Raw genomic sequence first — 82,929 nt, 5'->3', positions numbered from 1 at the left:
CGCCTCGACCTTAGGATGTCAGCCCGAAAGGGCCAGGCGCAACATGTTCCGTTTGTTCAAACATTATGTCCCGCACGCGGTCGTCTGGCTCGCATTGCTCGAATTTGCAGCGCTGTTTGCGTCTGCCAATGCGGCGTGGGCGCTTTATGCGCATATCGCCGGCTTCGATGCCGGTGACTTCGGCGATCGCTGGTTGCCGCTCACCACCTTTGCCGTCGCCAATTCGCTCGCGATGATGGCGACCGGCATGTATGGCGCCGAAGCGCTGCGATCGATGAAATTCGCGACGGCGCGCCTGCTCGCCGCGGTCTCGCTGGGCGTCATTTTCCTTTCGGTGGTCGGCTTTCTCTTGCCGACCGCGACGCTGTGGCGCGTCAACAGCTTTTACGCGATGGGATTGGCGATCGCGGCACTGTTTCTCATCCGGCTGGCGCTGACGCAAAGTGCGGGCGCCGATGCGTTCAAGCGGCGCATCCTCGTGCTGGGCGCCGGCGCGCGTGCAGCGCGGCTGCGCGCGCTGGCCGAGGCGCCGGGAAGCGGCATCGACGTCGTCGGCTTCGTTGCGATGACCGGGAACGAGCGCACGATTGCCGAGGCGGTCCCACGCGAAGCGATCGCGAACCTCTCCGACCATGTCGTTGCGCTGCGCGCGGGCGAGGTCGTGCTTGCGATGGAGGAGCGGCGCAATGCGCTGCCGCTCGCCGACCTGCTGCGCGTCAAGACCACCGGCGTGCATGTCAACGACATCGCCAGCTTCATCGAACGCGAGACGGGCCGCGTCGATCTGGCGACGACAAACCCCAGCGTGCTGATCTTTTCCGACGGCTTTTCGGCGGGGCAACGCATCTCCAAGGTCGGCAAACGGCTGTTCGATATCGTTGCCAGCCTGATCGTGCTGGTGATCGGCCTGCCGCTCGCGCTGATCGCGGCGCTTGCCGTGAAGCTCGATAGCAAGGGGCCGGTCCTCTATCGCCAGCCGCGCGTCGGTTTGTTCGGCGAACCCTATAATATCTTGAAGATCCGTTCGATGCGCACCGATGCCGAAGCGGCGGGCAAGGCGGTGTGGGCGGCGGAAAACGACCCCCGCATCACGCGCGTCGGCCACATCATCCGCAAGCTGCGCATCGACGAGCTGCCGCAGCTCTGGTGCGTGCTGAAGGGCGAGATGAGCTTCGTCGGCCCGCGCCCCGAACGGCCGAGCTTCGTCGACGAACTCGAACGTCAGCTTCCCTATTATGCCGAGCGTCACATGGTGAAGCCCGGCCTGACCGGCTGGGCTCAGATCAACTATCCCTATGGCGCGTCGGTCGAAGATGCGCGGGTGAAGCTGGAATATGATCTCTATTATGCGAAAAATTATTCTCCCTTTCTCGATCTTCTGATCCTGCTCCAGACGGTGCGCGTCGTGCTGTGGCCGGAGGGCGCGCGCTGACGATGACGCTGCTCGCCGGCCTTACGCATTTGCTCGCCGGGCTTGGGACCTTGGGCTTTTCGGGTGCCGCGATCTGGCTGCTCGTGCGGCCGCGCGCGCGCATGGCGGCCTTGCTCACCGCGCCGCGCGCCACGACTGCGGCGGCGGCGGCGATGGCCGTGTGGTGCGGCGCCTTGTGGCTCGCGGGGCCGGACAGTGCGGCCGCGCTCGTCGTGCAACCGCTGCGCGATGCGGCGATCCTGCTATGGCTCGGCGCCAGTTTCTGGAGTGCGGCGGCGCCGATGGGGCGGCCGCTGCGGCTGGTTCAGCGACTGCTGCTGACCATCTGTTTCCTGATGTTCGGTATCGGCGCGCTGTCGATCTGGCAGGGCGGCGATGCGGCCGAATCCTGGGCGGCGCCGACGCTTGCGATTTCGGCGATGATCGTCGCGACCGGCGGCTTGATCGTCGTCGATGGCGGCGTGCGCCGCGCGAGCGCCGCGATCCGCACCCCGGTGCTGGCAATCGCCGGCGGCTTCGCGATGCTGTGGACCTATGAGCTCAATATCCAGTTCATCGGGGCGCTGACCGGTACCCGCGCGACGACGCTGATCGCGCTGCTTCCCGCGGTCGCGCTGTTGATCCTGCCGCTGTTCGTGCTCGCCGCGATGGACGTCGGGCGCGAGCGTATCCGCCTGTCGCGCAGCGTCGCGGCACGGGGGATGTTGCTGCTCGCGGCGGCCGCATATCTGGTGCTGATCGGCGTCGTCGGGGCGGTCACGCGGCTGATTGGCGGCGATTATGGAGAGGCGGCGCAGGGGATCTTCCTGATCGCGGCGCTGGGAATCGGCGGCCTGCTGCTGCTATCGGCGCCGACGCGCGCCTGGCTGTCGGTGATGATCTCCAAGCATTTCTTCGAGCATCGCTATGATTACCGTGCCGAATGGCTGCGCTTCACCGCGACGCTGGGCCAGTTCGGTGAACGGGCGGGCGATGGCGTGGAGGGGGGCGAGGATGGGGGCGATCTCCACCGCCGTGTCGCCAAGGCGCTTGCCGAACTGACCGGCAGTCCCGGCGCGCTGCTGCTGGTACCCGACGGGCAGGGTGGCTTTCGGGCTGCTGACCGGTGGCGCTGGGCCGAGGCGGGCGAAGGTGAGGGGCAGGGCGATGCGTCGCTGTCGCCGCGATCGGCCTATATGCTTCAGGAAACGCGGCACATCGTCGATCTCGACGCTGAACGCGCGGGCAAGCGGCAGGGGGCGGAGGATCTGGCGATTCCCGACTGGCTGCTCTCCGACCCGCGGGCGTGGGTGGTGGTGCCCGTGCTGCATTTTCAGCGGATGATAGCGGTCGTGGTGCTCCACCGCCCGCCGGTGTCGCGCGCGCTCGACTGGGAGGATCTCGACGTGCTGCGCATCGCGGGCCAGCAGGCGGCGAGCTATCTGGCCGAAGCGCAGGGACAGCAGGCGCTGTCGGAAGCCAAGCGCTTCGACGAATTCAACCGCCGCTTCGCCTTCATCATGCACGACATCAAGAATCTGGCGAGCCAATTGTCGCTGCTCGCGCGCAATGCCGAGCGCCATGCCGACAAGCCGGAGTTTCGTGCCGACATGATCGAGACGCTGCGCATTTCGGCCGGGCGCCTGTCCGACCTGCTCGAACGGCTGTCGCCGCGCGGGCGTGGACCCGCGGGCGAGCGCGGACGCGTCCTGATCGAGCCGGTGCTCAACGACGTCGCAGCCGAAGTGCGCGCGCGCCGCGCGCTGTTCGTCGGGTGTCAGGCGGGGCTGACGGCGTGGGGCGATGCGGCGTCGATCCGCCAGATCGTCCAGCATCTCGTCACCAATGCCATCGACGCCTCGCCGTCCGATACGCCGGTGCAACTGATCGCGGTCGCCGAACAGGGCCGGGTGCGGATCGATGTCATCGACCAGGGCAGCGGCATGACGCGCGCCTTCATTCGCGACGAACTGTTCAAACCCTTTGTTTCGACCAAGGATGGCGGCTTCGGGCTGGGGGCGTTCGAGGCGATGGGATTGGCGCAGGCGATGGGCGGGCGGATCGAGGTGACGAGCGAGCCGGGCAAGGGCAGCGATTTTTCGCTGTGGCTGCCGCTCGCCGACGGGCGCGACGCGGTCAATGACGATCAGGACGACAGGAAAGCGGTAAATCAATGAGCGACACCGGCGCGCCTCGCCCGAAACTGCTGGTCGTCGAGGACGATCCGGGGCTGCAGACGCAGCTCAAATGGGCCTATGAGGATTATGAGGTGCTGGTCGCGGGCGACCATGACAGCGCGATCGACCTGCTGCGCGCGGAAGAACCTTCGGTGGTCACACTCGACCTCGGCCTGCCGCCCGATCCCGACGGGACGCGCGAGGGCTTCCGCATCCTGCAGGCGATCCTCGAGCTGAAGCCCGATACCAAGGTGATCGTCGTGTCCGGGCATGGCGAGCGCGCCAGCGCCCTTGCCGCGATCGCGAACGGGGCGTGGGACTTCTATCAGAAGCCGATCGACATCGACGAACTGGGGCTGATCGTCCGCCGCGCCTTTCACGTCCGCGCGCTCGAGGTCGAAAATGCGCGGCTTGCCGAGGCGGGGACAGGCGACAACCGCGTCCTCGGCGGCATGATCACCGGCGCCCCCGAAATGCAGAAGGTCGCGCGCACGATCGAGCGCGTCGCCAACCTCGACGTGTCGGTGATGCTGCTCGGCGCCAGCGGCACCGGCAAGGAATTGCTCGCGCGCGGGCTGCACGAGGCGAGCGGGCGGCGCGACGGCGCTTTCGTCGCGATCAACTGCGCCGCCATCCCCGAAAATCTGCTCGAAAGCGAATTGTTCGGGCATGAAAAAGGCGCGTTTACCGGCGCGGTCAAAACCACCGAGGGCAAGATCGAGCTGGCGCACGGCGGCACCCTGTTCCTCGACGAAGTCGGCGACATCCCACTCCCGCTGCAGGTGAAGCTGCTGCGCTTCCTGCAGGAACGCACGATCGAGCGCATCGGCGGCCGCAAGCCGATTGCAGTCGACACGCGGATCGTCTGTGCAACGCACCGCGACCTCGACGCGATGATCGCCCAAGGGGCCTTCCGCGATGACCTTTATTACCGGCTCGCCGAAATGGTGGTGAAGATCCCCGCGCTCGCCGAACGGCCGGGCGACGCGGTGCTGCTGGCGCGGAATTTCCTGCATAAATATGCGCCCGAAATGAACCCGGCGGTGCGTGGCTTTACCCCCGACGCGTTGCAGGCGATCGATGCGGCGCGCTGGCCGGGCAATGTGCGCGAGCTGGAAAACCGGATCAAGCGCGCGGTCATCATGGCCGACGGCAAGCTGGTGACGAAGGACGATCTCGACATGGCGGGGCGCGGCGACGAGCCCGGGGAAAGCCACCTCAATCTGCGCAGCGCGCGCGAAGCCGCCGACCGCGTGGCGATCCGCCGCGCGATGACGCAAAGCGAGGGGAATATCTCGCTTGCCTCGAAATTGCTCGGGATCAGTCGCCCGACGCTTTACGACCTGCTCAAGCAATATCGGATTCAGGCCTGAATGGCATGGCGCGGGCCTTGGCTGGCCGTGCTGGTCGCGGCGTCGGCGCTCGCCGGCTGCGCCGCGCCGCAGCCGCCGGGTTCGCGCGCCGACCTGCAGGAACGCCGCGCCGAACTGCAACGGGCGGTCGCCGACGATCCGCAATCGTTCGAACCGCGCATCCGGCTGATCCGCATATTGTTCCGGCTTGACGACGGAGTGGCGGCTGAGGCCGCGGTCAAGGCGACGATCGAGGCGGGCGGCAATCGCGCCGTGCTGCGCCCGCTGCTCGCGCGCGCCTATGCGATGCAGGGCGACGGCCGCCGCGCCTTCGACGAACTCGACGGCGGTCCGATCGCGCCCGAAATGATGGGGGAGGCGGCGTGGGTCGCGGGCAATGTCCATCTGGCCAATGGCGACCTTGCGTCGGCGCGCGACGCCTATGACCGCGCGGTGCGCGAATTACCGCGCGATTCGATGTTGTGGGTCGATGTCGCGCGCTTCCGCAATGCCAATGCCGATATCAAGGGCGCCCGCGATGCGGCCGACTATGCGATCGAACTTGATGGAACGAACAGCGCCGCGCTGGCGCTGAAGGCCAATCTCGTCCGCACCGAGGAGGGGCTGCGCGCATCGCTGCGCTGGTACGACGCGGCGCTCGCCGCCGATCCCGACAATGCCGGGGCGCTGATCGATCAGGCCGCGACGCTCGGCGATATCGGCCGCTATCGCGACATGCTGGTCGCGTTGCGCCACGCTGCGACGCTGATCCCCGGCGATCCGCGGATCTATTATCTGCAGGCGGTGCTCGCGGCGCGCGCCGACAATTATCAGCTCGCGCGCAGCCTGCTCCAGCGCACGCGCGGGCAGATGGACGACGAACCGGCCTTCATGCTGCTGAGCGCCATCGTCGAGTTGCAACTGGGCGGCGAGGCGGTCGGCGCGAGCTGGGCCGAGCGGCTGCTTGCCGAACAGCCCGACAATTTCACCGCGCGGCGCGTGCTGGCTGCGGCGAACTGGGCCGATGGCGACGACGACGGCGCGATGGCGGCGCTGCAACCGATCGTCGATCGCGGCGACGCCGATAGCTGGTCGCTGCTGCTTGCTGCACGCGTCGCTGCCGAAGAAGGCCGAGGCGGCGTATCTGCGGATTATCAGGCGCGCGCCGCCAGTCTGGCGCGCGGCGAGGGGGGGCCCTTTGCAGTCGATAACGACTATGGCCTGGTCGCGATGGCGGCCGATGCCGCCCCGCTCGATCCGGCAAAGGCGATCCCGGCGATCGCGGCCGACATGGCAAGCGGCCAATATGCCCGGGCCATCGCGCGCGCGACGCGGCTGCGCGACGCCAATCGCGGCGTCGCCGACGCGCATATCCTGCTCGGCGACGCGGCGCTGGCGGGCGAGCGCTATGATCTTGCCATCGCCGCCTATCGTGCCGCGCGCGATCTCGACGCGGGCGAGCGCACGACGCTGCGGCTCGCCAACGCGCTCTATCGCTCGGGCGATCCGGCGGGATCGGGCGCGGCGATCCTCGCGCTGCGCAATCGCCAGCCATCGAGCCTCGCCGCCGAACGGCTGGCGGGGCATCTGGCGATGGACTTGCGGCATTGGGATCAGGCGATCGCCCATTTCGAATGGGTGCGGCAACGGATCGGCAACCGCGACGTGGTCATCCTGCGCGAACTGGCGCGGGCCTGGGCCGCAAAGGGCGACGACGCCCGCGCGCTGCCGATGATCGCGCTCGCCTATCGCCTGCAACCGCTGAACGCCGACATCATGCGACTCTATGCCGATCTTCTCGAACGGCGCGGCAGGGATCAGGCGGCCGCCGACCTGCGCGACAAGGCCGATCAGATTGGACGGTGAGGGCTTAGCGTGCCCGCCCCCGGGCACAGATGCATTGTGACAGGCGAGCGCTTTGCGCTAAGGACGCCGAGGATTTCGGCCCAGGTGGGTGGGACGGCCGCAAGGAACAATGGAATGCAAAAGGAAGCGATGCCGCGCGTGAAGCGGCGCAAGCGGCTGGGCCCCGAAGTTCGCGAGGAGGGGCTGGCGGCGGCGCGGCGCTTGTTGCTTGAGGGCGGGCCCGGGGCGGTGACGCTGGCGAATATCGGTGACGACATCGGTATGTCGCATGCCAATGTCCTGCATCATTTCGGGTCGGCCGCCCGCCTTCAGTCTGCCCTGATGGGATCGATGATCAACGACCTGACGGTCGCACTTGGCCATGTGGTCGAATTGCTCAAGACCGACGCAGCGGCGCCGCGCGCGGTGACGGATCGGGTTTTCGACGCCTTCGACAAGGGCGGTGCCGGGCCGCTCGCGGCCTGGATCATCCTGTCGGGAGATGTGGCGCACCTTGAGCCCGTGCGCGAAGCGGTTTGCTCGCTCGTCGAAGCGATCGTTGGCCAATCGACGGACGAGGGCGCACAGAACCGGGTACGGGCAGCGGTGCTGATGATAGCGGTGAGTGCATTCGGCGACGCGGTGATTGGCCCTTATTTGCGCGACATGCTGGACCAAAAAGACGATGCGATGCGCGACCTGATGGCCCGTATCCTGCCCCTGTTCCTGCTTCCGTCGGGAATTCCGCCAGCCGCGTCCTGACCCTAGAATTGTTTTCGGATGTTAAGGCGGATGGTTCGGCCCAATGGGTCGATTTCGTCGCGCGTCAAACCGCGTCGCGTGGTCGCGCCCAAAACCGTCACCCTTTGATATCCGTTCAGAATATTCTGGACATCGAGGGATATTCTGAGATTGGACGCCCAATTTCGCGCGCGCGATATTCCGCCCTACCGTTCGGGCTCGACAAACAACCCCAGATTGAACTGCGCCCAGGATGGATAACGAAATTCCGTCGCGCCGACGGCGGCGTCCAAGCGGACGCGCGCCGGGCCATTCCAGTTCGCGTTCAGCGACGCCCCCATTCCGCGGCGCCCAACGGCCAGATTAAGCGCAACATTATGCCGGGGCAGCCCGCTGTCGCGTAACCGGTCGAGTACCAGAAGGCCGGGCCGTATGACCATTTTACTCGCCTGACCCGCCGGAAGCTGGAAGATAGACCTCAGAATCGCTTCGCGATACTGACGCCGAATATTCTTGGGTCCAGCGTAAATACGTTCGTGCTTAATCCCGTGTCGTCGCTGTTGGTGAATAAGTCGGTGATGGGCGATTTGTTGAAGACATTTTTAACGTAGAACTGAAATGTCAATTCATCATCGGGTCGCATCAGTGTTACCGCCAGGTTGACATTGTCCCATCCCTTCAAGCGGTCATAGGCGCTATTATATACGCGTGCGAAGCTTTTGGACTGACGGTAATAATCGCCTCTCAGGGTCAGTTCCCAATCACCATTGTCGATGGGAATAGTATATTGGGCACCGATATTGAATGTCAGGCGCGGTGCGTTGGGCAGCTCATTGCCTTCCAGATCGGCAAAAAATCCGCGTCCGCCGTTGGGTGCATCGGTGATCGGATTATATTCGAACCCGTAAAACTGATAGAGCGGCAAGCCGTCGGTGATGGACGGGTCGAAGGTTCCCATTTCCTTGGACCCACCGCACAACGCCTGCAGGGCATTCAGGCCCACGCCGAACTGGGTCACGGGATTGCTGAGGATATTCTCGACGATCTCTCGCGGCGCGATGCAGTTCGATGGCAGCTGGATCCACGGGCGCAGCAACACCCAGTCCGGATTGCCCTGTGTGCGGTTCATCACGTCGATTGATCGGGCACCCTTCTTGAGGCGGGTTCGCAGATATCCCAGATTGGCGTCGACCCGGAAAGCGCGCGACGGCTGCCATGCGGTTTCGAGTTCGAGGCCCCAGCTCGTCGCGTCGAAATTTTCATTGAGCGAAATGCGATCGACGATCTGCGAGATCTGGTAGTCTTCGTAATCATAATAGAATGCCGTCGCGTTCAGCGTGACCCGCCCCCCGTCGAAGCTGTTCTTCGTCCCGATTTCAAAGGCGGTCACATATTCGGGCTTGAAGGTCGCCGGCAGTGGCTGGAACTGGACGATACGCGGGTTCAGATTTGGGCGCGGCGGGTTGGTGCCGCCGCCTTTGTAACCGCGCGAGGCAGACGCATAGATCAGAGTCTGGTCGGCAAAGCCCAGATCGGGCTTCCAGTCGATCACGATGCGGCCCGTCGGTTCCGACCATTTCTGGACGACATCGGGATCGGTCGGATATCCGAAGCTTACATTGCCGCCGCTCGTCCCGATGGTCCCGCCGCCGCCGCCAAGCAGCAACTGGCTTTGCACCGGCGTGGTGGTTTTCTTGTCCTTGGTCCAGCGCAGGCCTGCGGTGATCTTCAGATTTTCGGTGACGTTCCAATAAGCCTCACCAAAAATCGCCCAGGATTTCGTCCGCACCAGATTGCGGCTGAGAAAATAATTATGGCCCTGTTCATCGAGGGAATCGATTGGATTGGGGTCGACGTAAACGCAATCGCTTCCCGTCGTTCCGATCGGGCAGGGGTCGTAATTGGTCGTGCCATAGGGGGGCGAACGATTGTACAGATTATATGCGATGTAGGTGAAGGCGTTGTTGAAAACGAAATAGTCGTCCTGCGTTTTGAAATCGAGATAATTGACGCCAAGGTTGAAATTGAACGGTCCGTCGAAGGAGGATTGCAGACGAAACTCCTGCGACCATTGGCGATTGCGCGACCGGCTGAGATCGACCGCCAGCAGCCGGTTGGAACAGCCCAGCTGCGGGTCGCAGAAAATGCCACCCGGCGCGGCATGAGCCTGGCTTATCGGAACCCCTGTTTGCGGGTCGAGCAGCCCGGTCGTATCGCTGAACAACGGTCCGGATACGAAGCGATTATAGTCCTGCGACGAATAGTAGCGATCGCGGGCATAGGCGGTCTGCGACACGAAGGTCAGGGCATCGGTGACGTCGAATTCCACATTGCCCTGGAAGATATCGTTCTTGGCGCGAAAAACCGGATCATAGCCGGTCGCGATTTCCCTGAGGTTGCGCGACTGGGTTGCATCGACAAAAGGATCGGTCGGAAGGAAGGCATAGACCTGCTGAAAGGAATTGCCCGGCGGAAGGCCCATCGGAATGACCACCTGACCGGCGACGACAAAGGCAAGGCCCGATCCGTTCGGCGTGCCATAGGCGGCATCGTCATAAAGCGACGCGGATTGGCAACCCTGGCTGAAGCGCCCCCGAAGATTCTCTTCAAGTGGCGTGACGACGCCCGGCTGCGTCCCATCGGGAATCCGGATGCCATTGATCTCTGCCGGGCCGGGATCGCGCGTGCACAATTGTTTGCCGGTGCGCGACCGATCGTCATCTTCATCGAAATGCTGCCAGATCGCATTTATTTTCAGGCGATCGCTGGGTTTCCACTGCATCGACAGGCGGGTCGACCAGAGCTGGCGGCCGTTGACGCGTCGCTGGGTAAATGTGTTGTAGTCGAACCCGTCGCGGCTTGTCAGTGCGCCGGCAGCGCGGATCGCCAGCGTGTCGGTGATGGGGACGTTGATCATCCCGCTGGCCCGCATGGTCTTGTAGTTGCCGACCTCGACCTTGGTATCGAGCCCGAACATGTCATCGGGCAACGCGGGAATCAGGTTCACCACCCCCGCCGTGGCGTTGCGGCCATAAAGCGTTCCCTGCGGGCCGCGTAGCACCTCGACCCGCTGCATGTCGAAGAGTTCGGATTCGAACAAGCGGTTGCGGATCAGCGGCGTGTTGTTGAAACTCACCGCGACCGCGGGATCGCTGGACGCCGAAATCGCCTTGGTCCCGATCCCGCGGATCGAGAAGTTGTACATGCTGAAATTGCTCTTGGAGAAATTCACGTTCGGGACCGCGCGCAGCAACTCCGAGCCGCTTTCGATCTTGTAATTGTCGAGCGCCTCGGCGGAGAAGGCAGATATCGCGATCGGCACATCCTGAATGGCTTCTTCGCGCTTCTGCGCCGTCACGATGATCAGATTGCCGTCCGTTGCTTCCTCGGCCTGTGGCCCCTGCTGAGCGGCCGCGGGAGTCGCGATGGCGATTCCCAACGCGAGAAGGCTGACCGTGCGCGAAATGCGAGCGGGCCGGATGTGTAGCATATTCTCTCCCCTGATTTTGTGCCGGTAGCCGGCTGGAGCTTTCTCCTGCCAGGAAGCTGAGCCATGTTGATATTGATGTCAATATACATTAAAACCAATGTATATATGAATAAAGGCTTGGCGTCTTTTTAGTGACTTAGCGCGCCTCCATGCCATGCTCCGCCCGCTCTCGGTCGCGCCCGCGCGCCCGAACGGAAGGCCGCCCCCCCTTATCCGGTATCGTCCTGCGTGCGTGATACGCCCTGCGATCTTTGCCATCGCATCATGGGCGGGGCGCAAGAAGATCGCTATCGTCGTTGCAGCCGATATGAACGGTATCGGCTACGCCCTTTCGCGTCTCCCGGTCCACGCTCGCGGCGGCCGTCGCGCAGATCACAGGGCTGGGTTCCGCCGACGATGCGGCAGGATCGAGTCCCGTTCCATCCATTGCGTGCGGGTATCGGCGATCGCGTGGCGTCCCAGCGGCGAGCCAATGGATTGACGCCCCTCACTCGCCGCGTTGCGGCCCCGCGGCGGGATCGGTGTCGAGCAGGTCTTCCAGAAACAGCGACATCAGCATGGCCTGGCTGCCGACGCCTGCCTTGGCATAGACTTGGCTGAGCTGCGCGCGCACGGTGCCTGACGCAGCGCCGCGGAGTCGAGCGATTTCGGCGACGTCGCAGCCCTTGAGCGCGAACAGCGCGACGTCGCTCTCTCCGCGCGTCAGTGACCAGGCATCGAAGCGATGGGCAATATGGTCGGCGAGTGCGCCGCGCGTGCGGGCGAGCGAATCGTCGGCGCGTGCGAGATCGCCTGCGATCCGGCGCAGGTGGCGCGCGCCGAGTACGACGCCGGCGAGCAGTGCGAGGGCGACGAGGCATTCCATCATCACCTCGACGCTGAAGCCGCGTCCGGCCTGTTCGATCAGATCGTCGATCCCGTCGACGACGAAATAGCTCGCGGCGACAGCCTGAAGCGCCACCACTGCTATCGGACCGATCAGACGGGGCAAAAGGCGGCTTTTACCGGGCGCGGACTGGGTAGATGGCATGGCACTTCCGCTTATCGGGACGGGAATAAGCGCCTGCTTATAGGGCGAAACGCTCCGCCGCGCTAATCGTGCGCCGCACAAGGAGATGCAAATGACCGATAGGGAAAAGCAGGTGCTGACCAAAGTGCCGGCGGTGACGCTGGGTTTCTGGCTCATCAAGATATTGGCGACCACCTTCGGCGAGACCGCGGGCGACACGGTGAGCATGTCGATGAATCTGGGCTATCTGGTCAGCACCGCGATTTTTGCCGCGGTGCTGGCGATGCTGATCGTCTGGCAGATTCGCGCGCGCGCCTTTCATCCCTTCCTCTATTGGGCGACGATCATCGCCTCGACGACGGCGGGCACGACGATGGCCGATTTTGCGACGCGCTCGCTCGGTATCGGCTATCCCGGCGGTTCGCTGCTCTTGCTCGGCGCGGTGCTGGCATCGCTCGCGGTCTGGCACCGGGTGCTCGGCAGCATCTCGATCCAGTCGGTGCACGAGCCGCGGGCCGAGCTCTATTACTGGCTGACGATTACCTTTTCGCAGACGCTGGGCACCGCGCTCGGCGACTGGATTGCCGACGGTCCGCTCGGCTACCTCGGGTCCGCAATCATCTTCGGTGCATTGCTCGCGCTGCTCGCCATCGCCTATTATCGCACCGCGATCAGCCATGTTGCGCTGTTCTGGGCGGCCTTCATCCTGACTCGCCCGCTCGGCGCGGTGGTCGGCGACTTTCTGGACAAGCCGCTCGACCATGGCGGGCTGGCGCTGAGCCGCGCCGGTGCATCGGCGGTGCTTGCCATCGCGATCGTCACGCTGATCCTCGCGCTGCCGCAGCGCGCCGCCGCGGCGCATGACGATCGCGGCGGCTGAGCGACCGGCTATTTCCGCTCGACCAGTTCGCGCAGCAGGAAGGCGTGGAGCATGGCCGCGCGCACGGCGTCCTCGGCATGGTCGGCGCCGACCGAGTGGCCGCCTTCCAGATATTCGTGATAATAGACGCGGTTGCCATAATCCTGCAGCTTTGCGGCCAATTTGCGGGCGTGGCCGGGATGGACGCGGTCGTCCTTCGTCGAAAGGTACAGGAAGATCGGCGGATATTTCACGCCCTTGCGGACATTCTGATAGGGCGAATATTTCGACAGGAAGGCCCAGTCGGCGGGATCGTCGGGATTGCCATATTCAGCGACCCACGAGGCGCCCGCGAGCAGCTTGTTATAGCGCTTCATATCCTCGAGCGGCGAGCCCGCAATGACCGCGCCATAGAGATCCGGGCGCTGCGTCATCGCGGCGCCGACCAGCACGCCGCCATTCGAGCGACCCGAAATGGCAATCCTGCCCTTGCTGCTGATGCCGGTCTTGACCAGATCCTCCGCGACGGCGTGGAGGTCGTCGAAACTGTTCTGGCGTTTTTCGCGCAGCGCCGCCTGGTGCCAGGCGGGGCCATATTCGCCGCCGCCGCGAATATTGGCGAGGACATAAGCGTTGCCGTCCTCGACCCAGAACAGGCCGAGCGGACCGGCGCGATAGGGCTGACCGGTCAGATAGCCCGGCGTCTGCGCGGCGCGGAAGCCGCCATAGGCGTGGATCAGCGCGGGCACGGGGCCTTTAGCGCCGGCTTTGCGGACGAGGAAATAGGGGGTCTTGGTGCCGTCCTTCGACGTCGCGAAGCGCTTTTCCACCGTCATGCCCTTGGCGTCGAAGGCTGCGGGCAGGCTTTGCACGACGCGCGGTGCGGCGTTGTCGGTGACGGCATAAAGCGTCGGCGGGTCGAGCATCGTTTCGGCAGTCGCGAAGATCGTGTCGCGCTTGGCGATCGCGCCGGCCAGATGCACCGTAGCGTTGGCCGCCAGCGGCACCTCGCGCTGGGTCCAGGTGCCGCTCGCGGGATCGCGGCGCAGCGCGAACAGCTTGCCTTCGACATCGTCGAGCGCCTTGACCCAGAGAATATTGTCGGTCGCGCTGACCTCCTCAATCGCCTGCGCCTTGGTCGGCGCCATCACCGCCGCCATTTTCGCGGGGCGTCCGGCCGCCGCGTCGGCGAGCGACAGCGCGACGAGCGAGCCTTCGCCGAAGCCGTCGGCGGGCTTGTTGAGGAAGATGATTGCCTGACCGCCGATGACATCGCGCAGGTCGGCGGTGTCGGGAATCGGCGCCGGGACGAAGCCCGCGCCGTGGGCGGCTCGGATGCTGTAGTCGCTGGTATAGAAACTCTTGTTGCGGGCGATGAGGATCCAGCGCGTCTTGCCGTCGTCGATCGCGATCGGGTTGATCCCGACATCGCTGGCTTCGCCTTCGGCGACCACCGCGGCGCTGGCGAGCGGGGTGCCGCGTTTCCAGCGCTTGACGATGCGCGGATAGCCCGACGCGGTCATGCTGCCTTTGCCATAGTCGGTGGCGACGAGTAGCGTGTCGGCGTCTTCCCATACGACCGCGCTCTTCGCCTGCGGCAGCGCAAAGCCGTCAGTCACGAAGCGGCCGGTGGTGCGGTCCCATTCGCGCACGACGTCCGAATCGGTGCCGCCGGGGCTGAGCGAGACGAGGCAGCGGGTGTAGGTGGGGGCAAGGCAGTCGGCGCCGTGCCAGACCCAGCTTTGCCCCTCCGCCTTGCCGAGCGCATCAACGTCGATCAGCGTCGTCCATTCGGGCGTTCCCGCAAGATAGGCACTCAGCGGACTTTGCCGCCAGATGCCGCGCGGATGGTCCGCATCGCGCCAGAAGTTGGTGATGGTATCGCCCATCACCTGACCGGGGTCGGCAATCTGGCGGTCGTCGTCGAGGATCGCTTTCGCGCGCGCCCGATCCTGTTCGAAACCGGGGCGGTTCAGGATCAGCTTGTCGGTCGCGGCATTTTCCGCCTTCACCCACGCGAGCGCCTTCGCCCCCTCGATATCCTCCAGCCACAACCAAGGGTCGGTCTCGGTCGCGGCAAAGGCCGCCGCGGACAGCGAACAGGCAAGGGCGAGCGCGGCAAGGCGGGCGCGGATCATCTCGGTCTCCATGAGCAGGGTCTGAAGCTGCTGTGCTAGCACTATCAGACACCCGATGGGAACCGCCTACTGGTCGATGACGATCGTTCCGGGGTGATGCTTGTCGAGATGTTTCCGGATGATGCGCAGGTTGCGCGTGTTCGAACGGAACAGAAAGTCGAAAGCGTCGCCGACAAGCGGGATGGCGCCAAGCGCGGTATCGACGCCGAGATTGCCCATCATCCGCCACAGCTTCCATTTGGGCATGCCCAGATTGCGCGCTTCCCAGATGATATAGGCCCCCATGACGGCGGTCACGACATCACCGACGACGGGCACCAGCCCGACGATCGCGTCGAGCCCGACCGGCCGATTGATGCCGGGAATGGTGAAGCTGCGTTCGAGGAGAAGCTCCAGCGTTTCGATGCGCTTGCGCAGCGCCGCGGGATTGTTGCGATCGGCAACCAAGGCTTCGAAAATCGCGTCCGTATTGGGCGTCGAGGGGGGCATCGGCGTCCTTTCCAACCGCGCACGACGATGTGCGCCTATTATTAGTTGGGTTTGGCGAGCAGGCGATTCAATGGGTGGGCCGCTCGCGCATTGGGTTTGAACCCCGCAAGCCGCTGCGATGCGACCGACCAGCGCAGCGGCGTGGCGATCGGAATGAACGGGGTGTAGCGCCCCAGCATCGTTTCGATCTCGCCGATCTGGCGCGCGCGCTGGCCACTGTCGATATTGAGCACGGCCTGATCGATCTTCGCCTGTGCCTCGCGGTTGCACAGCGTGTCGCGCTGGCACGACAGCCGGCGGAGCGCCCAGAGGGCGTCGTCATTCGGCGCCACCTCGTCGATCAGGCGCAGGTCCGATGCCGCATCCATAGCGACGCGGCGGCTTTCGATACCGATGCGGGCAAAGTCGGCGGCGACATAGGCAAAGAGAATGCGGCCGCCCGGCGTCTGGGGGACCGCGATGCGGAGCGGCGCAATCTCTCGCCCGGCGGCGCGCCAGCTATCGACCACCCGCTTCGACTGGGCGAAGCGCGAATCATTGTCGAAGTCGGCCCAGGCGGGTTGCAAGGGTTCAGGGCCGCCATCGCGGCGGTAGACCGCGGGCCGAAGCGCGCGCTGCGGCTGCCATTCGGCGAGGCCGAAGGCGTCGATCAGGCGCTGCCGCCGCACGACGCGCGACAGGGCGTCGCGGTTGATGTCGGAGGCGAGGAACCCTTCGGCGCTGGTGAAAGAAAGGCCGAAAAGCCCCGGCACCGGATCGACGATCAGGCGCGAGCGGCCGATGCTGGAGACGAGGAAATAGGGGAGGGTCGAAAAGCGGCCGCCGATCACCCCGTCGGCATAGCCATTATTGTAGCGTGCCAGCGCCCCGGCGGGCGTCGTGCCGACGAGTTCGACCGACGCGGCGGGATCGTTTGCGGCGGTTTCGGCGGCCTCGGGATCGTCGGCGAGCGGGTCGGGCGCGGGCGTCAGCAGCAGCGCGCGTCCGGCCTTGCGCGATCGCATCGGCCCCCAGCCCATGCCCTTGTAGACGATCGTCAACGAAGGCTGCGCGAGCAGTTCGAGCATATTGGGCTGCGGCACTGCGAGCCGGATTTCGATGACCTGATCGGTCATCGCACGGATCGTCTCGATCTCCGGGAAATCGTCCTTCAGCAGGTTGCGGCTGTTCGTGCCAAGATAGCCGCGCAGCACCGAAACCACGTCGTCGGCCGTGACTTCGCGACCGTTCGACCATTTTGCCTCGCGCAGCCGGAAAATATAGCTGCGCCCGTCGCCCGTCACCGTCCAGCGTTCGGCAAGGCCGGTGTCGATCTGGCCGTCGGCGTCATAGCCGACAAGCCCCTGCGCCGTCATTTCGAGCAGCGCCGCATTGGGCGCGGACAGTTCGCCGTTGAGCGGGCTCGCTGCGGCGTTGAGCGGCCCCATCGCGGCGATCCGCACCGGACCCCCGCCACCGCCGAACAGGCCGCATCCGGCGAGCGCGGCGACCAGCAGCGCGGAGCCCGCGAACCGCGCGCCGCGGCGCGAACGGAGGCTGCGGCGCGTCATATTCCTGTGCTTCCCCTGTGCCAGCGGTTGGTGCGGACGGCGGGACTCGAACCCGCACACCCGTTCGGATAGCAGATTTTAAGTCTGCTGCGTCTACCGATTCCGCCACGTCCGCGCACCGCGGCCTGTCATGCCGATGGGTGAGGGGAGGTCAAGTCATCTTTGCCGCTTTGTCCCGGCGCGCTCCTCGGCTAGACCGGCGCGCATGACAGCGGTTCTGGAAATTTCCGGTCTGGGAAAGACTTACAAGAGCGGGCATCGCGCCTTGGCGGGTGTCGACCTCAGCATCGAGAAGGGCGAGATATTTGCGTTGCTCGGCCCCAATGGGGCAGGCAAGACGACGCTGATCAGCATCGTCTGCGGTATCGTCACGCCGAGCGAAGGCACGGTGACGGTCGGCGGTCACGATCATGCCCGCGACTATCGCGCGGCGCGATCGATGATCGGGCTGGTGCCGCAGGAACTGCATACGGATTCGTTCGAAACGGTGATGGCCACCGTCACTTTTTCGCGCGGGCTGTTCGGCAAACCGCGCGATCCGGCGTTCATCGAGCAATTGCTGAAGGATCTGTCGCTGTGGGACAAGCGCGGCAGCAAGATCATGGAATTGTCGGGCGGAATGAAACGCCGCGTGATGATCGCCAAGGCGCTGAGCCACGAACCCGAAATCCTCTTCCTCGACGAACCGACCGCGGGGGTCGACGTCGAACTGCGCCGCGACATGTGGAATATGGTGCGGGGCCTGCGCGAGCGCGGGGTGACGATCATTCTGACCACCCATTATATCGAAGAGGCCGAAGAAATGGCCGACCGCGTCGGCGTCATCACGCGCGGCAAGCTGATCCTCGTCGAAGAGAAGAACGCGCTGATCAAGAAGCTTGGACGCAAGACGTTGACGCTCAATCTTGCCGAGCCGCTCGACGCCGTTCCGGCCGAGCTCGCCGACTGGACGCTCGAACTGGCGGGGGAGGGGCATGAGCTTGTCTATGAATTCGACAGCCAGGCCGAGGCGACCGGCGTACCTTCGCTGCTGCGGCGGATGACCGATATCGGCATCGCTTTCAAGGATCTGCACACGCGGCAAAGCTCGCTCGAGGATATTTTCGTCGGGCTGGTACACGAACCCAGGGACGGCGAAGGAGCGGCGGCATGATCGGCAACGTCCGCGGTATCCGCGCGATCTATATGTTCGAGATGGCGCGCTTCGGGCGCACGGTGTGGACCAGCCTGATGCTGCCCGTCATCACCACCACGCTCTATTTCGTCGTCTTCGGATCGGCGATCGGCAGCCGGATGAGCGACGTCAGCTCGGTGCCCTATGGCGCGTTCATCGTGCCGGGGCTAATGATGCTGACGATGTTCACCGAAAGCATCAGCAACGCGAGCTTCGGCATCTACATGCCCAAATGGACGGGGACGATCTACGAGATGCTCTCGTCGCCCATGTCGCCGCTCGAATTGCTGATCGCCTATGTCGGCGCGGCGGCAACCAAATCGGTAATCATCGGCGCGATCATTTTCGCGACCGCGCATCTGTTCGTCGACATTCAGGTGGCGCATCCGCTGCTGATGGTCGGCTTCATGGTGCTGATGGCGGTGACCTTCTGCCTCTTCGGCTTCATCATCGGTATCTGGGCGCAGAGCTTTGAACAGCTGCAGGTGATCCCGCTGCTCGTCGTCTATCCGCTGACCTTCCTGGGCGGCGCCTTCTATTCGCTCGACATGCTGCCGGCCGCGTGGCGCGCGGTGACGCTGTTCAATCCCGTCGTCTATCTGATCAGCGGCTTTCGCTGGACCTTTTTCGGACAGGGCGACGTGGCGATCGAGGTCAGCATGGGCGCGGTGGCGCTGTTTCTGGCGCTGTGCCTCGGCCTGATCTTCTGGATGTTCCGCACGGGCTACCGGCTCAAGAACTGAGGCTGAAATTTGTCATTGCGAGCGTAGCGAAGCAATCCAGAGCGGTTTACGCCGGCTCTGGATTGCTTCGCTACGCTCGCAATGACGAGGTGTGAACTTTCAGCCGTTCAGCCGCTCGCGCATTTCCTTGCCCGGCTTGAAATAGGGCACGCTCTTGGCGCTTACCGCGACCGGCGCGCCGGTGCGCGGATTGCGCCCGGTGCGCGACTCGCGTTCGCGGGTCGAGAAGGCGCCGAAGCCGCGCAGCTCGACGCGGCCCCCCGCCGCAAGCTGCTCGACGATGGCGTCGAAGAATTCATCGATGATGCGTTCCACCTCTTCGAGGCGCAAATCGCTGTTTTCACTCGCGATCATTTGAACCAGTTCCGACCGGATCATCAGCTTCCCCTAGTTATCACGCGCGCCCCACGGGCGCAGGCCATCCGGTCTTTGCCGGTTCCACAGCGTGAGGACCCCTCCCAACGCGGCATGGAACCTATCATGATTCAGGGTTCTTTCAAAACATATCGCTGAAAGAAAAAGGCCCGCAGAGGGACACTCTGCGGGCCTTTTGTTTCACCGCAAAAGCGGGGAAGGATTAATCCTTCTTGCCGGCCTTCAGCGCTTCGCCGAGGATGTCGCCGAGCGACGCACCCGAATCCGACGAACCATATTGTGCGACGGCTTCCTTTTCTTCGGCGATCTGCATCGCCTTGACCGAGAAGCTGGGCTTCTTCGAACGATCGAAGCCGGTGACCATCGCGTCGAACTTCTGACCGACCTGATAGCGCTCGGGGCGCTGTTCGTCGCGGTCGCGGCCAAGGTCGGCGCGCTTGATGAAGCCGGTGGCGCCATCTTCGCCGGCCTGAACTTCGAGGCCGTTGTCGCGGACTTCGAGGACCGAGACGGTGACGACATCGTTCTTCTTCAGCGAGCCCGAAGCGGCGACGCCGCCGCCGACGGCCGGAGCACCCTTTTCAAGCTGCTTGATGCCGAGGCTGATGCGTTCCTTCTCGACGTCGACGTCGAGAACGACGACCTGCACATTCTCGCCCTTGCGGTGGAGGTGGAGCGCTTCTTCGCCCGAGATGCCCCACGCGATGTCCGACATGTGAACCATGCCGTCGACGTCGCCCGGAAGGCCGACGAACAGACCGAATTCGGTCGCGTTCTTGACTTCGCCTTCGACAACCGAGCCAACCGGATGCGCTTCGGCGAAGGCACCCCAAGGGTTCGACTGGGCCTGCTTGAGGCCAAGCGAGATGCGGCGCTTGTCGCTGTCGACTTCGAGGACGATGACGTCGACTTCCTGGCTCGTCGAAACGATCTTGCCGGGGTGGACGTTCTTCTTGACCCACGACATTTCGCTGACGTGGACCAAGCCTTCGATGCCGGGTTCGAGTTCGACGAACGCACCATAGTCGGTGATGTTCGTGACCGTGCCGGTGAGCTTCGCCCCGACCGGATACTTGGCCGCGACGCCTTCCCAAGGATCGCTTTCGAGCTGCTTCATGCCGAGGCTGATGCGCTGCGTGTCGCGGTTGATGCGGATGATCTGCACCTTAACCGTGTCACCGATGTTGATGACTTCGCTCGGGTGGTTGACGCGCTTGTAGCTCATGTCGGTGACATGGAGCAGGCCGTCGATGCCGCCGAGGTCAACGAACGCACCATAATCGGTGATGTTCTTGACCGCGCCTTCGATGATCTGACCTTCTTCCAGGTTCTGGATCAGGCCCGAACGCTGTTCGGCGCGCGTTTCTTCAAGGATGGCGCGGCGCGACACGACGATATTGCCGCGGCGGCGATCCATCTTGAGGATCTGGAACGGCTGCGGCAGATCCATGAGCGGGCCGACGTCGCGCACGGGGCGGATGTCGACCTGGCTACCGGGAAGGAACGCCACGGCGCCGCCAAGGTCGACGGTGAAGCCGCCCTTGACGCGGCCGAAGATAACGCCTTCGACGCGGGCTTCCTTGTTGAATTCTTCTTCCAGGCGGTCCCAGGCGGCTTCGCGGCGAGCGCGGTCGCGCGACAGCATGGTTTCGCCATTGGCGTTTTCGACGCGGTCGACATAGACTTCGACTTCGTCGCCGACGTTGAGGTCGGCCTTCTGGCCGGGCATCGCGAATTCGCGAAGCGGCACGCGGCCTTCGCTCTTCAGACCGATATCGATCACTGCCAGGTCATTTTCGATCGCGGTCACGGTGCCCTTGACGACGCGGCCTTCAAAGCCGCCATCAGCACCACCCAGCGATTCGTCGAGCATCGCGGCGAAATCGTCGCGCGACGGAAAAGCCGTAGAGGCCATATGGGTTCTTCCTTACTTCATTTGTTCCGGCCAAGCGGTTGGTTCCGCTGGTCTTGTGGCCGATCCGTCCTGCCCGCCGGATGCAAAGCAGAACATCCTCGGGACCGGTTGGCGGCAGAAGCACGGGCAAAGCAAAAAGGGCGCGACGGGAATAACCCATCACGCCCGACGCTCGATATAGAGCGGCGGTTCGTCCGTGCCTCGACCGGCCACAAGGCCCGTCGGACGGCGCGCGTATAGTCGCGAACGCGGCTTTCGGCAAGGCGAAAAGCCCTATCGGCCGCGGGCTCCTGTCAGCCGCGCGCCTTTGTCCGTTCCGTGACGAAGGCGATGGCGGCGGCGATCGCTGCATCGCGGTCCATCGCCGAGGTGTCGAGCAGCATCGCATCGTCGGCGCGGAGCAGGGGGGCGTCGGCACGGCCCGTATCGCGGGCATCGCGAGCGCGAACATCGGCGAGCACGGCGCCATAGCCGATTTCGACCCCGCGCCCCAGCATCTCGGCATGCCGGCGGCGGGCGCGTTCTTCGGCGCTTGCCGTCACGAACAGTTTGGCGTCGGCGTGCGGCGCGATCACGGTGCCGATATCGCGCCCGTCGAGCACGGCGCCGCCAGGCTGGTTGGCGAAATCGACCTGCCGCTGGAACAGCGCCTTGCGCACCGCAGGATGCACCGACGCGCGGCTGGCGAGGCTGCCCGTGCTTTCGTAGCGAAGCGCGGGATCGTCGAGCAAGGCGTCCGGAAAATCGCAGGCGACGAGGGCGTCGGCCGCCTTGTCCGGATCGCCATGATTGAGCTGCGCCTGATAGCCCACAGCGCGATAGAGCAGCCCGGTATCGAGCACGGGGAGGCCGAAATGCTCGGCAAGCGCCTTGGCGATGGTGCCCTTGCCCGACGCAGTAGGGCCGTCGACCGCGATAATCATGCCGAATCACCGCGGGTACGGCGCGCGCGGAGGGCGCGCAGCAAGCCCCAGGAAGCGATCAGCGCCCAAGCCCCTTCGAGCAGAAACGCCGCCAAGTTGAAATGAACCGACAGCGAGATCAGCAGCAAAATCGCGCCGACAAGGTTCACCGCATTGAACAGCAGCTGGTCCAGCCTCTTGGCGATGTTCGCATAGGCGAATGCAGCGATGAACAGGATGCTGCCGATGATGCCGATCGCGTTCGCGGCAAAGGAGGAGATATAGGCGCTCATATGAACTGATAACCGTCAAATCGCACGCGGAGCAGCCGGCCATCGTGGTCGAAGCCGATTTCGACCCAGCCGGGGTTGAGCGTCGCGCCGCATTCGACGGGGCCGACGTTTCCCGACACGAGCGACGGGTCGCAGTCGAACGCCACATCGGGCAGAAAGCGGCGAACCCGGGCCATCACCTCGGACTGGTCGCGCGCCGTCCCGATATCGAGCGCGCCGATCGGTCGCCCTTCGAACTCGCTTGCCTCCACCGTCTTGATCATGACACGGAGGTCGTCGGCGCCGTCTCCGTACAGAAAATGACGCACACCGGCGGCGTCGCGCCGTTCGCAGCCCTCGTCGGGGATGCAGGGCTCGTCGTCGATCGGCCGAAGTCCGCTGCCGGCGTCTGCCGCACGGCTATCGATCGGATAATCGGAAAAGCTCCGGTCGACCCGAAGCTGCGCACCGCTCGGACAATATTCGACGTCGCCGTCGCACGTCGCGCTGGTGACCGATGCCGTCGGGTCCGGCGCGCGCGCTGTATCGGCAAAGGCGCCCGCCGTGTCGGCGGTTGTCGGAAGGGTGGCGCCCTGTTGCACGCCGGCCGCGCCGGCACTTAGGCCGAGGAGCGCGATCGGGGCCGCGATGGACAGGATGGAACGACGGTTCATCGCTGCAGGCCCTCCAGCAACGCCTCGAAATTGGGAAAGCTCGTTGCGACCGGTGCCATATCGTCGATCGTCACGGGGGCCTTGCTGACGAGGCCCGCGATGGCGAAGCTCATGCAGATGCGGTGGTCGAGATGGCCGGCGACGGTCGCGCCGCCGGGTAGCGGGTCGCCGCCGGTGCCGTGGATGACGAGGCCGTCCTCGCTGTCCTCGACCCGCACGCCGATCGCCGCGAGGCCCGCGGCCATGACCGACAGCCGGTCGCTTTCCTTGACGCGCAGCTCGTCGAGGCCGGTCGTCACGGTCGTCCCCTCGGCAAGCGCGGCGGCGACGAAGAGAATCGGATATTCGTCGATCATGCTCGGCGCGATGGCCGGATCGACCGCGATGCCGCGGAGCAGGCTGTGGCGGACGCGCAGGTCGGCGACGGGCTCGCCGCCGACTTCGCGCGCATCGAGCAGTTCGATATCCCCGCCCATCGCCTTCAATACCTCGACCAGGCCGGCGCGGGTCGGGTTGAGGCCGACATTGGCAATGGTGACGTCCGATCCGGGGACGAGCAGCGCTGCAACGATGAAGAAAGCGGCCGACGAGGGGTCGCCCGGAACGACGATCGTTTGCGGCCGCAATTCGGCTTCGCCCATCACCGAAATCCAGCGGGTGCCGTCGGGTTCTACTTCGACGTCCAGCGTGGCGCCGAAGCCCTTGAGCATCCGTTCGCTATGGTCGCGCGTCGGCACGGGTTCGATCACGGTGGTGATTCCCGGCGTATTGAGGCCGGCGAGCAGGATCGCCGACTTGACCTGCGCCGAGGCGACCGGAAGCCGATATTCGATCGGCACCGCGGGCGCGAGGCCGCGCACCATCAAGGGAAGGCGGCCACCCGGCGAGGCCGAGATGTCAGCGCCCATCTGCGACAACGGATCGATGACGCGCCCCATCGGGCGCCCCGACAGGCTGGCATCGCCGACGAAAGTGGTCGTGATCGGATGGCTGGAAACAAGGCCCATCAGCAGGCGCGTCGAGGTGCCGCTGTTGCCCATGTCGAGCGCTTCGCGCGGCTGGAGCAGGCCGCCGACACCGACGCCTTCAATGACCCATTCGCCGTCGCCGGTGCGGTCGATATTCGCGCCCATCGCGCGCATGGCCGCGGCGGTGGCGAGGACATCATGCCCCTCAAGCAGCCCGCTCACGCGGCTGGTGCCGACCGCGAGCGCCGACAACATCAGGGCGCGATGCGAAATGCTCTTGTCGCCGGGAATCGCGATCCTACCTTTAAGCGGAGCGGACGCGGCGAAGCTGCGGGGGCGGGCAGTCTGGTCAGTCATGGCGTGCGGCTTTTGACAGCGGCCCGACAATCTGGCAAGGCGCACGCCGATTTGACGGATCGCCGGCCCGGCGCCCATCTTTTTCCGAAATATCAACCGATTTCCAAAAGGTTACGAGGCTTATATGGTAAAGGCTGAATGGGGCACGAAGCGTAGCTGCCCGAAATGTGCCACCCGATTCTATGATTTGACCAAGGATGATCCGGTCAGCTGCATCAATTGCGGCTATTCCTGGATTCCGGAATCGGTGCTGAAATCGAAGCAGCCGATGCCCTTCGAGGAAGTCGAGAAGCCGACCAAGGTCAAGGAAGAGGCGATCGACGAGGATCTGGATCTGGACGTCGATGTCGATGAAGACAGCGATTCGCCGGATAACGATGTCGATCTGGGCGGCGATGACGATCTGGGCGTCGCCACCGGCGACGACGAAGACGACGAAAGCTGATTTTTCGGCGAGGGGCCAAAAAAGCATCGCGGAGATGCATTTGGCCCCTTGCATCGAACGCAGGCGCTGCTAAAGGCGGCGTCCCGGTCGCACCACCCAGGGCGGCCAGACGAAATGGCACGGGGCCTTAGCTCAGCTGGGAGAGCGCTACAATGGCATTGTAGAGGTCAGCGGTTCGATCCCGCTAGGCTCCACCATTTCCTCGAAAACAAGAGGTCCGACGCACCAGCGTTCGGGCCTTTTTCTTTGCCGTGCCGGTTGGCGTGGCGCGTCAGAGCGCCATCTCTTCCTTTTCGAACAAGGGTTCGAAGCCGATCGGGTCGGCCAGGCTGATCCGGTCGAGGATCGCGGCGGTATCGTCGCGCACCTTCAGCATCAGCGTGCGCATCCGGCATTCGGCTTCGGGCAGGCAATTCTTGCAGGTTTCGTGGGCATTGCGGCTGGCGCACGGCACCAGCGCGAGCGACCCGCGCGTCAGGCGCACAAGATCGCCATAGCTGATGTCGACCGGCGGCAGCGCGAGCTGATAGCCGCCGTCGCGTCCGCGCTGCGAGATGAGCAGCCCTTCGCGCGCCATTTCGGACAGGATGACGGTCAGGAACTTGGGCGGAATATTTTGCGCCTCGGCAATGTCCGCGAGTTGGACCTGACCCTTGCCCCAATGATCGGCAAGATGCTGAAAGGCACGTATCGTGTAGCGGGTCTTCTGCGAGAGCATGGCGCGCTGTCTGATCCACTTTGCCGATAATTTCAACCTCCCGACATGACAATTATCGCCTCGGCGCCAGCCCCATTGATTGAAATCACAGCGCGGCGTAGTTTCGCGGCGATAAGCGGGGTCGCGATCACAGGTTTTGGCACGGGTTTTTTGGAGCCGCATATGAAGCGAATCATGTTGGTCCCCGCCTGGGCCGCCGTCACCCTGCTGGCGGCGGCGCCCGCGCAGGCACAGTTCGGCGGGCTGCTGCGCAAGGTCACGACGCCGACCCCCGCGCCGACGGCGAGCGAAAGCGACAACGGCGGTTGTCCCAAGGGCAAGAAGGGCAGTAGCGTCGGCCGCGGCATATTGGGCGGTGTGATCCGGGATGCGGTGGGCGACGCGGCCAGCAAGGCGGGGGTCTATTCCTATGTGCCGATCGCCGAGGTCAGCGGGACGCTGACCGACGCCATCGCTTGCCGCCTCGACCCCGCCGAACAGGTGCAGGCCGCCAAGGCCACCGAAGAGGTGACACGCGGCGAAGCGGTCGGCGCGACGTCGAACTGGACCAGCGAAACGCGCGACAATGTCAGCGGGTCGTCGACCGTGGCTTCGATCAACACAGAGGACGGCGGCAGGAAGTGCATGACCGTCAACGACTTCGTGATCGTCGATGGCGAGGAAACCCGTGTGTCGAAACGCATGTGCAAGGGGCCAGGTGATACGCGCTATGTTCTTGCGGCCTGAATTGCCGAAGCTCGCCCTCACGGCGCTTGCGGTCGTCAGCCTGACCGCGGCGACCGAGATGGACCCGATCAATCCGACCTGTCCGCTCAACCCCAATTGGTCGGCCAATCCGACGATGAAGCTGACGGTCGAAAAGCGCGGCACGATGAAGGTGATGCTCGCCGAAGGCCGCGTTGACTCGGGACTGCCCGACCGGCTGAGCGCCGCGCTGAAGGCCAATCCGGACGTATCCGAGATATGGCTGCGTTCGCCCGGCGGCGATGCGCGCGCCGGCAACGCCGCGGGGCGCATCATCCGGTCGAACCCCGGCCTTGCGACGCGCATACCGAGCGGCTGGGCCTGTTTCAGCGCCTGCAATTTCGTCTTCATGGGCGGCGCGCCGCGGCTGATCGAGCCGGGCGGCGAGTTCATCGTCCATATGTTCACCAGCACCGGCGACCGCTCGCTGATCGACGAAAGCGTGGCTATGGGCACCGATGCGACGACCGAGCTGATCGGCGACGTCGAACAGGACAGCGCGCTGCTGGCGAGCGAGGACAATGATTTCCTGATCAAGATGGGCGTGTCGCGCAAATTGCTGACCGACATCATGTATCGGCAGAAGGCGGTGAAGGGCAGCGGCCCGGACAAATCGACGCGCCGCTGCCTGACGCTCGACGAAGCGCTGAAATATGGCGTGACCTACGCCGTAGAATAGCGAGGGGCGAACAGCGTTGCATATCGCAACGAAACGCATAGACTGGCCGCCGATATATGGGAGAGCCAGCCATGACCGACATGACGCACGATCACGCATCCTTCCGTTCGATGATCGACGGGACGCAGGAAGATTGGGATATCATCGCGCGCGAGCAGAAGGAATTTGCGCCGCAGAACGGCAAGCGCATCCTCGATCATCTGAAACTGCTGGGCGGCGATTATGGCGGCTTTCCCGTCGACCGGCTCGAGCATTGCCTGCAGACCGCTACGCGCGCGCATCGCGATGGGCGCGACGAGGAATATGTCGTGATGGCGCTGCTCCACGACATTGGTGACACGCTGGGCGCGTTCAACCATCCCGATGTCGCGGCGGCGATCCTCAAGCCCTTCCTGTCAGAAGAAAATCTGTGGATCGTCCAGCACCACGGCATCTTCCAGGGCCATTATTTCTTCCACTATCTCGGGCTCGATCGCGACATGCGCGACCAGTTCAAGGACCATCCCTATTACGCGGCGTGCGCCGAATTCTGCGAGAAATACGACGCGCCGGCGTTCGACCCCGACTATGAAAGCGAACCGCTGGAATTCTTCGAGCCGATGGTGATGCGTCTCTGCTCCTATCCGCGCACGAGCATCTACAAGAAGGTGATGGTCGAAGAAGCGGCGGAGTAGGCCGCAGCGTTCATGGGTAATACCCGGCGAAAGCCGGGGTCAGAAGGCGCGCAAAAGGACCCCGGCTTTCGCCGGGGAGCACTAGTAGTTCACTTGCCCTTGAACTCGGTCTTGCGCTTCTGAAGGAAGGCCGCGATGCCCTCGGCGGCATCGGCGCTGTTGCCGGCCAGATACTGGCCCATCGCCTCGGCGTCGAGCGTGTCGGCATAGCTTTGCGTCAACCCGCCGCGCAGCACCTTGCGCATCGTGCCGAGCGCAACCGTCGGTCCGCTGGCCAGCCGCTTTGCGAGCGCTTCGGCTTCAGCCATCAGCGCGTCATCCTCGACCGCCTTGTAAATCAGTCCCCAATCGGCGGCCTGTTCGGCCGAGATTTTCTCGCCGAGCATCATCATCTGCGTCGCGCGCGGCAGGCCGACGAGCCGTGGCAGCAGCCACGACGATCCGCCGTCGGGGACGAGGCCGATATTGACGAAAGCCTGGAGGAAATAGGCGCTTTTGCCAGCAATCGCGAAATCGCCCGACAGCGCAAAGCTGCATCCGACCCCTGCGGCGGGGCCGTTGACCGCGGTCACGACCGGAATGTCGAGATTGGCGAGCGCGAGCAGCATCGGGTTATAATGGTTGCGCAGCGCCGTGCGACTGTTCGCGCCGCCGCCGACAGCGGTTGCGCTGCGATCGCCCGCCAGATCCGCGCCCGAACAGAAACCGCGACCCTCACCGGTAATCAGCAGCGCACGCGCTCCAAGGACGCCCATCCAGTCGAGCGCGGCGCGGATATCGTCGGCCATCGCGGGCGGCATCGAATTGAGCCGTTCGGGACGGTTGAGCGTGATCTTCGCGACATTGTCGCTGCACGCGAGCTTGATTGTGTCAAAGGTCGGGATGTCGGTCATGGGGAAGAATCCTCTCGCGGTCTTTACCTTTACGTTCACGTAAAGTTGTGACCGATTCGGAGGATGAGTGCAAGGGGCATGGCGCGCCAGGGAGCACGTCCTGCGTAACGCGAGCCGACCTCGCGCTAGGAGTTGCCGGCCTAGTTTGACATCCTCCCGTCCTTCGCACACCGGACATACGGTAGCTGGCATCATTCGAACCGGGGAGGGGAAGCGGCCGTGAATCTGGAGCCATATCGCAGACATCGCCGAATTTTGACCGCAAGTCTGGTCGGCACCGCGGTCGAATTTTATGATTTTTATATCTACGGCACCGCCGCTGCGCTGGTCTTCGGGCCGCTTTTCTTTCCTTCGGAATCGCCGTCGGCGCAGCTGATGCTCAGCTTCATGAGCTTCGGGCTCGCCTTTTTCGCGCGGCCGGTCGGCGCCGTCGTGTTCGGCCATTTCGGCGACCGGATCGGGCGGAAGTCGACGCTCGTCGCCTCGCTGATGCTGATGGGGGCCTCGACGCTGCTCATAGCCTTTCTGCCGATCTATGCGATGGTCGGCTGGGTCGCGCCGTTGCTGCTGTGCATCCTGCGCTTCGGCCAGGGCTTCGGGTTGGGCGGGGAATGGGGCGGTGCGGCGCTGCTCGCGGTCGAAAATGCGCCGCCCGGATGGCAGTCGCGCTTCGGCATGTTCCCGCAGCTCGGTGCGCCGGTCGGGTTCATCGCCGCCAACGGACTGTTCCTGTTGCTGGGCCTTTGGCTGAGCGATGTCGATTTTGCGGCGTGGGGCTGGCGTATCCCCTTTCTTGTTTCCGCCGTGCTCGTCGGCCTTGGCCTGTGGGTGCGGCTAAAGATCGGTGAGACGCCGGCCTTTTCGGAGGCGCTGGAGCGCGACGCGCCCGTCGGCGTTCCGATCGGCGAGTTGTTGCGCGGCCACTTCGTCGCGACGCTTGCCGGCACCTTCGCGGTCGTCGCCTGTTTTGCGATCTTCTATCTCGCGACCAGCTTCGCCCTCGCGCACGGCACCACCACGCTCGGCTATCCGAAGGAGGAATTTCTGCTCATCCAGCTCGGCGCGATCCTGTTCATGGCGGGCGGCATTATCTTTGCGGGTTATGCCAGCGATGCCTCTAGCGCACAGCGCGTGCTGCGCTGGGGCTGCGGCGCGACGATGCTCGTCGGTTTGCTGTTCGGTCCGGCGCTGGCCTCGGGCAGCTGGCTGACGATCTTCGCAGGTCTCGCCACATCGCTGTTCGTGATGGGCCTCGTCTACGGCCCGCTCGGGAGCTGGCTGACCGGCCTGTTCCCCGTGCGCGTCCGCTACACCGGCGCGTCGGTCGCCTTCAATGTCGGCGGCATATTGGGCGGCGCCGCCGCGCCGATCGCGGCGCAGGCGCTCGGTGACTGGCGCGGAACCGAGGTCGTCGGCCTCTATCTGGCGCTCGCCGGACTGGTCAGCTTTTGTGGCCTGTTGCTGGTGCGCGATCCGGCGCGTGCCTAGGCTATACGCAGCAGCGTCAGCTTAGCTTTTCCGACCTTTCGCTCCGCTTCGATCGCGAAGCCCGCGACGTCGACGCTTTCTTTCTCGCCTGTTTCGATCGAGATCCAGCTATCGGCATCGACCCAGCCGAGCCGCGCCAGCTTGTCGAGTGCGACACTGCCCGCGCCGGTTGCATAGGGCGCATCGAGCAGCAGCAGATCGAAACTGCGCGGCGCTGGCCCAAGTGCGAGGACCGAACCGGCCCGCACGTCAGCGCGTCCGGCCGCACCGAGCGCCGCCAGATTCTTGCGCAGGGCGTCGATCGCCTCGCGATCCTGCTCGCCGAACAGGCACTGCGCGGCGCCGCGCGACAAGGCCTCGATCCCCAGCGCGCCCGACCCCGCGAACAGGTCGGCGACATACAAGCCCTCGAAACTACCGAGCCGGCTTGCAAGCATGGAGAAGAGTGTCTCGCGCGTGCGGTCGGCGGTCGGGCGAGTGGCATCATTCTTGGGCGCGATCAACTTGCGACCGCGCCATTCGCCGGAAATGACGCGCATCAGCCCATCCGCCGCCGGAACTGGAACAAGGCATCGCGTGGTACGACCTCGACCGCGCCGACATCGAGGCCGTCGAGCTCGAAAGCGCCATATCGCGTCCGGATCAGGCGGCTCACCTGCAGCCCCAGATGTTCGAGCACGCGGCGAACCTCGCGATTCTTGCCCTCGGTCAGCGTCAGCTCGATCCACTGGTTGCGCCCCGTCCGCCGTTCGAGATTGGCGTCGATCTTGCCATAGCGGACCCCGTCGATCTCGACCCCCTCGACCAGTTCCTCAAGCTGCGCCTGGCTGATGTCGCCAAACGCGCGGGCGCGATAGGTGCGCTCGACCCCGCTGGCGGGCAGTTCGAGCTGGCGCTTGAATTCGCCGTCATTGGTCAGCAACAGCAAGCCCTCGGTATTATAGTCGAGCCGCCCGACGGGCATCAGCCGCGGCAGCCCCTTGGGCAGCACGTCATAAATCGTCTTGCGTCCCTTGGGGTCGCGCGCCGCGGTCAGGCAGCCGACCGGCTTGTAGAAGCGATAGAGGCGCGTCGATACGGGCTTTGCGACCGGATTGCCGTCGACGGTCAAGCCCTCGAGCGATGAGAGCAGCGGCGCCGGTTGCAGGATCACCGCGCCGTTCAGTGCAATGCGGCCTTCCTCGATCATTCGTTCGACATCGCGCCGTGACCCGACGCCAGCGCGCGCCAGGAGCTTGTTGATGCGCTGCGGCCCGTCCTCGCGCTCCTCTTCCTTGGGCGGAGCCTTACGCGGCGGTTGTGCCGCGCGCGCGCTGCGGCGGCCACGCGGAGCGTCGCCCTGCGGGGAAGCGGGCGGGCGGGACGGCGAACGGGGTGGGCGGCGTGTCGTCATCGGAACGGATGCGGCTTTCATATCGTTATTCGGGAAAAGGGATGTTGTAATATGGCCACGCTCATAGCCGGAAAAGTGTCGCTTCGTCGATGGCAAGCAAAAGCAATCTTGCGAGGACGCGCACGCAGAGTCATGCGGCGGACGGAAGGTAGGTAAAATGCTCTTCGCGTCCCGCCCATCCTGCTTCAAACGGCTGCTGATCGTCGAGGATGATCCGCTGGTCGCTTTCGACAATGAGCGGACCCTGAAGCATGGTGGCTATGACGTCGTTGCGACGGTCGATTCGGGCGAAGCGGCTGTCGCGATGCTGGCAGACAAGACGATCGATGCGCTGATCCTCGACCTCAAGCTCGCGGGGCACATGACGGGACGCGAGGTTGCGCGGCTCGCGCGCGACCGCGGCGTTGCCGTACTGCTGGTAACGGGGCAATGTCCCGAAGATGCGGGCGACATCGCGCTCGCCTGCCTGACCAAGCCGCACGGGGCGGCGGCGCTTCTCCACGCGGTTCGCGCCGTCGAGACGATGGTGTGCAAGCACAAGATGCCGCGCAAGGTGAGCGGGATGCAAACCTATTGGCGTCCCGAGGCCGCGTAACCGGCCCGCTGCCTCCACCGAACCGGCGGTTGAGTGCCGATGCGCGAGGAGGATCCCGTTGAAGATATTGCTTCCGCTGTTCAGCTTGGCTTTGGGGGCGGCCGCCGCGCTCCTGTTCGGGCCATCCGATCGACCGTCCGCCGCCATCGCGGCTTCGACGCCGCCCGCGGCGCCCGTGCTGGTCGAGTTGTTCACCAGCCAGGGTTGTTCCTCCTGTCCGCCCGCCGACCAGTTGCTCGAAAGACTGGATGCCGAAGGCTCCGTGGTCGCGGTCAGCCGCCCCGTTACCTATTGGGACCGGCTGGGATGGAAGGATACGCTCGCTCGCGCCGCGAATGATGCGCTTCAGGACCGCTATGCGCGGCGCGGGCTGCCGGGGGCGGGTGTTTATACCCCCGAAGCCGTCGTGCAGGGGAGCGCGGCCGCCGTCGGATCGGACGAGCGGGCGCTGCGCCGGATGATCGGCGCCGCGCCAAGCGACGCGGCGCTTCGCCTCGACGGCGGCCGTGTGGTCGCTTCGCGGTCCGCAGCGGGTGCCGAATTGCGCTTCCTGGCGATCGCGCACCACGCCTCGGTCGACGTCGCCCGCGGCGAGAATGGCAACCGGAGGCTGGGTTATACCAATGTCGTGCTGGCCGAGGCGGCGGCTCCTTGCCCCGCAAGCGGCGCCTGCGCGGCTGCAATGCCCGCAGCGATCGCGGGCCAGCGCGGCGCCGACCGCTGGGCGGTGCTGTTGCAGGACCGCGCCGGCGGGCGCGTGCACGCCGTCCGCTGGATCGGGCGCCCCGCCAAATAGCTGCTTCCAATTTGGTCCTGTTGCTTTAGGCCGAACGGTTCGATGCGTCGCCGGTCGGCCGGGCGCGACAGGGAGGATCTATGCAGGCAGATATGGCGCCGCCGCCACCGCAAAGCTGGTGGGACAGCATCCGGCCCTATCTGGAACGCGCGCCGCTGGCGGCGCTGCTGCTCGGCATTTCGTCGGGATTTCCCTATGCGATGATCGGTGCGACGTTGACGACGCGACTGTCGCAGGACGGTTTCGAAAAATCGTCGATCACCGCCTTTTCGCTCGCCTTTCTCGTCTATAATTTCAAACCGCTATGGGCCTGGATCGTCGATACGATCCGCCTTCCGGGGGCAGGGGTGGTCGGCCAACGGATCAGTTGGCTGATCCTGACGGCCATGCTCGTCATGCTGGCGGTCGGCAATCTCGCGCTGGTCGATCCGCAGCAAGTCGGCCAGTCTCCCGTGGGGCACCTCATGCAGCGGTTCGGGCTTGGCCATGAAGGCGAATTCGCCGCGCTGTTCGAAATGGCGGTCGGTGCGGTTCTCGTGGGTGCAGCGGGCGCGACGTTCGACATTGTGATCGACGCCTACCGGATCGAGATATTGAAGCCCGAACAACTCGGAGTCGGATCGGGCATGTCGCAATATGGCTGGCGGATCGGATCGGCGGGGGCCGGTGCGCTCGCGCTCTATCTTGCCGCGCGGCAAGGATGGGAGGCGGCCTATCTGGCATGTGCGCTTTTTGCATTGCCGGCGGTCATTGCGGGCTTTTGGGTCGGCGAGCCCGAGCGGCACCGCGCGGCACTCTCGCGCGAAGGCAAGCCAGGACTTGTCGCGGGTATCATCGGTCCCTTCCGCGAGTTTTTCAGTCGCCATGGCGCCTGGCTGGTGCTGCTATTCATCCTGCTTCACAAGATCGGCGATACGCTCGCGAATCTGACGCTGCGCCTGCTGCTCAACGATCTTGGCTTCAGCAATGACGAGATTGCGATCTACGACGTCGGTATCGGCTTCTGGGCCTATCTGATCGGCATTTTCATCGGCGGGATTCTCTACGCGCGGATGGGCATGAAGAAGTCGGTGCTGCTCAGCCTGATCCTGATGGCGGTGAGCAATTTCAGCTTCGCGCTGCTCGCGGCAGCGGGCCACAGCAATTGGGGCCTCGCCGGCGCGATCGGGTTCGAAAATATTGCGAGCGGCATCGGCGGCGTCGTCGTCGTCGCCTATTTCTCGGCGCTCTGCGACTTGCGCTTCACTGCGGCGCATTATGCGCTGATCTCCTCCGCAGCGAGCATTGTCGGTCGTTTCCTGACCGGCACCACGGCGGGCGCGATGATGGACAATATGGGCAATGTGAACTTCTATCTGTTCACCGTCGCCGCGGCCCTGCCGGGTATTGTCCTATTCTGGCTGATGATGCGCAGCGGGCTCGTTGACCAATCGGTCGGCACGGCGGGTACCCGGCATGCGCGCGAGGCGTCGGCCTAATCGGGCAATTCGCCGTTCGCGCGCAGCACCTCGCCCGCAAGGTAAAGCGAGCCGGCGATCAGGACGATCTCGGTCACAGGGGCTACGGCCAATCCGGCCAGCGCAGCCTCGACGGTATCGGCCGCGAGCGCTTCCGGCCCGAAGGCTGAGGCGCCATGATGCTCGTGCCCGGGCACCGGCACGACGGTGATCGAGGCGAGCTTGCCGGCGAGGGGATCGATCAACGCCGAGGGATGCTTGTTGGCGAGCATCCCGGTGACCAGATGGATGCGGCGCGCATCGCCCGCAAAATGCTGCGCGAGTTGATGCCCTGCATCGGCGTTGTGGGCGCCGTCGAGCCACACCGTCGTGGCGGGCGGGAGCAGCTTTGCGAGCGGTCCGCTCTCCAGTCGTTGCAACCGCGCCGGCCAGTAAGCCGCGGCGATGCCGCGCTCGATCGCGCCCGCATCGGGTTTCGGACCCGGCGCGAGATGGAGCATCGCAATCGCAAGCCCCGCATTGCGCATCTGATGCCCGCCCGCCATGCGCGGGCGCAGCAAGGCGGGGAGTTCCCCGTCCATCGACCGCCAGCGAAAGGCGTCGCCGACGGCTTCGACCGACCAGGTTTCGCTCTCGACGAACGGGACCACGCCCGCCGCCTCGGCCCGGTCCGCGATTACCCGCGCCAGCGGCGGCGGATAGGCGAGCGTCGCCAGCGCGGCGCCGTGTTTGATGATGCCGGCCTTTTCCCACGCGATCCGTTCGGCAGGACGCGTCGGGGTGCCGTCTTCGGGAGCGAGCAGAAAGGCCTCATGGTCGATGCCGAGCGACGCGATGCCGCACACCGCCGGGGCCGGGATGATATTGGTCGCATCGAGTCGTCCGCCCAGCCCGACCTCTATGATGCAATCGTCGGCGGGGATGCGCGAAAAGGCAAGGAAAGCCGCCGCCGTCGTCACCTCGAAAAAGCTTGCGTGCAGCCCTTCCGCGACGTCGAGGACTTCGCCAAGCAAGGCGGCGAGCGCCGCGTCGTCGATCAGGGTGCCCGCCAGTCGGATGCGCTCGTTGAACCGGACGAGGTGCGGGCTGGTATAGGCGTGGACCCGGCGCCCCTGCGCCTCCAGTATTGCGCGCAGATAGGCGCAGGTCGATCCCTTGCCGTTGGTCCCTGCGACATGGAAGGTCCGCGGCAGCCGGTCCTGCGGATCGCCGAGGCGCGCGCACAGTTCGGCGATGCGGTCCAGCCCCAATATGTCGCGACCCGGCGACAGCGCCGCGAGGCGGTCGAGCTGCGCCTGAACGGCGGGATCGGAACTGTGCGCGTGGTCGGGCATGGATTCTCCCTCCGTCCGTCAGGAGGAGGGATCAAGCCGCCTTTTCGGGCGCGAGATAGCCGATCAGGCGGCCGAGCGTCGCGGGCAGCTCCTTGCGATGCACGACCATGTCGATCATCCCGTGATCGAGCAGATATTCGGCGCGCTGGAATCCTTCGGGCAGCTTTTCGCGGATCGTATTTTCGATCACGCGCTGGCCCGCAAAGCCGATCAGCGCATTGGGTTCGCTGATCTGCACATCGCCCAGCATCGCATAGCTGGCCGTCACGCCGCCCGTTGTCGGGTCGGTGAGCAGCACCACATAAGGCAGGCCCGCGCGGCGCAGCCGCTGGAGCGCAACCGTCGCGCGCGGCATCTGCATGAGCGACAGCGTGCCTTCCTGCATCCGCGCGCCGCCCGCGGCGGTGATCGCGATGTAGGGGACGCCGCGCTTGATCGCGGCCTCGACCCCGGCGACGAAGGCTTCGCCGACCGCCACGCCCATCGATCCGCCCATGAAAGCGAAATCCTGCACGCCGATCACGGCGCCCTGGCCCGAAATGCGGCCGAAGGCGTTCTGGTAGGCGTCGCGGTCGCCGGTCTGCGCGCGTGCGGCCTTGATGCGGTCGACATATTTCTTGGTGTCGCGAAACTTCAGCGGATCTTCGGGTGCAGCAGGGGCGGCGATCAACTCGTGCAGGCCGCCGTCGAAAAGCTGCGCGAAGCGCTCTTTGGCGCCGATGCGGTCGTGATGGTCGCAGCGCGGGCAGACGTTCAGATTGTCTTCCCACTCCTTGACGAACACCATCTGCTGACACTGGCGGCATTTGTGCCAGAGGTTGTCGGCGGTGTCGCGCTTGGCGGTGAAGGGCAGGGCGTTGCGAACGCGGTCGAGCCAGCTCATGCGGCGATCTCCTTTGCGCCGTGGATAGCATCGGCGAGCGAACGGGTGAAGGCTTCGACATGCGGCGCCGCGGCGTCGCCATGCTCGGCAATGATGTCGATGAAGGCCGATCCGACGACGACGCCGTCGGCAACCTTGGCGATGTCGGCCGCCTGCGCGGGGGTGCGAACGCCGAAGCCGACCGCGACCGGCAGGTCGGTCGCGGCTTTCAGGCGCGCAACCGCATCCTCGATGCTCGCCTGAGCGGCCTGCTGCATCCCGGTGATCCCGGCAACCGAAACATAATAGAGAAAGCCGCCCGCGCCGTTCAGCACGTCGGGCAGGCGCGCCGCGTCGGTCGTCGGCGTTGCGAGGCGGATCAGGTCGATCCCGGCAGCGCGGAGCGCGGGGCCGAGTTCGGGATCTTCCTCCGAGGGAATATCGACGCAGATCACGCCGTCGACCCCTGCTTTCGCGCACTCTGCGGCGAACCAGTCGGCGCCACGGATCGTCATCGGATTGGCATAGCCCATCAGCACGAGCGGCGTGTCGGGATGGCGCTGGCGGAAGGCGGCGGCGATACCGAACAGGTCGGCGGTGGTCGTCCCCTTGGCGAGGCTTCGCAGGTTTGCGGCCTGGATCGCGGGGCCGTCGGCCATCGGATCGGTGAAGGGCATGCCCAGTTCGATCACATCGGCACCCCCCGCGACGAGCGCGTCAAGGTTCGCGGCGGTGTCGCCATCGCCGCCGGTGATGAAGGCGACGAGCGCAGGGCGCGGCTTGGCGAAGGCGGCGGCGAAGCGGGTCACAGCTTTACCCCCAATGCTTCCGCCACGGTGAAGATGTCCTTGTCGCCGCGGCCCGAGCAATTGACGATGATGATCTTGTCCTTGCCCAGCGTCGGCGCGATGCGTTCGGCAGCGGCGATCGCGTGCGCGCTTTCGAGCGCGGGGATGATGCCTTCGAGCTTGGTCAGTTTCTGGAAACTTGCGAGCGCCTCTCCGTCGGTGACCGGTTCGTAACGCGCGCGGCCGATGTCGTGCAGCCAACTATGCTCGGGGCCGATGCCCGGATAGTCGAGCCCCGCCGAGATGCTGTGCGCCTCGGTGATCTGGCCGTCCTCATCCTGCAGCAGATAGGTCTTGTTGCCGTGGAGGATGCCGGGTTTGCCGCCCGCGAGGCTGGCGGCGTGCTTGCCGCCCAATCCTTCGCCCGCGGCTTCGACGCCGACGATCTCGACGTCTGTGTCATCGAGGAAGGGATGGAACAGCCCGATGGCGTTCGACCCGCCGCCGACGGGGGCGATCAGCATGTCGGGCAGGCGCCCTTCGGCTTCGAGAATTTGCGCTTTCGCTTCCTCGCCGATCACCGACTGGAAATCACGCACCAGTTCGGGATAGGGATGCGGCCCCGCGACGGTGCCGATGATGTAGAAGGTGTCCTCGACGTTCGCGACCCAGTGGCGGAGCGCCTCGTTCATCGCATCTTTCAGCGTCTTCGCGCCGCTTTCGACCGCGACGACTTCGGCACCGAGCAGCTTCATGCGGAAGACGTTCGGCTGCTGCCGCGCGACGTCGACCGCGCCCATGAAAATGGTGCAGGGCAGGCCGAAGAGCGCTGCCACGGTCGCGGTCGCGACGCCGTGCTGGCCGGCGCCGGTTTCGGCGATGATCTTGGTCTTGCCCATCCGCTTGGCGAGCAGGATCTGACCGATGCAATTGTTGATCTTGTGCGCGCCGGTGTGGTTCAGATCCTCGCGCTTCAAATAGATCTTCGCGCCACCCAGATCGTTCGTCAACCGCTCGGCGAACCACAGCGGGCTCGGGCGGCCGACATAATTTTTGAGCAGATAGTCGAACTCGGCCTTGAACGCAGGGTCGGCCTGCGCAGCGCGATAATGGCGTTCGAGATCGAGGATCAGCGGCATCAGCGTTTCGGCGACATAGCGGCCGCCGAAGGCGCCGAAATGGCCGCGCGCGTCGGGCTGGGTGCGGAGGCTGTTGGGCAGGGTCGGTGCTTCGGTCATGGTCATATCCATCGGTTACGGGTGGGCGCGCACTTGAAGATCGGGTCTCAAGCGGTCAGCGCCATCGTTTTCCGATGCGCGTCATGAGGGACTGCGGTGTCAGCATCTGCCGACCGCTTTAAGGAAAGCGGCGATCTTGTCCATATCCTTGACGCCGGGTGCGCTTTCGACCCCCGATGACACGTCGACGAGCGGCGCGCCGGTTTCGGCGATCGCCTGTGCGACATTGGCCGGGGTCAGTCCGCCTGCGACGCCCCAATCGATCGTGTGGCGATGCCCCTTGAGCAGCGACCAGTCGAAGCGGGTGCCGGTGCCGCCGGGTAACGCCGCTGCCGGCGCATCGAACAAGATGCGGTCGGCCGCGCCCTCAAACTGCCGGATGCGTTCCAGGGTTCCGGCATCCTTCAGGCCGACCGCCTTCCAGACTTCGGCGGGAACGAGCCGTTTGACCGCGGCGAGCCATTGGGGTGTTTCATTGCCATGAAACTGGACGATGTCGGGGCGCACCGCGCTGAGCGCCTCGCCGGTCACCTGTTGCGAGGCATTCACGAGAAGCAGCGCAACCTTCACTCTCCCCCCGGCGCGCTGGCGAAGCGCGGCAGCGGTCTTCAGATCGACGTGGCGCGGACTCGGTTCATAGTGAACGAGGCCGATGTGCGTCGCGCCGAGCCGGATAGCGGCGTCAACCGTTTCGGGCGTAGAGAGGCCGCAGATTTTGACAAGTGGGGGCATATATCAGGGTTCGATCATTTAGGTCATTGCGAGCGAAGCGAAGCAATCTCCAGCCATCGGCGCAACACAATCCCGATAGCTGGAGATTGCTTCGTCGCCTTCGGCTCCTCGCAATGACGATGGTTGAATGAAAGTGTGTTTACAGCGTCGCTTCGATCGCGCGCGCCGCGAGGTCGGGGTCCTGCGACTGGCTGATCGGTCGGCCGACGACGAGGATCGAGGCGCCGTCAGCCATCGCCTGCGCCGGGGTAACGATACGCTTCTGATCGCCGGCACGGCCGTCAGCAGGGCGCACCCCCGGTACGACAAAGAAGCCGCCCGGCCATGCCTTGCGCGCGGCCTTCACTTCCTGGCCCGAGCAGACGATGCCGTCGAGACCCGATTCGCGGGCCAGCGCGGCGAGGCGGACGACCTGGTCGTGCGGGGTGCCGCCGACGCCGATATCATCGAGATCGGGCGCGTCGAGGCTGGTGAGCACGGTAACGCCGACCACCTTGGTCGCGCTTCCCGCGACTGCCTTGGCCTCTTCCATCATCGCGCGGCCGCCCGCGGCGTGGACGGTCAGGATCGCGGGTTCGAGCGGACGCAGCGCCTGGATCGCCTTGGCAACGGTGTTCGGGATGTCGTGCAGCTTGAGGTCGAGGAAGATCGGCAGGCCGAGCTTCGCCATTTCGTGCACCCCGTGATGACCGTTGGCGCAGAAGAATTCGAGGCCGAGCTTCAGCCCGCCGACATGGTGGCGCACCCGCTGCGCCAGCGTCAGCGCGGCATCGAGGTGGGGGGTGTCGATGGCAAGATAGACAGGCGAGCTCATTGCGGATCCAGCGGCGAGGGTGGGATGTCGTTGACGGGCTTCGACTGCGGCGCCGGTTCGGGGGTGAGCGGCGTCTCGGCCGGGCGGTTGGCCATGGCGCGCAAATCGGCAAGTTGCCGTTCGCTCGTTTCGATACGGCGCTTCAGCGACCAGCGCGAGGTACGCAGCGCGATCCACAGCGGCAGGCTGCCGATCAGGAAGGCGGCAAAGATCAGCACCGGCAATTTGGTGTCGAGCACCTGTCCCGGCCATATGGTCACGGTGACAGGATTCCAGTTGGCCATCGAAAAGACGACGAGGATGATGGTCAGCAACACCCAGATGACGGTTCGCACGATTCCCACGTTATTGCGCTCCTTTACCGGCCTCTGCATCGAACCCTAAGCGACTTTGGCGCACGATGCGAGTCTCTGGGCGAGGCCCGGCGCGTTCAGCCGCCGAACACCCGCGCAAAGATCGTATCGACATGCTTCATATGATAGTCGAGGTCGAACAGCGCGGTCAGTTGCTCGGCCGACAGACGCGCGGTCACGTCAGCGTCGGCCTTCAGCAGTTCGAGCAACGAAAGCTGGCCGTCGCTTTCCCAAACCTTCATCGCATTGCGCTGGACGAGCGCATAGCTGTCCTCACGGCTCGCCCCTGCCTGAGTCAGCGCGAGCAGGACGCGCTGCGAATGGACGAGGCCGCCCATGCGATCGAGATTCTTCTGCATGCGCTCGGGATAGACGAGCAGCTTGTCGACCACGCCGGTCAGTCGCGCGAGCGCGAAGTCGAGCGTGATCGTCGCGTCGGGACCGATGAAGCGTTCGACCGACGAATGGCTGATATCGCGCTCGTGCCACAGTGCGACATTTTCCATCGCCGGGATGGCGGCGCTGCGCACCATGCGCGCGAGCCCGGTCAGATTTTCGGTGAGCACCGGGTTGCGCTTGTGTGGCATGGCCGACGAGCCCTTCTGCCCCGGCGAAAAATATTCCTCCGCTTCGAGCACCTCTGTGCGCTGAAGGTGGCGGACCTCGACCGACAGGCGTTCGATCGACGAGGCGATCACGCCGAGCGTTGCGAAGAACATGGCATGGCGGTCGCGCGGAATGACCTGCGTCGACACGGGTTCGATCGCGAGGCCCAGCTTCGCCGCGACATGCGCTTCGACGCGCGGGTCGATATTGGCAAAGGTGCCAACCGCGCCCGAAATCGCGCAGGTCGCAATTTCCGCGCGCGCTGCGACCAGCCGCGCCTTGCAGCGGGCGAACTCGGCATAGGCTTCGGCCATTTTGAGTCCGAAGGTGACGGGCTCGGCATGGATGCCGTGGCTGCGCCCGATCGTCGGGGTCAGCTTATGTTCGTATGCGCGGCGTTTGATCGCCTCGAGCAGCGCGTCGAGGTCTGCGAGCAGGATGTCGGCGGCCTGCGCGAGTTGCACCGCGAGGCAGGTGTCGAGCACGTCGCTCGACGTCATGCCCTGATGCATGAAGCGCGCTTCTTCGCCGACATTTTCGGCGACCCAGGTCAGGAAGGCGATGACGTCATGCTTGGTGACCGCCTCGATGGCGTCGATCGCGTCGACGTCGATGACGGGTTTCGTCGCCCACCAGTCCCACAGCGCCTTCGCGGCGGACTGGGGAACCGTTCCCAGTTCCGCGAGCGCCTCGGTCGCATGCGCCTCGATCTCGAACCAGATGCGAAAGCGATTTTCCGGCGACCAGATGGCGGTCATGTCCGGGCGGGCGTAGCGCGGAACCATTGATGTACCTTCCTTTTGTGCGCCGCTGTTCGGCGCCTTGTCGCAAAACCGCGACGGAATCACGATGGGGCGCCCCCTAGCAGGGGTCGACCGCTTCGCCAATCACCCGCGCTCCGCAACTTCCGGCGAACGCGGACGGTTGCCCCCATGCCCCTTCAGAAAAGGCGGCGGATCGCAAACAGATGCAGGTCCGCCGCCGATACAGGAGATAGATAATGTTGAAGCAAGTTCTTTTGATCGGCGCCGCCGCGATCAGTTTCCCCGCGCTGGCCCAGGAAGCACCGCCGTCGCCGGGCACCACGCCGCCGACCGAGCAGCCCGAGGCTGCGCCGATGCCCGATAGCGCGCCGGCACCGACCGACACGACGGCTCCGCCGGCCCCCACCGAGCCGGCCACCGATACGATGGCGCCGGCCAGCGAGGCGCCTGCGCAGACCGCGCCCGCCCCGTCGAGCAGCGCAGCCGCGACCCCCGCGCAAATCGCCCAGATCGTCGAAACCGAATTTCCGACCTATGACGGCGACAAGTCGGGCGACCTTAGCTCCGCTGAATTCGGCGCATGGATGAAGAAGCTGCGCACCGCGCAGGATCCCGCCGTTGATCCCGAATCGGCCGATGTGAAGAGCTGGATCGATCAGGCTTATGGCGCGGCCGACGCCGACAAGTCGGGCAGCGTTACCAAGGAAGAACTGGTCGCGTTCCTTTCGCGCGGCGGCTGATTTCGCAGTCCTCCCCGCTTGGGGCGATGCAGCCGTCGGAGCGATCCGGCGGCTGCATTGCCATGACCGTCATGCCGCGCGCGGCGGCTGCATGACTGCCCGGATCGTCAACGCCCGTTCGTGGCCGTCGCGATCGGGCCACAGGATCGCGCTGCCGGCGCGCATCCCTATCAACCCGGCACCAATGGGCGTCAGGATCGAAATCCGCCCCGACGCGATGTCGGCATCGGACGGATAGACCAGCCGGACGCTGCGCACGGCGCCGCTCGCTTCGTCGACGAAATCGACCTCGCTGTTCATCGTCACGACGTCGCGCGGGACATGGCGTTCCTTGTGGACGGTCGCACGGCCGATCTCGCGCATCAGCAGTTCGCTGACCTGCGGCATGCGTTTTTCGATGCCGAGGGCGAGATCGGTCAGCGCATCGGCCTCCGAGTCGATCATGTGAATGGGCGGGCGTTTGCTTGCCTTGGTCGAGGTGGTCTTGGCTACTGTCATTCTTTTGGCTTTCCGCATGGAAAGGGCAGGGCGCGGCCGCGCTCCTGTCGGGATGGTTCGGAAATCTTGCCCCGGTCCGGGGCATGGCACGCCACAGCCCGGGGCTAGAAGCCCGCGAGAAGCTGACCCGCGTGAAGGCGGAAGCGAAGATGGCGCTGCCGAATCTGCATGACGCGATGATGTCGCCTGAGGCGGGGCAAGTAAAGCCCGGCCTTTTGGGCCTCCTGATTCAGAGCAGCCCGAGCGCGCGGAGGCTGCGGTGGCCGCTGCCGCCGATGATGATATGATCGTGCAGCGCGATGCCCAGCCGCCCGGCCGCATCAGCGAGGTCGCGCGTGATCGCGATATCCTGGCGGCTCGGTTCAGGATTTCCGCTGGGGTGATTGTGGACGATGATGATCGCCGCGGCGCCGAGTTCGAGTGCGCGCTTGACGACTTCGCGCACATAGATCGCCGATTGGTCGATCGACCCCTCGCTCGCGACCTCGTCGCGGATCAGCATGTTGCGCGAGTTGAGGTACAGCACCCGCACCCGCTCGACCTCGATCGGTCCCATGTCGGCGCGCAGCCAGTCGAGCAGCGCATCCCAACTCGACAATAGGGGCTTTTCGCGGAATTCCCGTTTCAGCATCCGGAGGCTGGCCTGCTGGACGATCTTGAGCGCGGCGATCGCGCCGTCGCCCATGCCGTCGATTCGGCGCAGCGATTCGGGATCGGCGCTGACGAGCTGTGCGAACGAACCGAATTCGCGCAGCAATGTCTTGGCGAGCGGCTTGGTATCGCGCCGCGGGATCGCAAGCGCGAGGAGATATTCGACCAGTTCGTAATCGGCCATACCGTCGGCATCGCCGCCGAGCAGGCGCGCGCGAAGCCGCGACCGGTGGCCCGCATGATCGGGAAGGGGGGCGGGCGCGTCGGCCATCGTCAAGGCAATAACCGCCTTGTGGGCACCACTCAACGCTCATAGACACAAGCGCCTATGTCGCGGCGCTTTTTCCTGCATCGAATGGCCTTGCCCTGCGTTGCCGATGGGCATGGAACAGCAATGGTATGCGCAGTGAGCTTTGGCCGGACCTATGATGACGGCGTGACGTCACAGGCGGCCGACGGGTTCGGTCGCGGGTGAGCGAGGCGGAGGCAGCCCGCGTGCGGCGGCGGCGCAAGGCGCCGTGGATCGTCGGCGGCGCGCTCGGCGCGCTGGCGCTCGGACTTTGGGTTGCCCGCGCCCCGATCGCCGACCGTTTCATTCAGGACCAGCTTGCGAAGAAGGGCGTGCCGGCACGCTACACGATCGAGCGCATTGGCCTGTCGACCCAGCGGCTTAGCAATGTCGTTATCGGCAATCCGGCGCGTCCCGACCTGACCGCGCGGGTGCTGGAGGTGTCAGTCGGGCTTGGTCTGTCGGGGCCCTATGTCGCATCGGTGCGCGCCGACGGCCTGCGGCTCTACGGCCGCTTCGTCGATGGGCAATTGTCGCTCGGCGCGCTCGATAAATTTCGCGACCCGACCGACAAGAGTCCGTTCGCATTGCCCGACATGGCGGTCCGGCTGAGCGACGCGCGGGCGCGGCTCGAAACGCCGTGGGGCAATGTTGGCGCGGCGCTGAACGGCGGCGGCAATTTGCGCCGCGATTTTGCGGGAACGCTCGCGCTCGTGGCCCCGCATATCGCCGCTGCCGATTGCCGCGGCACGGGAATCACTTTCTACGGCAAACTCGCGGTGCGCGATGTGCGCCCGCGGCTGACGGGGCCGTTGCGCGGCGCGGCCGTGACTTGCGGCGGCGCTCAGCCGGTCGCGGTCGCCGCGCCGCAGATCGCGCTGGACGTCTCGCTTGCCGAAAATCTGCAGCAATGGGACGGCACCGCCGACGCGCTGGTCCAGCGCCTGACGATGCCCGCGCTCGCCGCCGAGCGGGTCGGCGTGAAGGGCCGCTTTGCCGGCACCGCCGATCGCACCGCGCTGACGCTGGCAGCGGATGTTGCCAAGCTGGCCGGGCCCGATTTTGTGGCGAGCGGCGTGCATCTGGAGGGCAAGGGCGCGGTCGGCAGCGTCACCCCCAATTTCGACGGCCGGCTGCGCTTCGCCGATGCAAGCGCGAGCGCCCGTCTGCGCCGGTCGGTCGCGGACAGCGCGGCGGCGCTGGACGGCACCCCGCTCGGCCCGATCGGCGATCGCGCGGCGCGCGCCTCTGCAGCGGCGCTGGCGGGTGCAAGCGGCGAAGCGGCAGTCGCGCTGACCGGGCAGGGCGAGGCCCTCCGTTTCGAGCTTGTCGCGCCCAGCCTGTCGAGCCGCAGCGGCGCACGCTTCGCGGGCAGCGCCGACAGCCGCATAGGCTATCTCTTCGCCGCGCCGCGGCCCGAAGTCATCGCAACGGGGCGCTGGACCTTCGGCGGCGGTGGCCTTCCGGTCGGCGCGATGGAACTCGACCGCCGCGCCGACGGCGACATGACCGGGCTGGCGCAAATCGACGCCTATCAGGCGGGCGGCGCGCGCCTGGCGCTCGATCCCGTGCGCTTTTCGAGCGCGCCAGGCGCCGCGATGCGCTTTTCGACTAGCGCCACCCTGTCGGGGCCGCTTGCGGGCGGGCGCGTAGAGGGGCTGCGCGTGCCGATCGCCGGCGCGCTCGCGGCAACCGGCGGGATGGCGTTCAACGGCGGCTGCCACCGCGTCACCGCGAACAAGATCGATGTATCGGGGCTGCGCCTCGTCAATAACGGTGTCGATCTGTGCAGCGCCCCCGGCGCGCCGCTGTTCAGCGTGGGACCGGCGGGGGTGCGCGGCGCCGTGCGGCTTCCGGGCCTCAAGCTGCGCGGCACCAGCGGGGCGTCGCCCTTTGCGCTCGATAGCGGTCCCGGCGAGATCGATCTGGCGCGGTGGCGCTGGTCGCTTGCCAACGCCGATGTCCGGATCGGGGCCGGGGACAGCGCGACGCATTTCGCCGCCGGACGCCTTTCGGGCGCGGCGGGGGGGCAGGGGATGGCCGGAACGCTTGCCGATGCGCAGGGCAAGATCGGCGCCGTCCCGCTCGACATGAGCGAGATTGCCGGCAACTGGCGCTGGGCCGACGGCGCGCTGACGCTCGACGGCGGGCTGGTGCTGACCGATGCGGCGGCGGACAAGCGCTTTGCGCCGCTGATCAGCCGCGACGCGCATCTCCGTTTCGCCGACGGCGTGATCGACGCAAGGGCAGGTTTCGACGAGCGCGAGAGCGGCAAGAAGATACTCGACACCGTGATCCGCCATCGCTTTGCCGACAGTAGCGGCGCTGCCGATCTGATCGTCAAGGAATTGCGCTTCGACGATAATTTCCAGCCCGAACAGCTCACGACGCTTGCGCAAGGGGTCGTGGCCAATGTCCAGGGCTCGGTCGTCGGCGACGGGCGGATCGAATGGAACGCCGACGGCGTGACGAGCCGGGGCACCTTTGCGACCGCCAATACCGATCTCGCCGCGGCGTTTGGCCCGGTGACCGGGCTGACGTCGACACTGACGTTCGACGATCTGCTGGGGCTCCATTCGGCGCCGGGGCAGACCGTCGCGCTGAAGGAAGTCAATCCGGGGATTCCGGTCGTGGATGGCAAGATCGACTATCAGCTCCTCGGCGGCAATCGGGTGCGGATCGAGGGCGGGCGCTGGCCGTTCGCGGGCGGCGAGCTTCTGCTGCACCCTGCCACGCTCGATTTCAGTGCCACCCAGCCACGCCGCCTGATGTTCGATGTGGTCGGCGTCGATGCCGCGGTTTTCCTTCAGCAGTTCGGGTTCGAGAATATCAACGCGACGGGCAAGTTCGACGGGACGCTGCCGGTCGAGTTCGACGGGCTCGGCGGGCGCGTGGTCAACGGACGGATCGACGCGCGCGACGGCGGCGGCACGCTCGCCTATGTTGGCGAGCTTTCCAATCACAACCTCGGCACGATGGCCAATTTTGCGTTCGGGGCGCTGCGATCGCTGAAATATGACGATCTGACGATTGTCCTCAACGGCAACCTCGACGGCGAAATGGTGACCGAAATCCGCTTCGGCGGGATCGGGCAGGGTATCGGCGCGAAGCGCAATTTCCTGGTCGATCAGGTCGCCAAAATCCCGCTGATCTTCAACATTCGTGTCGAAGGGCCTTTCCGCGGCCTGATATTCTCTGCAAAGAGCTTTTACGATCCATCGGTCCTGGTGGAGCAGAATTTGTCGCAGCTCTTGCAAGCGCAGCGCGACGCCGAAGCCGCCGCGGCGGCGAAGGCGGCGCCCGTTCAGCCTCCAGCAAGCGAGCCCGTGCAATGACGGTAAGGAAGACAGGAAAGATGAGGAGAGCGGCCATAGGCGGTCGGTGTCTGTTGCTGACGATCGGAACGATGGGCCTCGGCGGCTGCGTTCAGGTGTCAGCGCCCGACAAGCCGATCGAGATCAACCTGAATATCCGCATCCAGCAGGAAGTGGTGTACAGGATCGACGGCGACGCGAAAAAGCTGATCGAACAAAATGGCTCTATCTTCTGACAGGGACGAAACAAGATGATGAAGCAGATGTTCAAACCCGCAATCGCCGCGCTGGCCGCCGCCGGAGCGGTCGCCGCGCTGGTCACGCCGGCGCTGGCACAGCGCGACCCCGCCTATGAAAATGCGCGCGCCGCGGGCCTGATCGGCGAACAGCCCGACGGCTACCTCGGCTTTGTGACCACGCCGACCGATGCAGTGCGCAAGCTGGTCAGCGACCTCAATATCAAGCGCAAGGACGCCTATACGCGGAACGCGCCGGCGGGCAGCACGATCGAACAGTTCGCCTTTGTGACGGGTTGCAATCTGATCCTGAAGACCGCGCCGGGCGAGAAATACCGCACGCCCGACGGCAAATGGCTGACGCGCGACAGCAGCCCGCCGGTGCGCGATCCGCGGTGCGCCGCCAACTGACGAATTAGCAGCAGGCCTTCGTGCCTCATTATGCCGCCGCGCCCCTAAACGCGGCGGCATTTTTGTGCGCCTGCGCACGGGCATTGACTTAATCGGGCGGCGTTCCTAAACGGGCCGCGCCTTAGGGGTCCCCCGGCTTTTTCCGGGCCTTTTTCGCGGGCGGCACCGATTCTTTTCGGTTCTGTTTCAGGAGGATGGCGGAAGATGACGGGGAAGGGCAGCGATCCGGATCAAACTTCGGAGGATTCGCGCCTGGTCTCGCTCGAAGAGCGATTGGACCGGGCCGAAGCCGCAGAAGCGAAACGGACCGCAGGCACCGCCAGTCCGGAATCCGATGCCAATTACCGGCTCGGGAACCGGGTGCTGGCGGAACTGCTGGGTGGATTGATCGGTGGCGCCTTGTTCGGCTGGCTGATCGACCGCATCGCGGGCACGTCGCCCTGGGGGTTGTTGGGAATGTTGTTCATGGGGATCGTCGTGGCGTTCCGGAACATCATTCGCATCGCTTCGGGTCCACGCAAGTAGCGCGGATCAAAGGGAATTTCTGGCGGGACGGCCCGATGAGCCGCCCCGCAATGCGCGTGGAGTGAAGAGTGGCGGCGGAATCCGGCAAGATCGACCCGATGCACCAGTTCGAGGTGACCCCGCTCGGCGGCGGTTTCCATCTGGGCGGGCACGAAATCCTGTTCACCAACAGCGCGCTGTGGATGGTTGTCGCGGCCATCACGCTCGGCATCTTCATGTGGGGCGGCATGCGCCGTCAGCTCGTTCCCGGCCGCTGGCAGGCCGCCGTCGAGGGCTTCACGGGCTTCATCTCCAGCATGATGACGCAGAATATCGGCAGCGAAGGGCGCAAGTTCACGCCCTATGTCTTCTCGCTGTTCATGTTCATCCTGTTCTGCAACCTGCTCGGCATGCTGCCGCTTGGCGTATTCGGCATTCATCCCTTCACCGTCACCAGCCACATTGCGATCACCGGCGTTCTCGCGCTGGTCAGCTTCGCGATCGTGCTCGTCGTCGGTTTCTGGCGCCATGGCCTGCACTTCTTCTCGCTCTTCGTGCCGCACGGCACGCCGCTGCCGATGATTCCGATCATCGCGCCCATCGAGTTCGTGTCCTTCATGGTCCGCCCTTTCAGCCTCGGCCTGCGTCTCTTCGTCGCAATGACGGCGGGTCACGTTCTGCTTAAGGTGCTGTCGGGCTTCGTCATCAACGGCTTCAACGCCGAAACCGTCTGGCTCGGCTCGATCGTCTCGGTCCTCAGCTTCATCCTGATGATCGGCATCAGCGCGCTCGAACTGCTCGTCGCCGGCATCCAGGCTTATGTTTTCGCCCTGTTGACCTCGCTTTACATCAACGACGCGGTCAACCTTCACTAATCCCGTTTATACCAAACGCTTACACCCAAGGAGTATTACAATGGACGCAGAAGCAGCAAAGCTGATCGGTGCTGGTCTCGCCGCTATCGGTGCCGGCATGGCCGCCATCGGCGTGGGTAACGTCTTCGGCAGCTTCCTCGAAAGCGCGCTGCGCAACCCCGCGGCCGCCGACGGCCAGCAGGGTCGCCTGTTCATCGGCTTCGCGGCTGCCGAACTTCTCGGCCTGCTCGCGTTCGTCGTCGCGATGATCCTGCTCTTCGTCGTCTGATTTCGGACGATCCGGCGTGGCCGGTTCTCGGATGGGGACCGGCTGCACCGATTTGCAGGTTTTTCATAAGTTTAAGGTTCGCCTTTCATGCCCCAGATAGCCCAGCTAACCGCTGATAACTGGTATCTCGCCTCGCAGCTTTTCTGGCTGCTGGTCGTGTTTGCCGGCATCTACATCGTCATCGGCCGCGGCATGCTGCCCAAGATCGAGGCGACGGTTGACGCGCGCGATCGCAAGGTCGCCGACGATCTGGCGGCGGCCAAGGCCGCACATGCGGCCGCCGACGGCCTCGAGGAAAGCTATCGCCAGCAGAGCGAGGCAAGCCGCGCTGCGGCGCAGAAGGCGGTTTCGGACGCCAAGGACAAGGCCGCTCGCGACGCTGAAAAGCGCCTGGCAAAGGTCGATGCCGAGCTTTCGGAAAAGCTGGCAGCGGCCGAAGCCGATGTGGGCGCTGCGCGCACCTCGGCAATGGCGGAAATCGAATCGGTCGCTGCCGAAGCGGCGACCGACCTGGTGGCCAAGCTGTCGGGCGTGAAAGTTGCCGCAACCGACGCAAAGGCTGCGGTGAAGGCGGTGCTGCATGGCTGATTTCCTGATGATCCTGTCCGAAGCTGCCGGCGCTGCCGGAGAGGCGCATGCCGATCCGACGGCTTTCGGGCTTAACGCCACCGTGTGGGTGTCGATCGCGATGCTCGCCTTCCTCGGCATTCTTGTCTGGAAGAAGGTGCCGGCGATGATCGGCGCGTCGCTCGACAAGAAGATCGCAGAGATTTCGAAGCAGCTCGGCGAAGCCGAACAGCTTCGCCTCGATGCCGAATCGCTCAAGGCCGAATATGAGGCCAAGCTTGCCGATGCGGCGAAGGAAGCCGACGAGCTTCGCGCCCGCGCCGAATCCGAGGCCGAAGCGCTCGTCGCCAAGGCGAAGGGCGATGCGACCGCGCTGATCGCTCGCCGCAAGCAGATGGCCGAAGACCGCATCGCGGCGGCCGAAGCCAACGCGGTTGCCGAGGTTCGTGCCGCGGCGGCCAAGGCGGCGACCGATGCCGCCGCGGCGCTGATCGCGGCCAAGCATGACGCGGGCGCCGACAAGGCGCTGATCGATCAGGCGATCGCGGCCGTCGCCAAGAGCTGATCTTTCCCGATCGGGCCATGAAAAGCGGCCGTCTCGTCTAAGCGAGACGGCCGCTTTTTCGCGTCAATACTCGTCGAAATTGTCGGCCGCATCGCTGAACGGATCGCTGACCGCGGTGCCGCCCTTGCGATAGCAGGCGAAATCCATGATCGCCTCGTTGATGCTGTTGGCGGCGGGCGCCTTGTGTTCGGTGATCGTCTCGGACGGTTCGCTCTCGATGAAGCTGCCGTCGGCGCGGTAATAGCTATATTCGAGCGTGCGGAAGGAATTGCCACCGCAATCGAGCTCCTCGCGAATTTTCGCGCCCGATATCGGCCCGCCGCTGAGCGGTTTGGCATAGATGCTCAGCACGTCGCCGATGATCTTGCCGCTCAGCGCGCGCAGGCTCGCAAGGTCGACATAGGTGCGGGTCGAATCATTGCCGCCGACCAGATACCATTCGGCGGCGGCGGGCGTGGCGAGCGGCAACAGCGTGGCCGCCACAAAAATCATGCGCATAATATCCCCCCTTATGGTGCGCCCCGTGCACGGCCTGCCACAGCCGTTCGGGCGCGCAAAGCCGAAATTGGCGGCCTCAATATTTGATCATGATCCGGCGGGCGAGGGCGGGCGAGACGCTGTTGACGAGTTGCAACAGCTTCACCGCCCCCGCATTCACCTCGCGCTTGCCGGTGCGGATGCCGCGCACGATTTCGGCGGCGCAATCGTGCGCGCTCATCTTCTTCCCGGCGCGACCCGCGGTCATATTGGTTTCCACCACCGGCGGCAGCGCCTCGATCACCGCCACATTGCTGTCGCGCAGCAGGTGGCGGATCGCCTGCGTATAGGCGCGCAGCCCGGCCTTGGTGGCGCAATAGATCGAACCGCCGGCGCGCGGTGCGATCGCGAGCCCCGAGGTCACATTGACGATTGCGGCGGCAGGCTGGGCGCGCAGGATCGGCAGCAGCCGCGTGCAGAGTGCGATCGGCGCGTCGAGGTTGGTACGGATGCACTGCGCCGCGCTGTCGAGAGTCGCCGGCTCGTCCAGCTCATAATCGCTACCGACCCCGGCATTGTTGACCAGAAGCGCCAGCGGTCGCCCTGCGACCCCCGCGACGACGGCATCGATTCCCGCCGGCTCGGACAGATCGCCGGCGATCGTTTCAAAACCCAGCGCCCGCATCCCCGCCAGTTTTTCGGGTGAGCGGCCCGTCACGACCACCTCGGCGCCCGCCGCCTGCAATTGCAGCGCGATTTCGCGCCCGATTCCGTCGCTTCCGCCCGTCACCAGCGCCAGTTTGCCGTGTAATTCCATCGCCCCCTCCATGCTTTTACCTGCCACACTATGGCGGGCCGCGCGGCCATCGCCTACATGGAAATGATGGTCCGTCCCAACGCTCCCGAACGATTCAACGAAGAGAAGGCCACCTATGTCGTCCGCGGCGAGGGGGAGGGGGCCGACAAGCCCGATCTGGAGCGCGGTGCCGAGGTCATTCGCGGCGTCGTGCGCAAGCTGCCGGTGCGCCCCGGTGTCTATCGGATGCTCGATGCGCGCGGCGACGTTCTGTACGTCGGCAAGGCCCGCGCGCTGAAGAACCGCGTCACCAACTACACCCAGGTCGCGCGGCTGCCGCAGCGGTTGCAGCGCATGGTCGCGCAGACGCGCGCTATGGAGATCGTGACGACGACAAGCGAGGCCGAGGCGCTGCTGCTCGAGGCACAGCTCATCAAACGCTATCGTCCACCCTACAATGTCCTGCTGCGCGACGACAAAAGCTTCCCCTTCATCCTGCTCCGCATGGATCATGACTTCCCGCGGGTACAAAAGCATCGCGGCGCCCGCCGTGCCAAGGGACGCTATTATGGCCCGTTCGCCAGCGCGGGGTCGGTGAACCGCACCCTCAACGCGCTCCAGAAGACCTTTCTGTTGCGCAGTTGCACCGACAGCTTCTTCGCCAATCGTTCGCGGCCGTGCCTGCTCTATCAGATCCGGCGCTGTTCGGCGCCGTGTGTCGATCGTATCGACAAGGCCGATTATGCCGAACTCGTCGGCGATGCGCAGGATTTTCTGGAAGGCCGCTCGACCGCGGTGCAGAAGCGACTGGGCGACGCGATGACGCGCGCGGCCGAAGCCATGGATTTCGAGCTCGCCGCGGTGCTCCGCGACCGGTTGAAGGCGCTGACCTTCATCCAGGGTAGCCAGTCGGTGCATGCCGACGGGCTGGGCGATGCCGATGTCTTTGCGCTGGCCGCGAAGGGCGGGCAGCTCTGCATTGCGGGTTTCTTCATTCGCGGCGGGCAGAATTGGGGGCATCGCAGCTTCTTTCCCGCCCATGTCGCGGGGGTGCCCGAACCTGAGGTGATGGCGAGCTTCCTCATGCAATTTTACGAGGGCGTGCCGCCCCCCAAGCTGATCCTCGTCGATCGCGAGCCCGAGGACGCCCCGGTCCTTGCCGAAGCGCTCGGCGAAACGGCGGGCCGCAAGGTCGAGATCAGCGTCCCGCAGCGCGGCAATCGCAAGCGACTGCTCGAACAGGCGGTGCGTAACGCCGGCGAAGAACTCGACCGCCGCCTTGCCGAAAGCAGCAGTCAGGCGAAACTGGGGCGTGAACTTGCCGATCTGTTCGATCTCGACGAACCGCCGCAGCGGATCGAAATCTACGACAACAGCCATATTCAGGGCACCAATGCGCTCGGCGCGATGGTCGTCGCGGGGCCGGAGGGCTGGATCAAGGGCGCCTATCGCAAGTTCAACATCAAGCGCCCGGAAACGCAGCCGGGCGACGATTTTGCGATGATGCGCGAAGTGTTCCAGCGCCGCTTCGCGCGCGCCCTCGAGGAGGATCCCGAACGCAACAAGGGCGAATGGCCCGATCTGGTGCTGATCGACGGCGGCAAAGGGCAGGTGTCCGCAGCGGGCGCCGTGCTCGCGGAACTCGGTATCGACGATCTTCCTTATGTGGGCGTCGCCAAGGGACCGGATCGCAACGCCGGGCGCGAGACATTCTATTTGCCCGACGGCCGCGAATTTACGCTACCCCCGAACAATGCCGTGCTTTTCTACATTCAGCGATTGCGCGACGAGGCACATCGCTTCGCCATTGGCGCGCATCGGCAGAAGCGGGCGAAGGCGATGGGCAGCTCGCCGCTTGACGAGGTTCCGGGCATCGGACCGGCGCGCAAGAAGGCGCTGTTGATGCATTTCGGCACCGCGCGGGCGATCCGCAGCGCCAGCCTCGACGATCTGAAAAAGGCGCCGGGCGTCAGCGCGGCGGTCGCGCAGGCCGTTTATGATTTCTACAATCCGGGAAGCTGAGGAGAAGAACGTGGATTTCGCAGCCGCCATGCCGCTCGCCGGAACGCTGGGCGTGACGATACAGGAAGGGACGAAAGAGCGCGTTACCGGGCGGTTGCCCGTGCGGCCCGACATCTGCACCGCGGGCAATATCGTCCACGGCGGCGCCATCATGGCGTTTGCCGACTGTCTGGGCGCCGTCGGCGCCTTCCTGACCTTGCCCGACGGCGCAAGCGGCACCACGACGATCGAAAGCAAGACCAATTTCCTTGGCGCCGGCCCGGTCGGGTCGGTGCTCGTCGGCGAAGCGACGCCGGTCAAGATCGGCAAGCGCCTGTCGGTCTGGCAGACGCGTATCCGCACCGAAGCGGGCGAAGAGGTCGCGCTCGTCACCCAGACGCAGATGGTGCTTTGGCCGGCCTGACCGCCGATGCCATCGTCTGCGCGGTTCGGGCGCATGGCGAACATGGCGCGATCCTGCGCGCCCTCACCGAACGCGCCGGCCTTGTCGCCGGCTATGTGCGCGGGGGGCGATCGCGGCGCCTGCGCCCGATACTTATGCCGGGAAACCTCGTCGCGCTCGACCTGCGGGCGCGGACCGAGGATCAGCTTGGCGGCGCAACGGTTGAAATGATCGCCAGCCGCGCGCCACTGCTCGCCGAACCGCTGGCGGCCGCCGCGATCGACTGGGCGACCAGCCTGACCGCGGCGGCGCTTCCCGAAAGCCAGCCCTACCCGTCGCTCTACGCCGCGCTGTCGGCGCTTCTGGAGGCGATTGCGGTGGCGCCGGCGGCGCGGCTATGGGCAGCGGCGCTCGCGCGCTATGAGTTGCTGTTGCTTGCCGAGCTCGGTTTCGGGCTCAGCCTCGACGAATGCGTGGCGACCGGCACCGCCGACGATCTGGCCTTTGTCAGCCCCAAGTCAGGCGGGGCGGTCGGCCGCGCCGCCGCGGCTGGATATGAAGCGCGGCTGATGCCGCTGCCGCCTTTTTTGCGCGGCCGCGATGCCGATCCGTCGATTGCCGACGTCATCGCCGGACTTGCCATCACCGGACATTTCCTCGACCGCGACATTCTCGATGGCCGAAACCGCGACTTGCTGGCGGTGAGGGAAAGATTGCTCGGCAGGCTGGGCAGGGCGGTTGCGTGAGGGGCCGCCGCTGTCTAAGCGGCTCGCGAAGATAGGAAAGGGCGACGCACGTGCAAATCCTGCTGCTGGCTGGCGACGGTATCGGACCGGAGATTATGGTCGAGGCCGAAAAGACCCTCGCCGCGCTGGCGCTGCCCATCACGATCGACCGCGCGCTTGTCGGCGGCGCGGCCTATGCCGCCACCGGCCACCCGCTGCCGCCCGAGACGCTCGCAAAGGCCAAGGCGGCCGATGCGATCCTGTTCGGTGCGGTCGGCGATCCGCGCTTCGATGCTGTCGAGCGTCATTTGCGGCCCGAGCAGGCCATTCTCGGCCTGCGGTCGGAACTCGGCCTGTTCGCCAATCTTCGTCCGGCCAAGCTGTTCGCGGGACTGGAAGACAGCTCTGCGCTACGACCCGAAGTCGCCTCGGCGATTGACCTGCTGATCGTGCGCGAACTCAACGGCGACGTCTATTTCGGCGAAAAGGGCATGCGCACGACCGCGACCGGGGAGCGCGAAGGCTATGACATCATGGCATATAGCGAGAGCGAGGTGCGACGTATCGCGCATGTCGCGTTCCGCGCCGCGCAAGGGCGCCGGAAGCGGCTGTGCTCGGTCGACAAGGCGAACGTCCTCGAAACATCGCAGCTGTGGCGGGACGTCGTGATCGAGGTCGCGGCCGACTATCCCGACGTCGAGCTCAGTCATATGTATGTCGACAATGCCGCGATGCAGTTGGTGCGCAATCCGGGGCAGTTCGACGTGGTCGTCACGGGCAATCTGTTCGGCGACATTTTGTCCGATCAGGCATCGATGTGCGTCGGCTCGATCGGTCTTCTCGCATCGGCGTCGCTGAGCGAAGGCCGCCAGGGGCTGTACGAGCCCATTCACGGCAGCGCCCCCGATATTGCGGGTAAAGGGATAGCCAATCCGCTCGCGATGATCCTGTCGCTTGCGATGCTGCTTCGCCATTCGGGCGGCGACGAAGCGAGCGCGGCGCGCATCGAGAGTGCGGTAGCGAAAATCCTTGCCGACGGATGCCGCGGCGCCGATTTGGGCGGCTCGATGGGCACCGCAGCGCTTGGCGATGCGGTTGTCGCGGCTTTGAACGGATAAAGCGAGATGAAAAAGACGACGGGATTCGATCGCAGCAAGACGAGGAACTGGCGTCCGGCGACGCAGGCGGTGCGCGGCGGGACGTGGCGCAGCGAACATGGCGAAACGTCCGAGGCCCTGTTCCTGACCTCCGGCTATACCTATGACAGCGCCGAGGAAGTCGCGGCCCGCTTTGCCGGCGAGGCGCAGGGCATGACCTATTCGCGCCTGCAAAATCCCACCGTTGCGATGCTCGAAGAACGCATCGCGTTGATGGAAGGTGCCGAGGCGTGCCGGACGCAAGCCACCGGCATGGCGGCGATGACGACGGCGCTCCTGTGTCAATTGTCCGCTGGCGACCATGTTGTTGCTGCGAAAGCGGCCTTCGGGTCGTGCCGCTGGCTCGTCGATACGTTGCTGCCGCGCTTCGCGATCGAGACGAGCGTCGTCGATGGCCGTGACCTTGACGCGTGGAAGGCAGCGATCAAGCCGAACACCAAGCTTTTCTTTTTCGAAACCCCCGCCAATCCGACGATGGATATCGTCGACCTGCAGGCGGTGTGCGATCTCGCCAAGGCGCATGGCATCACGACCGTCGTCGACAATGCCTTCGCGACCGCCGCGCTTCAGCGCCCGCTGGAATTCGGCGCCGACGTCGTAGCCTATTCAGCGACCAAGCTGATGGAGGGGCAGGGCCGCGTCCTCGCCGGAGCGGTGTGCGGAACGGAAAAATTCATCAACGAGGTGCTGCTGCCGTTCCAGCGCAATACCGGACCGAACCTTTCGCCATTCAATGCGTGGGTAGTGCTCAAAGGGCTGGAAACGCTCGACCTGCGCGCCAAGCGCCAGTCGGAGAATGCGCTGGCGGTCGGCAAGGCGATCGAGGGGCGCGTGCGGCGTATCCTGCATCCCGGCCTGGCCAGCCACCCCCAGCATAATCTGGCGATACGCCAGATGGATGGCTGCGGACCGATCTTTTCCTTCTTCCTCGACGACCGGGCGCAAGCGATGGCGTTTCTGAACGCGCTCGAACTCGTCGATATTTCGAACAATATCGGCGATGCGCGCAGCCTGTGCTGCCATCCTGCGTCCACCACCCATTATGGCGTCAGCGCCGAGGCGCGCGCCGACATGGGCATCGAAGAGGGGATGCTGCGCATCAATATCGGGCTGGAGGATCCGCGCGATCTGATCGCCGATCTGGACCAGGCATTGACCAAGGTCGGGCTTTGAGCGACGCTGGCGGCGCGATGATCGACTCCCTCTTCCCCTTTGCCGCGACAACCGGGCCGATCACCGTGCGCGTGTCGGTCAGCTACCTGCCCGAACAGTCGCATCCGGCGCTGGGGCGCTGGTTCTGGGCCTATCATGTCCGCATCGAAAATCACGGTGAGGCCGCGGTGCAGCTGTTGACGCGGCATTGGCGGATCACCGACGGCCGCGAGCAGGTGAGCGAGGTTGAGGGCGAAGGCGTTGTCGGCGAACAGCCGCTCATCGCGCCCGGCGGGTCGTTCGACTATGTTTCGGGATGCCCGCTGCCGACGCCCGAAGGCGGGATGGTCGGCACCTATGTGATGGAAATGACCGACGGGTCGCAGATGCTGGCGGCAATTCCGGCCTTTCCGCTCGTGGCCCCCGCGACCGCGTCATGAAGCGCACCCATCTGCCCCTCAACGCGCTGCGCGTCTTCGACGCCGCTGCCCGCCATCTCAGCTTTACCCGTGCCGCCGACGAGCTGGCGGTGACCCCGGCGGCGGTCGGTCAACAGATCCGCGCGCTGGAGGACATGCTGGGCGTCGTCCTGTTCCGCCGCACCCCTAAGGGTCTTGAACTGACGGGGGAAGCACATGCCGGGCTCGACGCGCTGCGGCAGGGCTTTTTGCAGTTCGAGGAATCGGTCCGAGCAATGCAGGCGGGGCAGTCGTCGCAATCGCTGACCATCGCCGCGCCGCGCGACCTGACCGCCAAATGGCTGGCGCCGCGTCTCGCCCGGTACAGCCAGCAGGCGCCCGACGTGCGGTTCACGCTTGTGTCAGCCGATAGCGGCATTGATTTTACCGAGGCCAATCTCGATCTCGCGATTTTCTGGACCGATGGGGCCGGCGACCATGAAGGCGTCGCGCTGTCGGCGGCATCGATGGTCACCGTGGCGGGCCCTGGCGGCGGCAGCGACACGCGGATTGCGTGGCCGGGATGCCCCGTTGCCGAGGGTGAGCCCGCGTTGCGGCTGGGCGATGCCGGGCTTGCGATCGACGCCGCGGCCAACGGGCTGGGGCAAGCCTGCGTCCCGGCCATGCTCGCCGAGGCCGATATTGCCGCCGGGCGGGTGCGCCAAGTGGGTGAGGCGATGGATACGAAACGCGGCTATTGGCTCGTCGCGCCGACCCCGCAATGGCGGCAGGCGAAGGTCAAGGCGCTGGTGGCGGCGCTGACGGCGTAGCGCCCTCCTTGGCTGCGAGCGCGAGCAGCCGGGTGACGAGACCGGCGAACTTGTTGCCGTCAAGGTCCAGGGCCGCATTGTTCCAGCTTGCCGTGACGACGAACCATTTGCCGTCGGCCTTGCGCTGGCCGAGCAGGCTCATCGACACCACGCCAAGCTCCGACCCGCCCTTGTAGCCAAGGTAGGACCAGTCCGCCGCCGCTGCGGGGCCGACGCCGTTGTTGATCGCCAGCGCCGCCATCGTTTGCGCCGAACCGCGCGCCCGCAGGTCCGCAAAGGCCCGCGCTACATCCATCGGCGAGGCGAACCATTCGAGGCTGTCGATAAAGCGCGGTTTTCCTTCGAAGCTGACGCCGTCAACATTGGCGAGGGTGAAGCGATCGGCATTGTCATCGACGATCTTGCGTTGCTGCGCTTCGCTGCCCGAGAGAAAGGCTGAACGGAGATCAGCGAAATTGTTGCCCTTGAGCGCGAAGGCCTCGACCGTCGTCAAAAAGGGCGTGTTGCGTGCGGGTGCGCTATTGCCAGCCGCCCGCATCCGCGCTTCGATCGTCTCGCGGCCGAGCAGATGGATCAGCGTGTCGGCGGCGCCATTATCGCTGACCGAGATCATCCAGTTCGCCAGCGTTTGCAGCGTCACCGGCGTGTTCAGCGGCCAATTGGCGGTCGCCGCCGACGAGAAGCTGGGATGGGCAAGCGGGACGACATCGTCCCAATGCCGCTTCCCCGTCGCCACCTGCGCGGCGAGCTCGTCCAGCACATAGAGTTTGAATATCGATCCGACGGCAAACTGCCGATCGGTGCCCGAACCCGCAATCTGACGAATGTTGTCGCCGTCAACTTCGGCGACAAGAAACCCGGTATCGCCCGGTAAAGCAGCGATTTCCGCTGCAACTGCGGCGATGCTATCGTTGGCAGCCACAAATCCGGTTACTCGAAGTCCCAGCACCAGCGCTTCGGGGGCCGGGCCGACATCCAAGCGGATCGTCGCGGTCCCGCGTTCGAAGCGGAGCAGTATCGTGCCCGATTGACCGTCGTCTGATGTCGCTCGCTTGACCGCGACCGGCTTGCCATATTGGCCGACCAGATTTTCGCTGATCTCCCGAAACCGCGCTTCGGGGATCGCCGCGCGAAAGGAAGGCGCAAAATATTCGGCATAGGGCACCCGCCCTTCGAGCAGGGCGACGAGCTGACCGGCGCGGCGGTCGAAGGCGCTCTGTTCGGCGCGTGCGGCTGTGCCCGGCTGAGCATGGACGGTGCCGACAGGCAGCGCGGCCAAGGGGACGGCGAGCAGGGCAGCTGCAGCAAGGCGGTGCAGGCGGTTCATATCATTCTCCTTGTTCGGCGGCAGGGGCAGGCGGATCGCGATCGATCCGCGCTATCTGGCGCCGCAGCAGCGCGGCGCCGCGCCGGTTGAGGAGCCAGATGGCCCCGAAAAGCAGCAGCGGCCCACCGATCAGCGCTGTGCCACCGAGCGCGCCATACCGGCCACCCAGCGCCTGCGCGGTCATGAAGAGCAGCAGACCCGGTAGCAGCGGCGCGAGATACCAGCGCCCGACGCGCGACAGCATATGCTCTTCACGAACGAGGCGCGCGCGGTAATAGGACCGGATGTCCGCGGCTTCGGCCGCCGGATCGGGACGCGAGGTTCGGCGGGTTAGCTGCCAGCTGACGAACAGTGTCCCGGCAATCACGAGCAGACTGCCCAGCTTGAACAGCAGGCCGGGAAGGACCACGGCATAGACGGCAAAACCCGCAATCACGATGGCGGCGGCCATATATTCGCGGCGATTTCGCCGGGCGACGATGTCGCCGAGCCGCGACGCGCGGCGCCTGACTTCCTCGACCGGCATCGGTTCGAACGCGGCCGTATCGCTTTGCCATAGGCCGTGCAGGGTCATGTCGTCGGAAAAATCGGTCATGTTGCATCTCCCAGGCCGGCGAAACGGCGCGTGAGCATGGATTTGAAGCGATGGACCTTGGTCGCGACGGTCTCGGACGACACGCCCGTGACGTCGGCGATTTCGGCCGCTGGCATCCCCTCAAGATAAAGGAGCAATATCTGCCGGTCGGGCGGTCCGAGCCGGTCGATGATCGCCAGCATCAAGGCGAGCGCCTGATCGGTCTCGGCGCGCTCGGCGGGCGAGGGGGCTTCATCGGCAAGCGCCAGATCCTCGATATCGACCCACGGCCGCCGACGCTTGCGGGCTTGGGCGACGTGCGAGGCGGCGCGATTATGCACCACGCGCCAGACCCAGGTGCTCATCGCGCAGCGGGCATCGAAGCGGGCGAAGCTCTGCCAAAGCGCGACCTGCAACTCCTGGAGAAGGTCGCGTTGCAGTTCGGGATCGGCTTCATAGCCGCGTGCCATGCGGGCGATAGCGCCGCCGAAGCGGTCGATCGCCTCTTCGAACAGCCTGTCTTGCGCCTTTCCGGTCACCCCGATCTCCCAAAAGCCCGTGCCAATATCCGGTTAGTCGCCGGCGGCGCGTGTTTCTGACAGGGGAGGCGAAAAATTCGCTTCAGGCGTCGATCGCCGCCTCGTCCAGTGTCGCGGCATTGGCCTGAATGAACTGGAATCGATGCTCGGGATGCTTGCCCATCAGCCGGTCGACCAGATCCTTGACGATCTGCCGCTCCTCATACTCCTGCGGCAGCGTGACCTTGAGCAACGACCGCGTCGCCGGGTCCATCGTCGTTTCCTTGAGCTGGTTGGGATTCATCTCGCCCAGCCCCTTGAAGCGTCCGACCTCCACGCGTTTGCCCTTGAACAGGGTCGCTTCGAGTTCGGCACGGTGGGCGTCGTCGCGCGCATAGGCCGACGTTGCTCCCGCGGTGATGCGGTAAAGCGGGGGCTGCGCCAGATAGACATGGCCGGTGCGGACGATGTCGGGCATTTCCTGGAAGAAAAAGGTCATCAGCAGCGTCGCGATATGCGCGCCGTCGACGTCGGCATCGGTCATGATGATGATCTTGTCGTAGCGCAGGCGGTCGGCATCGCAATCCTTGCGCATCCCGCAGCCGAGCGCGAGCGCAAGATCGGCGATTTCCTGATTGGCGCGGATCTTGTCCGCGCTGGCGCTGGCGACATTCAATATCTTGCCGCGAATGGGCAGGATCGCCTGCGTCTTGCGATCACGCGCCTGTTTGGCACTGCCGCCGGCGCTGTCGCCCTCAACGATAAATAATTCCGTGCCTTCCGGGCCGTTGTTCGAACAATCTGTCAGCTTGCCGGGCAGGCGCAGCTTGCGCGCGCTGGTCGCCGTCTTGCGCTTGACCTCGCGTTCGGCCTTGCGCTTGAGCCGCTCGTCCATCCGTTCGAGGATCAGCCCGAGGAGCGCGCGGCCACGATCCATATTGTCCGAGAGGAAATGGTCGAAATGGTCGCGCACGGCATTTTCGGTGAGGCGCGCGGCCTCCGGGCTCGACAGCCGATCCTTGGTCTGGCTCTGGAACTGGGGGTCGCGAATGAAGACCGACAGCATCATCTCGCCGCCGTTGAAGACATCTTCGGCGGTGATCTGTGCCGCCTTTTTCTGCCCGATCAACTCGCCAAAGGCGCGCAGCCCCTTGGTCAGTGCAGCGCGCAGCCCGGCTTCGTGCGTGCCGCCTGCGGGGGTGGGAATGGTGTTGCAATACCAGCTATAGCTGCCATCCGACCACAGCGGCCAGGCGATCGCCCATTCGGCGCGTCCCTGTTCGTCGGGGAACTCCTGCCGCCCCACGAAAGGTTCGGCAGTGGCGCACTCGCGTGTGCCGATCTGTTCCTTCAGATGGTCGGCGAGTCCGCCCGGAAACTGGAACACCGCCTCTGCGGGCGTGTCGTCGCCAATCAGTTCGGGCGCGCATTTCCAGCGGATTTCGACCCCGGCGAAAAGATAGGCCTTCGACCGCGCCATGCGATAGAGCCGCTGCGGCTTGAACCGGCCATGTTCGCCGAAGATCGCGGGATCGGGCACGAAGGTCACGCTGGTACCGCGGCGGTTCGGCGTCGGCCCCAGTTCCTCGAGCGCGCCCAAGGGCAGGCCTTGCGAAAAAGACTGTCTATACAATTGCTTGGAGCGTGCAACTTCGATGATGGTTTCGATCGATAGCGCGTTGACGACGCTGACCCCGACGCCGTGCAGGCCGCCCGAGGTCGCATAGGCCTTGCCCTCGAACTTCCCGCCCGAATGGAGCATCGTCAATATGACTTCGAGCGCCGATTTCCCCGGAAATTTCGGGTGCGGATCGACTGGCATGCCGCGGCCATTGTCGACCACGGTCAACCGGTTGCCGACGTCGAGTGTGATCTCGATCCGCGTCGCGTGGCCCGCGACGGCTTCGTCCATGCTGTTGTCAATGACTTCGGCCGCAAGGTGATGCAGCGCCCGCTCGTCGGTGCCGCCGATGTACATGCCGGGACGGCGGCGGACGGGTTCGAGCCCTTCCAGCACCTCGATCTGCGAGGCATTGTAGCTTTCGGTCGCGGGGGCGGAGCTGTCGAACAAATCGTGACTCATGGCCTTGCTATAGGGGGCTGGGAAGGGCGCTGGCAAGCGCGGTTTTCGGGCGATCCAGGGCGCGGCGCGGACCGATTTCCTGCCGCTCGGCTCATCCCGTTTTCAGCACAGGCAGGAACTTCGCCGAAAGCCGGCGGGTTGATCGGGTGACTGCAAAGTCACTCAAAAAGTGGAGAAAATATATGAAACTCGCCTCTCTCCTCGTCGCTTCGGCGGCGACGATGCTGGCTTTCCCGGCCATGGCCCAGGACAGCGGATCCACCGCGCGCGACAGGTCGCAGGATTTCAACGGCCCCTATGTCTCGGTCGGCGGCGGCGCGACGCTGCAGGGCAGCGATCGCGGCGAAACGCTCGTCTTCGATACCGATCGCGACGGCACCTACGGCGATCAGGTCACGACCTCGACCGGCGCCGACGCCTTCTCGCCTGGTTTCTGCAACGGCGCCGCGACAGGCACCGCGAACGGCGGCTGCCGCAACGACAAGGACGGACCCGAATTCTTCGGTCGCGTCGGCCTCGACAAGCGTATGGGCAATTTCGTCGTCGGGGCTTTGATCGAGGGTGGTCACAGCGTCGCCCGCGATAGCGTCAGCGGCTTTTCGACCACCCCCGCGAGCTATACGATGAGCCGCGAAGCCGATTGGCAGGCCAGCGCCCGCCTGCGCGCCGGTTACACGCCCGGCGGTGGCGCGCTCTTCTATGTCACCGGCGGCCCCGCCTATGCGCGGCTCGACAACCGCTTTTCGACGACCAATACGGCGAACAGCTTTGCCGACAATGGCAAAACCAACGCCTGGGGCTATGCCGCCGGCGGCGGGGCCGAGGTGATGGTCACGAACAACATCGCGGTCGGGCTCGAATATCTCTACACCGACGTCAAGGACGATGATTATGTGGTGAACGTCGGCGCGGGCAGCGCCCCCGCAACCAACCCGTTCCTCCTCAACGGCGGCGGCACCAATATCCAGCGCAGCGATCCGCATTTCCGGACGCACAGCGTTCGCGGAACGTTGAGCTTCCGTTTCTAACAGGTTGGAAATGAAGGAAAGGCGCCGGAGCGATCCGGCGCCTTTTCGTATGTCAGTCTATCGGCCGAGCGGCGCGTCGAAGATCGCGAAATTGCCGTTCGCGCTCGCGACGAGCCGGTCGTCCTGATAAAGACGCGCATCGATATTGGCGATGCGTTTGCCCTGATGCAGAACGGTCGCATCGCAGATCAGCCGGCCTTCGCGCACGCCGACATGATAGTTGAATTTGATTTCGAGCGTCGCGCACCATTTGCTGTCGGGCATCTGGCTGGTCAGCGCGCCGCCCATTGCCGTATCGGCGAGCGAATAGGCGACGCCGCCATGCGCAACGCCCTGCGGATTGAAGTGCCGCGCGCGGTCGATGTCGATCGCCATCCGGCATCGACCATCGCCGCGTTCGACCATTTCGAACCCCATGAAGCGCGCGAATTCGAAATCCTGTCCGAACGGCCTCACCGGACGCGCGGCCCCCCGAAGGGCGGCGGCGGCGGCGGGCGGCGCGTCCCGCGCGGCAGTTGCGCCTGATAGGCGCGTCCGCAATGTTCGACGCAATAAGGGAAGCCGGGGTTCACCGCCTCACCGCAGAAATGGAAATCGGGCTCGCCCGGATGGCCCATCGGCCAGCGGCAGATACGATCGTTGAGATCGAGCAGGCTGGTCTTGTCGGCGATCTCGGGGCTCGGCTTTGCGGGCACAAGGCGGCGCGGCGGCGCCGGCGGAATCGGAGCCTGCTGGTCGCCGGGTCCCTGACGAATGAAGCCTCCCGGGCCGATCGAGACGATGCGCGGCGCATCAGGCTTGGATGGCGCGTCGGTTTCCGGGGCCGAGGCATCGGCGGCAACCGGCTTCGGTTCGGCCTTGGGCGGTGCGGCTGCCGGACGCGGAGCCGCCGGTGCGGCAGCACGGGGTGCAGCAGGCGCGGCCGCCGGCTTGGGTGCAGCGGGCGCCGCCGCCTTGGGCGCGGGCGCCTTTACCGGCTTGTCGGTGGCCTTGACCGGCGACGGGCGCGATTTCAGCCCCAGACGGTGCGCCTTGCCGATGACGGCATTGCGGCTGACCCCGCCGAGCTCGTCGGCGATCTGGCTGGCGGTCAGGCCCTTTTCCCACATGTTGCGCAACTGTTCGATGCGCTCATCAGTCCATGACATCTTTATTCCTCATCATTCCACGCCGCGGGCGGATCGCATTCCCGAAAAGGACGCGCGCAGTCACAGCCCAGCTTGCGGTAAGATCGGGGAGGCGATAGGCGAGAACGCCATGAACGACCAGCCCCAAATTTCGCGCCCGGAGTCGGGCACAGGCTCAGGCGATTTCCGTGCCGCGCCGCATTTCGCGGAACCCGGTGTCCCGCATATCCGGACACTCAATGTTCCGGGGATGCAGGCGCTATATGTCAAGGAGGTGCGGCGCTTTTTCAAGGTGCAGCTCCAAACTATCTGGGCTCCGGCGGTCACGACACTCCTTTTCCTCGTCATTTTCACCGTCGCGCTGGGCGGTGCGGGTCGCCGCGTCATCGGCGTTCCCTTTGCCGACTTCATTGCCCCCGGCCTGATCATGATGGCGATGCTGCAGAACAGCTTCGCCAATTCGAGCTTCTCGCTCCTCGTCGGCAAGATACAGGGCACCATCGTCGATTATCTGATGCCGCCACTCGCCGTGGGCGAGCTGATTATCGCACTTGTCGGCGCCGCGGTGACGCGCGCGATCCTCGTCGGTATCGCGCTCTGGGCCGCCATGCTGTTCTGGCCCGGCGTCCACGTCGCCCCGCAGCATCCATGGGCGGTCGCGCTGTTCGGCGTCCTCGGGGCGATGATGCTGGGCTTCCTCGGGCTGCTGACCTCGGTGTGGGCCGAAAAATTCGATCACGCCGCCGCGGTCACCAACTTCGTCGTCACGCCCCTCGCGCTGCTGTCCGGGACGTTCTACTCTGTCGACAAGCTCGCCCCCTGGTTCCAGTCGGTCGCGCACGGCAACCCCGTCTATTATGCGATCATGGGGTTCCGGTACGGCTTCATCGGCACGGTCGATTCGACGATTGCCAATCCGGTCGTGACCGCAGCGCTGTTCCTGATCGGCGTAAATGCGCTGTTGGGCGTCATCACCTATCGTCTTCTGGCGTCAGGCTGGAAGCTCAAGGCCTGAAGAGTCCGCACCGACCCGCGAGGGCCGGTCAGGTCAGTGGCGGTGGATCGAGCGCACGCGGTAGCGACCGCGATCGAGCCCGTCGAACATCGCCTCGACCTGCGGGTGATCGACCGGCCCTTCGTCGCCGTCGGCCACCAGATTCTGCTGGCTGACATAGGCGATATAGGCGCTGTCCTCGCTTTCGGCGAGCAGGTGGTAATAGGGCTGTTCCTTGGCCGGGCGGATCGCCTCGGGGATCGCCTGATACCATTCCTCACTGTTCGCGAAGACCGGATCGACGTCGAACACGACGCCGCGAAAATCGAACATCCGGTGCCGCACGATATCGCCCGGCGCAAAGCGCGCGCGTTCGATCAGCGGCGCGGAAATTGCGGCGGAGGGCGTATCGGGCAGGGAAGTATTCTTGATCGTCATGTCGTTAACTTATGACGATCCGCGGGGGATTCAAGTCCATTCCCCAGTCGGGCGACGGGCCGCGCCACGGGTCGAAACATGGGGAAAAATGGAGGAGAGTGAGGGATTCGAACCCTCGGTACCGTTGCCGGCACTTCGCATTTCGAGTGCGACGCTTTCGACCACTCAGCCAACTCTCCTCGCTGAGGCGGTTGCCCCTAGCGGCGGTCAGCATATGTTGCAACCCCTTCGTCACAAAATTGCGTCCCGCCGCCATTTTTCACCGGTGCATCAGGGTCGGTCGGCCTCCCACCAATAGGGATCGCGCTTGCGATTGCCGGTTTCGGCTTCGTTGAGCGTCATCGGGTCGTAGAGCCGTCCGCCGAGCATCACGCGGTGGATCCGTTCGGTGTTGCGGATATTTTCGGTCGGATCGGCATCGAGAATCAGCAGGTCAGCGAGCTTGCCGGCCTCGAGCGAGCCGACGTCCTTTGCATAGCCGAGCGCCGTGGCCGGCATGATCGTTGCGGCGCGCAATGCATCGATATTGCTCCAACCGCCGCGCACGAAGGACCATATCTCCCAATGCGCGCCGACGCCGGCCTGCTGGCCGTGCGCGCCGATCGACACGTTGCGGCCGACCGCGGCGATCTTGCCCGCTTCGCGCGCCGAATCATCGTCGACATAATCGCTTTCGGGCGCAATCACGCGGCGCTTGTTGTCCGCTGCCAGGATCGCAGGCGGGATGTGGCGCGCGAGGATCGGCTGTTCCCACACATTGGTATGCGCGCGCCAATAGGGATCGCCGGCAGGGCCGCCGTATGTCACCACCAGCGTCGGCGTATAGTCGGTCTTCGTCTGCCCCCACAGCTGCACCAGATCCTTGTAGAAGGTATGCAGCGGAATATTGTGCTCGACGGTCGTATTGCCGTCCTGGATCAGCGTCAGGTCCATCGTGTAGAGCGAGCCGCCCTCGGGCACGACCGCCATATTTTCGGCCTGCGCGGCCTTGACCACCATCTGTCGCTGTTCGCGGCGGGGCTGATTATAGTTTTTGACGCTATGCGCGCCTTGGGCCTTCAGTCGGCGGACATGCGCCAAAGCGTCTTCATAGCCGTCGATTTCGGCATAGATGCCTGCGGCCTTGGCGCCGTAGATGATCTCGCCTGTCGAAAAGATGCGCGGCGCGAGGATCAGGCCGGCACGCTGCATTTCCGACGACACGAAAATTTCGGACGCGCGCGACGACGGGTTGTGACTGGTAGTCGTTCCCATCGCGAGGTTGACCATCTCCGACCAATTCTGCTGCGGCACCAGCTCGTCATCGCCATGCGGGCCGTGGGCATGGGCATCGACAAAGCCCGGAACGATCGTTTTGCTCGTCGCATCGACCGTCACCGCGCCTGCCGGAACGGTCACGGCGCCCGCGGGCCCTACGGAAACGATGCGGTCGCCGTCGATGACGATCGCGCCATTGTCGATGATGCCGCCGTCCTTGGCCGCCATCGTTACGATTTTGGCACCGGTTATCACGACGATGCCTTTGTGCTTCGCCGCAGCCTGCGTCATCGAAAGCGAAACGCCCTCGGTAGGCGGCGTGAATTTCACCGCCCGGTCATCGCCCGGAGCATCGGCGAACATTGCGCCCAGGTCGGCGCTGAACAGCGTTGCGCCGCGCGTCCAGTGGAGACGCCGGCCGCCGTCCGACCAATGCATATAATCGGCGCCGCTACCGCTGATCCGCGTCACGGGCAACGCGCCGCTCTTGGTCGAAAGCGATACGTCCTGACCGCCGGGCATCAGCGGAGTGACATAGGCGTCATAATTCTCGCGGAAGGCGAGGGTGCGGCCGTCGGGCGAAATTTCATAGTCGCTGACCAGGTCGCCGCTGGCATGAACGCGCTTGTCCTGGCCGTTGAGATCGGTGCTGACCAGCTGGTTCTTGCCGTCGCCCGACGCGACCATGAAGATGCGGTCGCTATCGGTGCCGAACTGCGGCTTGGCGCCATTGTCGGTGATCCGGACGGGGGCGCCCCCGGTCGCTGCGACGCGGTAGATGCCGGGATCGTCGCCCCAGCGCTGTGACGTCAAACCGCCGCCTGAGCGACGCTCGAATGCGATCAGCTTGCCGTCGGGAGAAAAGCGCGGTTCGGCATAATGGCCGGGGACGCTCGTCACCTTGCGCGATGCACCACCGCTGCCGGCAATCGTATGGATTTCGCCAAGACCGGCGTCGGTCCAGCGCACGAAGACGATCTGCTTGCCGTCGGACGACCAGCTCGGCCAGAGTTCGAACGCGGCGCTTTTGTCCGCGGTCAACCGGCGCGCGGTGCCGCCCGTCGCGGGTTTGACCCAAAGCTTGCCGAGCGTTTCGAACACCACCTGCCTGCCGTCGGGCGAGACTTCGGCCCAGCGCGGCATTTGAGTCTGGAAGCTGTCGGGTGCGACCTCGACCGCGGGATGCGTCGCATCGATGATCACGCGGTCATCGTCGATCTGGAACGGAATGATCCGCGCGTCACCACCTCCGGCAGCCACGCGGCGCAGCTTTCCGCCGGCCCAGAACAGGATTTCGCCGCTGTCGGGGGTCCACGCCATATTCGGGTAGACGCCGGTGACCGCCCAGGTTTCCTGCACATCCTGGTCGAGCGCGTCATAGACCTTCTTCTCGGCGCCCGAGGTCAGATCCTTGACGTAGAGTTTCGACTGCGCGCCCTCGCGGCGGACGAAGGCGAGCTTCTTGCCGTCGGGCGAGGGGGTGGGGCGCACCGCGCCGCCATCGCCCGATGCGGCGGTGTCGACCTCTCCCGTGTCGAGATTATAGCGTTCGATATGGAACAGGTCGGTGTTGCTGTCCTGCGCATATTCGAAAATCGGCCCCGGCGTGACGTTGCGCGTGTAATAGACATGCTTGCCGTCGGGCGCGAAAATCGGTTCGCCCAGCTCTTTCTGATGCCGCTCGTTCGGGCGCTTGACCAGCGGAACGCCTGCCCCGCCCGACACATGATAGAGCCAGACTTCGCCGGTGCCGAGCGAGCGCCCGGTGGTGAAATGCTTCTTGGCGACGATGAACTCACCGTCGGGACTCCAGCTCGGCTGGTTGAGCAGGCGGAAATCTTCCTTCGACAGCTGGCGCTTGTCGCTGCCGTCACGGTTCATGATCCAGATATTGTCGCCGCCGCCGCGGTCGGAGACGAAGGCGATGCGCTTGCCATCGGGCGAGAAGCGCGCCTGATGCTCATAAGCGAGCCCTTCGGCGATACGGGTGGGCGTGCCGCCCGCGATGGGCATGGTGTAGATATCGCCGAGGAGGTCAAAGGCGATCGTCTTGCCATCCGGCGCGACATCGATGTTCATCCAGCTGCCTTCGTCGACCGCGATCGGCACCTTGTGCGTTACCATTCCGGGCGGCGCGTTGACGTCCCATTTTTCGGGTTTTGCGTCGGCCGCAGGCGCGGCTGCCTGTTGAGCGAAAACCGATGTCGAACAGGCCAGAGTCGCGGCCAGGGCGAGTGCGATGCGCGCCATGAAATTATCCCCTGTTGTAATTATGCTGTGAGCATATGGCGCTCCCCGCAAAGCGCAAGCGGTCGCTTTCGATGAAGACGCTGGCCGCGTCGACGGACGACTGCTAGCGATAGGTGGCAATAAAAAACCGGGAGGGATTTGTGCCGCTGACGGGAATACGCGTGCTCGATTTCGGGCGCTATATTGCGGGCCCTTATTGCGCCGCCTTGCTCGCCGATTATGGCGCCGGTGTCATCCGGATCGAGGCGCCCGGCGGCAATGACGACCGTTTTACCGTGCCCGTCGCCGAGGATGGATCGGGCGCGATGTTCATGCAGATGGCGCGCGGCAAGCGGAGCCTGAGCCTGAAGCCCGGAACGCCCGAGGGCCGCGAGATCGTACGCAAGTTGCTCGCCGGCGCCGATGTCGTGATCGCCAACCTGCCGCACGATGTGCTGAGCAAGCTTGGACTGGATTATGAAAGCCTGTCGGCGATCAATCCCCGCATCATTCTTGCAACCGCGTCGGCCTTCGGCAGCGAGGGGCCGCTTTCGGGGAGCGTGGGCTTCGACGCGGTGGGTCAGGCAATGTCGGGGACGGTTCACCTGACCGGCACGCCCGACCAGCCCTATCGCGCGCAGGTCAATTATGTCGATTTCGGTACTGCGCTGCACTGCGCCTTCGGGGTCATGGTGGCGCTGCGCGAACGCGAGCGGACGGGGCGGGGGCAGTGCGTTTCGGGATCGCTTCTCGGCACCGCTCTGGCCTTTTCGAATGCGTTGACGATCGATCATGCGATCAACGGGATCGAGCGTCAGCCGATGGGAAACCGCAGTTTCAGCTCGGCGCCCACCGATCTGTTTCGCACCCGCGACGGCTGGATCGTCACCCAGATCGTCGGCGGCGCGATCTTCGCGCGCTGGGCGGCGCTGGTCGGGCGCCCCGAACTGGTCGACGATCCGCGATACGCAAGCGACATCGATCGCGGCAATAATGGTGCCGAACTGAGCGCGATCATGCAGCGCTGGTGCATCGAACGCAGCACCGAGGCGGCGATTGCCGAGATGGGCGCTGCGCGCGTTCCCGCCGCGCCGATCCTGAAGCCCGGCGAAGCGCTGGCGCACCCGCAGGTGGCCGCGATGGACCTGATTGAGCCGCTTGCCTATCCCGGCTCTCCCGCGCCGGCGCCGGTGATCCGTGCGCCGATCGGGTTGTCGGAAGCGGCAAAGGTCACGGCGCGGCGCGCACCGCAGGCGGGTGAGCATAGCGATGCGATCCTTGCGGAGCTTGGGTATGATGCCGCCAGCATTTCCGCTTTGCGCGCGCAAAGGATTATTTGATCCGCCTTGCGGTGGACGGGGTAACATCGCCTTCCTAAGTTGCGAACCACAACCGAAATCTAGTGCAGGAGCGTCCAATGGCCGACCAGAATGACTATGTGCCGCCGAAAGTGTGGAGCTGGGACAAGGAAAGCGGCGGACGTTTCGCCAACATCAACCGCCCGATCGCCGGCCCGACCCACGACAAGGATTTGCCGGTAGGCAAGCATCCGCTCCAGCTCTATTCGCTCGGTACGCCCAATGGGGTGAAGGTGACCGTCATGCTGGAGGAATTGCTCGCGGCGGGTCATTCGGGCGCCGAATATGATGCGTGGCTGATCAACATCGGTGAGGGCGACCAGTTTTCGAGCGGTTTCGTCGACGCCAATCCGAACAGCAAGATCCCGGCGCTCGTCGATCGCAGCGGCGACACGCCGATCCGGGTGTTTGAATCGGGCGCGATTCTGATCCACCTCGCCGAAAAGTTCGGGGCTTTCCTTCCCACCGATCCCGCCCAGCGCGCCGAAACGCTGTCCTGGCTGATGTGGCAGATGGGGAGCGCGCCCTTTCTCGGCGGCGGCTTCGGCCACTTCTATGCCTATGCGCCGTTCAAGCAGGAATATCCGATCAACCGCTATGCGATGGAAGTGAAGCGCCAGATGGACGTGCTCGACCGCCGTCTGGCCGACAATGAATATATCGCCGGCAGCGATTACAGCATTGCCGATATGGCGATCTGGCCCTGGTATGGCGCGCTCGCCAAGGGGTTAATCTATGACGCTGGCGAGTTCCTGCAGGTGCAGGACTACAAGAATGTCCAGCGCTGGACCGATCAGCTTGCGGCGCGTCCCGCCGTCAAGCGCGGGCGGATGGTCAATCGGGTGATGGGCGATCCGGCGAGCCAGCTTCGCGAACGTCACGACGCGTCGGATTTCGACCTGCGCACCGAAGACAAGCTACAGGCAGCGAACGGATAATTTCGCGTATTTTGTGCGCCGGGCACGCGGGCGATCGTCAACATTTCCCCGCGCGCCGCGCATTCCGGCGCCCGGCGCCGTATCCATAATCGGTAATTTGCGCAAAATTCCGGCACGTCGTCTTTGGGCGATGCTTGACGCGTGGCGGTCATGTTGGCCGCATGACAGGTCCATACCCCCGAAACGGCATCCGCCGCCCGGCTATCATCCGCGAGGCTCAGCGTCTGGCCCGCAACGAGCGGGCGGCGGCGATCGTCGAAATGGCGCTCGTGCTGCCACTGTTTCTGACGCTGCTCATCGGCATCCTGATCTACGGGCAATATTTCCTCCTCGCACATAATGTGCAGCAGGCTGCAAACGATGGCGCGCGCGCCGCGATCGTCGGCCTCGACGCCGCCGATCGCCGGGCGGTGGCGATCCGCGCGGTCGATCGCAGCATGGCGAGCATCGGCGATTACAGTACCGCCAACCGCACGATAGCGGTCAGCGAGACCAGCGAGGCGGTTACCGTCGCGCTGACATACACCGTTCCTGCAGACCATTTCCTTCGCTCCTCTTTCGTCCCGGCGCCCGGCCATGTGATCAGCGCCCGCGCGACCTTCGAACTGCCGGCGGATTGACGATGCGCCGGCCCATCTCGGCAAAGCTGGCGCGCGATACGCGCGGCGGGATCAGCATCGCTTCCGCGCTGGCGATGACGATGCTGATCGGCTCGGCGGCGCTCGCGGTCGACTTCGGATCGCTCTATCTCGACCGCCGCAAGCTTCAGGGCATCGCCGATGCGGCGGCGCTGGCGGCGGCGGGACGCCCCGGCGACGAACGGGCGGCGGCCGACCGGATCATCGCCGCCAACTGCAATTGCGCGATCACCATCTCGGCTTTCGAAGCCGGAACCTATACTGCCGACCCCGGCATCGCCGCCGAACAGCGCTTTGCCCCCGGCGGCAACAGTCCCAATGCCATCCATGTCGTCCTCACCCGCGAGCGCCCGCTGTTCTTCGGGCGCTTCCTGACCGGGCGCGACCATAGTGTCATACATGCCAGCGCCACCGCCGCGCGGCAGGGCTATGCCGCCTTCTCGCTCGGTTCGCGCGTCGCCGCGGTGCATGGCGGTCTGCCTAATGCGCTGCTGTCGGCGCTCACGGGCAGTCAGGTCAATCTGAACCTGATGGACTATAATGCGCTCGCCGATGCCGACATCGACCTGCTCGCCTTTTCCGACGCGCTGCGCACCGAACTCGATGCCGACGTGCTGACCTTCGGTCAGACGCTCGATACGCAGGCGACGTTGCCGCAGGTGCTGGGTGCACTCGCCAAGGCAAGCGACGGGCAGGCGGCAAAAGCGATCGGCACGCTCGCCGATGCGGCGCTGCCGCGTAGCCTCCTGCCGTCGCGCGCGATCGACCTCGGCCCGCGCGCATCGAGCATCCGGATCGACCCCGCCAATCCGGTGAAGGTCAACGCGCTCAGCATGGTGCGAACGATGCTGTTGCTCGCCAACGCCAATCGCCAGCTCGATCTTGCGACCGGCGTCACCATTCCCGGGGGTTCGGGGGTCGATGTGGCGTTGATGATCGGCGAGCCGCCGGCCAACTCGCCGCTGATCGCGGTGACCGAAAAGCAGGACGTCATCGTGCGCACTGCGCAGGTCAGGCTCAAGCTGGCGGCGAGCGTCAACACACCGCTCGCCGCAATCGATATCCCGGTCTATACCGAATTGGGATCGGCCGAAGCGCGCATTTCGGACATCGACTGCCACCACGGCAGCGACGCGGTAACACTGGGGATCAAGACGGCCCCCGCAACCTTGTCGATCGGCAAGGTCAATGCGATCGATTTTCAGAATATGCAGCGCCCACTGAACCCGCAGCCGGTCAAGCTGCTCAGCCTGCCGCTCGCGAGCGTAAACGCAAAGGCCGAACTGGTGCTGTCCGATCTTTCCGAAAAGCCCGCACGCTTCACGCGCGACGACATCGACGATGGCCGCGTCAAGACGGTCGAAAGCGGCGGATTGATATCGTGCGCCGCCAAATCGCTCGCCGATCGGATGGATTTGTCGGTCAACATCCTCGGGATTGGATTGAACGCCAAGGCGCTGACCAGCCTTGTCGGCGACACGGTCGGGCTGGCCGCGCCCGTGCTCGACGGCGTGCTCGAAAGCGTCACCGCGACGCTGGGGCTGCATCTCGGCGAGGCGGATGCACGGGTCAACGCGCTGCGGTGCGGCAAGGCGCGATTGGTCTGATCGCTCCGTTTCGGCGCCATTGCCGGCACGCCGCGCCGCCAGCCGCTCCGCATTCCTCCCATAATATGTCCATGGCTTCGAAGGGGAGGCGAATTTGGCGACGGCACAGGAACCCGAACGGGTATCGGCGGCGGACTTCATCCGGGGATTTGCAAGCTGGCGGCTCCGGTCGGCGCGGCGGCCGGTCGTGGTGACGCACCATGGAAAGGACGCGCACGTCCTGATCTCACACGACGATTACCGGCGGCTGCGCAAGCCCGCGAGCGGCGAAGCGGTCGACGCGCTGCAGGCGTCGCTTGCGAACCTCGTCGAGGCGATCCGCGATGCGGTGCTGCTGTTCGATCGCGACCGGCGCATCGTGGCGCTCAACCCCGCCGCGCGCGATTTGGTCGCCGGTGATGACGATCTGCTCGAGCGCCAATTGGTCGATATATTTCCGGGTTTCGGGGCAAGTCTGGTGGCGAGCCATGTCGTCCGGCTGATCGAATGCCGCGAGCGCTTTGCGGGCGAGGTGCCTGGCCTTTTGCATCCGCGCCAGTGGCTGCGCGTCGATCTGGTGCCGGTTCCCGCGGGCGGCGCGATGATCCTTCGCGACACAAGCGCGACATTCGAGGGGGCGGCCGAAGGCGACGCGCGCGCCGCGACGATTGCGGCGATCGAGGCGCAGGGAATGATCGGCCACGCCCGCCTTTCGGTGCGCGAGGCGATCGAGGACGCCAATTCCGCGCTGATTTCGATGGTAGGTGTCGACGCGCTGGCGATCCGGCGCGTGCGCTTTTCGGCGCTGCTGTCGATCGCGACGCGGCGCTGCTTTGCCGAAGCGCTCGAAACCGTATTCCGCACCGGCGAACCCGCGCGCGTCGAAGCCGAGTTGATCAGCCGCGAAGGCGAGGCGGTGCCCGTAACCTTGTCGATCGCCGAACGGCGCGGCGCCTATGCCAGCGATGGCGTGGTGGTCGTGGCGGTACCAAGGTCGCCGCGGGCCGGGTGAGCGGCCGAAAACGATAGATTCCAGTCATTCGCTCCAGACCGGCGGCGAACGGCGACTTTGGGGTGGGAAGAGGACATTCAGTCCATTATAGGAATTTGGGTCTGCGTAGCGAAGGATCGACGGTGGCCAAGCATCTCACGATATTAATGCTGGCCTTGTTGACCGCTTGTTCGTCAAATAGTGACAGTGTCACGATGCTTGCTACTAGACTGGCACACCAAGACAGCGTCGGTCTCTCTAAAGAATATCGTGACGGCTATATTCCGTGCGGCGTTAAGACGCTTTCTAAAGTGCCGAGTAAGAAAATTGATGCTGCGCTCGAAGCGCCCGATGTTTCCGCAATATGGGAGATACTCGGCAGCGACACACTTGATGCTTATGTTAAGGCGTGCAGGCAAACCGACCTCCAGAGAGGGCCGTCGCTAAAAACATAGTCATCCCCATACCGTCCACAATCGCTCGGCTGTCGTCATAATCGCAAGATCGGTGCGGAATGACCGGGATGGGGTGGTTAGCTGCCATTCCGATTGGATTGTCGGGGCTCGATGCCCTGCGCTTCCAGAAGCCCCAGACGGTCTGTAACATGTTGATGGCAACTATGATGCCTACGAACGGCCAGAGCCATTCATTAGGCACGCCCACAAGCAAGTCGAAATGTAACGCCGCCCAAAAAAGACCATAACACGTTAGCGCACCTACCCAAAGATAGATCGAATTGCGTGCATCTTCGCTCAAGTGGCCATCTCCTTAGTGAAGGTAGATTGGACTGATTTACGGGCGTCCGCAATCGGTCGCTCGCCGCCATTCCGACGCCCGCCCCGGCTTTGCTAGAACCAGTTCCCCCGCGTGATCGCGGTGCTGCCCGCGGGAAGCGAGTAAAAGTCGCCGTCTTCGCCGACGACGATCGGCCCCGGATAGCGCCGCTTCGCATCGCCCAGAAACGCGGCGTCAAGGTAGCGCGACGGATAGGGCGGGACGATATGGCTGAGGACGAGCATCCGCACCCCGGCGACTTTCGCGCTGTCCGCCGCCTGCGCAGGACTTGCATGATAGTCGAGGATGTCGTGCATGATCTGCCCGGTCTGCGGCCGGCCCGACGCCTTGAGCTGCGCAGCGATCAGTTTGACCATTTCGGGTTGCAGCGCTTCGTGCACCAGAAGATCGGCGCCCTTGGCGACCCGTTCGACCATCTTCGACCGCGCCGTATCGCCGCTCAGGACGACGCTGCGCCCCTTGTAATCGAAGCGATAGCCGACCGCGGGTTGCACCGGGCGGTGATCGACCGGAAAGGCCGTCACGCGGAGGCCGTCCGCTTCATAGACGACGACCGGTTCGGTGGGCGTTGCGAATGGCAGGGCCGTCGCACCTGCCGCGGCGGGCGGGGTCACGACAGGCCCGTGGTGCGCAGTGCGGTAGCCATTGTCGAGCGCATAGGCCGCGTTGAAGCCGCCGATCAGCTGATCGAGTCCCGTCGGGCCATAGACGGGCAGGGGCGCCTTGTTGCCGCTGCCCGTCCAGCGCAGCAGCATCATCGGACCCATGCCGTCGATATGATCCGAATGATAATGGGTCAGGAACAGCGCCTTGATCTGGCCATTGGGCAGCCCCATCAGCGAGATATTGCGCGCGCCGCCTTCGCCGGCATCGACAACGAACATCGCCTTGCCGGCAATCACCACCGTACAGGCGCCAGCACGATCGCGGTTGGGGAGCGGCGATCCGGTGCCGCACAGCGCCACGTGCAAGCCGTCGGGCAGACCGGCGAGATGATCGCGACCGACGCCGCGTTCGACGCCGCGCTTGAACACCCACATGCCGATCTGTTGCTGGAACAGCATCGCCGCGCCGCCGCACAGCGCGATCAGCACCGCAAGCGCGACGAGCAGCCGCAAAGATTTCCGCATTTTCCTCTCCCGCCCCTTGGTCCGCTCCTTTCATGCGACGACGCGGGCGTCTGGACAAGGGCCGATGTTCGGCGCAGTCTCCGGACGACTGCGTTTCGTCGCGCAACTTACCTTTACGTAAACGTGAGCGCTTTCTATAAGGGCGCCATAGCCCAAGGGAGAATCAGAAAATGGACATGGAGTTCAGCCCCGAAGATCTCGCTTTCCAGAAGGAAGTGCGCGACTTCATCGCCGAAAATTACCCCGCCGAGCTGCGCGGCAAGCAGGACGAAGGGGATGAACTGACCAAGGAAGACTTCCTTGCGTGGCACAAGATACTCTACAAAAAGGGCTGGGTCGCGCCGGCCTGGCCGGTCGAATATGGCGGCACCGGCTGGACCCCGACGCAGCGCTTCATCTTTTCGGAAGAAACCGCGCGCGCCGATTGTATCCGCTTGATGCCCTTCGGCCTGTCGATGGTCGGCCCGGTCATCTACACCTTCGGAACCCCCGAACAGAAAGCGCGCTTCCTGCCGCGCATCCTGTCCGGCGAGGATTGGTGGTGCCAGGGCTATTCGGAGCCCGGTTCGGGATCGGACCTTGCCTCGCTGCGTACCGTCGCAGTGCGGGACGGCGATGAATATGTCGTCAACGGCCAGAAGACCTGGACGACGATGGCGCAGCATGCCGACTGGGGCTTTTTCCTCGTTCGCACCGACAAGGACGCCAAGCAGCAGGAGGGCATTTCCTTCCTGTTGATCGACATGAAGTCGCCCGGCATCACCGTGCGTCCGATCATTACGCTCGGCGGCGAGCATGAGGTCAACGAAGTCTTTCTCGAAGACGTTCGCGTGCCGGTCGAGCAGCGCGTCTATGAGGAGAACAAAGGCTGGACTTGCGCCAAATTCCTCCTCGCACATGAACGCACGGGCATCGCCGGTGTCGCCTCGTCGAAGCGCGGCGTCGAACGCGTCAAGGCGATCGCGCGCACCGAACTCGACGGCGACAAGGCGCTGCTTCAGAACCCCTTCTTCAAGCGCAAGGTCGCGGAGCTCGAGATCGACCTGACCGCGCTTGAATTCACCGAACTGCGCAGCTTGGCCGGTGCCAATGCCGGCAAGGGGCCGGGGCCGGAATCGAGCCTGCTCAAGATCAAGGGGTCCGAAATCCAGCAGCGGCTCACCGAACTGACGCTGGAAGCGGTCGGCCATTACGGGGCGCCCTATTTCCGCGGCTTCGGGGAAGGCGATAACGAGCATCCGATCGGTCCCGACTATGCACACCGCGCCGCGCCGACCTATTTCAACATGCGCAAGACCACGATCTATGGCGGGTCGAACGAGATCCAGCGCAACATCATCGCGAAGATGGTTCTGGGGCTCTGATCACATAATCGCCGTCATCCCGGTGGAGGCCGGGATCTCGACCTGTTGCCATGATGCGGCGGTGAGATTCCGGCTTTCGCCGGGATGACGTTGAAATCGAGGATAACGACAATGGATTTCACCTATACCGAAACGCAGGACATGATCCGCGACACGCTGTCGCGCTTCCTCTCGGACACCTATGATTTCGAGACGCGTCAGAAGTTCATCAATTCGGACAGCGGGCGCGATCCGGCGATCTGGACGGCGCTGGCGCAGGAACTCGGAATGCTTGGCGCCGCCTTTTCGGAAGAACAGGGCGGCCTTGGCGGCGGGGCGCTGGAAAATGCGATCGTCATGGAGGAACTGGGCAAGGTCATCGGGATCGAGCCCTATCTGCCGACCGTGGTGATCGCGGGCGGCGCGTTGAAGGCCGTCGGCGGCGCGCAGGCCGATGCGATGATCCCCGAAATCATCGGCGGCAACGCCATCGTTGCCTTTGCCTACGCCGAACCGCAGGGGCGCTATGATCTCGCCAATCTGCGCACGACGGCAAAGAAGGATGGGGCGGGCTATGTCCTGAACGGTCACAAGGGCGTCGTCTATGCCGCACCCTGGGCGACCCATCTGCTCGTCACCGCGCGCACCGGCGGCGGCCAGCGCGACCAGGATGGCGTGTCGCTGTTCCTGATCGACGCCAATCTTCCCGGCATCGTGCGCCGCGATTATCCCACCGTCGATGGCAACCGCGCATCGGAAATCTATTTCGAAAATGTCGCGGTCCCGGGCGATGCGCTGCTCGGCGGCGAAGGCGCCGCGCTGCCGCTGATCGAACAGATTGTCGATGAAGCGACCGTCGCGGTCTGTGCCGAGGCGACCGGCGTGATGCAGAAGCTGCACGAAGGCACGCTGGAATATACCCAGCAACGCAAGCAGTTCGGCGTTCCGATCGCCAAGTTCCAGGTGCTGCAGCACCGCATGGTCGACATGTTCATGGAAGTCGAACAGGCGCGGTCGATGACGATCATGGGCACGCTGAAGCTCGACCTTGCGCCCGATACGCGCAAGGCGGCCGTTTCGGCGTGCAAGTCGAAGGTGAGCCGCGGCGCGAAATTCGTCGGCCAGAACGCGATCCAGACGCACGGCGGCATCGGCATCACGCAGGAACTGGCGATCGGCCATTATTTCAAGCGTGCGACGATGATCGAGGGGCAGTTCGGCAGCGCCGACTATCACCTCGACCGGTTCGAGCAACTGACCCTCGCCGAATGAGGGTGTGCCGTCGGCATCGCGCTCAATAAGCGATGTCGACGGCGACCCGCAGCGTCCGCGGCCGCAGCGGTGTCAGATAGCCGGGGCTCCCCTCGACGAAGGGCGTTCCGAGGGCGAACCGATTCCCTTTTGAATCGAGCAGATTGGTCAGCGTCACCGACAAGCCGCGCCGCCCGTTGCCGAGCCGCATCGCAAGGCCGGTATCGACATAATCGCCCTGGCCTTCGCCAAGTACCGGCCCGATCCCGAGCCGCGACGGTCCTATATAGTTGGCCCAGCCGTTGATCCGGATTTCCTCGTCGTCGCCGACCGGCGCCGCATAGGTGATCGCTCCGCGCACCGCATGGCTTGCGACATTGGGAATCCGCCCCAGCCGGCCCGGAGCAAAATCGGCAACCAGCGCGATTTGGGGTGCCAGATCATCGACGCGGCTATGGTTATAAACCGCGCCCAGATCGAAGGAGAGGGTGGGCGTCACGCGGACGGCGAGCGATCCCGAGATGCTGGTGATGCGCCCGTCGCCGATGTTGGCGGTCGTCGGAAAGCCGTTGCCGTCGATGAAATCGGCCTGAATGTTGAACCAGCGTGTGTGCGATACGGAGATATTGGCATCGAACGGGGTGCGGCCGCGCTCGCCAAGCCTTATGCCGCCTTCCCACGTATGAACCCGGTCATTGCGATAGCGGCGGACGAAATTGCCGTCGACGGCAAGGCCGCCGGGCCGAAACCCCTCCTGATACCGCGCATAAAGCGTCAGGTTCGATAGCGGCCGCGCGAGAATGGCGAAGGAAGGAAGAAGGTCGCTTTCGTTGCGATGCGCGGTGATCGCCTTGCCCGCCGCTGCGAGCGCCAGAGCGAGGGCGACGTCTTCGCCGCTTCCGCCCAAGCGTGCGTGCGAGTAACGCAGCCCCGCCGTAGCAATCACATCGGGCAAAAGCTCGGCCGTCAACTCGCCATAGCCGGTATATTCGGTAACGCGGTTGGTGACGCCGGTCAGTGCCGACCGCATCTGGATGCCGCCGAATTCGCGGCGCTGCTGCGTTTCATTGTCGACGATGCTTGCGCCGACCACCCAGCCCCAACCATCGCTATAGGGGCGCGACAATCGCGTCTCGCTCGCCCACATGCGCGTGTCGTTGAACTGGTCCAGAACGCGCGGGTCGCCCCCCGCGGGGGTCGCATCGAAGCGCTCGTAAAGCCGGTGATCGATATAGGCGTTCGAGGATTGCAGGCGCAGATTGTCCCAGTCGCGCGTGACGACGAGCGTGCCCATCCCGTAACGACCGCGCGCATTCTGCTCGACGAGCGAATTGCGCGTCAGCGGCGGTGCATCCTTGTCGGCATATTGGGCATCATCGGCGGTCGTCGATTGATAGACGCCGCCGATATCGACGGTCCAGTCGTCCGCCGGGACAAGGCGCAATGTCCCGCGGCCGCCGCGCACCGTTACGCGATTGACGTCATTCTGGCCGAGCAGCGGATTGTCGATATAGCCGCCGTCGGTGATCATATAGCCAACAAGGCGCAGCGCGCTGCCGCCGTCGCCGATCGGGACGTTGGCGATGGCGCCGATATCGCCGCCCGGTTCGCCATGCTGGGTCGCGGTCAGACCAGCGATTGCCTGTACGCTCGCCTCTCGCGCGTCGGGTGCGCGCGGCACGACGCGGATGATGCCGCCAAGCGATCCCGCGCCGTAGAGCGTGCCTTGCGGCCCTTCGAGCACCTCGACGCTGTCGATGTCATAGAGGCGCAGGTCGGGGTCGGGGGCGTTGTAGCTCAGCCGAATGTCGCCGAAATATTGCCCGACGGTTGCCTGTGTCGGCCCCGTGAAGCTGGAATCGGCGATTCCGCGGATGAACAGTTTGTTGCGGCCCGAGCCCAGATGGGTCGACGATACGGTGGCCATTCGTGACAAGATGGATTCCGTACCGCGCTCGCCGCCGAATGCCAGATCGTCGCCATCCATCCGCGTGACGACGCCCGCAAAGCTGGAATAGGGCAGGTCGGCCTTCGTCGCGGTCACGATAAATTCATAAGGCGGCGCTTGGGGCGGCGGCGCTGCAGCAGGCGCCGCAGGCGGCGGGGGCGGGCGACGTACGGAGCGCGGGGCCGCCTGCTTCTCGATCCGCCAGCTTGTAGCGCTGACCCGCACTGCGCGCGCGCCGGTGCCGTCAAGCATCTGCCGGATCGCTTCGTCGACCGACATCCGCCCGCGCACCGGGCGCATCCGCGTCCGCCACAGCGCCGGGTCGCTGACGCTGATGCTGACACCGCCCTGGCGGCTGAGCAACGGAAGCGAGGTCGAAAGACTGGCGCGCGGCACGTCGAACGCGCGTTCTTCAGCCGCCATCGCCTGCGCGGGCAGGATGATAGTCGCGAGTCCCAGCGCAAGAGACAGGCGCGCGTGCATCGTCAGCGGCTGACCACCCAGCCATCGCCGCGCCGCTCGGCTTTGGCCCCCGACAGCGCCGCAAGGTCGGCCACGGTGCGATCGCTCGCCTTGTCGACGACGAGGGTGCCGCGGAACGACAAGCGCGACGCCGAGGGATCGATCTGCACGGATATCCCAGCCGTCCGCTTCAGATCGTCGGCGACGGTCTGAAGCGCCGCGCCGTCATAGACCAGCAGACCG

The 82,929-nt window shown here is 64.9% G+C and carries 80 protein-coding genes and 3 tRNA genes (1 of these 83 only partly in view); 43 read left to right on the top strand and 40 right to left on the bottom strand.

Annotated elements, in window-relative coordinates; translation table 11 throughout:
• Nucleotides 1–43 precede the first annotated feature (43 nt).
• From STE01S_RS04240 to STE01S_RS04220, 5 genes are read left to right on the top strand one after another with little or no spacing between them, the layout of a single operon-like run.
• Nucleotides 44–1,432: a TIGR03013 family XrtA/PEP-CTERM system glycosyltransferase gene (locus STE01S_RS04240; protein WP_003044252.1), complete on the top strand. Its 1,389-nt coding sequence runs from the start codon at nt 44–46 to the stop codon at nt 1,430–1,432.
• Nucleotides 1,433–1,434: 2 nt separating this feature from the next.
• Nucleotides 1,435–3,588 carry an XrtA/PEP-CTERM system histidine kinase PrsK gene (gene prsK, locus STE01S_RS04235; RefSeq protein WP_062765196.1) on the top strand — a complete coding sequence of 718 codons (2,154 nt, stop codon included), beginning with the start codon at nt 1,435–1,437 and terminating at the stop codon, nt 3,586–3,588.
• The gene (gene prsR, locus STE01S_RS04230) at nt 3,585–4,961 is read left to right on the top strand and encodes a PEP-CTERM-box response regulator transcription factor (protein ID WP_062765114.1); all 1,377 of its coding nucleotides are present in this window, start codon (nt 3,585–3,587) and stop codon (nt 4,959–4,961) included. The genes prsK and prsR overlap by 4 nt, the downstream gene beginning before the upstream one ends.
• Nucleotides 4,962–6,806, top strand: a complete 1,845-nt coding sequence (locus STE01S_RS04225) for a tetratricopeptide repeat protein (protein ID WP_062765111.1) — start codon at nt 4,962–4,964, stop codon at nt 6,804–6,806. It begins immediately after the preceding gene.
• A gap of 9 nt (nt 6,807–6,815) precedes the next feature.
• The gene (locus STE01S_RS04220) at nt 6,816–7,547 is read left to right on the top strand and encodes a TetR/AcrR family transcriptional regulator (RefSeq protein WP_255265874.1); all 732 of its coding nucleotides are present in this window, start codon (nt 6,816–6,818) and stop codon (nt 7,545–7,547) included.
• Nucleotides 7,548–8,004: 457 nt separating this feature from the next.
• On the opposite strand, the gene STE01S_RS04215 is transcribed toward STE01S_RS04220, so the two are convergent.
• Together STE01S_RS04215 and STE01S_RS04210 are read right to left on the bottom strand one after the other, a co-directional pair.
• Nucleotides 8,005–11,016, bottom strand: a complete 3,012-nt coding sequence (locus STE01S_RS04215; protein ID WP_062765109.1) for a TonB-dependent receptor — start codon at nt 11,014–11,016, stop codon at nt 8,005–8,007.
• A 487-nt stretch (nt 11,017–11,503) separates the two neighbouring features.
• Nucleotides 11,504–11,977 (bottom strand): helix-turn-helix transcriptional regulator, encoded by a 474-nt coding sequence (locus STE01S_RS04210; protein WP_255265873.1) that lies wholly within the window; start codon nt 11,975–11,977, stop codon nt 11,504–11,506.
• A 160-nt stretch (nt 11,978–12,137) separates the two neighbouring features.
• On the opposite strand from STE01S_RS04210, the gene STE01S_RS04205 reads away from it, so the two are divergent.
• Nucleotides 12,138–12,905 carry a COG4705 family protein gene (locus STE01S_RS04205; protein ID WP_062765194.1) on the top strand — a complete coding sequence of 256 codons (768 nt, stop codon included), beginning with the start codon at nt 12,138–12,140 and terminating at the stop codon, nt 12,903–12,905.
• Between the two features lie 8 nt (nt 12,906–12,913).
• Here STE01S_RS04205 and STE01S_RS04200 read toward each other — a convergent pair whose 3' ends face one another.
• The 4 genes from STE01S_RS04200 to STE01S_RS04185 all read right to left on the bottom strand — a co-directional run bounded on the left by STE01S_RS04200 (nt 12,914) and on the right by STE01S_RS04185 (nt 17,176).
• Nucleotides 12,914–15,022 (bottom strand): prolyl oligopeptidase family serine peptidase, encoded by a 2,109-nt coding sequence (locus STE01S_RS04200; RefSeq protein WP_062765191.1) that lies wholly within the window; start codon nt 15,020–15,022, stop codon nt 12,914–12,916.
• A gap of 66 nt (nt 15,023–15,088) precedes the next feature.
• Nucleotides 15,089–15,511 carry a DUF4112 domain-containing protein gene (locus STE01S_RS04195; protein ID WP_003044221.1) on the bottom strand — a complete coding sequence of 141 codons (423 nt, stop codon included), beginning with the start codon at nt 15,509–15,511 and terminating at the stop codon, nt 15,089–15,091.
• Nucleotides 15,512–15,552: 41 nt separating this feature from the next.
• Nucleotides 15,553–17,061, bottom strand: coding sequence for an ABC transporter substrate-binding protein (locus tag STE01S_RS04190; protein WP_062765103.1), 1,509 nt, complete (start codon nt 17,059–17,061; stop codon nt 15,553–15,555).
• 28 nt (nt 17,062–17,089) lie between these two features.
• A tRNA-Leu gene (locus STE01S_RS04185) sits at nt 17,090–17,176 on the bottom strand.
• Between the two features lie 90 nt (nt 17,177–17,266).
• Here STE01S_RS04185 and STE01S_RS04180 point away from each other — a divergent pair.
• Nucleotides 17,267–18,214, top strand: a complete 948-nt coding sequence (locus tag STE01S_RS04180; RefSeq protein WP_062765101.1) for an ABC transporter ATP-binding protein — start codon at nt 17,267–17,269, stop codon at nt 18,212–18,214.
• Nucleotides 18,211–18,978: an ABC transporter permease gene (locus STE01S_RS04175; RefSeq protein ID WP_003044212.1), complete on the top strand. Its 768-nt coding sequence runs from the start codon at nt 18,211–18,213 to the stop codon at nt 18,976–18,978. Before STE01S_RS04180 ends, STE01S_RS04175 begins: the two co-directional genes overlap by 4 nt.
• 99 nt (nt 18,979–19,077) lie before the next feature.
• Here STE01S_RS04175 and STE01S_RS04170 read toward each other — a convergent pair whose 3' ends face one another.
• The 6 genes from STE01S_RS04170 to aroA all read right to left on the bottom strand — a co-directional run bounded on the left by STE01S_RS04170 (nt 19,078) and on the right by aroA (nt 24,441).
• Nucleotides 19,078–19,356 carry an integration host factor subunit beta gene (locus STE01S_RS04170; protein WP_003044209.1) on the bottom strand — a complete coding sequence of 93 codons (279 nt, stop codon included), beginning with the start codon at nt 19,354–19,356 and terminating at the stop codon, nt 19,078–19,080.
• Nucleotides 19,357–19,555: 199 nt separating this feature from the next.
• On the bottom strand, nt 19,556–21,268 hold the full coding sequence (rpsA, locus tag STE01S_RS04165) for a 30S ribosomal protein S1 (RefSeq protein WP_003044206.1): 1,713 nt from the start codon (nt 21,266–21,268) through the stop codon (nt 19,556–19,558).
• A 293-nt stretch (nt 21,269–21,561) separates the two neighbouring features.
• Complete coding sequence (locus STE01S_RS04160) at nt 21,562–22,191, bottom strand: (d)CMP kinase (protein ID WP_062765098.1); 630 nt, start codon at nt 22,189–22,191, stop codon at nt 21,562–21,564.
• Nucleotides 22,188–22,463, bottom strand: coding sequence for a CBU_0592 family membrane protein (locus tag STE01S_RS04155; RefSeq protein ID WP_255265872.1), 276 nt, complete (start codon nt 22,461–22,463; stop codon nt 22,188–22,190). Before STE01S_RS04155 ends, STE01S_RS04160 begins: the two co-directional genes overlap by 4 nt.
• Complete coding sequence (locus STE01S_RS04150) at nt 22,460–23,116, bottom strand: hypothetical protein (protein WP_062765095.1); 657 nt, start codon at nt 23,114–23,116, stop codon at nt 22,460–22,462. The genes STE01S_RS04155 and STE01S_RS04150 overlap by 4 nt, the downstream gene beginning before the upstream one ends.
• On the bottom strand, nt 23,113–24,441 hold the full coding sequence (aroA, locus tag STE01S_RS04145) for a 3-phosphoshikimate 1-carboxyvinyltransferase (protein ID WP_062765185.1): 1,329 nt from the start codon (nt 24,439–24,441) through the stop codon (nt 23,113–23,115). Before aroA ends, STE01S_RS04150 begins: the two co-directional genes overlap by 4 nt.
• Before the next feature lie 124 nt (nt 24,442–24,565).
• Here aroA and STE01S_RS04140 point away from each other — a divergent pair, with 124 nt between their 5' ends.
• Both STE01S_RS04140 and STE01S_RS04135 read left to right on the top strand, forming a co-directional pair.
• Nucleotides 24,566–24,886: a TIGR02300 family protein gene (locus STE01S_RS04140; RefSeq protein ID WP_003044196.1), complete on the top strand. Its 321-nt coding sequence runs from the start codon at nt 24,566–24,568 to the stop codon at nt 24,884–24,886.
• A gap of 121 nt (nt 24,887–25,007) precedes the next feature.
• A tRNA-Ala gene (locus STE01S_RS04135) sits at nt 25,008–25,083 on the top strand.
• A 74-nt stretch (nt 25,084–25,157) separates the two neighbouring features.
• Here the strand turns inward: STE01S_RS04135 and STE01S_RS04130 are convergent.
• Nucleotides 25,158–25,604 (bottom strand): RrF2 family transcriptional regulator, encoded by a 447-nt coding sequence (locus STE01S_RS04130; RefSeq protein WP_058811379.1) that lies wholly within the window; start codon nt 25,602–25,604, stop codon nt 25,158–25,160.
• Nucleotides 25,605–25,766: 162 nt separating this feature from the next.
• Between STE01S_RS04130 and STE01S_RS04125 the strand changes: the two genes are divergently transcribed.
• From STE01S_RS04125 to STE01S_RS04115, 3 genes are all read left to right on the top strand, one after another.
• Nucleotides 25,767–26,330 carry a hypothetical protein gene (locus tag STE01S_RS04125; protein ID WP_062765182.1) on the top strand — a complete coding sequence of 188 codons (564 nt, stop codon included), beginning with the start codon at nt 25,767–25,769 and terminating at the stop codon, nt 26,328–26,330.
• Between the two features lies 1 nt (nt 26,331).
• A complete protein-coding gene (locus tag STE01S_RS04120) occupies nt 26,332–27,027 on the top strand; it encodes a COG3904 family protein (RefSeq protein WP_231737184.1) in 696 nt (231 codons plus the stop codon).
• A gap of 71 nt (nt 27,028–27,098) precedes the next feature.
• On the top strand, nt 27,099–27,701 hold the full coding sequence (locus STE01S_RS04115; protein WP_003044182.1) for an HD domain-containing protein: 603 nt from the start codon (nt 27,099–27,101) through the stop codon (nt 27,699–27,701).
• A gap of 89 nt (nt 27,702–27,790) precedes the next feature.
• Here STE01S_RS04115 and STE01S_RS04110 read toward each other — a convergent pair whose 3' ends face one another.
• Entirely contained in the window at nt 27,791–28,594 is an 804-nt protein-coding gene (locus tag STE01S_RS04110) for an enoyl-CoA hydratase-related protein (RefSeq protein WP_062765092.1), read from the bottom strand.
• A 225-nt stretch (nt 28,595–28,819) separates the two neighbouring features.
• Here STE01S_RS04110 and STE01S_RS04105 point away from each other — a divergent pair, with 225 nt between their 5' ends.
• Nucleotides 28,820–30,082, top strand: a complete 1,263-nt coding sequence (locus STE01S_RS04105; protein WP_062765179.1) for an MFS transporter — start codon at nt 28,820–28,822, stop codon at nt 30,080–30,082.
• On the opposite strand, the gene rsmD is transcribed toward STE01S_RS04105, so the two are convergent.
• Both rsmD and STE01S_RS04095 read right to left on the bottom strand, forming a co-directional pair.
• Nucleotides 30,079–30,621: a 16S rRNA (guanine(966)-N(2))-methyltransferase RsmD gene (gene rsmD, locus STE01S_RS04100; RefSeq protein WP_062765089.1), complete on the bottom strand. Its 543-nt coding sequence runs from the start codon at nt 30,619–30,621 to the stop codon at nt 30,079–30,081. The genes STE01S_RS04105 and rsmD overlap by 4 nt on opposite strands.
• A complete protein-coding gene (locus STE01S_RS04095) occupies nt 30,621–31,475 on the bottom strand; it encodes a pseudouridine synthase (RefSeq protein WP_082813218.1) in 855 nt (284 codons plus the stop codon). Before STE01S_RS04095 ends, rsmD begins: the two co-directional genes overlap by 1 nt.
• A 157-nt stretch (nt 31,476–31,632) precedes the next feature.
• Here STE01S_RS04095 and STE01S_RS04090 point away from each other — a divergent pair, with 157 nt between their 5' ends.
• The 3 genes from STE01S_RS04090 (at nt 31,633) to STE01S_RS04080 (ending at nt 34,344) form a co-directional block, all read left to right on the top strand.
• Nucleotides 31,633–32,070: a response regulator gene (locus STE01S_RS04090; RefSeq protein ID WP_003044165.1), complete on the top strand. Its 438-nt coding sequence runs from the start codon at nt 31,633–31,635 to the stop codon at nt 32,068–32,070.
• Between the two features lie 58 nt (nt 32,071–32,128).
• Complete coding sequence (locus STE01S_RS04085; RefSeq protein ID WP_062765087.1) at nt 32,129–32,866, top strand: DUF1223 domain-containing protein; 738 nt, start codon at nt 32,129–32,131, stop codon at nt 32,864–32,866.
• Nucleotides 32,867–32,946: 80 nt separating this feature from the next.
• Nucleotides 32,947–34,344 carry an MFS transporter gene (locus tag STE01S_RS04080; RefSeq protein WP_003044156.1) on the top strand — a complete coding sequence of 466 codons (1,398 nt, stop codon included), beginning with the start codon at nt 32,947–32,949 and terminating at the stop codon, nt 34,342–34,344.
• Here STE01S_RS04080 and STE01S_RS04075 read toward each other — a convergent pair.
• From STE01S_RS04075 to purB, 8 genes are all read right to left on the bottom strand, one after another.
• Nucleotides 34,341–35,657, bottom strand: a complete 1,317-nt coding sequence (locus STE01S_RS04075; RefSeq protein ID WP_062765084.1) for a bifunctional folylpolyglutamate synthase/dihydrofolate synthase — start codon at nt 35,655–35,657, stop codon at nt 34,341–34,343. The genes STE01S_RS04080 and STE01S_RS04075 overlap by 4 nt on opposite strands.
• A gap of 31 nt (nt 35,658–35,688) precedes the next feature.
• Nucleotides 35,689–36,540 carry an acetyl-CoA carboxylase, carboxyltransferase subunit beta gene (gene accD / locus STE01S_RS04070; RefSeq protein WP_003044151.1) on the bottom strand — a complete coding sequence of 284 codons (852 nt, stop codon included), beginning with the start codon at nt 36,538–36,540 and terminating at the stop codon, nt 35,689–35,691.
• Nucleotides 36,537–37,328, bottom strand: coding sequence for a tryptophan synthase subunit alpha (trpA, locus tag STE01S_RS04065; protein ID WP_062765081.1), 792 nt, complete (start codon nt 37,326–37,328; stop codon nt 36,537–36,539). The genes accD and trpA overlap by 4 nt, the downstream gene beginning before the upstream one ends.
• Nucleotides 37,325–38,545 carry a tryptophan synthase subunit beta gene (trpB, locus tag STE01S_RS04060; RefSeq protein WP_062765174.1) on the bottom strand — a complete coding sequence of 407 codons (1,221 nt, stop codon included), beginning with the start codon at nt 38,543–38,545 and terminating at the stop codon, nt 37,325–37,327. The genes trpA and trpB overlap by 4 nt, the downstream gene beginning before the upstream one ends.
• A gap of 99 nt (nt 38,546–38,644) precedes the next feature.
• Nucleotides 38,645–39,277, bottom strand: a complete 633-nt coding sequence (locus STE01S_RS04055; RefSeq protein ID WP_062765078.1) for a phosphoribosylanthranilate isomerase — start codon at nt 39,275–39,277, stop codon at nt 38,645–38,647.
• A gap of 139 nt (nt 39,278–39,416) precedes the next feature.
• Entirely contained in the window at nt 39,417–40,091 is a 675-nt protein-coding gene (gene pyrF / locus STE01S_RS04050; RefSeq protein WP_003044140.1) for an orotidine-5'-phosphate decarboxylase, read from the bottom strand.
• Nucleotides 40,088–40,435 carry a lipopolysaccharide assembly protein LapA domain-containing protein gene (locus STE01S_RS04045; RefSeq protein ID WP_058811860.1) on the bottom strand — a complete coding sequence of 116 codons (348 nt, stop codon included), beginning with the start codon at nt 40,433–40,435 and terminating at the stop codon, nt 40,088–40,090. Before STE01S_RS04045 ends, pyrF begins: the two co-directional genes overlap by 4 nt.
• Nucleotides 40,436–40,521: 86 nt before the next feature.
• The gene (purB, locus tag STE01S_RS04040; protein WP_062765171.1) at nt 40,522–41,835 is read right to left on the bottom strand and encodes an adenylosuccinate lyase; all 1,314 of its coding nucleotides are present in this window, start codon (nt 41,833–41,835) and stop codon (nt 40,522–40,524) included.
• Nucleotides 41,836–42,050: 215 nt separating this feature from the next.
• Here purB and STE01S_RS04035 point away from each other — a divergent pair, with 215 nt between their 5' ends.
• The gene (locus STE01S_RS04035) at nt 42,051–42,554 is read left to right on the top strand and encodes an EF-hand domain-containing protein (RefSeq protein WP_058811387.1); all 504 of its coding nucleotides are present in this window, start codon (nt 42,051–42,053) and stop codon (nt 42,552–42,554) included.
• A gap of 69 nt (nt 42,555–42,623) precedes the next feature.
• On the opposite strand, the gene rnk is transcribed toward STE01S_RS04035, so the two are convergent.
• Both rnk and radC read right to left on the bottom strand, forming a co-directional pair.
• Nucleotides 42,624–43,052 carry a nucleoside diphosphate kinase regulator gene (gene rnk, locus STE01S_RS04030; RefSeq protein ID WP_082657299.1) on the bottom strand — a complete coding sequence of 143 codons (429 nt, stop codon included), beginning with the start codon at nt 43,050–43,052 and terminating at the stop codon, nt 42,624–42,626.
• Between the two features lie 229 nt (nt 43,053–43,281).
• Entirely contained in the window at nt 43,282–43,974 is a 693-nt protein-coding gene (radC, locus tag STE01S_RS04025; protein WP_062765075.1) for a RadC family protein, read from the bottom strand.
• 224 nt (nt 43,975–44,198) lie between these two features.
• On the opposite strand from radC, the gene STE01S_RS04020 reads away from it, so the two are divergent.
• The 8 genes from STE01S_RS04020 (at nt 44,199) to STE01S_RS03985 (ending at nt 50,732) form a co-directional block, all read left to right on the top strand.
• The gene (locus STE01S_RS04020; protein ID WP_255265871.1) at nt 44,199–47,327 is read left to right on the top strand and encodes a YdbH domain-containing protein; all 3,129 of its coding nucleotides are present in this window, start codon (nt 44,199–44,201) and stop codon (nt 47,325–47,327) included.
• 53 nt (nt 47,328–47,380) lie between these two features.
• Nucleotides 47,381–47,542 carry a YnbE family lipoprotein gene (locus STE01S_RS04015; RefSeq protein ID WP_371830003.1) on the top strand — a complete coding sequence of 54 codons (162 nt, stop codon included), beginning with the start codon at nt 47,381–47,383 and terminating at the stop codon, nt 47,540–47,542.
• Nucleotides 47,543–47,557: 15 nt separating this feature from the next.
• Entirely contained in the window at nt 47,558–47,953 is a 396-nt protein-coding gene (locus STE01S_RS04010) for a YdbL family probable chaperone protein (RefSeq protein ID WP_058811390.1), read from the top strand.
• A 204-nt stretch (nt 47,954–48,157) separates the two neighbouring features.
• Entirely contained in the window at nt 48,158–48,478 is a 321-nt protein-coding gene (locus STE01S_RS04005) for an AtpZ/AtpI family protein (RefSeq protein WP_003044116.1), read from the top strand.
• A 68-nt stretch (nt 48,479–48,546) separates the two neighbouring features.
• On the top strand, nt 48,547–49,332 hold the full coding sequence (locus STE01S_RS04000) for a F0F1 ATP synthase subunit A (protein ID WP_003044113.1): 786 nt from the start codon (nt 48,547–48,549) through the stop codon (nt 49,330–49,332).
• Nucleotides 49,333–49,372: 40 nt separating this feature from the next.
• Nucleotides 49,373–49,600 (top strand): F0F1 ATP synthase subunit C, encoded by a 228-nt coding sequence (locus STE01S_RS03995; RefSeq protein WP_003044110.1) that lies wholly within the window; start codon nt 49,373–49,375, stop codon nt 49,598–49,600.
• Nucleotides 49,601–49,687: 87 nt separating this feature from the next.
• Nucleotides 49,688–50,188, top strand: a complete 501-nt coding sequence (locus tag STE01S_RS03990; RefSeq protein ID WP_003044101.1) for a F0F1 ATP synthase subunit B family protein — start codon at nt 49,688–49,690, stop codon at nt 50,186–50,188.
• A complete protein-coding gene (locus tag STE01S_RS03985) occupies nt 50,181–50,732 on the top strand; it encodes a F0F1 ATP synthase subunit B family protein (protein ID WP_003044099.1) in 552 nt (183 codons plus the stop codon). The genes STE01S_RS03990 and STE01S_RS03985 overlap by 8 nt, the downstream gene beginning before the upstream one ends.
• Before the next feature lie 63 nt (nt 50,733–50,795).
• Here STE01S_RS03985 and STE01S_RS03980 read toward each other — a convergent pair whose 3' ends face one another.
• Nucleotides 50,796–51,230, bottom strand: coding sequence for a surface-adhesin E family protein (locus STE01S_RS03980; RefSeq protein WP_162928196.1), 435 nt, complete (start codon nt 51,228–51,230; stop codon nt 50,796–50,798).
• Between the two features lie 76 nt (nt 51,231–51,306).
• On the bottom strand, nt 51,307–52,026 hold the full coding sequence (locus STE01S_RS03975; RefSeq protein WP_058811863.1) for an SDR family oxidoreductase: 720 nt from the start codon (nt 52,024–52,026) through the stop codon (nt 51,307–51,309).
• Nucleotides 52,027–52,092: 66 nt separating this feature from the next.
• On the opposite strand from STE01S_RS03975, the gene uvrC reads away from it, so the two are divergent.
• From uvrC to STE01S_RS03940, 7 genes are read left to right on the top strand one after another with little or no spacing between them, the layout of a single operon-like run.
• Entirely contained in the window at nt 52,093–54,027 is a 1,935-nt protein-coding gene (uvrC, locus tag STE01S_RS03970; RefSeq protein WP_062765165.1) for an excinuclease ABC subunit UvrC, read from the top strand.
• A 10-nt stretch (nt 54,028–54,037) separates the two neighbouring features.
• Entirely contained in the window at nt 54,038–54,430 is a 393-nt protein-coding gene (locus STE01S_RS03965) for a PaaI family thioesterase (protein ID WP_082813210.1), read from the top strand.
• On the top strand, nt 54,418–55,155 hold the full coding sequence (gene recO, locus STE01S_RS03960; RefSeq protein WP_058811392.1) for a DNA repair protein RecO: 738 nt from the start codon (nt 54,418–54,420) through the stop codon (nt 55,153–55,155). The genes STE01S_RS03965 and recO overlap by 13 nt, the downstream gene beginning before the upstream one ends.
• A gap of 50 nt (nt 55,156–55,205) precedes the next feature.
• The gene (gene leuB, locus STE01S_RS03955) at nt 55,206–56,252 is read left to right on the top strand and encodes a 3-isopropylmalate dehydrogenase (RefSeq protein WP_062765067.1); all 1,047 of its coding nucleotides are present in this window, start codon (nt 55,206–55,208) and stop codon (nt 56,250–56,252) included.
• Between the two features lie 6 nt (nt 56,253–56,258).
• Nucleotides 56,259–57,464, top strand: a complete 1,206-nt coding sequence (locus STE01S_RS03950; protein ID WP_062765064.1) for a trans-sulfuration enzyme family protein — start codon at nt 56,259–56,261, stop codon at nt 57,462–57,464.
• A 17-nt stretch (nt 57,465–57,481) separates the two neighbouring features.
• Entirely contained in the window at nt 57,482–57,883 is a 402-nt protein-coding gene (gene apaG / locus STE01S_RS03945) for a Co2+/Mg2+ efflux protein ApaG (RefSeq protein WP_040590068.1), read from the top strand.
• The gene (locus tag STE01S_RS03940; protein WP_058811395.1) at nt 57,880–58,671 is read left to right on the top strand and encodes a LysR family transcriptional regulator; all 792 of its coding nucleotides are present in this window, start codon (nt 57,880–57,882) and stop codon (nt 58,669–58,671) included. The genes apaG and STE01S_RS03940 overlap by 4 nt, the downstream gene beginning before the upstream one ends.
• On the opposite strand, the gene STE01S_RS03935 is transcribed toward STE01S_RS03940, so the two are convergent.
• The 4 genes from STE01S_RS03935 to parE all read right to left on the bottom strand — a co-directional run bounded on the left by STE01S_RS03935 (nt 58,640) and on the right by parE (nt 63,173).
• Nucleotides 58,640–59,998, bottom strand: coding sequence for a serine hydrolase (locus STE01S_RS03935; RefSeq protein ID WP_062765061.1), 1,359 nt, complete (start codon nt 59,996–59,998; stop codon nt 58,640–58,642). The genes STE01S_RS03940 and STE01S_RS03935 overlap by 32 nt on opposite strands.
• A 1-nt stretch (nt 59,999) precedes the next feature.
• Nucleotides 60,000–60,593: a hypothetical protein gene (locus STE01S_RS03930; protein WP_062765058.1), complete on the bottom strand. Its 594-nt coding sequence runs from the start codon at nt 60,591–60,593 to the stop codon at nt 60,000–60,002.
• Nucleotides 60,590–61,111, bottom strand: coding sequence for an RNA polymerase sigma factor (locus STE01S_RS03925; protein ID WP_062765055.1), 522 nt, complete (start codon nt 61,109–61,111; stop codon nt 60,590–60,592). Before STE01S_RS03925 ends, STE01S_RS03930 begins: the two co-directional genes overlap by 4 nt.
• An 82-nt stretch (nt 61,112–61,193) precedes the next feature.
• Nucleotides 61,194–63,173, bottom strand: coding sequence for a DNA topoisomerase IV subunit B (gene parE, locus STE01S_RS03920; RefSeq protein ID WP_058811399.1), 1,980 nt, complete (start codon nt 63,171–63,173; stop codon nt 61,194–61,196).
• Between the two features lie 182 nt (nt 63,174–63,355).
• Here parE and STE01S_RS03915 point away from each other — a divergent pair, with 182 nt between their 5' ends.
• Complete coding sequence (locus STE01S_RS03915) at nt 63,356–64,201, top strand: outer membrane protein (RefSeq protein WP_062765053.1); 846 nt, start codon at nt 63,356–63,358, stop codon at nt 64,199–64,201.
• A 57-nt stretch (nt 64,202–64,258) separates the two neighbouring features.
• Here the strand turns inward: STE01S_RS03915 and STE01S_RS03910 are convergent, their stop codons facing one another.
• Both STE01S_RS03910 and STE01S_RS03905 read right to left on the bottom strand, forming a co-directional pair.
• Nucleotides 64,259–64,657 carry a PaaI family thioesterase gene (locus STE01S_RS03910; RefSeq protein ID WP_062765050.1) on the bottom strand — a complete coding sequence of 133 codons (399 nt, stop codon included), beginning with the start codon at nt 64,655–64,657 and terminating at the stop codon, nt 64,259–64,261.
• Nucleotides 64,654–65,349 (bottom strand): GcrA family cell cycle regulator, encoded by a 696-nt coding sequence (locus tag STE01S_RS03905; protein ID WP_062765047.1) that lies wholly within the window; start codon nt 65,347–65,349, stop codon nt 64,654–64,656. Before STE01S_RS03905 ends, STE01S_RS03910 begins: the two co-directional genes overlap by 4 nt.
• 109 nt (nt 65,350–65,458) lie before the next feature.
• On the opposite strand from STE01S_RS03905, the gene STE01S_RS03900 reads away from it, so the two are divergent.
• Nucleotides 65,459–66,343: an ABC transporter permease gene (locus STE01S_RS03900; protein ID WP_062765044.1), complete on the top strand. Its 885-nt coding sequence runs from the start codon at nt 65,459–65,461 to the stop codon at nt 66,341–66,343.
• Nucleotides 66,344–66,376: 33 nt separating this feature from the next.
• Here STE01S_RS03900 and hspQ read toward each other — a convergent pair whose 3' ends face one another.
• The 3 genes from hspQ to STE01S_RS03885 form a co-directional block, all read right to left on the bottom strand.
• On the bottom strand, nt 66,377–66,760 hold the full coding sequence (gene hspQ / locus STE01S_RS03895) for a heat shock protein HspQ (protein WP_003044045.1): 384 nt from the start codon (nt 66,758–66,760) through the stop codon (nt 66,377–66,379).
• An 89-nt stretch (nt 66,761–66,849) separates the two neighbouring features.
• Nucleotides 66,850–66,939 (bottom strand) — tRNA-Ser (locus STE01S_RS03890).
• A 91-nt stretch (nt 66,940–67,030) separates the two neighbouring features.
• Nucleotides 67,031–70,267 carry an amidohydrolase family protein gene (locus tag STE01S_RS03885; RefSeq protein ID WP_062765041.1) on the bottom strand — a complete coding sequence of 1,079 codons (3,237 nt, stop codon included), beginning with the start codon at nt 70,265–70,267 and terminating at the stop codon, nt 67,031–67,033.
• 140 nt (nt 70,268–70,407) lie between these two features.
• Here STE01S_RS03885 and STE01S_RS03880 point away from each other — a divergent pair, with 140 nt between their 5' ends.
• The 6 genes from STE01S_RS03880 to STE01S_RS20270 all read left to right on the top strand — a co-directional run bounded on the left by STE01S_RS03880 (nt 70,408) and on the right by STE01S_RS20270 (nt 76,212).
• Nucleotides 70,408–71,586, top strand: a complete 1,179-nt coding sequence (locus STE01S_RS03880) for a CaiB/BaiF CoA transferase family protein (protein ID WP_082813209.1) — start codon at nt 70,408–70,410, stop codon at nt 71,584–71,586.
• 77 nt (nt 71,587–71,663) lie between these two features.
• Nucleotides 71,664–72,542: a glutathione-dependent disulfide-bond oxidoreductase gene (yghU, locus tag STE01S_RS03875; protein WP_003044038.1), complete on the top strand. Its 879-nt coding sequence runs from the start codon at nt 71,664–71,666 to the stop codon at nt 72,540–72,542.
• Between the two features lie 161 nt (nt 72,543–72,703).
• Complete coding sequence (locus STE01S_RS03870) at nt 72,704–73,162, top strand: TadE/TadG family type IV pilus assembly protein (RefSeq protein ID WP_062765039.1); 459 nt, start codon at nt 72,704–72,706, stop codon at nt 73,160–73,162.
• Between the two features lie 2 nt (nt 73,163–73,164).
• Nucleotides 73,165–74,787: a TadG family pilus assembly protein gene (locus tag STE01S_RS03865; protein ID WP_062765036.1), complete on the top strand. Its 1,623-nt coding sequence runs from the start codon at nt 73,165–73,167 to the stop codon at nt 74,785–74,787.
• Nucleotides 74,788–74,881: 94 nt separating this feature from the next.
• Complete coding sequence (locus tag STE01S_RS03860) at nt 74,882–75,778, top strand: PAS domain-containing protein (RefSeq protein WP_062765033.1); 897 nt, start codon at nt 74,882–74,884, stop codon at nt 75,776–75,778.
• A gap of 122 nt (nt 75,779–75,900) precedes the next feature.
• Complete coding sequence (locus STE01S_RS20270) at nt 75,901–76,212, top strand: hypothetical protein (RefSeq protein WP_162928195.1); 312 nt, start codon at nt 75,901–75,903, stop codon at nt 76,210–76,212.
• Between the two features lie 393 nt (nt 76,213–76,605).
• Here the strand turns inward: STE01S_RS20270 and STE01S_RS03855 are convergent, their stop codons facing one another.
• Nucleotides 76,606–77,682, bottom strand: coding sequence for an MBL fold metallo-hydrolase (locus STE01S_RS03855; protein ID WP_062765030.1), 1,077 nt, complete (start codon nt 77,680–77,682; stop codon nt 76,606–76,608).
• A 170-nt stretch (nt 77,683–77,852) separates the two neighbouring features.
• On the opposite strand from STE01S_RS03855, the gene STE01S_RS03850 reads away from it, so the two are divergent.
• Together STE01S_RS03850 and STE01S_RS03845 are read left to right on the top strand one after the other, a co-directional pair.
• Nucleotides 77,853–79,046, top strand: coding sequence for an acyl-CoA dehydrogenase family protein (locus STE01S_RS03850; protein WP_003051642.1), 1,194 nt, complete (start codon nt 77,853–77,855; stop codon nt 79,044–79,046).
• Nucleotides 79,047–79,157: 111 nt separating this feature from the next.
• Entirely contained in the window at nt 79,158–80,297 is a 1,140-nt protein-coding gene (locus STE01S_RS03845) for an acyl-CoA dehydrogenase family protein (protein WP_062765028.1), read from the top strand.
• A gap of 22 nt (nt 80,298–80,319) precedes the next feature.
• Here STE01S_RS03845 and STE01S_RS03840 read toward each other — a convergent pair whose 3' ends face one another.
• Nucleotides 80,320–82,707, bottom strand: coding sequence for a TonB-dependent receptor domain-containing protein (locus STE01S_RS03840; RefSeq protein ID WP_062765025.1), 2,388 nt, complete (start codon nt 82,705–82,707; stop codon nt 80,320–80,322).
• A 2-nt stretch (nt 82,708–82,709) separates the two neighbouring features.
• A protein-coding gene (locus STE01S_RS03835; protein WP_062765023.1) for a FecR family protein crosses the window boundary here: on the bottom strand, nt 82,710–82,929 show its final stretch. Its footprint extends 722 nt past the window's final position; only the last 220 of its 942 coding nucleotides appear in the window; its start codon lies beyond the right edge, outside the window; its stop codon occupies nt 82,710–82,712.

Origin of the sequence: Sphingopyxis terrae subsp. terrae NBRC 15098 (genome assembly GCF_001598815.1) — a bacterium.
GTDB classification, from domain to species: Bacteria; Pseudomonadota; Alphaproteobacteria; order Sphingomonadales; family Sphingomonadaceae; genus Sphingopyxis; species Sphingopyxis terrae.
Note: the sequence above shows the minus strand (reverse complement) of the source record. Positions and strands in the feature narration are given on the sequence as shown.

What these genes read in the sequence shown, in the direction of transcription:
- pyrF (WP_003044140.1), bottom strand. Translation starts at nt 40,091, where the DNA reads ATGAGCTCGCCTGTCTATCTTGCCATCGACACCCCCCACCTCGATGCC.
- STE01S_RS04005 (WP_003044116.1), top strand. Translation starts at nt 48,158, where the DNA reads ATGACGGGGAAGGGCAGCGATCCGGATCAAACTTCGGAGGATTCGCGC.
- STE01S_RS03915 (WP_062765053.1), top strand. Translation starts at nt 63,356, where the DNA reads ATGAAACTCGCCTCTCTCCTCGTCGCTTCGGCGGCGACGATGCTGGCT.
- parE (WP_058811399.1), bottom strand. Translation starts at nt 63,173, where the DNA reads ATGAGTCACGATTTGTTCGACAGCTCCGCCCCCGCGACCGAAAGCTAC.
- STE01S_RS04095 (WP_082813218.1), bottom strand. Translation starts at nt 31,475, where the DNA reads ATGACGACACGCCGCCCACCCCGTTCGCCGTCCCGCCCGCCCGCTTCC.
- radC (WP_062765075.1), bottom strand. Translation starts at nt 43,974, where the DNA reads ATGGCCGACGCGCCCGCCCCCCTTCCCGATCATGCGGGCCACCGGTCG.
- STE01S_RS04150 (WP_062765095.1), bottom strand. Translation starts at nt 23,116, where the DNA reads ATGAACCGTCGTTCCATCCTGTCCATCGCGGCCCCGATCGCGCTCCTC.
- STE01S_RS04055 (WP_062765078.1), bottom strand. Translation starts at nt 39,277, where the DNA reads ATGCCCCCACTTGTCAAAATCTGCGGCCTCTCTACGCCCGAAACGGTT.
- STE01S_RS03995 (WP_003044110.1), top strand. Translation starts at nt 49,373, where the DNA reads ATGGACGCAGAAGCAGCAAAGCTGATCGGTGCTGGTCTCGCCGCTATC.
- prsK (WP_062765196.1), top strand. Translation starts at nt 1,435, where the DNA reads ATGACGCTGCTCGCCGGCCTTACGCATTTGCTCGCCGGGCTTGGGACC.
- STE01S_RS03870 (WP_062765039.1), top strand. Translation starts at nt 72,704, where the DNA reads ATGACAGGTCCATACCCCCGAAACGGCATCCGCCGCCCGGCTATCATC.
- STE01S_RS04130 (WP_058811379.1), bottom strand. Translation starts at nt 25,604, where the DNA reads ATGCTCTCGCAGAAGACCCGCTACACGATACGTGCCTTTCAGCATCTT.
- STE01S_RS04125 (WP_062765182.1), top strand. Translation starts at nt 25,767, where the DNA reads ATGAAGCGAATCATGTTGGTCCCCGCCTGGGCCGCCGTCACCCTGCTG.
- STE01S_RS03990 (WP_003044101.1), top strand. Translation starts at nt 49,688, where the DNA reads ATGCCCCAGATAGCCCAGCTAACCGCTGATAACTGGTATCTCGCCTCG.
- purB (WP_062765171.1), bottom strand. Translation starts at nt 41,835, where the DNA reads ATGGTTCCGCGCTACGCCCGCCCGGACATGACCGCCATCTGGTCGCCG.
- STE01S_RS03845 (WP_062765028.1), top strand. Translation starts at nt 79,158, where the DNA reads ATGGATTTCACCTATACCGAAACGCAGGACATGATCCGCGACACGCTG.
- STE01S_RS03900 (WP_062765044.1), top strand. Translation starts at nt 65,459, where the DNA reads ATGAACGACCAGCCCCAAATTTCGCGCCCGGAGTCGGGCACAGGCTCA.
- STE01S_RS04140 (WP_003044196.1), top strand. Translation starts at nt 24,566, where the DNA reads ATGGTAAAGGCTGAATGGGGCACGAAGCGTAGCTGCCCGAAATGTGCC.
- STE01S_RS04010 (WP_058811390.1), top strand. Translation starts at nt 47,558, where the DNA reads ATGATGAAGCAGATGTTCAAACCCGCAATCGCCGCGCTGGCCGCCGCC.
- STE01S_RS03940 (WP_058811395.1), top strand. Translation starts at nt 57,880, where the DNA reads ATGAAGCGCACCCATCTGCCCCTCAACGCGCTGCGCGTCTTCGACGCC.
- STE01S_RS04170 (WP_003044209.1), bottom strand. Translation starts at nt 19,356, where the DNA reads ATGATCCGGTCGGAACTGGTTCAAATGATCGCGAGTGAAAACAGCGAT.
- STE01S_RS04160 (WP_062765098.1), bottom strand. Translation starts at nt 22,191, where the DNA reads ATGATTATCGCGGTCGACGGCCCTACTGCGTCGGGCAAGGGCACCATC.
- STE01S_RS04215 (WP_062765109.1), bottom strand. Translation starts at nt 11,016, where the DNA reads ATGCTACACATCCGGCCCGCTCGCATTTCGCGCACGGTCAGCCTTCTC.
- prsR (WP_062765114.1), top strand. Translation starts at nt 3,585, where the DNA reads ATGAGCGACACCGGCGCGCCTCGCCCGAAACTGCTGGTCGTCGAGGAC.
- STE01S_RS03850 (WP_003051642.1), top strand. Translation starts at nt 77,853, where the DNA reads ATGGACATGGAGTTCAGCCCCGAAGATCTCGCTTTCCAGAAGGAAGTG.
- STE01S_RS04180 (WP_062765101.1), top strand. Translation starts at nt 17,267, where the DNA reads ATGACAGCGGTTCTGGAAATTTCCGGTCTGGGAAAGACTTACAAGAGC.
- STE01S_RS04155 (WP_255265872.1), bottom strand. Translation starts at nt 22,463, where the DNA reads ATGAGCGCCTATATCTCCTCCTTTGCCGCGAACGCGATCGGCATCATC.
- STE01S_RS04195 (WP_003044221.1), bottom strand. Translation starts at nt 15,511, where the DNA reads ATGCCCCCCTCGACGCCCAATACGGACGCGATTTTCGAAGCCTTGGTT.
- STE01S_RS04190 (WP_062765103.1), bottom strand. Translation starts at nt 17,061, where the DNA reads ATGACGCGCCGCAGCCTCCGTTCGCGCCGCGGCGCGCGGTTCGCGGGC.
- rpsA (WP_003044206.1), bottom strand. Translation starts at nt 21,268, where the DNA reads ATGGCCTCTACGGCTTTTCCGTCGCGCGACGATTTCGCCGCGATGCTC.
- STE01S_RS04205 (WP_062765194.1), top strand. Translation starts at nt 12,138, where the DNA reads ATGACCGATAGGGAAAAGCAGGTGCTGACCAAAGTGCCGGCGGTGACG.
- STE01S_RS04200 (WP_062765191.1), bottom strand. Translation starts at nt 15,022, where the DNA reads ATGATCCGCGCCCGCCTTGCCGCGCTCGCCCTTGCCTGTTCGCTGTCC.
- STE01S_RS03885 (WP_062765041.1), bottom strand. Translation starts at nt 70,267, where the DNA reads ATGGCGCGCATCGCACTCGCCCTGGCCGCGACTCTGGCCTGTTCGACA.
- STE01S_RS04240 (WP_003044252.1), top strand. Translation starts at nt 44, where the DNA reads ATGTTCCGTTTGTTCAAACATTATGTCCCGCACGCGGTCGTCTGGCTC.
- STE01S_RS04090 (WP_003044165.1), top strand. Translation starts at nt 31,633, where the DNA reads ATGCTCTTCGCGTCCCGCCCATCCTGCTTCAAACGGCTGCTGATCGTC.
- aroA (WP_062765185.1), bottom strand. Translation starts at nt 24,441, where the DNA reads ATGACTGACCAGACTGCCCGCCCCCGCAGCTTCGCCGCGTCCGCTCCG.
- STE01S_RS03905 (WP_062765047.1), bottom strand. Translation starts at nt 65,349, where the DNA reads ATGTCATGGACTGATGAGCGCATCGAACAGTTGCGCAACATGTGGGAA.
- rnk (WP_082657299.1), bottom strand. Translation starts at nt 43,052, where the DNA reads ATGACAGTAGCCAAGACCACCTCGACCAAGGCAAGCAAACGCCCGCCC.
- STE01S_RS04035 (WP_058811387.1), top strand. Translation starts at nt 42,051, where the DNA reads ATGTTGAAGCAAGTTCTTTTGATCGGCGCCGCCGCGATCAGTTTCCCC.
- STE01S_RS03950 (WP_062765064.1), top strand. Translation starts at nt 56,259, where the DNA reads ATGAAAAAGACGACGGGATTCGATCGCAGCAAGACGAGGAACTGGCGT.
- rsmD (WP_062765089.1), bottom strand. Translation starts at nt 30,621, where the DNA reads ATGCGCGTCATTTCCGGCGAATGGCGCGGTCGCAAGTTGATCGCGCCC.
- STE01S_RS04110 (WP_062765092.1), bottom strand. Translation starts at nt 28,594, where the DNA reads ATGACCGACATCCCGACCTTTGACACAATCAAGCTCGCGTGCAGCGAC.
- STE01S_RS04225 (WP_062765111.1), top strand. Translation starts at nt 4,962, where the DNA reads ATGGCATGGCGCGGGCCTTGGCTGGCCGTGCTGGTCGCGGCGTCGGCG.
- yghU (WP_003044038.1), top strand. Translation starts at nt 71,664, where the DNA reads ATGGCCGACCAGAATGACTATGTGCCGCCGAAAGTGTGGAGCTGGGAC.
- trpB (WP_062765174.1), bottom strand. Translation starts at nt 38,545, where the DNA reads ATGACCGAAGCACCGACCCTGCCCAACAGCCTCCGCACCCAGCCCGAC.
- accD (WP_003044151.1), bottom strand. Translation starts at nt 36,540, where the DNA reads ATGAGCTGGCTCGACCGCGTTCGCAACGCCCTGCCCTTCACCGCCAAG.
- hspQ (WP_003044045.1), bottom strand. Translation starts at nt 66,760, where the DNA reads ATGACGATCAAGAATACTTCCCTGCCCGATACGCCCTCCGCCGCAATT.
- STE01S_RS04115 (WP_003044182.1), top strand. Translation starts at nt 27,099, where the DNA reads ATGACCGACATGACGCACGATCACGCATCCTTCCGTTCGATGATCGAC.
- STE01S_RS03935 (WP_062765061.1), bottom strand. Translation starts at nt 59,998, where the DNA reads ATGAACCGCCTGCACCGCCTTGCTGCAGCTGCCCTGCTCGCCGTCCCC.
- STE01S_RS04175 (WP_003044212.1), top strand. Translation starts at nt 18,211, where the DNA reads ATGATCGGCAACGTCCGCGGTATCCGCGCGATCTATATGTTCGAGATG.
- STE01S_RS03985 (WP_003044099.1), top strand. Translation starts at nt 50,181, where the DNA reads ATGGCTGATTTCCTGATGATCCTGTCCGAAGCTGCCGGCGCTGCCGGA.
- STE01S_RS03855 (WP_062765030.1), bottom strand. Translation starts at nt 77,682, where the DNA reads ATGCGGAAATCTTTGCGGCTGCTCGTCGCGCTTGCGGTGCTGATCGCG.
- apaG (WP_040590068.1), top strand. Translation starts at nt 57,482, where the DNA reads ATGATCGACTCCCTCTTCCCCTTTGCCGCGACAACCGGGCCGATCACC.
- STE01S_RS04080 (WP_003044156.1), top strand. Translation starts at nt 32,947, where the DNA reads ATGCAGGCAGATATGGCGCCGCCGCCACCGCAAAGCTGGTGGGACAGC.
- STE01S_RS03865 (WP_062765036.1), top strand. Translation starts at nt 73,165, where the DNA reads ATGCGCCGGCCCATCTCGGCAAAGCTGGCGCGCGATACGCGCGGCGGG.
- STE01S_RS03840 (WP_062765025.1), bottom strand. Translation starts at nt 82,707, where the DNA reads ATGCACGCGCGCCTGTCTCTTGCGCTGGGACTCGCGACTATCATCCTG.
- uvrC (WP_062765165.1), top strand. Translation starts at nt 52,093, where the DNA reads ATGGTCCGTCCCAACGCTCCCGAACGATTCAACGAAGAGAAGGCCACC.
- STE01S_RS03975 (WP_058811863.1), bottom strand. Translation starts at nt 52,026, where the DNA reads ATGGAATTACACGGCAAACTGGCGCTGGTGACGGGCGGAAGCGACGGA.
- STE01S_RS04075 (WP_062765084.1), bottom strand. Translation starts at nt 35,657, where the DNA reads ATGCCCGACCACGCGCACAGTTCCGATCCCGCCGTTCAGGCGCAGCTC.
- STE01S_RS03980 (WP_162928196.1), bottom strand. Translation starts at nt 51,230, where the DNA reads ATGCGCATGATTTTTGTGGCGGCCACGCTGTTGCCGCTCGCCACGCCC.
- STE01S_RS03930 (WP_062765058.1), bottom strand. Translation starts at nt 60,593, where the DNA reads ATGACCGATTTTTCCGACGACATGACCCTGCACGGCCTATGGCAAAGC.